92 protein-coding genes and 1 tRNA gene (2 of these 93 cut by a window edge) are annotated in these 115343 nt (G+C 60.9%); 64 read left to right on the top strand and 29 right to left on the bottom strand.

The genetic code is table 11. From position 1 onward, the window contains the following. The 6 genes from V7M64_RS01845 to prfB all read left to right on the top strand — a co-directional run. Positions 1-1842, top strand: partial view of an ATP-binding cassette domain-containing protein gene (locus tag V7M64_RS01845; RefSeq protein WP_333676626.1) — the 3' portion only. The gene continues 42 nt to the left of window position 1, outside the view; 1842 of the gene's 1884 nt are visible here — the last part of the coding sequence; the start codon falls outside the window, past its left edge; the stop codon is at positions 1840-1842. Positions 1843-1845: 3 nt separating this feature from the next. After that, positions 1846-2760 carry a phosphoglycerate mutase gene (locus tag V7M64_RS01840; protein ID WP_333676625.1) on the top strand — a complete coding sequence of 305 codons (915 nt, stop codon included), beginning with the start codon at positions 1846-1848 and terminating at the stop codon, positions 2758-2760. Continuing rightward, the gene (gene recJ / locus V7M64_RS01835; RefSeq protein WP_333676624.1) at positions 2760-4478 is read left to right on the top strand and encodes a single-stranded-DNA-specific exonuclease RecJ; all 1719 of its coding nucleotides are present in this window, start codon (positions 2760-2762) and stop codon (positions 4476-4478) included. Before V7M64_RS01840 ends, recJ begins: the two co-directional genes overlap by 1 nt. Positions 4479-4819: 341 nt before the next feature. After that, the gene (locus tag V7M64_RS01830) at positions 4820-5185 is read left to right on the top strand and encodes an STAS/SEC14 domain-containing protein (protein ID WP_333676623.1); all 366 of its coding nucleotides are present in this window, start codon (positions 4820-4822) and stop codon (positions 5183-5185) included. Between the two features lie 328 nt (positions 5186-5513). After that, on the top strand, positions 5514-7184 hold the full coding sequence (gene asnB / locus V7M64_RS01825; RefSeq protein ID WP_333676622.1) for an asparagine synthase B: 1671 nt from the start codon (positions 5514-5516) through the stop codon (positions 7182-7184). A gap of 268 nt (positions 7185-7452) precedes the next feature. Next, a protein-coding gene (gene prfB / locus V7M64_RS01820; RefSeq protein ID WP_333676621.1) for a peptide chain release factor 2 occupies positions 7453-8578 on the top strand; the annotation gives its coding sequence in 2 pieces (ribosomal slippage) (positions 7453-7527 and positions 7529-8578; 1125 coding nt in all). On the opposite strand, the gene V7M64_RS01815 is transcribed toward prfB, so the two are convergent. Then, positions 8520-9005, bottom strand: coding sequence for a hypothetical protein (locus tag V7M64_RS01815; protein WP_333676620.1), 486 nt, complete (start codon positions 9003-9005; stop codon positions 8520-8522). The genes prfB and V7M64_RS01815 overlap by 59 nt on opposite strands. Before the next feature lie 10 nt (positions 9006-9015). Between V7M64_RS01815 and lysS the strand changes: the two genes are divergently transcribed. Continuing rightward, positions 9016-10536: a lysine--tRNA ligase gene (lysS, locus tag V7M64_RS01810; protein ID WP_333676619.1), complete on the top strand. Its 1521-nt coding sequence runs from the start codon at positions 9016-9018 to the stop codon at positions 10534-10536. Positions 10537-10765: 229 nt separating this feature from the next. Here lysS and V7M64_RS01805 read toward each other — a convergent pair whose 3' ends face one another. Next, positions 10766-11452, bottom strand: a complete 687-nt coding sequence (locus V7M64_RS01805; RefSeq protein ID WP_333676617.1) for a DUF2461 domain-containing protein — start codon at positions 11450-11452, stop codon at positions 10766-10768. Positions 11453-11613: 161 nt separating this feature from the next. Next, positions 11614-13062 carry an exodeoxyribonuclease I gene (gene sbcB, locus V7M64_RS01800; RefSeq protein WP_333676615.1) on the bottom strand — a complete coding sequence of 483 codons (1449 nt, stop codon included), beginning with the start codon at positions 13060-13062 and terminating at the stop codon, positions 11614-11616. Positions 13063-13141: 79 nt separating this feature from the next. Between sbcB and orn the strand changes: the two genes are divergently transcribed. From orn to V7M64_RS01775, 5 genes are all read left to right on the top strand, one after another. Then, positions 13142-13711: an oligoribonuclease gene (gene orn / locus V7M64_RS01795; protein ID WP_333676613.1), complete on the top strand. Its 570-nt coding sequence runs from the start codon at positions 13142-13144 to the stop codon at positions 13709-13711. An 8-nt stretch (positions 13712-13719) separates the two neighbouring features. Further along, entirely contained in the window at positions 13720-14613 is an 894-nt protein-coding gene (folP, locus tag V7M64_RS01790; RefSeq protein WP_333676701.1) for a dihydropteroate synthase, read from the top strand. A 145-nt stretch (positions 14614-14758) separates the two neighbouring features. After that, positions 14759-16117 (top strand): phosphoglucosamine mutase, encoded by a 1359-nt coding sequence (glmM, locus tag V7M64_RS01785; RefSeq protein WP_333676611.1) that lies wholly within the window; start codon positions 14759-14761, stop codon positions 16115-16117. Positions 16118-16276: 159 nt separating this feature from the next. Then, the gene (locus V7M64_RS01780; protein WP_333676609.1) at positions 16277-17236 is read left to right on the top strand and encodes a 2-oxoglutarate and iron-dependent oxygenase domain-containing protein; all 960 of its coding nucleotides are present in this window, start codon (positions 16277-16279) and stop codon (positions 17234-17236) included. Between the two features lie 339 nt (positions 17237-17575). After that, complete coding sequence (locus V7M64_RS01775) at positions 17576-18292, top strand: VIT1/CCC1 transporter family protein (RefSeq protein ID WP_333676607.1); 717 nt, start codon at positions 17576-17578, stop codon at positions 18290-18292. 298 nt (positions 18293-18590) lie between these two features. Here V7M64_RS01775 and V7M64_RS01770 read toward each other — a convergent pair whose 3' ends face one another. Then, positions 18591-19403: an SDR family oxidoreductase gene (locus V7M64_RS01770; RefSeq protein WP_333676605.1), complete on the bottom strand. Its 813-nt coding sequence runs from the start codon at positions 19401-19403 to the stop codon at positions 18591-18593. A gap of 109 nt (positions 19404-19512) precedes the next feature. On the opposite strand from V7M64_RS01770, the gene tpiA reads away from it, so the two are divergent. The 17 genes from tpiA to V7M64_RS01685 all read left to right on the top strand — a co-directional run bounded on the left by tpiA (position 19513) and on the right by V7M64_RS01685 (position 38670). Beyond that, positions 19513-20265, top strand: coding sequence for a triose-phosphate isomerase (gene tpiA / locus V7M64_RS01765; protein WP_333676603.1), 753 nt, complete (start codon positions 19513-19515; stop codon positions 20263-20265). 27 nt (positions 20266-20292) lie between these two features. Continuing rightward, positions 20293-20760, top strand: coding sequence for a preprotein translocase subunit SecG (gene secG / locus V7M64_RS01760; protein ID WP_333676602.1), 468 nt, complete (start codon positions 20293-20295; stop codon positions 20758-20760). Positions 20761-20774: 14 nt separating this feature from the next. Then, positions 20775-20859: transfer RNA gene (locus V7M64_RS01755), tRNA-Leu, on the top strand. A 419-nt stretch (positions 20860-21278) separates the two neighbouring features. Further along, entirely contained in the window at positions 21279-21461 is a 183-nt protein-coding gene (locus V7M64_RS01750; RefSeq protein ID WP_333676601.1) for a hypothetical protein, read from the top strand. Positions 21462-21661: 200 nt separating this feature from the next. Further along, a complete protein-coding gene (locus V7M64_RS01745; protein WP_333676600.1) occupies positions 21662-22120 on the top strand; it encodes a hypothetical protein in 459 nt (152 codons plus the stop codon). A 10-nt stretch (positions 22121-22130) separates the two neighbouring features. Next, positions 22131-22358 (top strand): hypothetical protein, encoded by a 228-nt coding sequence (locus V7M64_RS01740; protein WP_333676599.1) that lies wholly within the window; start codon positions 22131-22133, stop codon positions 22356-22358. Between the two features lie 286 nt (positions 22359-22644). Then, positions 22645-23235, top strand: coding sequence for a hypothetical protein (locus tag V7M64_RS01735; protein WP_333676598.1), 591 nt, complete (start codon positions 22645-22647; stop codon positions 23233-23235). A gap of 28 nt (positions 23236-23263) precedes the next feature. Continuing rightward, positions 23264-24922 carry a GTPase gene (locus V7M64_RS01730; RefSeq protein WP_333676597.1) on the top strand — a complete coding sequence of 553 codons (1659 nt, stop codon included), beginning with the start codon at positions 23264-23266 and terminating at the stop codon, positions 24920-24922. Further along, positions 24909-26645, top strand: a complete 1737-nt coding sequence (locus tag V7M64_RS01725) for a LeoA/HP0731 family dynamin-like GTPase (RefSeq protein ID WP_333676596.1) — start codon at positions 24909-24911, stop codon at positions 26643-26645. The genes V7M64_RS01730 and V7M64_RS01725 overlap by 14 nt, the downstream gene beginning before the upstream one ends. A 272-nt stretch (positions 26646-26917) precedes the next feature. Then, positions 26918-27754 (top strand): hypothetical protein, encoded by an 837-nt coding sequence (locus V7M64_RS01720; protein ID WP_333676595.1) that lies wholly within the window; start codon positions 26918-26920, stop codon positions 27752-27754. A gap of 265 nt (positions 27755-28019) precedes the next feature. After that, positions 28020-29858, top strand: coding sequence for a class I SAM-dependent DNA methyltransferase (locus tag V7M64_RS01715; RefSeq protein WP_333676594.1), 1839 nt, complete (start codon positions 28020-28022; stop codon positions 29856-29858). Continuing rightward, on the top strand, positions 29855-31195 hold the full coding sequence (locus tag V7M64_RS01710; protein ID WP_333676593.1) for a restriction endonuclease subunit S: 1341 nt from the start codon (positions 29855-29857) through the stop codon (positions 31193-31195). Before V7M64_RS01715 ends, V7M64_RS01710 begins: the two co-directional genes overlap by 4 nt. Beyond that, positions 31192-32019: a hypothetical protein gene (locus V7M64_RS01705; RefSeq protein WP_333676592.1), complete on the top strand. Its 828-nt coding sequence runs from the start codon at positions 31192-31194 to the stop codon at positions 32017-32019. The genes V7M64_RS01710 and V7M64_RS01705 overlap by 4 nt, the downstream gene beginning before the upstream one ends. Before the next feature lie 129 nt (positions 32020-32148). Continuing rightward, positions 32149-34254, top strand: a complete 2106-nt coding sequence (locus tag V7M64_RS01700; RefSeq protein WP_333676591.1) for a DUF262 domain-containing protein — start codon at positions 32149-32151, stop codon at positions 34252-34254. A 65-nt stretch (positions 34255-34319) separates the two neighbouring features. After that, positions 34320-34853, top strand: coding sequence for a MarR family transcriptional regulator (locus V7M64_RS01695; protein WP_333676590.1), 534 nt, complete (start codon positions 34320-34322; stop codon positions 34851-34853). Further along, the gene (locus V7M64_RS01690; RefSeq protein ID WP_333676589.1) at positions 34840-35526 is read left to right on the top strand and encodes a hypothetical protein; all 687 of its coding nucleotides are present in this window, start codon (positions 34840-34842) and stop codon (positions 35524-35526) included. Before V7M64_RS01695 ends, V7M64_RS01690 begins: the two co-directional genes overlap by 14 nt. Positions 35527-35550: 24 nt before the next feature. Beyond that, positions 35551-38670 carry a DEAD/DEAH box helicase family protein gene (locus V7M64_RS01685; protein ID WP_333676588.1) on the top strand — a complete coding sequence of 1040 codons (3120 nt, stop codon included), beginning with the start codon at positions 35551-35553 and terminating at the stop codon, positions 38668-38670. A gap of 202 nt (positions 38671-38872) precedes the next feature. On the opposite strand, the gene V7M64_RS01680 is transcribed toward V7M64_RS01685, so the two are convergent. Genes V7M64_RS01680 through V7M64_RS01660 form a run of 5 tightly spaced genes read right to left on the bottom strand, consistent with a single transcriptional unit; the run spans position 38873 to position 54764 of the window. Next, complete coding sequence (locus V7M64_RS01680; protein ID WP_333676586.1) at positions 38873-40987, bottom strand: HlyD family efflux transporter periplasmic adaptor subunit; 2115 nt, start codon at positions 40985-40987, stop codon at positions 38873-38875. Beyond that, entirely contained in the window at positions 40987-42387 is a 1401-nt protein-coding gene (locus V7M64_RS01675) for an HlyD family efflux transporter periplasmic adaptor subunit (RefSeq protein ID WP_333676584.1), read from the bottom strand. The genes V7M64_RS01680 and V7M64_RS01675 overlap by 1 nt, the downstream gene beginning before the upstream one ends. 4 nt (positions 42388-42391) lie before the next feature. Continuing rightward, positions 42392-43147: an efflux RND transporter periplasmic adaptor subunit gene (locus tag V7M64_RS01670; protein WP_333676582.1), complete on the bottom strand. Its 756-nt coding sequence runs from the start codon at positions 43145-43147 to the stop codon at positions 42392-42394. Next, the gene (locus V7M64_RS01665; protein ID WP_333676581.1) at positions 43144-44688 is read right to left on the bottom strand and encodes a TolC family protein; all 1545 of its coding nucleotides are present in this window, start codon (positions 44686-44688) and stop codon (positions 43144-43146) included. Before V7M64_RS01665 ends, V7M64_RS01670 begins: the two co-directional genes overlap by 4 nt. Before the next feature lie 26 nt (positions 44689-44714). Further along, on the bottom strand, positions 44715-54764 hold the full coding sequence (locus V7M64_RS01660; RefSeq protein WP_333676579.1) for a DUF4347 domain-containing protein: 10050 nt from the start codon (positions 54762-54764) through the stop codon (positions 44715-44717). 1107 nt (positions 54765-55871) lie between these two features. Between V7M64_RS01660 and V7M64_RS01655 the strand changes: the two genes are divergently transcribed. Further along, entirely contained in the window at positions 55872-56234 is a 363-nt protein-coding gene (locus V7M64_RS01655) for a hypothetical protein (protein WP_333676577.1), read from the top strand. 6 nt (positions 56235-56240) lie between these two features. Here the strand turns inward: V7M64_RS01655 and V7M64_RS01650 are convergent, their stop codons facing one another. Next, entirely contained in the window at positions 56241-56513 is a 273-nt protein-coding gene (locus V7M64_RS01650) for a hypothetical protein (RefSeq protein WP_333676576.1), read from the bottom strand. 1078 nt (positions 56514-57591) lie between these two features. On the opposite strand from V7M64_RS01650, the gene V7M64_RS01645 reads away from it, so the two are divergent. The 4 genes from V7M64_RS01645 to V7M64_RS01630 all read left to right on the top strand — a co-directional run bounded on the left by V7M64_RS01645 (position 57592) and on the right by V7M64_RS01630 (position 63811). Continuing rightward, complete coding sequence (locus V7M64_RS01645) at positions 57592-58011, top strand: hypothetical protein (protein WP_333676575.1); 420 nt, start codon at positions 57592-57594, stop codon at positions 58009-58011. A gap of 75 nt (positions 58012-58086) precedes the next feature. After that, on the top strand, positions 58087-59361 hold the full coding sequence (locus V7M64_RS01640; protein ID WP_333676574.1) for a TolC family protein: 1275 nt from the start codon (positions 58087-58089) through the stop codon (positions 59359-59361). Then, positions 59358-60641, top strand: a complete 1284-nt coding sequence (locus V7M64_RS01635) for an efflux RND transporter periplasmic adaptor subunit (RefSeq protein ID WP_333676573.1) — start codon at positions 59358-59360, stop codon at positions 60639-60641. The genes V7M64_RS01640 and V7M64_RS01635 overlap by 4 nt, the downstream gene beginning before the upstream one ends. Beyond that, positions 60638-63811, top strand: a complete 3174-nt coding sequence (locus V7M64_RS01630) for a CusA/CzcA family heavy metal efflux RND transporter (protein WP_333676571.1) — start codon at positions 60638-60640, stop codon at positions 63809-63811. Before V7M64_RS01635 ends, V7M64_RS01630 begins: the two co-directional genes overlap by 4 nt. 231 nt (positions 63812-64042) lie before the next feature. Here V7M64_RS01630 and V7M64_RS01625 read toward each other — a convergent pair whose 3' ends face one another. Next, positions 64043-64543, bottom strand: coding sequence for a hypothetical protein (locus V7M64_RS01625; RefSeq protein WP_333676569.1), 501 nt, complete (start codon positions 64541-64543; stop codon positions 64043-64045). 334 nt (positions 64544-64877) lie between these two features. Between V7M64_RS01625 and V7M64_RS01620 the strand changes: the two genes are divergently transcribed. Then, on the top strand, positions 64878-65216 hold the full coding sequence (locus V7M64_RS01620; protein ID WP_333676567.1) for a hypothetical protein: 339 nt from the start codon (positions 64878-64880) through the stop codon (positions 65214-65216). A gap of 426 nt (positions 65217-65642) precedes the next feature. Continuing rightward, complete coding sequence (locus V7M64_RS01615) at positions 65643-66539, top strand: SDR family oxidoreductase (protein ID WP_333676566.1); 897 nt, start codon at positions 65643-65645, stop codon at positions 66537-66539. 367 nt (positions 66540-66906) lie between these two features. On the opposite strand, the gene V7M64_RS01610 is transcribed toward V7M64_RS01615, so the two are convergent. After that, positions 66907-67683, bottom strand: coding sequence for a hypothetical protein (locus V7M64_RS01610; protein ID WP_333676565.1), 777 nt, complete (start codon positions 67681-67683; stop codon positions 66907-66909). 362 nt (positions 67684-68045) lie between these two features. Between V7M64_RS01610 and V7M64_RS01605 the strand changes: the two genes are divergently transcribed. Then, positions 68046-69203: an acyltransferase gene (locus tag V7M64_RS01605; protein ID WP_333676563.1), complete on the top strand. Its 1158-nt coding sequence runs from the start codon at positions 68046-68048 to the stop codon at positions 69201-69203. A 179-nt stretch (positions 69204-69382) separates the two neighbouring features. Here the strand turns inward: V7M64_RS01605 and V7M64_RS01600 are convergent, their stop codons facing one another. Further along, a complete protein-coding gene (locus V7M64_RS01600; protein ID WP_333676561.1) occupies positions 69383-70630 on the bottom strand; it encodes a divalent metal cation transporter in 1248 nt (415 codons plus the stop codon). A 129-nt stretch (positions 70631-70759) separates the two neighbouring features. Next, positions 70760-71254 (bottom strand): universal stress protein, encoded by a 495-nt coding sequence (locus V7M64_RS01595; RefSeq protein ID WP_333676559.1) that lies wholly within the window; start codon positions 71252-71254, stop codon positions 70760-70762. 422 nt (positions 71255-71676) lie between these two features. Here V7M64_RS01595 and V7M64_RS01590 point away from each other — a divergent pair, with 422 nt between their 5' ends. Together V7M64_RS01590 and V7M64_RS01585 are read left to right on the top strand one after the other, a co-directional pair. Beyond that, entirely contained in the window at positions 71677-71862 is a 186-nt protein-coding gene (locus V7M64_RS01590; RefSeq protein ID WP_333676557.1) for a hypothetical protein, read from the top strand. Positions 71863-71875: 13 nt separating this feature from the next. Beyond that, positions 71876-72313: a universal stress protein gene (locus V7M64_RS01585; RefSeq protein WP_333676555.1), complete on the top strand. Its 438-nt coding sequence runs from the start codon at positions 71876-71878 to the stop codon at positions 72311-72313. Positions 72314-72430: 117 nt separating this feature from the next. Here the strand turns inward: V7M64_RS01585 and V7M64_RS01580 are convergent, their stop codons facing one another. Together V7M64_RS01580 and V7M64_RS01575 are read right to left on the bottom strand one after the other, a co-directional pair. Beyond that, entirely contained in the window at positions 72431-73315 is an 885-nt protein-coding gene (locus tag V7M64_RS01580) for a universal stress protein (RefSeq protein ID WP_333676553.1), read from the bottom strand. A gap of 18 nt (positions 73316-73333) precedes the next feature. Next, positions 73334-73900, bottom strand: a complete 567-nt coding sequence (locus V7M64_RS01575) for a GNAT family N-acetyltransferase (RefSeq protein ID WP_333676551.1) — start codon at positions 73898-73900, stop codon at positions 73334-73336. A gap of 201 nt (positions 73901-74101) precedes the next feature. On the opposite strand from V7M64_RS01575, the gene V7M64_RS01570 reads away from it, so the two are divergent. Then, a complete protein-coding gene (locus V7M64_RS01570; RefSeq protein ID WP_333676549.1) occupies positions 74102-74908 on the top strand; it encodes a universal stress protein in 807 nt (268 codons plus the stop codon). Positions 74909-74997: 89 nt separating this feature from the next. Here the strand turns inward: V7M64_RS01570 and V7M64_RS01565 are convergent, their stop codons facing one another. Continuing rightward, on the bottom strand, positions 74998-75432 hold the full coding sequence (locus tag V7M64_RS01565) for a CBS domain-containing protein (RefSeq protein WP_333676547.1): 435 nt from the start codon (positions 75430-75432) through the stop codon (positions 74998-75000). Between the two features lie 199 nt (positions 75433-75631). Here V7M64_RS01565 and V7M64_RS01560 point away from each other — a divergent pair, with 199 nt between their 5' ends. After that, entirely contained in the window at positions 75632-76360 is a 729-nt protein-coding gene (locus V7M64_RS01560) for a cyclic nucleotide-binding domain-containing protein (RefSeq protein WP_333676545.1), read from the top strand. 354 nt (positions 76361-76714) lie between these two features. Here V7M64_RS01560 and V7M64_RS01555 read toward each other — a convergent pair whose 3' ends face one another. Together V7M64_RS01555 and V7M64_RS01550 are read right to left on the bottom strand one after the other, a co-directional pair. Continuing rightward, positions 76715-78742: an ATP-binding protein gene (locus tag V7M64_RS01555; RefSeq protein ID WP_333676543.1), complete on the bottom strand. Its 2028-nt coding sequence runs from the start codon at positions 78740-78742 to the stop codon at positions 76715-76717. Continuing rightward, positions 78739-79494 (bottom strand): response regulator, encoded by a 756-nt coding sequence (locus V7M64_RS01550; protein ID WP_333676541.1) that lies wholly within the window; start codon positions 79492-79494, stop codon positions 78739-78741. Before V7M64_RS01550 ends, V7M64_RS01555 begins: the two co-directional genes overlap by 4 nt. A 469-nt stretch (positions 79495-79963) precedes the next feature. Between V7M64_RS01550 and V7M64_RS01545 the strand changes: the two genes are divergently transcribed. From V7M64_RS01545 to V7M64_RS01485, 13 genes are all read left to right on the top strand, one after another. Continuing rightward, positions 79964-80659, top strand: a complete 696-nt coding sequence (locus V7M64_RS01545; protein ID WP_333676539.1) for an ABC transporter ATP-binding protein — start codon at positions 79964-79966, stop codon at positions 80657-80659. After that, complete coding sequence (locus tag V7M64_RS01540) at positions 80656-81741, top strand: biotin/lipoyl-binding protein (RefSeq protein ID WP_333676537.1); 1086 nt, start codon at positions 80656-80658, stop codon at positions 81739-81741. The genes V7M64_RS01545 and V7M64_RS01540 overlap by 4 nt, the downstream gene beginning before the upstream one ends. A gap of 46 nt (positions 81742-81787) precedes the next feature. Then, positions 81788-83257 (top strand): efflux transporter outer membrane subunit, encoded by a 1470-nt coding sequence (locus V7M64_RS01535; RefSeq protein ID WP_333676535.1) that lies wholly within the window; start codon positions 81788-81790, stop codon positions 83255-83257. Next, positions 83254-84396 (top strand): ABC transporter permease, encoded by a 1143-nt coding sequence (locus V7M64_RS01530; protein ID WP_333676534.1) that lies wholly within the window; start codon positions 83254-83256, stop codon positions 84394-84396. The genes V7M64_RS01535 and V7M64_RS01530 overlap by 4 nt, the downstream gene beginning before the upstream one ends. 156 nt (positions 84397-84552) lie before the next feature. Then, positions 84553-86292, top strand: a complete 1740-nt coding sequence (locus tag V7M64_RS01525; protein ID WP_333676532.1) for an alpha/beta fold hydrolase — start codon at positions 84553-84555, stop codon at positions 86290-86292. A 153-nt stretch (positions 86293-86445) separates the two neighbouring features. Then, positions 86446-86895, top strand: coding sequence for a phasin family protein (locus V7M64_RS01520; RefSeq protein ID WP_333676530.1), 450 nt, complete (start codon positions 86446-86448; stop codon positions 86893-86895). Continuing rightward, entirely contained in the window at positions 86892-87638 is a 747-nt protein-coding gene (phbB, locus tag V7M64_RS01515) for an acetoacetyl-CoA reductase (RefSeq protein ID WP_333676528.1), read from the top strand. Before V7M64_RS01520 ends, phbB begins: the two co-directional genes overlap by 4 nt. 15 nt (positions 87639-87653) lie before the next feature. Then, the gene (locus tag V7M64_RS01510) at positions 87654-88607 is read left to right on the top strand and encodes a bifunctional enoyl-CoA hydratase/phosphate acetyltransferase (RefSeq protein ID WP_333676526.1); all 954 of its coding nucleotides are present in this window, start codon (positions 87654-87656) and stop codon (positions 88605-88607) included. A 2-nt stretch (positions 88608-88609) separates the two neighbouring features. Continuing rightward, a complete protein-coding gene (locus V7M64_RS01505) occupies positions 88610-89824 on the top strand; it encodes an acetate/propionate family kinase (protein WP_333676524.1) in 1215 nt (404 codons plus the stop codon). A 129-nt stretch (positions 89825-89953) separates the two neighbouring features. Beyond that, entirely contained in the window at positions 89954-90229 is a 276-nt protein-coding gene (locus tag V7M64_RS01500; RefSeq protein WP_333676522.1) for a hypothetical protein, read from the top strand. 38 nt (positions 90230-90267) lie between these two features. Further along, the gene (locus V7M64_RS01495) at positions 90268-91173 is read left to right on the top strand and encodes a hypothetical protein (protein WP_333676521.1); all 906 of its coding nucleotides are present in this window, start codon (positions 90268-90270) and stop codon (positions 91171-91173) included. 13 nt (positions 91174-91186) lie between these two features. Next, positions 91187-91495 (top strand): hypothetical protein, encoded by a 309-nt coding sequence (locus V7M64_RS01490; protein ID WP_333676519.1) that lies wholly within the window; start codon positions 91187-91189, stop codon positions 91493-91495. A 77-nt stretch (positions 91496-91572) separates the two neighbouring features. After that, positions 91573-91992 (top strand): hypothetical protein, encoded by a 420-nt coding sequence (locus V7M64_RS01485; RefSeq protein WP_333676517.1) that lies wholly within the window; start codon positions 91573-91575, stop codon positions 91990-91992. A gap of 89 nt (positions 91993-92081) precedes the next feature. On the opposite strand, the gene V7M64_RS01480 is transcribed toward V7M64_RS01485, so the two are convergent. Beyond that, positions 92082-92519, bottom strand: a complete 438-nt coding sequence (locus tag V7M64_RS01480; RefSeq protein WP_333676515.1) for a universal stress protein — start codon at positions 92517-92519, stop codon at positions 92082-92084. Positions 92520-92665: 146 nt separating this feature from the next. Here V7M64_RS01480 and V7M64_RS01475 point away from each other — a divergent pair, with 146 nt between their 5' ends. The 7 genes from V7M64_RS01475 to V7M64_RS01445 all read left to right on the top strand — a co-directional run bounded on the left by V7M64_RS01475 (position 92666) and on the right by V7M64_RS01445 (position 102509). Continuing rightward, entirely contained in the window at positions 92666-93640 is a 975-nt protein-coding gene (locus V7M64_RS01475) for a zinc-dependent alcohol dehydrogenase family protein (RefSeq protein ID WP_333676513.1), read from the top strand. A 247-nt stretch (positions 93641-93887) separates the two neighbouring features. Further along, positions 93888-95126, top strand: a complete 1239-nt coding sequence (locus tag V7M64_RS01470; protein ID WP_333676511.1) for an MFS transporter — start codon at positions 93888-93890, stop codon at positions 95124-95126. A gap of 21 nt (positions 95127-95147) precedes the next feature. Next, positions 95148-98909, top strand: a complete 3762-nt coding sequence (locus V7M64_RS01465; protein ID WP_333676509.1) for a nitrate reductase subunit alpha — start codon at positions 95148-95150, stop codon at positions 98907-98909. Continuing rightward, positions 98906-100441 (top strand): nitrate reductase subunit beta, encoded by a 1536-nt coding sequence (narH, locus tag V7M64_RS01460; RefSeq protein ID WP_333676507.1) that lies wholly within the window; start codon positions 98906-98908, stop codon positions 100439-100441. The genes V7M64_RS01465 and narH overlap by 4 nt, the downstream gene beginning before the upstream one ends. Before the next feature lies 1 nt (position 100442). Then, positions 100443-101087, top strand: coding sequence for a nitrate reductase molybdenum cofactor assembly chaperone (narJ, locus tag V7M64_RS01455; protein WP_333676506.1), 645 nt, complete (start codon positions 100443-100445; stop codon positions 101085-101087). Between the two features lies 1 nt (position 101088). Continuing rightward, positions 101089-101796 (top strand): respiratory nitrate reductase subunit gamma, encoded by a 708-nt coding sequence (gene narI, locus V7M64_RS01450; protein ID WP_333676505.1) that lies wholly within the window; start codon positions 101089-101091, stop codon positions 101794-101796. Further along, positions 101793-102509, top strand: a complete 717-nt coding sequence (locus V7M64_RS01445; RefSeq protein WP_333676504.1) for a peptidylprolyl isomerase — start codon at positions 101793-101795, stop codon at positions 102507-102509. The genes narI and V7M64_RS01445 overlap by 4 nt, the downstream gene beginning before the upstream one ends. Before the next feature lie 202 nt (positions 102510-102711). Here V7M64_RS01445 and V7M64_RS01440 read toward each other — a convergent pair whose 3' ends face one another. Next, entirely contained in the window at positions 102712-105099 is a 2388-nt protein-coding gene (locus V7M64_RS01440) for a phosphoketolase family protein (RefSeq protein ID WP_333676503.1), read from the bottom strand. Positions 105100-105644: 545 nt separating this feature from the next. On the opposite strand from V7M64_RS01440, the gene V7M64_RS01435 reads away from it, so the two are divergent. Next, a complete protein-coding gene (locus V7M64_RS01435) occupies positions 105645-107192 on the top strand; it encodes a thymidine phosphorylase family protein (protein WP_333676502.1) in 1548 nt (515 codons plus the stop codon). After that, positions 107189-108097: a ribose-phosphate diphosphokinase gene (locus V7M64_RS01430; protein ID WP_333676500.1), complete on the top strand. Its 909-nt coding sequence runs from the start codon at positions 107189-107191 to the stop codon at positions 108095-108097. Before V7M64_RS01435 ends, V7M64_RS01430 begins: the two co-directional genes overlap by 4 nt. A 207-nt stretch (positions 108098-108304) precedes the next feature. Here the strand turns inward: V7M64_RS01430 and V7M64_RS01425 are convergent, their stop codons facing one another. Continuing rightward, the gene (locus V7M64_RS01425) at positions 108305-108577 is read right to left on the bottom strand and encodes a hypothetical protein (RefSeq protein ID WP_333676499.1); all 273 of its coding nucleotides are present in this window, start codon (positions 108575-108577) and stop codon (positions 108305-108307) included. 521 nt (positions 108578-109098) lie between these two features. Here V7M64_RS01425 and V7M64_RS01420 point away from each other — a divergent pair. Beyond that, positions 109099-109335 carry a hypothetical protein gene (locus tag V7M64_RS01420; RefSeq protein WP_333676498.1) on the top strand — a complete coding sequence of 79 codons (237 nt, stop codon included), beginning with the start codon at positions 109099-109101 and terminating at the stop codon, positions 109333-109335. A gap of 29 nt (positions 109336-109364) precedes the next feature. On the opposite strand, the gene V7M64_RS01415 is transcribed toward V7M64_RS01420, so the two are convergent. From V7M64_RS01415 to V7M64_RS01385, 7 genes are all read right to left on the bottom strand, one after another. Next, positions 109365-109601, bottom strand: a complete 237-nt coding sequence (locus V7M64_RS01415; RefSeq protein ID WP_333676496.1) for a hypothetical protein — start codon at positions 109599-109601, stop codon at positions 109365-109367. Positions 109602-109705: 104 nt separating this feature from the next. Continuing rightward, a complete protein-coding gene (locus V7M64_RS01410; protein ID WP_333676495.1) occupies positions 109706-111994 on the bottom strand; it encodes a heavy metal translocating P-type ATPase in 2289 nt (762 codons plus the stop codon). 53 nt (positions 111995-112047) lie between these two features. After that, the gene (locus V7M64_RS01405; RefSeq protein WP_333676494.1) at positions 112048-112320 is read right to left on the bottom strand and encodes a host attachment protein; all 273 of its coding nucleotides are present in this window, start codon (positions 112318-112320) and stop codon (positions 112048-112050) included. Between the two features lie 221 nt (positions 112321-112541). Beyond that, positions 112542-113228 carry an exopolysaccharide biosynthesis protein gene (locus tag V7M64_RS01400; protein WP_333676493.1) on the bottom strand — a complete coding sequence of 229 codons (687 nt, stop codon included), beginning with the start codon at positions 113226-113228 and terminating at the stop codon, positions 112542-112544. Then, on the bottom strand, positions 113225-113767 hold the full coding sequence (locus V7M64_RS01395; RefSeq protein WP_333676492.1) for a cytochrome b/b6 domain-containing protein: 543 nt from the start codon (positions 113765-113767) through the stop codon (positions 113225-113227). The genes V7M64_RS01400 and V7M64_RS01395 overlap by 4 nt, the downstream gene beginning before the upstream one ends. A gap of 78 nt (positions 113768-113845) precedes the next feature. Next, positions 113846-114682: a universal stress protein gene (locus V7M64_RS01390; protein ID WP_333676491.1), complete on the bottom strand. Its 837-nt coding sequence runs from the start codon at positions 114680-114682 to the stop codon at positions 113846-113848. Positions 114683-114915: 233 nt separating this feature from the next. Next, a protein-coding gene (locus V7M64_RS01385; RefSeq protein ID WP_333676489.1) for a serine hydrolase crosses the window boundary here: on the bottom strand, positions 114916-115343 show its 3' end. Its footprint extends 1888 nt past the window's final position; the window shows 428 of its 2316 coding nt (coding positions 1889-2316); its start codon lies off the right edge, out of view; its stop codon occupies positions 114916-114918.

Below are 115343 nucleotides of genomic sequence, written 5' to 3'. Positions count from 1 at the left end.
TTGCTGCTTTCCGATATCGATCTCGTCATCCAGAGCGGATGGCGCCTGGGCGTGATAGGTCGCAACGGCTGCGGCAAGTCCAGCCTGTTTGCGGCCCTGCAAGGCCAACTCGAGGCGGACGCGGGCGAACTGGACATGCCGGCCAGGCTGCGCCTGGCCTCGGTGGCGCAGGAAACTCCGGCGTTGCCCGACCCCGCCATCGACTACGTGATGGGCGGTGACGTCGAACTGGCCGCCGCCATCCGCGAGGAGGCCGACGCCCAGGCTCGCGGCGACATGGAGGCGATGGCCCGCGCGCATCACCGCATCGAGGAACTGCACGGCTACGACGCCCGTGCCCGCGCCGGCCGTCTGTTGCATGGACTCGGCTTCAGTCCCGACACGCATGAACGCGCGGTACAGGAATTCTCCGGCGGCTGGCGCGTGCGCCTGAACCTGGCCCGCGCACTGATGGCGCCCTCCGACCTGCTGCTGCTCGACGAGCCCACCAACCACTTGGACCTCGATGCCGTGCTATGGCTGGAAGAGTGGTTGCGCCGCTATCAGGGCACCTTGCTGGTGATCTCGCACGACCGTGAATTCCTCGACGGCGTGATCACCCACACCCTGCATCTCAACGAAGGCAGGGCCAAGCTCTACACCGGCAACTACAGTGCCTTCGAGCGCCAGCGTGCCGAGCAATTGCGACTGCAGCAAATTGCGCACGAGCGCGAGCAGGCCGAGCGCGCGCACCTGCAGTCCTTTATCGATCGCTTCAAGGCCAAGGCCAGCAAGGCCAAGCAGGCGCAGTCGCGCATGAAGCGGCTGGAAAAAATGGCGGGCACGGAAGCGATCCGTGCGGAACGTCCGTTCCGTTTCCAGTTTGCGGTGCCGGATCGCTTGCCGGATTCCATGCTGCAGTTGGAAGACGTGGAAGCCGGTTATGCCGGCACGCCACCTGCCGTGATCCTTCGCGACGTGCGCTTCCGCCTGGAAGCCGGCGAACGCGTCGGCCTGCTCGGCCCGAACGGCGCAGGTAAATCCACGCTGGTGAAAACCCTGGTCGGCGAACTGCCCGCGCTGCATGGCGAGCGCAAAGTGCACAAGGACCTGAAGATCGGCTACTTCGCCCAGCACACGGTGGAAAGCCTGCGCGAAGGCGCCAGTCCTTTCGATCACCTGCAGGACAAGGCGCCCGGCGTCGGCGCGCAAGTGTTGCGTGATTTCCTTGGCGGCTGGAATTTTGCCGGCGATCGCGCCTTCGAATCCGTCGATGGGTTTTCTGGCGGTGAACGCGCGCGCCTGGCGTTGGCGCTGATCGCCTGGGACAAGCCCAACCTGCTGCTGCTCGACGAACCGACCAACCACCTTGACCTGGACATGCGCGAGGCACTCGCCGATGCGCTGGCCGATTTCGACGGCGCATTGGTGCTCGTCTCGCACGATCGTCATCTGCTCGGCATGGTCTGCGACAGCTTCTTGCGCGTGGCCGATCACAAGGTGGAAGCGTTCGACGGCGACCTGGACGACTACGCGCGCTGGCTGCGCGCCCGCGGCGCCGCGCCGAAGAAAGCGGAGGCGGAAGCCAAGCCGACGGAATCCGCCGCGGATCGCCGCCGCGCTGCCGCTGCACAGCGCGAAAGCGAAAAGGCCTCACGCCAGCGCGTCAAGAAAATCGAAACGCGCGTCGCCGCCATCGACGACGAGCTGGGCAAGCTGGAGCAGAAGCTCGCCGATCCGGAAACCTACAACGGCCCCACCGCCGAGCTGATGAAGCTCAGCCAGCGCCAGGCGGAACTGCGCAAAGAAAAAGAAATGCTCGAAGCCGAATGGCTTGAGTTGTACGAGCTGCTCGAAGCCTGAGCCATGACCGGATCCGTACCGCGAACCCTGGAATGCTGGCTGCCTGCCTGGCAGCGTTTCGACCACGCACATCCGTTGCGTGCCTGGTTGCAGCGAGCGGATCGTCTTCTCGATGGCGCGGCGGGCTACCTCGGTGGTTTGGCCGCCTATTTTCACTGCGAAGACGGCATGCCTGCCGCGGCGCTCACTCGCGAATACCTGCACGGCGATGCCGGTGATGCCTGCTGGCTCAGCGCCGATCCGGCCTGGGTCCAGCCGGATCTGACCGGCGCGCGCCTGATGGCCTGCGGCCAGTTGCCGTTGAGCATGGGCGAAGCGGAAACATTGGCCGAACCGCTGCAAGCCGTGTTTGCCGACGAAGGCATCAAGCTGGAAGTCTCCTCCGCACAACGTTGGCATCTACGCTTGCCGACGCAAAGCAACTTGCCCGATTTCGCCGCGCCGGAAGCCGCACTCGGCGAAGACCTCTATGAACACTTGCCACAAGGCGAGCAAGCACGCCGCTGGCGCGCACTGTTCAATGAAGTGCAAGTGCTGCTGCACCAGCACCCCCTCAACGCGCAGCGCCGCGAACGGGGGCTGCCACCGATCAACAGCTTGTGGTTCTGGGGCGGCGGTGTTTTGCCCGTACAGGTAAGCACGGCGCTAAGCGGCGTGATCGGCGAAGACCTGTTGCTGCTGGCGTTGGCAAAACGCGCAGGCATTCCAGCGCAGCGTCGCACGCGGCTCGATGCGGCCAAGGCAGGTTGGTTGATCGATTTGCAGGACCAGTCTGCCGATGTGATCGCTGCGGAGTGGTGGCCTGCGTTGCAGCAACTATGCAAGCGCGAACCCGTGCGGTTCGCCTTCGCCAGCGGCGAGCGCTGGCTGCATCGCCCCTGGCATCGCATGCGCCTGTGGCGGCGGAGCAAACCTTGATGCGCCAAGTAATCAAGCAGCGCCCGCTGCTGGGTGAACCGGCAGGCTGGGGCGATGCCGTGCATCCGGTACTGCAACGCATCTATGCCGCGCGCGGTGTGCTGAACCCAGAACAAGCCGAGCATCGCTTGAATCGCCTCTTGTCGCCGCAGCATTTGAGCGGCATGCAACAGGCGGTCGTGTTGCTGGCGGAGGCGATTCGCAGTGACACCTCGATCATGATTGCCGGCGACTACGACTGCGACGGCGCTACCGGCACGGCTGTGGCCGTGCGCGGCTTGCGCATGCTTGGCGCGCAGCGCGTCGACTACGTGGTGCCCAATCGTTTTATTCACGGCTACGGGCTTACGCCGGAGCTGGTGGCCTCGCTGCCGTCGCACGCGCAGCTGATCGTCACCGTCGACAACGGCATCGCCAGCATGGCCGGCGTGGCGGCCGCACATGCGCGCGGCATGCGCGTGATCGTCACCGATCATCATCTGCCGGGCGATCATTTGCCGGAGGCGGATGCCATCGTCAATCCCAACGTGCAGGGTGATGGTTTTCCCAGCAAGGCGTTGGCCGGCGTCGGCGTGATGTTCTACGTGCTGCTCGCCCTGCGTGCGCATCTGCGCGAGCAGGATTGGTTTGCGACGAAGCCGGAACCGGATCTATCCGTTCTGCTGGACCTGGTGGCATTGGGCACCGTGGCCGACCTGGTGCCGCTGGATTACAACAACCGCGTGCTGGTGGAAGCAGGCATGAAACGCCTGCGCAGCGGCCGCGGTTGCGCAGGCATCCTCGCGTTGATCGAGGCCAGCCAGCGCAGCGCCGTCTCGCTGTGCGCCAGCGATTTCGCCTATGCCATCGGTCCGCGCTTGAACGCGGCGGGACGGCTGGAAGATATGCGGCTTGGCGTGGAGTGCCTGCTCACCGACGACGCATCGCAAGCGCGACGTTACGCCGGGCTGTTGAGTTCGATTAACCAGGAGCGCCGTGACCTGCAGGCGGCGATGGTGGCGGAGGCGGAAATCATGGTGGCCGGCGCCGCCAGCATCGAGGTGCAAAGCGTCGGCGTCACACTGTTCGAGCCAAGCTGGCATGCCGGCATCGTCGGCCTGGTCGCTTCCAAATTGAAGGAACGCCTGCATCGCCCCGTGATCGCTTTCGCGCCCGCCGGCGAGGATGACCCCGATCACCTGCGCGGCTCGGCGCGTTCCATCGCCGGTTTTCATATCCGCGATGCATTGGCGGTGGTCGATGCACGGCATCCCGGCTTGATCGAACGCTTCGGTGGCCACGCCATGGCCGCAGGGCTCAGCCTGCCTGCGCGGCACTACCCGCGTTTCGCCGAAGCCTTCGACGCCGTGGCGCGCGAGTGGCTGAGCGAAGAGCAACTGCAGGCCATTCTCTACACTGACGGCGAAATGCCCGCCGGCATGTTCACCCTGGAGATGGCGCGCATGCTGCGCTATGCCGGACCGTGGGGGCAGGCATTTCCCGAGCCGGTATTCGAGAACCGCTTCGAGTGCTTCAGTTGGAAACCGATGGGCGAGCGGCATCTGCGCCTGAGCCTGCGCGATCCGCGCGATGACGTGGTGCACGACGCGGTGATGTTCAACGCCTATGAAGGCAAGCCGCCGCCGAGCACGATGCGCGCTGCCTATGAGCTCACCATCAACGACTGGCAGGGCAGGGAATCGCCAAGGCTTCTGCTGCGCTATATGGAGCCCGCGTAGATTGGGGTGAAAACCCCAGCGTCTTTTGCTGGCTACCCAGGAAGAAGCCTGGGGTTACATCGAGCCCAGCGAACCGTCATTCCGGCGAAAGCGGGAATCCATTTTCAGGGATGCACCAAAGCAAAATGGATTCCCGCTTTCGCGGGAATGACGGCCGTATGGGTTACCGCAGACATACATGAGGCCACGCCAATTCCTTCCCGGACAGCAGTGGGCCTTCGCCGGAATGACGGCTCGCTCTGAAACAGCATTGCGAGAAAATTTCACACCCCTTCACTTGTGCGCCTGCTCAAATCGCGCTTGGATAACATCCTCAGGCGAAGCATCAAGGAGCATCGATCATGATCGAGCAACTCCCTTCTCTTCCGGCAGGCATTCTCGGCTTCCGCATGCGCGGCCTGGTCACCGCGCAGGACTATGAAAGCGTGATGGTGCCCGACATCGAAGCGGCCTTCGCGTTGAATCGCAAGCTGCGCCTGATGATCCACATCGGCGACGATTTCACCGGCTTCGCGCCCGGCGCCATGTGGGACGACGTAAAGCTGGGTTTCCGCCACATCAGCGGCTGGGAGCGCACCGCGCTGGTTACCGACGTGGGCTGGGTGCGCGTGATGTCCAGCATGTTCGGGTTCGCCATGCCCACGCATTTCAGGTTGTTCGCGGACGCTGAACTCGACGAGGCCATCCGCTGGGTATCGTCGATCTGAGCTGGTTTTGGACACCGGCTCCGATCGCATTCGGTAACGGTTGTAACCGTTGCGTGCGGTTCAGACTTGTGTTTTAGTCGGCGCCATGCACACCTGCCTTGCCAACCACCTCGCCAGTAAAGCCGCCTTCGCGGCGTGTGGTGTCGTGGCTGCAACGGTCCTGAACAACAACGCCAATACCAATAACCGCAACCGCGGACGGGCCGGCGTGTAGACGAGAGCAGCAAACAGACACACGCAAAGGGCCCGCCAAGTGCGGGCCCTTTTGTTTTTCCAGCATGTTGTTTTTAGCGTTTCACTCAACCAGCGAGCCAAAGGAAACCCCATCATGTGCGCCATCTTCGGAATGTTCGATCTTCAGCCGGGCGACGATCTGGCTGCGTTACGCCTGCTAGCCCTGGAGTTGTCGCAACGACAGCGCCATCGTGGACCGGATTGGAGCGGCGTGTTCGTGGATGCCGGCGTGATCCTGGTGCACGAGCGCCTGGCCATCGTCGACCCCGCCAGCGGCGCGCAGCCATTGCGCTCGCGCGACGGCCACCTGGCGCTGGCAGTGAACGGCGAGATCTACAACCATCGCGAGCTGCGCGCGCACAGCAGCTACGACTTCACCACCGGCTCCGACTGCGAAGTGATCAACGCGCTGTACCGCGAACATGGCGCGGATTTCCTCACCAGGCTCAATGGGATTTTTGCGTTCGCCTTGTGGGATGGCGATGCGAAGCGCTACCTGATTGCGCGCGATCCCATCGGCGTGTGCCCGCTGTACTGGGGGCATGATGCGCAGGGCCGGCTGCTGGTGGCCTCGGAAATGAAGGCCTTGGTTGGCGTATGCGCGGATGTCGCACCGTTTCCGCCCGGGCACGTTTACGACAGCACTCGCGGCGAACTGCAGCGTTACTACCAGCGTCCGTGGCGCGACTACGAGGCCACCAAGGGCCATGGCCCGGGCGAATTGCGCCAGGCATTCGAGCAGGCCGTGCATCGCCAGTTGATGACCGACGTGCCGTATGGCGTGCTGCTGTCCGGTGGTCTGGATTCCTCGCTGGTTGCCGCCTGCGCCGCGCGCTTCGCGCGCGAACGCGTCGAAGACGACGACCGCAGCGAAGCCTGGTGGCCGCGCCTGCATTCCTTCGCCATCGGCCTGGAAGGCTCGCCCGATCTTGCCGCCGCAAAAGTGGTCGCCGATGCATTGGGCACCGTGCATCACGGTTTCGTCTACAACTTCTGGGAAGGGTTGGATGCGCTGCCGGAAGTGATCCGCCACATCGAAACCTACGACGTCACCACCATTCGCGCTTCTACCCCGATGTACCTGCTCGCGCGCCGCATCAAGGCGATGGGCGTGAAGATGGTGCTGTCCGGCGAGGGCTCCGATGAAATCTTCGGCGGCTATCTGTATTTCCACAAAGCGCCTTCGGCCGAAGCCTTCCACGAAGAAACCGTGCGCAAGCTCGATGCGCTGCACAGCTACGACTGCCTGCGCGCCAACAAGTCGATGATGGCCTGGGGCGTGGAAGCGCGCGTGCCGTTCCTGGATCTCGAATTCATGGAAGCGGCGATGAGCATGGACGCCGCGCACAAAATGGCCGGCAACGGAAAAATCGAAAAAGCCGTGCTGCGCGAAGCGTTTGTCGGTGCGTTGCCGGAATCCATCCTGTGGCGGCAGAAAGAGCAATTCAGCGACGGCGTGGGCTACGGTTGGATCGATGGCCTGAAAGCGCACGCCGAACAGGCGGTCAGCGATCGCGAATTCGCCGCCGCCGCCTCGCGCTACCCTTTCAACACGCCCGCCACGAAAGAGGCGTACCTGTATCGCCGCATCTTCGAGAAATTCTTCCCGGGCGAGGCCTGCGCAGCGACTGTGCCGGGCGGCAAGTCGATCGCATGTTCCTCGCCGGCAGCGCTGGCATGGGACCCGGCGTTCGCGGCGATGGCCGATCCTTCGGGACGTGCGGTGCGTGACGTGCATGCGCATGCGCTGGAGGCAACCCCGTAAGCGCAGGCATCTCTCCTTCGAGGAATTTGAGTAGGTCGGGCTGAGGCGCAGCCGAATCCCAAGATCGGAATGTGTATGGCTCGTTGGGGTTCGGCTGCGCCTCAGCCTAACCTACGAGAGTTTTGCGTGGTGGTTCCTTCGCCGGCGAGGATGCCAATCCCGGCCGGCAAGGCTCGTCTCTTTCGGCTAGGCGCCTTCGCACCGGGTTTGCTACGATTGGCGTTTATCTCGCGCCCATCGGGCGCCATCCCTCCAGGGTTCAACCACCATGATCGAAACCAATCCGATCCTTGCGCAGATCGCGGACCTCACGGCCCGTATCGAGTCGCTTAGGGGGTATCTTTGACTACGACGCCAAGCGTGAGCGTCTGGAAGAAGTAAGCCGCGAACTGGAAAGCCCCACCGTGTGGGACGACCCGCCCCGCGCACAGGAACTGGGCCGCGAACGCGCCCGCCTCGACACCATCGTCAGCGGCATCGACCGCATCAGTTCCGGCCTTGCCGATGCCGGCGAACTGCTGGACATGGCGGCCGCCGACGGCGACGAAGCCACCGTGCAATCCGTGCAGAGCGACGTCGGCAAGCTCGACGCCGAAGTGGGCAAGCTGGAATTCCAGCGCATGTTTTCCGGCAAGATGGATTCGGCCAACGCCTTCGTCGACATCCAGGCCGGCGCCGGCGGCACCGAGGCGCAGGACTGGGCCGAAATGCTGCTGCGCATGTACCTGCGCTGGTGCGAAGCGCGCGGCTGGAAAACCGAGCTGATGGAAGCCAGCGCGGGCGACGTGGCCGGCATCAAGTCCGCCACCTTCCGCGTGGAGGGCGATTACGCCTACGGCTGGCTGAAAACCGAAATCGGCGTGCACCGCCTGGTGCGCAAGAGCCCGTTCGATTCCGACAACCGCCGCCACACCAGCTTCACCTCAGTGTTCGTGTCACCCGAAGTGGATGACGATATCGACATCGAGATCAACCCGGCCGATCTAAAAACCGATGTGTACCGCTCGTCCGGTGCCGGTGGCCAACACGTCAACAAGACCGAATCGGCCGTGCGTATCACGCACGTACCCAGTGGCGTGGTGGTGGCCTGCCAGACCGAGCGCAGCCAGCACGCCAACCGCGACCGCGCCATGAAGATGCTGGCCGCCAAGCTGTACGAACTGGAGATCCAAAGGCGAAACGCCGAAAAAGACGCGCTGGAAGCAACCAAGTCCGACATCGGCTGGGGCAGCCAGATTCGCAACTACGTGCTGGACCAGAGCCGCATCAAGGATCTGCGCACTGGCGTAGAACGCACCGATACGCAAAAGGTGCTGGACGGCGATCTCGACGATTTCATCGAGGCCAGCCTGAAAGCAGGTTTGGATGCCGGCGCCAAGCGTGTGGATGCTTGATCACCGATCGGGGAGTCATCGCATGAACCGCAAAACGATCTATGCAGTTCTTTTTGCATGCGCGAGCGTCGTGTTTTTCAGCAACGCTGCCGCCCAAACCGTCAAGCAGGATGCCAAAGACGCCGGACATGCCATCGGCAACGGCGCGCGTGATGTTGGGCATGCCACTGCAAACGGTGCGCGCGATGTCGGACACGCTACCGCGCATGTCGCCAAGACGATCGGCCATGGCGCCAAAGAAGCGGGCCATGGCATCGGGCATGGGGCCAAGGAAGTCGGCCACGGCGTCGCGCATGGTACGCGCGAAGGCTGGGACGCCACCAAACACGCCGTCAAGCATGTGTTCGGCAAAGACGATTGATGGCCGTTTGACCATCAGCGATACATAAAAGAAGTGTTTGGCGTTCGGTTTGAGCGCCGGCAGCAATGGAACCTCCATGACTGATACCACCGACAACCTGCCCATCGACGAAAACAAGCTGATCGCCGAGCGCCGCGAAAAGCTCAAGACGCTGCGCGAGCAGGGCATCGCCTTCCCGAACGACTTCAAGGTCGACAGCTTGGCCGGCGACTTGCAGGCCGAGTTCGAAGACAAGGAGCAGCACACCGCGGAAGCCATCGAAGCGCTGGCACGCCATGTGAAAGTGGCCGGCCGCATCGTGCTCAAGCGCGTGCAGGGCAAGGTCAGCTTCGTGCAGATGCAGGATTTCACCGGCCGCATCCAGTTGTTCATTCACCAGGGCACGGTGGGCGAAGCCACGTACGAGGCCTTCAAGGGCTGGGACGTGGGCGACCTGGTCGGTGCCGAGGGCCTGCTGATGCGCACCAAGACCGGCGAACTGTCGGTGAAGGTGCAAGCGCTGCGCCTGCTCACCAAGAGCCTGCGTCCGCTGCCGGACAAGTGGCATGGCCTGGCTGACGTGGAACAGCGCTATCGCCAGCGCTACGTCGACCTGATCGTTACCGAGGAAGCGCGCCGCGCCTTCATGCTGCGCTCGAAGATCATCGGCTACATCCGCAAGTGGCTGGAAGCCGAGCCGTACCGCTTCATGGAAGTGGAAACGCCGATGATGCACATCATCCCCGGCGGCGCCACGGCGCGTCCCTTCATCACGCATCACAACGCGCTGGATATCGATCTTTACCTGCGTGTGGCGCCGGAGCTGTATCTGAAGCGCCTGGTAGTGGGCGGCTTCGACCGCGTCTACGAGATCAATCGCAACTTCCGCAACGAGGGCGTGTCCACGCGGCACAACCCCGAATTCACCATGCTCGAGCTCTACCAGGCCTACGCCACCTATCACGAGATCATGGACCTCACCGAGGCGATGATCCGCCAGACGGCGAAGAACGTGCTGGGCACCACCCAGCTCACCTGGGAAGGTGCCGAGATCGACGTTGGGCCCGCCTTTCGCCGCTGGCGCATGGAAGACGCCGTGCTGGAGCTCAACCCCGAGATCAGGCGCGAAGAACTGCGCAACCGCGACGCCATGGCGGCGCATGCCAGGCGCCTTGGTGTGCAGGTGAAGCCCGGCTACGGCTGGGGCAAGCTGCTGCTGGAAATCTTCGAAAAGACGGTGGAACACACACTGGTGCAACCCACCTTCATCATCGACCACCCGGTGGAGGTCTCGCCGCTTGCGCGCGAGAACGACGTCGACAAGGGCATCACCGATCGCTTCGAGCTGTTCATCAACGGCAAGGAGCTCGCCAACGGCTTCTCCGAATTGAACGATCCGGAAGACCAGGCCGCGCGCTTCCAGGCGCAGGTGGATGCGAAGGAATCCGGCGACGACGAAGCCATGCACTTCGATGCCGATTACATTCGCGCGCTGGAAGTGGGCTTGCCGCCGACGGGTGGGCTTGGCGTGGGCATCGATAGGTTGGTGATGTTGCTGACCAACTCATCGTCGATTCGCGACGTGTTGTTGTTTCCCTACATGCGTCCGGAAGCGTGATCTACTCGCTCTCCCCCATCGTTGATCAATAACGGGGGAGAGGGCTGGGGCGAGGGGCGAATCTCGCGGGAAATTTCCTTTCCCTCACGTCATTCCGGCGAAGGCCGGAATCCAGTCTAGATATGACGTGCGAAGCACACATAATTTCTTTATGTTGAGTGCTTCGCACAACGTGTGCGTACTGGATTCCGGCCTTCGCCGGAATGACGTGAGGCGATGACAGGTTTACTTAAAACTCCAGCTCCTGCGCCGCACACAAATAATCAATCATCGGCGCCAACCGCTTGTAGCTGGCCACCATGAACGGCAACAGCTCCGACGAACACGCCAGCGCTTCGTCAAACTGCTCGCCCGCCGCGAAATCCTTGCGCTTTAGATCCTCGATCAGCTCATGCTCCGGATCGAATCCGCGCGGCGGCCGTGTCAACGAATCGCCCCAGAACGCAAAGTGATCGCGGAACGCCTTGCCCTGCACGGCGCGTTTCCACGCGGCTGGATTGTCGGCAAGAAACGCGCGAAGGCGCTTCAACGCATCCGGTTCCGGATGCCACATGCCGCCGCCGACAAAGCAGTCGCCCGGCTGGATGTGCGCATAGAACGAAGGTGCCGGAATTTCGTGCCGCCGCTCGTGGAAAAAACGTGCACTCGCCCACGGCTTGTACGGTTCCTTGTCGTTCGAGAAGCGTGTATCGCGGTAGATGCGAAACAGCGAGCCACCCATCTTGCGCGGATCGGCGCGGAAGTGGGCACTGATCTTCGCCAGCGGTGCCTGCATGTCGCCGATCAGTTCCAGGAACGGATCGCGCACGTCGCGCTCGTATTCGGCCTTGTGCTTCTGGAACCATTCGCGGTTGTTGTTACGGGCCAGGCTTTTCAGGAAACGGAACGTGGCAGGCGAAAAATAGGCGCGCGGCATGGCGATTCGATTCTCGTAGGTGTGGGGTGAAAACCCCAGCAATGGTGGCATATATGGCGATGTGTGTATGGCGTCATTCCCGCGAAAGCGGGAATCCCTTTTGCTCTTTGGCGAAAGGCGATGATGGATTCGCGCTTTCGCGGGAATGACGGCCGCGAGGGTCAGGCAATGGCAACGCCGGCCTCCACAGCAAGCTGCTCACCCCACGCTTGCAACTGATCCAATATCGCGCCCCTGCCACGAGCCAACGGATCACTGCGCAATAATTCCAGTTTGGCGAAATAATCCGCCAAGGTCAGCGCAGTAAGTGGCGTAGGCCGCGTCAGTCGCTGGATACGAAACGCTTCCCACCGCTCCCGTTCCTCGGCCGTCAACGTCTCCGGCCAGTTGCGCGCACGATAGCGAAACAGCAGCTCCGGATAACGCGCATCGCGAAAATTGAACCTGCGCGATCCCAATTGCTCCGGCGGCGTCGTGCGCACTTCGCGCAACAAGCGTTTATCGCTATCGAGGAGAAAGCCGCCATACAACGCCAGCTCCGGATCTTCCGGTGGCGGCAGCTCGGCCGTGCGCTGGAAAATGCGACGCAGTTTGTCGGCCAGATTCGTCGCCGTGCGCAATTGCTCCGCGTAGCCCAGACAGCGATCCACATCCAATTGCAACCGCGCAAGATCCACGCCCTTCAGCACGGAAAGCGGGGCCAGTGCCGGCGAGCGATTCGCATGCACGGTACGCAACGGAATACGCTCCACACCCTCGGGAAGATCGGCGCGTGCCGTAAAGATGCGGTCGACGATGTCCTCCACCTCCAGTTCCAACAGATCGCACGGATCCTGCGCGAGGTCGTACACGATGATTTCACCCGGCCGCGCCGGATGCACCGCCAATGGAATGATCATCGCCAGGCAACCACGGCTGGCCGGATAGCGCGAGGACACATGCACCAATGGTGTCATCGCCGCGAGATCGAGCAATTCGAATACGCGCTGCTTGCGACGCAAGCCGAAATGCCAATCCCACAGCCGTGGCTGGCGCACGCGGATCAGGCGTGCCAGGTCGATCAGCGCATACACGTCGGACAGCGCATCGTGCGCGCGTTCCTGCCGCAGATGATTGGCCGCCGCCAGATGTTCCAGCTTGAAGCTGGGCGTGCCGTCATCATGCGTGGGCCATACGATGCCTTCCGGCCGCAGCGCGGCGCACATGCGCACCAGGTCGATCAGGTCCCAGCGCGAATTGCCGTTTTCCCATTCGCGCGCATAAGGCTCGAAAAAATTGCGGTACAGCAATTGACGCGTGAACTCGTCATCGAAGCGCAGCGAGTTGTAGCCCACGCCACAGGTGTCCGGCGCGGCCAGCTGTTCGTGGACGCGTGCGGCGAAATCGGCCTCGATCAAACCATCGCGTTCGGCCTGCTGCGGCGTGATGCCGGTGATCAGGCAGGACTCCGGGCTGGGCGGCGTGTCATGCGGCGGCTTGCCGAAGAACATCACCGGCTCGTCGATGATTTCCAGTTCCAGGTTGGTCCGGATGCCGGCGAACTGGATCGGCCGGTCCCGGCGCGTGTCCGTACCGAAGGTTTCGTAGTCATGCCAAAAAAGCGTATGCATGCACGGATTCTACGGGAATCCCGGCGAGCATTTGGCGTCATATCCGCCCCCGGCTAAACTCTGCCGACAGGAGGGGTGCATGAGCCAAGCGAACGAAGACAACCTGATCTGGATCGACCTGGAAATGACCGGTCTGGATACCGACAACGATTCGATCCTCGAGATCGCCACCATCGTCACCGACAAGGACCTGCTGATTCTGGCGGAAGGCCCTGTCTTCGCGATTGGTCACGAGATGGAGCGGCTGGAGGCGATGGACACCTGGAACCGCAACCAGCACCGGCGATCGGGCTTGTGGGACCAGGTATTGGTATCCAGCACCACGCATGCCGAAGCGGAACGCGCCACGCTGGATTTTCTCAAGCCGTGGGTGGTGCCCGGCAAGTCGCCGATGTGCGGCAATTCCATTTGCCAGGATCGTCGCTTCCTGCATCGTGAAATGCCGCAGCTGGAACGCTTCTTCCATTACCGCAATCTCGACGTGTCCACGCTGAAGGAACTGGCGCGGCGCTGGGCGCCGACAATCGGTCGCGGGTTTTCCAAGGAATCGGCGCATACCGCGCTGTCGGATATCCGCGATTCCATCGACGAGCTGCGCTACTACCGCCAATTCATGGGCGAGCTGGGCGGCGCGGAGCAAAACGCGTGAGCGCGGATATGTTCGCCACGGTGCTGGATTGCAACGGTCGTCCGTTGACGCTGGATCGTCCGCGCGTGGTGGGCATCATCAACGTCACGCCGGATTCGTTCTCCGACGGCGGGCAGTTTTCCAGCGTGGAAGCCGCGGTCGCACGTGGCGTGCTGTTGGCGGAAGAGGGCGCCGACATGCTCGACGTGGGCGGCGAATCCACCCGCCCCGGTGCGGCAGATGTTTCCGTGGAAGACGAATTGCAGCGGGTTATTCCGGTGATCGAGCAACTGGTGGCGCGCACGTCGCTGCCCATTGCCATCGATACGTCCAAGCCGGAAGTGATGCGCGCCGCGGTGGCAGCCGGTGCGGGCATGATCAACGACATTTACGCACTGCGTCGTGAAGGTGCCTTGGATGCCGCGGCCGAACTGCGCGTGCCGATCTGCCTGATGCATATGCAGGGCGAGCCGCGCAGCATGCAAGACGAGCCGCATTACGACGACGTGGTGGGCGAAGTGCATCGCTTTCTTACCGATCGCCTGTTCGCGTGCGAAATGGCTGGCATCGATCGGCGCAAAGTGATGGTCGACCCCGGCTTCGGCTTCGGCAAAACGATGGAGCACAACCTTGCCTTGCTACGCAAACTGCAACGCTTTGCCGATCTCGGCAGCGGTGTTTACGCGGGACTCTCGCGCAAGTCGATGATCGGCACGCTCACCGGTCGCCAGCAACCGGTCGACCGTGCTGCTGGCTCCGTCGCTGCAGCCATGATCGCCGCGCAGCGCGGCGCGCGCATGGTGCGCGTGCACGACGTGGCACCGACCGTGGATGCCTTGAAGGTATGGCACGCCGTGCAAGCCGGCGACATCCCCGAGCGGCACGATAAACCCAACATGCCAAGCTGGCCCGACGACGATTGACGCCATGATCCGCTCCCTCCCCTGCGGGCAGGGGAGGGAGCCACACCCAACAACCTGAGGCACAACTAACTACGCGGTGTAGCATTCACGCCTCGGCGACGCCCTTGTCCCTATTTCCTGACCTCCTCTCCCAAGACAGACCTCTATGAACCAGCGCAGATATTTCGGTACCGATGGCATCCGCGGACGCGTAGGCGAGTGGCCCATCAGCGCGGATTTCATGCTGCGGCTGGGGCGGGGGCTCGGGGTGGTGCTGGGTCGGGAGAAGAAATCCTCCCGTCGCCCGCTGGTACTGATCGGCAAGGACACCCGCGCTTCCGGCTATATGTTCGAATCCGCCCTTGAGGCCGGCCTGACGGCGGCGGGCGCGGATGTTCGCCTGTTCGGCCCGATGCCCACGCCGGCCGTGGCTTATCTCACCCGCAGCCTGCGCGCCGATGCCGGCATTGTGATCAGCGCTTCGCACAATCCGCATTATGACAACGGCATCAAGTTCTTCTCCTCCTACGGCGAAAAACTCTCCGATGAGATCGAGACGGCCATCGAACTGGAAACCGAAGCGCCGTTCACCACGGTGGATTCCCAATATCTCGGCAAAGTGGTTCGCGTTACCGACGCCATCACGCGCTACGCGGAATTCTGCAAAGCCACCCTGCCGGAGGATTTCAGCCTCGCCGGCCTGAAGATCGTGCTCGATTGCGCACACGGCGCCACCTATCAAGTCGCGCCGAAAGTGTTCAGCGAACTGGGTGCGAACGTGCATGCCATCGGCGACAAGCCGGATGGCTTCAACATCAACGACGGCGTCGGCTCCATGCACCCCGAAGCGCTACAGCGCGCCGTCGTGGAGCAGGGTGCCGATATCGGCTTTGCGTTCGATGGCGATGGCGATCGCGTGCAGGTGGTGGATCGCCACGGCGTGCCTGGCGACGGCGACGACATGCTCTACGTGCTGGCGCAAAGCTGGCAGTCGCGCGGGCTGCTCAAGGGGCCGGTGGTTGGCACGCTGATGAGCAACTACGGCTTGCAAAAGGCACTGGCCGGCTTGAGCGTGGACCTGATCCGCGCCAACGTCGGCGACCGCTTCGTGTTGCAGAAGCTCAAGGAGCACGACGGCATCCTGGGCGGCGAAACCTCCGGCCACCTGTTGTGCCTGGATCGCGCCACCACCGGTGACGGCATCGTCGCGGCGCTGGCCGTGCTCGAAGCGCTGAAGCTGTGCGGCCAGGATTTCAGCACTGCGCGCGCGGGCCTGAAAAAAATGCCGCAGGTGATGATCAACGTGCGTGCCGCCGGCGCACGCGAAGCGCTCAACACCGACGCCGTGCGCCAGGCGCTGGCCGATACCGAGCAGGCCTTGCTTGGCCGCGGCCGCGTGGTATTGCGCGCTTCCGGCACCGAACCGCTGGTGCGTGTAACGGTGGAAGCCGCCGACGAGGCCGAAGTACGGCAGATGGCGGAACGTCTTGCAGCCGTCGTAAAATCCGCCTCCGAACGCTCGTGAACCAGTAGCGCTGCCTGTTCCGGCAACGCTGCGAACAGATGCCAGGTCGCCATGGAGTGGAGCCTGTCTGCATACGCCAGACAGGCTTCTGAGGCCCGACGTGCACCGCCCCTGCGGTGGCGGACACAAATAGACCGTACGCCTATCTGGACAACCTGCATGGACACATCTGCCCGCACACCTGCCAAAAACGTTCCCACCCTCGACATTCGCCGCTACGACACCGATCGCGCGGCCTTCGTCGCCGAACTCGGCGCGGCCTATCGCGAATTCGGCTTTTGCTGCATCAGCGGCCACGGCATTGCGCCGCAACTGATCGACGGCGCCTACGATGCTTTCCAGCGCTTCTTTGCGCTGCCCGCTGAAACCAAGATGAAGTACCACGTGCCGGGCTCCGGCGGCGCGCGCGGCTACACGCCGTTCAAGATCGAAACGGCGAAGGACAGCCGTTATCCCGACCTGAAAGAGTTCTGGCATATCGGTCGGGAAATCGACCGCCATTCGCGGTTCGCCGAGTTCATGCCGCCCAACCTGTGGCCGGCTGAGGTGCCCGGTTTTCGCGAATACGGCTATGCGTTGTTCCAGGCGCTGGACCTGCTTGGCAGCCGCGTGCTGCGTGCGCTGGCCTTGCACATCGAACTGCCGGAAAACTACTTCGAGGACAAGATCGACCAAGGCAATTCCATCCTGCGGCCGATCCATTACCCGCCCATCACCGAAGAAAACATCCCCAACGTACGCGCGGGCGCCCACGAAGACATCAACTTCATCACCCTGCTGGTCGGCGCCAGCGCCGAAGGCCTGGAAGTGTTTACCCGCGAAGGCAAGTGGCTACCCATCACCACCGAAGGCGACGCCATCGTGGTGAACATCGGCGACATGCTGCAGCGTTTGACCAACCACGTGTATCCCTCCACGACGCACCGCGTGGTGAACCCGCAGAACGCCAACGCGCGCAAGCCGCGCTACTCGGTGCCGTATTTCCTGCATCCCAATCCGGATGTGGTGCTGGATCCGCTGCCGCAGTGCGTGACGGCCGATAATCCCAGCCGCTACGACACGTCGATCAATTCGCACGAATACCTCATGCAGCGGTTGCGCGAGATCAAGTTGATCTGAAGGTACGTACTAACACATGCGCTGCATTTCCCCTTTCCCTACGGTAGTAGGGAAGGGCCAGAATGGGGTTGCTTGTGCGTTAGCGCATAGCCAATTCAGCACTCGTGTGGCAACCAGGGACGCCAACGCTGCTCGCTTCGCTCGCACCGCACTCAAATCCTCCCCGGATCAAGTCCTGGGCAGGCTCTGCAAGGGGGGAGGGCTAGCCTTTCGCGATGTGAAACGCACGCTTGCACCAACAGCGCAGCACGCACCGCAAAAGCCAATGCGTGTACGTCTCATTGCCGGCCCCTTGCGCACAACCCGCTAAAGTCTCTGCGCTATCCGGGAGCCCTCCGCATGTCCGCCAGCCATCGCCATCCCCATACCGAGCGCCACTTCGCCGCCTCCGACACCGTCCGCGACATCGTGCTCGGCATGGCCGATGGCCTTACCGTGCCGTTTGCGCTGGCGGCGGGCCTTTCGGCAGCCAATGTCGCCAGCCGCGTCGTGGTCGTTGCCGGCGTCGCCGAAATCGCCGCCGGCGCCATCGCCATGGGCCTGGGGGGGTACCTCGCCGCACGCAGCGAAGCCGACCACTATCACTCAGAACGCCGCCGCGAATTGCACGAGGTGCGCAACCTGCAACGCGAAGAAGAGCGCGAAATCGTCGAGATATTCAAAGGCTACGGCCTTCACCGCGACGCGTGCGAACCCATCCTCGAACACTTCCGCAACGATCACGAAGCCTGGGTCGATTTCATGATGCGCTTCGAACTCGGTCTGGAAACCCCCGAACCCGGCCGCGCCTTGCGCAGCGCACTTACCATCGGCGGCGCGTACATCGTCGGCGGCCTTGTTCCGCTGGTGCCGTACATGTTGATCGCGCAATTGAAACCGGCACTGCTGGTATCGATCGTGTGCACCGGCATCGCGCTGGCGATATTCGGCGCAGCCAAGAGCCACTTCACCGGCGTAAGCGGCTGGCGCAGTGCGCTGCAAACGGTGCTGATCGGCGGCCTCGCCTCAGCCACCGCCTTCCTGCTTGCGCATTGGATCGGTGGTGGAGCCCCGTAACACGTGCCGGATCTACTCCCTCCCCTACGTGGAGTAGGGAAGGGGCGGGCTGAAGTGAAACAACCTCGCAACAATCTCGCCATTCCCTTACCGTCATTCCGGCGAAGGCCGGAATCTAGTCAAACATGCCGTGCGAAGCACGCGACATAATAAGGTTATGGGTGCTTTGCGCAGCGTATTTAAACTGGATGATTCGCTTCGCTCCCCCTTCGGGGCCATCCTTCGGATGTTCTCCGCTTCGCGCTAGGTCCGGGCTTCGCCGGAATGACGACAACGCAACCTGCACGTCAAGCAGCAATCACTCCGCCCCCTGCGCCCGATACCGCTTCGACTGCTTCGCCGACATCCGCAAGGCCATCCGATCCGGCATCAGCTTGAACAAACCCTTCACCGTGCGATTGAAGCGCCCCGTCACATGCACGGCCTCGCCATGCTCCACCGCGTCAATCCCTTCCCGCACCACATCATCCGCATGCTGCCACATGAAGCTTGGCATCTTGCTCACCAATGCACGCGTGCCCGTCACATCGTGAAACTCCGAATACGTAAACCCGGGGCACAGTGCGCAAACATTCACGCCGACACCCGAATTCTCCAACGCCAGCGATTGCGAAAACTTGATCATGTACGCCTTGCTCGCCGCATACAGCGTATGTCCCGCGCTGCCCGGCACATGCCCTGCCAGCGAAGCCACATTTACGATGCGCCCATAGCGGCGCTCGCGCATGCCGCCAATCAAACGCCACGCCAATTCCGTCGGCGCGGTTACCAGCACGCGCAGGAAATCCGCATGCACCGGCCAATCGTTCTGGTCGAAACGCCCGGGCACGCCGTAGCCGGCGTTGTTGATCAGCCAATCCACTTGCAAGCCATGTTCGTCCAGCGCCGCGCAAAGCTGCTCAACACCGTGTGGATCGGCAAGGTCGTTGGTCAGCACTGTTGCATTCACGCCGTGTTGACTGCGCAACTCATCCGCCAAGGCTTCCAGGCGATCCGTGCGGCGTGCTGTCAGCACCACGTCATGTGCACGCGCAGCAAGCGCGCGGGCGAAGGCGGCGCCAATGCCGGCCGATGCGCCGGTAATCAAGCTAAGCGGACGAGCTTTTGTCATCATCATTCCCTGCTGGATCGATATAAATAAAAATGCATTCAGCACGCGCGTTGCCGTGCCCCTGGGTGCTCGTTAAGCTTGCCAGCTTTCATTTGTAACGGATGCGGACATGCGTAAAAAACTCGTCGCCGCTAACTGGAAAATGCATGGCAGCCGTTCGATGGCAGATGCCCTGATGGACGACATCGTCAAGGGCACGTCCGGAAGCGACACTGAAGTGCTGATCCTGCCCCCGTATCCCTATCTGGCCCAACTGGTCGACAAGTACGGCACCTCCGGTATTGGCTTCGGCGCGCAGGACGTCAGCGAGCACCAGGGGCAGGGGCCGTACACCGGCGAGATATCCGCCCAGATGGTGGCCGACGTCGGCTGCCGCTGGGCGCTGGTGGGGCATTCCGAGCGCCGCCACCATCACAGCGAAAGCAATGAAAAGGTGGCGCGCAAGTTCGCCGCCGTGCTCGCTGCCGGGCTCACCCCCGTGCTGTGCGTGGGCGAGACCCTGCACCAGCGCGAAGCGGGGGACACCATGGATGTGATCCATCAGCAGTTGCACGCCGTGCTGACGCTCAATGGCATCCAGGCGTTCGGCACTGCCTTGATTTCCTACGAACCGGTCTGGGCGATCGGCACCGGCAAGACCGCCACCCCCCAGCAAGCGCAGGAAGTGCACGCCTTCATCCGTAGCCAATTGGCGCAGGAGGATGCTATGATTGCCCGTCTGACCCGGCTGCTTTATGGCGGCAGCGTCAAAGCGGCCAATGCAGCAGAACTGTTTGCGCAGCCGGACGTGGATGGGGGGTTGATTGGCGGTGCATCGCTCGTTGCCTCCGAATTCCTCGCCATCTGCAACGTCGCCCACTGAGCAACACCGAACCCTACGCGAGACCTCATGTTCGTCATCTTCAGCGTGTTCTACATCCTGATCGCTGCAGCGATGATCGTGCTGATCCTTATGCAGCGCGGTGCAGGCGCCGAAGCAGGTTCCGGCTTTGGTGCCGGCGCATCGGCCACCGTATTCGGCGCCCGCGGTTCGGCCAACTTCCTGTCGCGTTCCACCGCCGTGCTCGCCGCGCTGTTCTTCGCGCTCAGCATCGGCATGGGCATCTACTTGAAGGCCAACGGCGGCGTCATCCGCCAGCAGCAGGCCAACAACAGCCTCGGCGTGATGGCAGGTCTTGGCAACCAACCCGCCAAACCGCAAAATGCGCAGCCCGCGGCCCAGCCAAAGGCTGAAGTGCCGGCAGCGGCACCCGCTGGTAACGGTGAGGTCCCAGCGGCCCAGCCCGCCCCGGCCAAGGCACAGCAGGGCGAAGTCCCCGCCCCCACGGCCCCGGCAGCAGCAACGAGCAAGAAGTAAAAATCGAAACACTAGCCCAGGTGGCGGAATTGGTAGACGCACTACCTTGAGGTGGTAGCGACGCAAGTCGTGGGGGTTCGAGTCCCCCCTTGGGCACCAATCGAAGGCTGCGGAATCCTCATACGGGTTCGGTAGCGAAAAGAAGAAACCCGCCGGTTGGCGGGTTTTTTTGTGGCTGAAAGATGCAGTGGCCTCAAAAAGGCATGCCATTTTTCGATGTGGTTGGCTGGAAAGCCATGCTCCAAAGCTGAGGATACGCAAGACGCCAGGCGCCCGCGCTCGTCATTCCGGCGAAGGCGGGAATCCAGTAAAAAATGACGTGCGTAGCACACGACATAAAAGGCTTTGAGTGCTTCGCACAGCGTACTGAACTGGATTCTTTGCTCCTACAGCCGAGCATATCCATGCCCTCTCTCACGGGCCGGTAGATGAATTAGCAAGTTGCCGCTGCCCCGCAATTCGTATAGGTTTCGCGAAGCGCCCAAGGCGCTCAAGCCAGCAAATCATGGACAGGGGATATGGCAAAGCAGACGGCGAAGGTGGATCCCTTCAGGGAGTTTGGTTCCCATGCCGAGGACATGCGAATCGCGTTGAACGACATTGCACCCGGCATGGCCTACAAGCTGGGCAACATGCAATGGCTCAACGAGATCAAAGCAGGCATCCGATACGAAACGGCGAAACGCTATCGCCGCTCATAGAAAGAATGTTCTTGATCTCCGCCATCATGGAGCTGGCAATCACCAACGACCATTCGGCAGCACTGTAGGCTGGGATGACAATCCCAACACCGCCATGCACATCTACACGGCCATATTGAGTCGCCGCTCAGACTTAGGACATTGGACGAATCATTGCGCTGAACCGTTTTAACTTGCCCCAGCTACGAAGGAGTGTTTGCATGACAGAAACGACAGCTTTGAATCTCTACAGATCATGCCGCATCGAACAATTTCCCGATGGTGTGATGATCGAGGATGAGGCCGCCCCCGGAGTACTTCATCCCGACTTCTACGACAGACCGTTGCCCAATGGCGGCGTCCGTGAAGCAGACATCCAGGTCTACCTCGTAAAGAACGTCGAGTGGGTGGGAACCGGGCAGGGGACGTCGCTATTCGATCGATCTGGCGTGTTTACCAAGTCAGGCTGGTTGTCTTTTCCCATTCCGGAAGGCACGTCGATACCGGCTTCGCTCATCGTTGCAAATACGGGTTACAACAAGCGGCTCAAGGCGACTCACTATCAGATCGAGGCCAAGGCGCCCATGAGAAAGGATGCTATGGAGGGAGCGCTGGAAAACTTTGCCCGTAGCGCTGTAGCGCGGTCGGTAGAATTATCTCGTCGTGGCGTAAAGGCGTAGAGGCATCGGTATGGCTGAGATTGATGGCGTAACGCTTCGGATGGCCATCCAGGCAGTGGATGCGATGATCAATGATCTCGCGAAGCAGCTGGAGGCGGATGACAGTCCAGAGGCTGGGGAGCTTGAGCTTCGGTTGCTGAAATACGAAAAGGCTTTGGAGAAGCTCAAGGTTGGTTATGGGGAGGAGCAAAAAATCTCCAGTAATCTTCCGCCTTTTGAGAAGCTCATTGGGGAGTGATCTGAGAGATCTCCTTTTCCTCCGAAGCACGTGACATGACGATAAGCACGTCGCTTTCTGGAAGCAATTTGAGGGTGATTTCAATGGACAACCGCTTCATTGGGCGATGCGGCCAAAGCTTGTGATTCTGGAAGAGGACGCCCGCAAAAAGCCTCTACACGCGCAGATATCAGTCCATTCACTGCGCCAGGTCTAATCATCAATGAGAAGGCTCGCAACGCATTGGGCGATCTACTCTCTGGCCCCTTTGTTCGGGTTTGATCCGAGTTCAATAATTGACCATTTTATGACTGAATCCAACGACGTGTCTCAACTGTACAAGCAAGCACGAAAGTCATTATCGAGCGCCTTGACCGATCTTTCGGAGATCAAGATCGACGATGAAGAGGGTAATAGGTACCTAGCTGAGGTGCGGGAGAGCCTGACTGCGCTAAACGACCGCTTTGACGACGACATGGGACATCTGGACCGCCATGCCGAATGGGAGAAATTCACCATTGCCTTCTTTGGGGAAACCAATGCTGGCAAGAGCACCATCATCGAAACCTTGCGCATTCTCTTCAACGAGAAGGGGCGCCGGCAATCTATGGATGCCAACGTCGCGACGTCGAATGAACTCAAAGCCATTTTCCTGAAAGGACGTGAAGAGCTTACCGCTGAGTTGCACAATCTTGGTTCCACAGTTGCCGATCAAATCCTGGCGTTGTCGGGCCGCGTGAGTGCGTTGGCGACTGCCTCGCAGACAGCGAATGAGCGAGCCGCGCGAGTGGCAAGCTCCGCAGTCTTGGCTGCTACTCGGCGATTCTGGATGGGTGGTTTGGCTGGTCTGATCCTGGGGCTCTCACTTGGCCTTGGTTTGGGCTTCCGGTTGTTCTGACGGTTCTCTTGGGGGCATGGAATCGTCCATGAACACGCTACATTGGGAGCCGTCTGTACAGTCGGATGTCGGCCGACTGGTCCGGCAGTTCAATCAGAACCTGGAGAACTTGGCTGATAGAAAAGCCTCATGGGAGGAGGCTGTCGCGGCGACCATGCGCATTGACGGCGCCATCGTAGGGACGGGGCGCCCGGATTTTACGACGACGAATGCTGCATATGAGTTCGAGCACCACGGCGAGCGGTTTCGGTTGCTCGACGTGCCCGGGATCGAAGGCGATGAGGCTAGATATGCTGAGCTGATTCGTTCTGCTCTGGCCGAGGCACATCTGGTTTTCTACGTGATCGGAACAAACAAGAAGCCGGAAGCGGAGACAGCGGCGAAGATTGCCCGATACCTGCGGCACGACACCATCGTGCATCCGATATGCAACGTTCGCGGCAAGGGGGATACCTACGAATTTCCCGAGGACCGCGTTTCGCTTGCCCAGACCCACAAAGACATGGAAGCCAATGCGCGCCTCACCGAGGCGGTTCTGAGGCAGTGCATTGGCGACGAGGTGGTGCGTCCGACCATATCGTTGCAGGGAATGGCGGCCCTGTCCGCCATGGCTTGGCACGAAAATGGGACGACCTTCGTCCCTGAGCGTGCGGACCTGGTACGGGGACAGGCAGGCCTCTTGGATGCGTTTGAAGATGCCGGCGCGTTGAGGCGTTTCAGTCAGATCGATCAATTGAGCGAACTTCTGAAAAGCTATGGCGATGGCGGTCTCCAGCGAGAGATCGCGGCTGCCAATCGCCGGAAGGTCCTTCGCCATTTGCGCGACACGCTTCAGGAACTCGACGAGCACATTCGCCGCACTGTTGATCTGGAGCGAACGTTTGGCGATAAGGTCAATGCCACTACAAAGCGTATCGACGATGCGCTGGGCCGGTTTGAAATTTCGTTGCAGGGCTGCTTTACGGCTGTCGACTCGAGCTTTGAAGTCTTGAATGACAAGGTTTTCGAGATCGTCGAGCGAGATTTCAAGTCTAGGGAGACGGTCGAGAAGGCAATCAGGAAAGAGACAAGTACCTGTTTCGACCAATTGCAGGAAGAGATTGGCGCCAGGAATCACAGCGCCTTAAACCGATTCCAAGAGGACGTTATAGATCAGCTGGAACGTATGCGAGAGGATCTTGAAGCTCTGCATTCTGCATCTTTGGGAGGGACGGTGAGCGGGCTAGGCCTCTCCATCGGCAGCGTGCTGAAAACCATCGACTTCCAGCTTGATGATTTTGGCAAGTCTTTGTTACGCGTGGCCGGGTACGTAAGCACAGCATTGAGCATCACGTGGGAGGGTGGTCCCGTCGCCATGGCAATTGGGGCGGCCATCGGAGTCGTGGTGGGTTTGGCCGTCGAGCTGCTGACGTATTTCGGGATCATGCGCGACAAGCGCATCCGCAAAGTGCAGGGCGAAGTTATCGCGAAGCTTGATGAGTACAAGGAGGGCGTTCGCCTGGAAGTGGAGCGCGGCGTCCTGAATCAATGCACCACGATTCGCGAAATTGTTGACGCCCAAGTCGTCTCTCCCCTCAAGGCGCGAGTTGCGGCGATAATTCGTGCGGGCGAAATTCTTCGCCAGCATCGTGTCCGCGTCGCGTCTCTTTATGAAACGATCCAGGAGTCGTTGCATGAGTCAGTTTGACAGTTATAACGCTAGCAAGGCCGAGATCATTGGATGCTATGACCGGCTTGAGGCGGCCTTGCACTTGCTTGGAGCTGGAGCAGGTGTCGAAGAGGACATCCAGCGAATTGGTCAGGCGCGCCTTGCCATTGATGGCGACACGCTATGTATTGCCTTACTCGGGGCTTTTTCAGATGGCAAGACCAGCGTGGCCGCTGGTTGGCTAGGCAAGGTCATGCCCGATATGAAGATCGATGCCGACGAATCTTCAGATGCGCTTGCGCACTACAACGTGGACGGCTTAGAGCAAAAGGTCACGATTATCGATACACCTGGCCTATTCGGTGACAAGGTGACGGAGGGGGTGAGGCGGTACGACGACGTCACGCGGGACTTCATTGCCCAGGCGCATATCGTCTTGTATGTGGTTGATGCGACTAACCCGATCAAGGACAGTCATCGTGAGGCATTACGCTGGGTCATGCGCGACCTGGGTAAGCTCGACTCTACTATCTTTGTGATCAACAAGATGGACGAGGTGGCCGATTTACGTAACAGCCTCGATTTCGAGGAGCATGCGCTCATTAAACGTGATGCCATCATCGGGAAGCTGTTCCGTTACCTTGATTTGAACGAAGCGGAGGCTGGAAGGCTGCATGTGGCTTGTGTGGCGGCCAACCCTGGTGGACGCGCCATGGAATTCTGGCTTGGGGACGACGAGAAAAACCTGTACGAGCACCGGTCACGCATTGGCCACCTTCGTCAGTTGGCGGCTGCCGTCCTGGCCACAGGGTCGCGCGACGTATTGCTGCGCAAGGCCGGCGCGAGCGTTCTGCAAGATATCGTTAGGCGACGGCTGGACAGCATCGCCAGTGGCCAGAAGAACTCCGATGAGTTGGCGGCCGCATTGGGCCGCGAGATCGAACGTCTGCAGAAAGACGTTGCCGCTGGCGAGCGGGATGTTCTCGACGCGGTGGCGAGATTGGAAGAAGAACTGTGGGCGATGGAAAGCAAGCTGCTGGCGCGGATTCGCGCACTGGAGCGCGAGGATATAGCAGGATTTGTCGAGGACGAGATCGGCCTCAACGCTCCAGATGCTGGATTCCGATTGCGCGCTCGCATTGAGCGTAAGGTTCAACAGTGCTCCCAGCGGTCGCTGAAGATCCTTGAGGGAGTACAGGCAAGCGTCGACCATACGCTGTCCAGTACCTCCGAGGTATTGAATAGCTTGACTTCCTCGACGCTCTCCGGATCGAGCAAAGCGCTAGGTGCGCTAGGTAAGCTCCCTCCGGCGACCATCAAGGCAGGCATATTCGCGGCGCGCGATGCGCTGAGTAACGTGACGGGTTGGGTAATCAAGTTCAAGCCTTGGGAGGCGGCCAAATACGCCAACAACATCGCGAAGTTTGCCGGCCCCGTCGGTGCAGGGTTGCAATTGCTTGGCGATGCCGTCAGTGCTTTGCGGGGCCATCAGGCGGAGAAGGAGTTGGCGGCGATCAAGGCCGAGTTGACCAACTTGGTCAAACTGCATTTTCAGTCCGTTTACGACTACCTCAGTGTGCGGGAGAAAGTTATTGAGGCCTTTGCGCCACAACTGGCTCAATTTCACGTGCTTCTGGCGGGACAAGTCGCGCAATTGGGGGATATCCAGCAGCAGGTTGCGGCTATACAGGCTGCCCGTGAGGCGCTTTTGTCTCTAACTGAGGGCCGGCCTTTGGGGGCAGTACGGGCAGATGCCGCGTGACTTGTTTCCGTCGTGGCGACTTCTTTGATCATCCTGGTGGCGTAGGGAACAATCTCAGCCTATGAGAGCTTCCATCTTCAGGCTTCAATGACCGACGCCCACGGTGGGCACCGGTCCATTAGGAGCTCGACATGTTCAAGGTCATTGGTGCTGTGGTGGTGTACGGGTTTGCGTTGCTTGGTTTGGTCAAATACTTGGAAAGCACTCATTCGAACGCATGATGGGCGCTTGGCGAAAACAGGGGGAACAATAGGCAGATGGAACAACTGAGCATGTTGATCACGGTGGTTCCGGATGCCGTGGTCGAGGCGGAGAAGCGCGTTGGCGTTCCGCAGAGTGAAACCGAGGAAGCCACGTTTCTTGATGCGGTGAAGAACATGGCGGTGACGGCGGCAATGACAGCCGCAAAAGCTTCTTTTGGCTTCGGCGTGGTCAGCCTGGGAGAAATCGCCATTCGATCCGTTGTGGTGGCACGCAGGCGTGCGTTGTCGGAAGGGCTGAATGTGCAGATGGTGGGTTTTCAGGAGGCAAAAGGGCTGCTTTTCCCTCCCGGCCACCCGCAGGCCAAGGTGGTCTACATGCAGCACCCGGCCAATCGACTCTTGTATTACCCCGTGGCGTCCTTTCATCGGTACGTGTTTGAACACAAGTTCAGCGAAGCGCTCTTGCTGCTGGGGGCGCTCGGCGCGAATGAAATTAATGTCCAGCACATCAAGGGATGGGCGCGCGATTTTGCCAGTGAGATGTCGGTACCTATCCCGCCCAGTGTTGGCAACGGCCAAATCGGTGCATCAGCCTCTGCCCATGCGCGCACTGGCGAAAATCTGCTGTTTCACGCCTCGTTGAGAGGCAGTGACACGCCGGTCATGATCAGCGGTCCCATTTGGTTCCCGCATGAATCCATGTGGCAAGCGGTTGCCAAGTTGCGGCTGGATCATGGACTGGATGTGTTTTCGCTCACCCTCAATTACGAGGAGGACTATCAAGTCAACGCCAATCTGACGGCTGCGATTGAAGGTGTTGGTTTCAAGCTTGGAGGGGAGTTCAAGAAACACATCTCGACGGTGTGGACCATGAGCGGCCACTTCGGGGCAAGGCGTCAGGACTGAATTCTCCCGTGATGAGCTTTCGGCATTGGATACAGCCATGAAGCCGAAGACAATCTTTTTGCTTGTTCAACCACCTGCATGAGTGGGGGCGTTGCGCCCATACAAAGCGACCCCCACGCCTGCGATAAACTCACCGTCTGCGCCAACGACGCGCAGAGGGAGAGCCAATGAGTATCTTGCAAGACCTGCTGAACGCCTATCGTCAAGGCTGCGGTATCTGTGTACCTTCCTTCCGGTGCAGGCCATTTCAGACAAGCCACAGCGAATGAACCAAACCTTTCTTTCTGCCCTCATCTGGTCCGTCGCCGACTTGTTGCGCGGCGACTACAAGCAATCCGAATACGGCCGGGTGATCTTGCCATTTACCGTGCTGCGTCGACTCGACTGCGTACTTGAGGCCAGCAAGCCCAAGGTGCTGGCGGAGAAGGCCAAGCGCGAAGCGGCCGGGTTGGATCCGGATCCGTTCCTGCGGCGCGTGTCGGATGTGAAGTTCTACAACACCTCCACGCTGGACCTGTCCAGGCTCATGGGCGACCAGGATCATATCGAGTCCAACCTCATCAGCTACGTGCAGGGCTTCTCGCCGGAGGTTCGCGAGATCTTCGAGCGCTTCGACTTCGCCATCCAGGTCAATCGACTGGCCAAAGCCGACCTCCTGTACCTCGTCACCGAAAAGTTCGCCAACGTCGACCTGCACCCGGACCAGGTGGACAATGTGCAGATGGGTCTGGTGTTCGAGGAGCTGATCCGCAAGTTCGCCGAGTTGTCTAACGAAACCGCCGGTGAGCATTTCACGCCGCGCGAAGTCATCCGGCTGATGGTCAACCTCATCTTCATTGAGGACGACGAGGTGCTCACGCCTGGCAACAACGTGGTGCGCACCATCTACGACCCCACCGCCGGCACCGGCGGCATGCTCTCGGTGGCTGCGGAGTTTCTGCGCGACCACAATCCGAACGCGCGTCTGTCGCTGTTCGGCCAGGAGCTCAACGACGAGTCCTACGCCATCTGCAAAGCGGACATGCTGATCCGTGGAGAGAAGGTCACCAACCTGGTGCCCGGTAACACGCTCAGCGACGATGGCCACGCGGCACGTAAGTTCGACTACATGCTGTCCAACCCGCCGTTCGGCGTGGAGTGGAAAAAGGTCGAGAAGGTGGTGCGCAAAGAGCACGAGGAGAAGGGCTTCGACGGCCGCTTCGGTCCCGGCCTGCCGCGTGTGTCCGACGGCTCCATGTTGTTCCTGCTGCACCTGGTGTCCAAGATGCGCCCGGCGGTGGATGGCGGCAGCCGCTTCGGCATCGTGCTCAACGGCTCGCCACTGTTTACCGGCGGGGCCGGCAGCGGCGAGAGCGAGATCCGACGCTACCTGCTGGAAAACGATCTGGTGGAGGCCATCGTCGCCCTGCCCACCGACATGTTCTACAACACCGGCATCGCCACCTACGTGTGGGTGGTCTCCAACAAGAAGGAACACGACCGTAAGGGTTACGTGCAACTCATCGATGCAGGCAGCTTCTGGCAGAAGATGCGCAAGAGCCTTGGCTCCAAGCGCAAGGAGATGAGCGATGAGCACATCAATGCCATCACCAGGCTGTTCGGCGAGTTCCATGAGGCGGACGTGGCCACCGTCTTCAACGCCGACGGCAAGAAAGTCAAGCGAAAGATCATCGCCGCCGCCGAATTCGCACCTGAGCCGCCGCCCGGGGGCAAGGTGAAGGTGGCTCCGCTTGCGCGCATCTTCCGCAATGAAGAATTCGGCTACACCACCATCACCATTGAGCGCCCGCTGCGCGACGAGCAGGGCAAGGTGGTGCTGAATCAGAAGGGCAAACAGAAGGGCCAGCCGCAAGCGGACAGCAATCTGCGCGACACCGAAAACGTGCCGCTGGGCGAGAACATCCAGGCCTACTTCGAACGCGAAGTGCTGCCGCACGCTCCTGACGCCTGGATCGATGAGTCCAAGAGCAAGGTCGGCTACGAGATCCCGTTCAATCGCCACTTCTACGTGTTCGAGCCACCGCGCTCGCTGCATGAGATTGATGAGGAATTGAAGGCTGTCTCGGCGCGGATCATGGCGATGCTGGGGGAGCTGGCGCAATGAGTTTGCCGAGGTACGGGGAGTACAGGGACATCGGCGTAACTTGGCTTGGGCCTATTCCTTGGCACTGGCAGGTGCAACGGCTCAAGTACGTTTGCACGGTTTTCCCGAGCAATGTTGATAAGCACTCACGGGACGAGGAGTCCGCGATTCGGCTTTGCAACTACACCGACGTCTACTACAACGAGCGAATCACCTCTGCCATGTCATTCTTGGAGGCGACCGCATCGGAAGACCAGATTGCCAAGTTTACGCTGAAGGCCGGCGACACCATCATCACGAAGGACTCGGAGACGGCAGACGACATTGCAGTTGCGGCATATGTGCCAAATGATTTGCCAGGTGTTGTCTGCGGTTACCACTTGTCCATAGTTCGCCCACGGGCTGGAATTGCCGGCTCGTTCGTCAAGAGACTATTCGATTCGGTCTACGCTAAGGCTAAATTCGCGGTTGCAGCGAACGGGTTGACGCGAGTTGGATTGGGGCAATACGCGCTGGACAACATCGAATTGCCGTTTCCTCCGTTTGATGAGCAAGCCGCCATCGCCAGCTTCCTCGACCGCGAAACTGCCAAGATCGACGCCCTGATCGCAGAACAGGAAAAGTTGCTTGTGCTGCTAGCCGAAAAGCGTCAAGCCACCATCTCCTACGCCGTTACCCGCGGTCTCGATCCCAACGCCCCTATGAAGGACTCCGGCATCCCCTGGCTGGGGGAAGTGCCGATCAGTTGGAGCGTTTGTGCAATCAAACGCTACACCGTGGTCATTACTGACGGAGCGCACATATCGCCAGAAACGGACGGTGGAATCTTTGATTTTGTCTCCACAAAAGATTTAGCCAACGACGGAATCGATTTCTATGGGGCTCTGAAGACGTCGGCATCCAGCTATGAATATCTTGTCCGGACTGGCTGTAAGCCACAGTGTGGCGACGTTTTGTTCAGTAAAGATGGAACGATTGGTCGGACCGTTGTCGTTGATGAGGAGCGGGATTTCGTTGTCGCCTCATCACTGATCATCATTCGTCCAGATGCGAATTTGCTTGATAGTCTCTTCCTTCACTACCTTTGTCAGTCGTTTGTAGTCCGACAGCAGGTGGATAGTTACGTGAAGGGGGCGGGCCTGCCAAGGCTGTCAATACAAAATCTCACGAAAGTGCATGGCGTCTTTCCAACGCTCCGTGAGCAGCGAAAAATCGCCAAATTCCTCGCAGCCAAAGATGATGGTTGGTTGTCGCTAAGGGCGAACGCCGAGACTGCTATGACCCTTCTCAGAGAACGTCGCAGAGCCTTAATCTCTGCCGCAGTCACCGGCAAGATCGACGTAAGCAACGCGGCATGACGCAGTACATCGCCGAAGCGCAGGGGCTCTGGTATGAAGGCACGCAGGCGTGGCTGCGGCGCATCCAAGGCCAGCCGATCGTCCTTCCTTTCGCAATTGTCGGCGAATCGCTTGGACAAGACCGCCTATTTCTAGAGGACTATTTCAATTCAAGCACGCGAATCCGCCGTGGCAGGTTGTTCGAGCGGCACAATCAAAACGCATGGCCTGCTGATTGCGTGTCGCGCTTCCCCAATCGGGACACGAGCAATCCTTCTAATGTTTTCAACGTAAATCGCGCCTATCGCACGGCGAGCGTGCATCCCAAGCTGGGTGTCGAGGTCGACCTTGGAGATAGTGGGTCGAGCTCGCGCTGGATCGTGGTTCTTTCGGAGCGCATCGGCCTTGAGGGCTGCTTTGTCACGCTGAAGTCGAAGACACATCTCGGCGTGCTGCCTGAATTGATCGTTTCGGAGATACCGGCAGGCAGCCGGCACGATGTTCAGGCGTCGATTGAGGCGGTTGTCGAAACCGCTTCCATACAGGCTCCTCAGGCTGTGATTGATGCTTGCAGGAACGCCGCTTGTTACATCATCAGCGCGAAACATCCCGCGTCCAATCCAGATGGCAAAAATGATCTTGGGCCGTTGGTGAGCTACTTGGGGAATCAAAAGATGCAGGCACAAGCCGATGCCGGTAATTTGATACGCCAGCTTCACGTTCGCGCAAAGGCCAACGCTGCAGCGAGCCACGGAACTCGCGCCGTCTCGCGGAGCGATGCGGAATTGGCAGTGAGCGCATTGGCTTTCTTGCTTCAGGATTTCGGATGGGCTGCTAACGACTAACTAGTCGATCTATATAAGGACTGACCGGCAAGATGCACTGAGGTGCATCAACTCGTGGAAGTTGGATGAGTAAGCCGTTCGGGGCATGAGATTTTCCAGTCGATACAAACGGTCATCAGGGGGACACGCATGACGAGCACACTTTCGGCGAAGGAACAACCGCTGGCCAAGATTTTCAGCGACGATTACGTTTTCACGATTCCCGGTTACCAGCGCCCCTACGCCTGGGGTACGGATCAGGCGCAAGAGTTGCTCGACGATCTTCTGAGCTATATGCGCGCTGGGAATGTCAAGCTTGACGAGATAGCGCCTTATTTCCTGGGGAGCATCGTGCTTATCAAGCGCGAAGCCGTCTCCGATGCCACGGTCGTGGATGGTCAACAACGATTGACGACGTTGACACTGCTGCTTGCCTGCATCCGGACAACGGTGCAAGACGACAATGTGCGCAAGGGCATCACCAAGCGTATCTACGAGCAAGGTGACGTGGTCACCGCCACAGCAAACCACTACCGGGTATCGCTTCGTGAGCGTGATCGCCAGTTCTTCCGGGAATTCGTGCAGCATGAGGGGGGCATAGAGAAGCTGATAGCACTCAACGATGTGCTCTCAGACAGTCGCTCCCGTCTTCGGGCGAATGCACGGCTCTTCATGACTTCTCTCGCCGCTTTGGATACCGCAACGCTCGTCCGATTGGTGCAGTTCATCGCGACGCGCTGCTATCTGGTAACAGTGGCCACTCCGGACCTCGATTCGGCGTATAGGATCTTCGGCGTGATGAACAGCCGAGGCCTCGACCTCAGTGCCACAGACATTCTCAAGGCCGAGATCATTGGTGCCATCGAGGAAGATAGTCGCGATGACTACACGGAAAAGTGGGAGCAACTGGAAGAAGACTTGGGGCGCGATGGCTTCGGCGATTTGTTCAGCCACATTCGCATGGTTTATCGAAAGGCCAAATCCAAAGGGACGCTGCTCCGTGAATTCCGCGATCACGTGGGGCCGCCCAATCCTCGGATCTTTGTCGATGACGTGCTAGAACCGATGGCGGAGGCGTTCCGCGAGATCACAGATGCTGATTACGCTAGCCAGAAGCACGCCGAAGCGGTCAACAAGGCTTTTAGCTGGCTGAATCGAATCGAGTTCAAGGACTGGGTTCCACCGGCTCTCACTTATTTCTCACTGCACCGCAATGAGCCGGAGGCGATGCTACGGTTCTTCCGCGATCTGGAGCGGCTTGCCTACTCGATGCTGATACGTCGGTCGGGGGTGAACGAACGCATTGAGCGCTTTTCTTCACTCACGGAGGCGATCGAGCAGCGGCGGGATCTCTACTCCCCGGAATCGCCGTTGCAACTTTCTGTCAAGGAGCAGTTCGAGACCTACGAGGCACTCAACGGTCCGTTGTACGACACACATTCGGCCAGGGCGCTGGCGGTCATTCTTTTGCGTTTGGATGAGCTGGTTTCGGGCGGTGGTGCCATCTACGACCATGATGTCATCACTGTGGAACATGTGTTGCCACAGCAACCGAAGCCGGACAGCAAATGGATGGCGTGGCTGCCATCGCCTCAGGTGCGTCTGCAGTGGGTGCATCGGCTTGGCAATCTCGCGCTGTTGACCCGCAAGAAGAACAGCGCGGCGAATAACTACGACTTCGATCGCAAGAAGTCAGCGTATTTCGCCAAAGGAGGAGTGAGCCCCTTTGCTCTTACAACACAGGTTTTGGGCCGTGCGGAATGGACCGCTACGGAGCTTGAGGATCGACAGACTCAGTTGATGGAATTGCTTGAGCAGGAATGGCGGCTTGAAGATCGGGAAAGTCCGCAAGCGACGATCGCCAGGAAGCTCGCCTTGCAAAGCGCCGGTGACCAGCCCGTGGAGTTTGAGCTTTCGAGCGCCAAACTCAATCTTCAAGCAGAAGCCCGCATGCTGGATGACGCGTTTGTCGTGCTTCAGGGATCCAAAGCTAAAGCGGCGTGGACGGGCGTAGGGCACGGATACAAAGCACTGCGCCAGGCGTTGGAGGAAGAGGGGGCCTTGGTTCCCGATGGCAAGGGGGCATTGGTCTTCGCGCGCAACACCGCTTTCAGCAGCCCGAGCGCCGCCTCCGCGGTCATTTTCGGTCGGCCCGATAACGGAAGGACAAGCTGGATGCTCAAGGGAACGGAGCTCAGCTATGCGGATTGGCTGGAGAGTGCGCTTAGCGGGGAGCAAGGAAGCCTGGTGGGATAAGTTGCCAGCCAGGGCCACACCATGCATATTCGCAATTCGCGAATTGCGAACAATGAGCCTTTGCGATGGAACTCAAGCCGCAAGACCTGCTGGTACTGCTGAAGGTGGCTGCCCATCCGGGTCAGCGCTGGACCTATGCCGCACTGGGCGAGGCGCTGACACTGAGTGCCTCGGAAGCGCATGCCTGTGTGACGCGAGCGGTAGCCGCTGGCCTGGCGGTAGCGCGTGGCCGCGGCGATTGGGCGCCGGTGCGTCCGGCATTGGCCGAGTTCGCCGTGCACGGCGTGCGCTACGTCTGGCCGGCGCAACCAGGGCCGGTGAAGCGAGGCGTGCCGACATCGTTCGGCGTGGAACCGCTGGCCGGGAAGATTTCCGCTGCAGCCGGCGAAGCACCGGTGTGGACGCATCCGGCGGGCAAGGCCAAGGGGCCGAGCCTGTCGCCGATCTATCGGTCGGCACCGCAAGCCGCACTGATCGATCCCGCGCTGCATCGGCTGTTGGCCTTGCAAGATGCGATCCGCGCTGGGCGCGCGCGCGAGCGATCATTGGCGACGGACTTATTGACCAAGGAACTGGAGAACATGGATGCGGCGGGATGATCCGAACCTGCCCAGCTTGCGCACGATCGCGCAGGCGCTGGGCGATTTGAGGGAGCAGGTAGTGTTTCTGGGTGGCGCCGTGGCGGGGCTGCTGGTGACGGACCCGCTGGCCGAGGGTGTACGCGCGACCCGCGATGTGGACGCGGTAGTGCAGGCCGAGCGGGCGCAATTCCAGCGCGTGCAACGCGAGCTGACGCGCAGGGGCTTTCATGAGGATGCGGACAGCGGCGTGATCTGTCGCTGGATCCACCGCGACTCCGGCGTGGTGTTCGACCTGATGCCTGAGAATCCGGCCGTGCTGGGGTTTGCCAATCGTTGGTATCCCTATGCGGTGGCGACTGCGCAAAGGATCCCGCTCGGGAACGGCCTACACATCCGACTGGCGACGGCAGTGGCCTTCGTGGCGACTAAGCTGGAGGCGTTCGTGAGCCGCGGTCGGGGAGACATCCTCGCCAGCCACGATCTGGAAGACGTGTTGAACATCGTCGATGGGCGCGAGGAATTGGTGCGAGAGCTGGCCGATGCGTTGCCGGATGTGCAGCACGCCATCGCCGCAGCGTTGGCCGATTTGCTGGCGCGGCCCGGCTTCCTCGATGTACTGCCGGGCTTGATTGCCGAGCCCGAGCGCGCGGATGTAGTGGCCAATCGCTTGCGGGCGATGGCGCAAGGGTAGGAATCGACAGGGGGAAGGATGGACATGAATTTGCACCGCGAGCACCACTTCGAGCGCGAGATCTGCGAACACCTCGCTACTCACGGCTGGCACTACGCCGAAGGCGACGCCCAGCACTATGACCGCACGCATGCCCTCTATCTGCCGGACCTGATCGCATGGATCGAGGCGACCCAGCCGGACAGCTGGGAACGTCTGAGCAAGGCGCACGGTGCGGCCGCCGCGGGTCGCATCGCCGAGCGCATACGCAAGAATCTGGACGAGCGTGGCACGCTGGAGGTACTGCGCCGGGGCGTTGAAATGATCGGGCTGAAAGCGCCGCTGGCGCTGGCACTGTTCAAGCCTGCGCTGGCGGTGAATCCCGAACTGCAGAAGCGCTACGGCGCCAACCGCCTGCGGGTCGTGCGTCAGGTAAAGCACTCACCCAATAATCCACACGATGCATTGGACCTGGTGCTGTTCGTCAACGGCATCGCGGTGGCGACGGCTGAGCTGAAATCCGACTTCACTCAGAGCGTGGGCGACGCGGTTGACCAATACCGCTACGACCGGCATCCGTATCCCAAAGGCGGCGTGATCGAACCGCTGCTGTCATTCCCCGGCGGTGCGTTGGTGCATTTCGCGGTGAGCCAGGCCGAGGCAATGATGACCACCCGGCTGGCCGGCAAAGACACAAGTTTCCTGCCGTTCAACCTTGGTCACGATGGCGGCGCGGGTAATCCGCCGAACCCAAATGCCTTCGCCACCGCTTACTTATGGGAGCAGGTGTGGGCACGCGATAGCTGGCTGGAGATATTGGGTCGCTACCTGATCGGCAAGCGCGACGACAAGAAGCGTCTGACCAGCGTGATCTTTCCGCGTTATCACCAACTCGATGTGACGCGGAAGCTAGTAGCCGACGTGCGTACGAACGGGCCGGGGCAGCGGTATCTCATCCAGCATTCGGCAGGCTCGGGCAAGACCAACTCCATCGCCTGGAGCGCGCACTTTCTCGCCGACCTGCACGATGACAGGAATACCAAGCTGTTCGATAGCGTGTTGGTGGTGTCCGACCGCAACGTGCTGGACGCGCAACTGCAGGAGGCGATCTTCGATTTCGAGCGCACAGCTGGCGTGGTGGAAACCATCACCAGCGAACGCGGCAGTAAGAGCGCGCAGTTGGGACAGGCGCTGAAGGATGGCAAGAAGATCATCGTCTGCACCATCCAGACTTTCCCCTTCGCGTTGCAGGCGGTGCAGGAGCTAGCCGCGACTGAGGGCAAGCGTTTCGCGGTGATCGCCGATGAGGCGCATAGCTCGCAGACTGGCGAGTCCGCCGCCAAGCTCAAGCAATTGCTCAGCGCACAGGAATGGGCCGAGTTGCAGGATGGCGGTGAGGTAGATACCGAGACCATGTTGGCCGCGGGCATGGCTGCGCGTGCCGGTGGTCAGCACGGATTGACCTACGTGGCTTTCACCGCCACGCCCAAGGCCAAGACGCTGGAGTTGTTCGGGCGGCCTGGGCCTGACGGGCTGCCTCTACCGTTCCATGTTTATTCGATGCGTCAGGCGATCGAAGAGGGTTTCATCCTCGACGTGCTGCGCAACTTCACGCCGTACAAGCTGGCGTTCAAGCTGGCCCATGAGGGCAAGGAATACGACCAGACCGAGGTGGAACGCAGCGCGGCGATGAAGGGGATTATGCAGTGGGTACGCCTGCACCCCTACAACATCGCGGCCAAAGTGCAGATCGTGGTGGAACACTATCGCGAGCACGTGCAGCCGTTATTGAATGGCAACGCGAAAGCGATGGTGGTTGTAAGCAGCCGCAAGGAGGCCGTGCGTTGGCAGAAGGCGGTACGCGAGTACATCGCGCGGCGGAACTATCCGCTCGGCGTGCTGGTGGCATTTTCCGGTGAGGTGAACGATCCGGATAGTTTCCCCGAACCGGTCACCGAGACCAGCTCGGACCTCAATCCGGGCCTAAAGGGGCGCGACATCCGTGACGCTTTTGCGCAGTCGCACTACCACCTGCTGCTGGTGGCCAACAAGTTTCAGACTGGTTTCGATCAGCCACTGTTGTGCGGCATGTACGTGGACAAGCTGCTCGGCGGCATCCAGGCGGTGCAGACGCTGTCGCGACTCAACCGTGCCCATCCGGGCAAGGACACCACCTACATCCTCGACTTCGTCAACGATGCAGCCGAGATCCTGAAAGCCTTCAAGACCTACTACGCCATCGCCGAGCTGGAAGCGGCCACCGATCCGCACTTGGTCTTCGACCTGCGCGCCAAGCTCGATGCCGGCGGCCATTACGATGATTTCGAGGTGGAGCGGGTGGCGAAGATCGAGACCGATCCCAACGCCACGCAGGCCCTGCTCAGCGCTGCCATGGCACCGGTTGCCGACCGCTTGCTCAAGCGTTATCGCGCTGCCCAGCTAGCGCGGGCCGATGCGCTGGGCAGCGGTGACGAGGCTGCAGCCCAGACGCAGAAGGACATCATGGATGCGCTGCAGCTGTTCAAGGGCGATATGGGCGCCTACGTGCGCCTATACGCTTTCCTCTCCCAGATGATCGATTACGGCAATACTGACATCGAGAAGCGCTTCCTCTTCTACAAGCGGCTGCTCCCTTTGCTGGAATTCGGTCGCGAACGTGAAACGGTGGACCTGTCCAAGGTGGTATTGACTCACCACACCCTGCGTAGTGCTGGACGGCAGCCGCTCAACCTCAGGGATGATCAGGGTGATTACAAGCTACCGCCGCTTGATGCGGTGGGTAGTGGTTCGGTGCAGGACAAGGAGAAGGCGCGGCTTGAGGAGATCATCGAGCGGGTGAACGGGCTGTTCGAAGGGCAGCTCAGCGACGGCGATCAGCTGATTTACGTCAACGGCGTGCTTAAGGGCAAGCTGCTGGAGAACGACACCCTTGTGCAGCAGGCGGGCAGCAATAGCAAAGAGCAGTTCGCCAGCTCACCGGACCTGCGTGAGGCCCTGGTGCACGCCATCATCGATGCGTTGGATGCCCACTCAGTGATGAGTACGCAGGCTCTGAAATCCTCACGCACTCAGGATGCTCTGGTGGATATTCTGCTGGGACCGGGGCAGCTGTACGAGGCTCTTCGCAAGCGGGCCTATCAAGGCGATGAAGCGCAGCTGAAGTGAACGCGGCCGGAAATCATCTGCAGGGGAAGCAAGTGCAAACCACCCGCGCAAAACGCCCCAACGGCGAAGCCGTAAGACAAATCATCGCGTGGAGCTTGTATCTGGATTACCAGGGGCAATTCGCCAGCCACCTGAGCGACGACGCGCTGAGCGTGGGCTTCACCAACAGTTCAAATTACAGACTCACACATACCGCTTTCGATCAACTGCCAGCCTCTTGCTCCACCATCGCGGTTACCCGCATCAACGCGCGCCAGGCATAGCTTTCGCGGGCATTCCCCAGGATGGCGCGCCCCAGCATTTGCCGCGCGAGCGACGCATGTCCATCGCAATCGCCCACACGCACGCGATAGGTGGCTGCAAGCGGTACGATCTGTTGGGTGCCAGGCTGCTTCTGCGCTGGTATCGGTCCCCCGTACACGCTAGCGATAGCTGGCTCGTCGAGCATAGACAGATTGACCTTGTCGACAGCTGTCACCCGACAGTGCAGGGCGCCCATTTCCGCGACCGAGGCGACGAAGCTCGCGGTATCGCCGGGGGCAACACGGCCTATGTCGTTTTCGCCGACAAAGGCTTCGCCTTTGATTCCAGCCGGGCCGATCACGTCAAACACATGATCGCCGCGTGGCAGCCAGGTGCCGGCGGAAAGTCCTTCGCCGAGGCGTTGCACCGTGCCATCAAAGGGAGCGCGCAGCGTCAGCTGCTCCGTTTGGCGTTCCAATCCTGCAACCGTTTCGCGTGCGGCCTCCCAGCGTTTGCGCAGAGCGACGCCTTCTTGCAGCAATTGCTGGTCGAAGGGTTGCTGTTCGACTTGCCAGCGCAGTTGCGCTTCGTCCACGCGCGCGATCTTCAGCCGATAATCCAGCTCGGGAGAAACGAGTATCGCAAGCACGTCCCCTGCGCGTACATGCGCACCATCGTGCGGCAACGGTGTGGCAGCGGAGATGTAACCCGCTTCCGGGGCGTAAAGCCCTTGTGCGCGCAATGGGCCGAACACGGCCGGTGCACCCACCCCACCGTGCCATGGCAATACCAGCCATGCGAACAGCAGTGTAGCGAGGATGACGGTGCGCAGCGTCTGGCTGCACCACGTAAGTTGGCGGCGGCGGCGCCAGCACGCGACCGCTTCGCCGGTGATCGGCCGCACGATGAACCAGCCGAACTCTACGCAGAACAACAAGATGCCCAGCGCCTTGAAGAAGGTGTGATAGACGATCAGCGCAATCGAGAAGAACACCACCAACCGGTACAGCCAGGTCACATAAGTAAAGCCGATCAGAAAGCGGCGACGCCGTGGTGTGCAGGGTTCGGGCTGCGGTTCTCCCAGTCCAAACAGCCATTCGCGCATCCACCAGCGACCGAAGGCAAAAGCGCGGTCGTGCAGGTTCGGCATGCCCAGCCAATCGGATAGCAAGAAGTAACCGTCAAAGCGCATGAACGGGCTGGCATTGATCGTCACTGTACTGATCCACGTGGTGGTGGCGAGCAAGAATGCCGCGGCGCTGAGCGGCCCGTCGGGCAGCAGGCTCCACGCCAGCGTGGCGAACGCGGCCAAGGCAAGTTCCGCCAGCATGCCCGCTGCGCCGATCTGCAAGCGCTCCCGCCGGCTCTGTACTTTCCAGGCTTCGGTGGTGTCGGTGTACAGCATCGGCACCATCACCAGCAATGCGAAGCCCATGACCGGTACGCGGCAGCCGTAACGGTAGGCGGTAAACGCGTGGCCGAATTCATGCAATACCTTGGCGAATGCAAGCGTAAGGCCGATAGCGACAAGTCCGTGCCAGTCGGCGTAGGCGCGGAATGTGTGCGCAAATGCATCCCAGCGGCGTGAAACGAGCGCCAGGCCGAGGAGGGCGCAGACGCCGACGATGATCCAGAATGCAGGCCGGTAGACGAATTCGATATACCGTGAGCAACGGCGCAACAAAGGCATCGGATGCCACAGCGGAATACGGATCAGCAGGTAATGCTTGAGCAGCCACATCGCGTGCGTCATCCGATGGGCCTCGGCCACGGCGCGCAGGCGCTCGGCGTCACTGGACGTGGCGGCCACGAACAGGTTCGCTCGATACAGCAAATGCACCAACGCCTCGAAATCATCGAGGCTTACCGTCAGTGTTGTCTCGGCATTGATGGCGTCGACGATCTTGCCCGGATCGTCGAGCGGCCAACGCGAGAGCATTTCGAAAGCGGGCCAGCCAAGCTGAAAGAAAAGGTTGGCTGCCGGATCGTGCAGCATCCACGTTGGTGAACCGTCCAGCGCGGCGGCGCCGCGCGTCAAGCTGAGTTCCTGGCGCAATGAAGGCAGGCGGGCCATCACCAGCCCAGCCATTGCCGTGTCGCCGCCAACGGTCGGCGCAACAAGTAATACACCAGAGGTACCCAGCGGCCGTGGATGCGGGCGGTGCCCATCATGCCAAGCTCGGGGCGTGGCGCATCGCCGGTAAAGCTTGCCTTGATGCGATAAGCCAGCACGCCATCGGGCGTCGGTTCGGCGCGATAGGCAATCGTGTCGACATGTGCGGCGTAACTGACCAGCGGCGAACTCTTGGGGTAGAGCGTCAGCGTGGCACCCGGTTTCACTTCCACGTTTTCAGCTACCGGCAGGTAAGCGGTCAGCTCTACGTGTGCGGGATCAGCCAGCAGCATCACTTTTTCGCCCACGGAAACGGCGCGTCCCACCCAGTCATTCGGATCGGAGAACACCGCAACGCCGGCGCGCGTTGCGGTGATGCGCAATCGCGCCAGCTGCGCGGCGGCGTAATCGAGCTCGACGGCGCTGGCATCGAGCTTGCCTTTCTTCACGGCCATGTCGAGGCGATCTTTATCGCTCGTAACGGCCAGTTGCGCGGTCTGTCGATACTCTTCCTGCGCAGCGTCGAAATTTTTGCGTGCCAGCGCATCGCGAGAGGCGAGAGTGGTCGCATCGAGCGAGAACAGGGGCGTTCCCGCAACGACATGCTGATTCGGTTGCACTTGCAGGCGATCGATCACTCCATCCAGCGGCGAGCGCACCACAAATGGGTCCTTGGCCGTGACCTCTGCCGGCGCCAGCACGCTCAGTGGCACCGGCATGACGCAGGCGAGCGCCAGCGCAATCAGTACCCGCTTGCGCAGCTTGCCTTGGCGCAGCGAGGCGAGTGCGCGCGAAAACGGCGAAATTTGTGGCTCAAAGGCACGCAGCGCGTGAGCCCATACATGCGCGAGCTCAGCCAGCAAGGCCACTTCTTGCGGGTTGAACGGGTCTTCGCGTGCGAACAAGACCGCGCCCAGGATGCGTTGGCGTGCGTCGATCAGAGGCACCCATAAGGCGCGGGCCGGCCACCATGCGGCCCAATCCGCCGCCAGTTCGGTCGGTAGATCGTCGGCGGTGAATGTTTGCGGCTGTGCTTGCGGTGTTTCTCCGGCTGGCGCCGGCGCTTGCAGCGTCTCCGGTGGTGGTGCGGGCCGGCGCGTCAACCTCCGGCATACCGCGTTCAACCATTGCACATAGGGTGCCGCCGGGTCGCATTGCGGCAAACCCGATACTGCGGCGACCGCACCGGGCAGCGCACCGCCCGCGTGCCACCAGGCAGCCTGGCGGTAGGGTACGAGTACCTGCGTCTCGTTGACGATCGTAAAAGCGAGCGCCGCTTCGGTCTCCGCCGCACGTGCGCGTGCCGACAGCTGCCACAGCAGTGCAAGCCGGGTCGCGTCGATATGGATGTTCCCGGTCATGACGCTAAGGAGTAGCGAACTTGGCCCAGCCGCTCATGCCGGGCAAGAGTTCGGGGGCTTCATTGACCAGCGCCGCGGTGACGTCCACCGTTTGCGAAACTGGATCGACGCGTGCGCCGATGCGTGCTACGCGGGCATCGTAGGTCTTGCCCACCTCGTCCACCTGCACGCGGAGCGAGTGCCCCGGTTTCAGCCATGCCAACCATTTCGACGGCACGATCATCTTCAACTCCAGATGGCTGGTGTCGACGATGGTGAGCACGGGCTTGCCCGCTTCGACGAACTGGCCCGGTGCCGCCGTGCGCTTCACCACGCGACCGGAGAAGGGCGCGCTGATCGTGCAGTTGCGCACGGTGGCTTGCATGTAGGCGACTTCCGCCGCACTGGCCTTGGCTTTCGCGTGCGCCTGCTCGACGTCCAGCTCGCCGACCGAATTGAGCTTGGCCAGCTTGGTATCCACTTGCAGGAGTGCCTGGGCGGCTTCCGCATCGGCCTGCGCCTTGTGCAGCTGTGCGTTGTACAGCGCGCAATCGAGCGATACCAGCAGTTGCCCGGCGCGGAACGCGTCGCCCTCGCGCAGCGGTAATTTGTCGATCTTGCCGGCAATCTCGCTGGACAGTTCCACCTCGTCGCGCGACACGAGCTGAATGCGGATGCGTCCATCGTCTGCCGCGGCATGCGGCACATCGGCGGCTGAAACCTGTAGCGCCGGCCACATCGTCACGGCGATGCAAGCAAGCAGAAAGCCATGCAACCTCATGATTTGCTCTCATCTCCCTTGCCCAGCGAATCCCAGTGTTGCTGCTCTTGGGAGATCGCCTGTTCCAACGTGGTCAGGTCGTGCGATTGCACGGTATCGGGTACCGGATCCAGGCCAAGCGTGGACAGCAATTGCCCATAGGCGCTTTCCAGCTGGCCATAGCTTTCGTACAGGCGCAGCTCGGCCATCATCGCGCCGGCGGCCGCGCGGATTTCGTTGAGCTTGCCGATGGCGTTGGCGTTGGCGGCGTTGCGCGTATGCTCCAGGATCTGCTGGTCGACGTCGTTCATCTGCTGGAGCAGCTCGAACTGCCGGCGCTTGGCCGTCAGGTCGGTGCTGGCGACGTGTACCTGCGTCAACACGGCCATCGCCAGGGCTTCGCGCTGTATGCGTGCGACATCCAGCTCAGCCTTGGCTTCGCCGCGGATGTTTTTGATGTTGAACACGTTCAGCAAGTTCCAGCTCACGCTCAGGCCGGCGTCGCGCCAGGTGTGGAAGGCGAGGAAGCTGTTGCTGTCGTAGTGGTCGCCCAGTTGCACCTCGATGCCGGGCAGCAACTTGGCCAGCGCTTTGTGTGTTTCGTCGACGCTGATGCGTTCGTTGTAGCCGGCCTCCAGCAATTCCGGGCGGCGCTGTAGCGCGGTGGTTTCCATCTGCGTCATGGGCATGGCGAAATGCGGCTCGTCGAAGCCGCCCGGTGGCGCCAGCGTGAATTCCTTGCCGGGGTCCAGATTCATGAGTGAGGCGAGGCGCGGCTTGGCTTCCTCCAGTTGATCGCGCACTGATTCCAGTTGCCGCATGATGTCGAGCAGCTCGTGCTGGTAATTGAGCGTGTCCAGCGGCGAGGCCAGTTTCGCTTGCTGGACATGCCTGGAATCCTCCAGTGCATCGCTTGCCTGCTTCAGCAACGGGCCGATGCGATCGTGAACGCGTTCGGCGCCGGCTGCCTGCCAATACGCTTCGCGCACTTGTTGCATCAGCAACTGCACCACTTTGCGGCGGCGCTGTTGCACCACCAGCACGCGGTCGGCCTGTTCTTTCGCTTCGAAATAGCTCACGCCGAAATCGAGCAGGTTCCAGGAAAAACTCAGGTCCGCGGTGCGCATGTCCTTGTCGGTGGAATACGACGGCGGCACCGTGGTTTCATTGGGGTTGTTGAGCAATACCGAGCGTGAGGCTAGTTCGCGATTGCGCGAGGTGTAGCCGGCGGCGGCGGTCAGCTTGGGCAGCAGGTCGAAATTGGCAAGATCGAGTTGGCGCTGCGCCAGCGCTTCTTCCATCATTTTTTGCCGGTTGTCCAGGTTGAAGCGGATCGCGCGCGCCATCGCCTCATCCAGCGTGATCGGGCCGGTCACTGGATCCTGTTGCGCAAATAATTCGCTCCGCTCGCTGGCAGCCATGTGGTTGCGTTCGGCGGCGGAGAACGGCTTGGGATGGATGGCGCATCCTGATAGCCATACGGTGGCGGCGGTGAGCGCCAGCACCAGCGGGGTGCGGGCGAGTCGGGTATGGGTATGCGCAGCAGAAGAAGACGAATTCACGGTGATAGTCCCTGTCTATGATCGTGTCAGGTATGCGTGGCGGGCGTCGAAGTACGGGCATTGAGCGTGAGCGCTCCGGTTTGCACGGGTGCGGGGCGAACGACATGGAAGCTCTTTTGCTCGCGTTCGAATTGCTCTTTCAGCGAAAGTTTTGCGGCATGGCGCGGTGCATGTCGTGCGGCGTGGTGAACGGTGGCGTGCTTGCCGCCGAAATCGAGTACGACTTCGCGGTAGTGCTGATGTCCCTGCTGGTCGCGCGTGGCGATAACCAGGGACAATTGGTGCGGCCCGTGTCCATGCATCGGCGCATGACCTTGCAGCTGGCGGCTTGCAGGGTCGTAGTGCAGCCAGTCGGGCAGGGCACGGCCGTCCCCTTGCGTCACGGCGATGACCTGCGCGTTTGTGTCCACCCAAGGCACGAGCGCCAGGGTGAACTTTGCGCCGGGCGCTGCAACGTGATGCTCGGTGGTGACCGGCACGTTGAACGGTGCGGCAATCGGCGCGGGCATGATCCACGACTGCGCGCCGACCTGTGTTCCACCCAGCATGTCAGGCGAGTTGGCGTGCTGCCCACCCGGTGCGGTGAAGGTGGTGGTGTGGAAAGGCAGCATGGGTTCGCCAGGCATGGATTCCGCGGCAAGCGCGGTCAGCACCACCGGTTCGCTTGTCGGGATTTCCCCGGTGTTTGGCGGAACCAGCGTGGCGGTAGGCAACACGGGTGGTTCGGCAGGTACGACGGTTCTGCCCTTGAAGGCGGCGTTGACGGTGATCGAGCGTATCGTGTCAGCGCTATCGAGCGTGCCGTCGTTCACTTCGAACGCAATGGTGCGGTTGCCGGCGACGGCCGTAAGCGATATGTCCGTATAGGCCACGGAGGCCAATGCAGTTTGCCATTGCGCCAGCGTGGCGGTGTTACCGGCGGAGGTGAGCGTCAATACACCAGTCGCCGCGTTGTAGGAACCGGTGATGTCGCCCATGGTCGTGCTGTCGTTGACGAACAACAAGCGGTCTTCGCCGGGGCGCAGGCCCGCGACGATGGAGACGGTGGCGCTCGCCAGCGTGGCGTTGTCGCGGTCGGAGACGGTGATGTAGGGATCGATCAACACCGGCGAGGTATGCCCAATGCCGCCGAAGACGACCGAGCCGCTTGAGGTGGTGACGATCGGCGTCTGGTCGGTATCGGTGACCGTCACCGTGCGCGTCGCCGCGGCGCTGGTCTTGATGCCGTCGCTGACGGCGAAGCCGATGGTGCGCGTGGCGTTGTTCGGCGTGACGGTGGTGTCGGTGTAGGAGACCGAATCCAGCGCCGCCTGCCATTGCCCCAGCGTGGCGGTGGCACCGGAAGAGGTGAGCGTGAGCACGCCGGTGGCCGCGTTGTACGAAGCGCTGATGTTGCCCATGGTCGCGCCGTCGTTGGTGAACGCGAGCACGTCTTCGCCGCTATGGAAATTGCCGGTGATGGCGACCGTGGCCGAGGCCAGCGTGGTGTTGTCACGGTCCGACAGCGTGATGGCGGTATCGATCAGCACCGGGGTCGAAACGGCGTTGTCCGCAGCCACAAAGGAGACCGACCCGCTGGGGGTGGTGAGGATCGGCGTCTGGTCGGTATCGGTAACGGTGACCGATTTCGTGCCGGCGACGCTGGTCTCCAGGCCGTCGCTGACCGCAAAACTGACGGTGCGCGTGGCGTTGTTCGGCGTGACGGCGGTATCGGTGTAGGTGATCGAGGCCAAGGCCGCCTGCCATTGCGCCACGGTGGCGGTGGCGCCGGTCGAGGTCAGCGTCATGACACCCGTGGCGGCGTTGTACGAGGCGGCGATGTTGCCCATGGTCGCGCCGTCGTTGGTGAACGCGAGCACGTCTTCGCTGCTATGGAAATTGCCGGTGATGGCGACAGTAGCCGACGCCAGCGTGGTGTTGTCGTGGTCGGAGAGTGCGATGCCGCCGTCGATTTGCACGGGCGTGGACGCGGCGTTATCGCCAGCGACGAACGACGTGTTTCCGGTAGATGTCGTCACGATCGGCGTCTGGTCGGTATCGGTGACGGTGACCGATTTGGTTCCGGCGACGCTGGTCTTGACGCCGTCACTGACGGTGAAGCTGATCGTGCGCGTGGCGTTGTTCGGCGTGACGGCGGTATCGGTATAGGTGACCGAAGCCAGTGCCGCTTGCCATTGCGCCATGGTGGCGGTGGCGCCGGAAGAGGTGAGGGTGAGCACGCCGGTGGCCGCGTTGTACGAGGCGCTGATGTTGCCCATGGTCGCGCCGTCGTTGGTGAACGCGAGCACGTCCTCGCCGCTATGGAAGTTGCCGGTGATGGCGACCGTCGCCGACGCCAGCGTGGTGTTGTCACGGTCTGACAGCGCGATGCCGCTATCGATGTGTACCGGCGTGGACACGGTGTTGTCGCCCGCCACGAACGATGCGCTGCCGGTAGACGTGGTGACGATCGGCGTCTGATCGGTATCGGTGACCGTCACCGTGCGCGTCGCCGCGGCGCTGGTCTTGATGCCGTCGCTGACGGCGAAGCCGATGGTGCGCGTGGCGTTGTTCGGCGTGACGGTGGTGTCGGTGTAGGAGACCGAATCCAGCGCCGCCTGCCATTGCCCCAGCGTGGCGGTGGCACCGGAAGAGGTGAGCGTGAGCACGCCGGTGGCCGCGTTGTACGAAGCGCTGATGTTGCCCATGGTCGCGCCGTCGTTGGTGAACGCGAGCACGTCTTCGCCGCTATGGAAATTGCCGGTGATGGCGACCGTGGCCGAGGCCAGCGTGGTGTTGTCACGGTCCGACAGCGTGATGGCGGTATCGATCAGCACCGGGGTCGAAACGGCGTTGTCCGCAGCCACAAAGGAGACCGACCCGCTGGGGGTGGTGAGGATCGGCGTCTGGTCGGTATCGGTAACGGTGACCGATTTCGTGCCGGCGACGCTGGTCTCCAGGCCGTCGCTGACCGCAAAACTGACGGTGCGCGTGGCGTTGTTCGGCGTGACGGCGGTATCGGTGTAGGTGATCGAGGCCAAGGCCGCCTGCCATTGCGCCACGGTGGCGGTGGCGCCGGTCGAGGTCAGCGTCATGATCCCCGTGGCGGCGTTGTACGAGGCGGCAATGTTGCCCATGGTCGCGCCGTCGTTGGAGAACGCGAGTACGTCTTCACTGGCGTTGAAATTGCCGGTGATGGCGACCGTGGCCGACGCCAGTGTGGTGTTGTCGCGGTCGGAGAGCGTGATGCCGTGGTCGATCTGCACTGGCGCCGAGGCAGTGTTGTCGCCGGCCACGAAGGAGGTGCTGCCGCTGGACGTGGCCACGATGGGGGTCTGGTCCGTGTCGGTGACCGTCACCGTGCGGGTGGCGGTATTGCTTATGACAGCGCTGGTATCCACGGCCGCAAAGCTGACCGTGCGCGTCGCCGTATTGGGGGTGATGGCCGTGTCGGTATAGGTAACTGAGTCGAGCGCGTTTTGCCATTGCGCAAACGTTGCCGTCGCGCCCGTCGACGTCAGCGTCAGCACACCTGTCGCCGCGTTGTACGAGGCGGCGATATTGCCGTATGTCGCCGAATTCGTATTCGTGAAAGCGAGCACGTCTTCGCCGCCATGGAAATTGCCGGTGATGGCAACGGTCGCCGAGGCCAGCGTGGGCGCGGCGCCGTCCGTCATGGTCAGCCCGGAATCGATCGCCACCGGCGTGGACACCGTGTTGTCGCCCGCGACGAACGCGGCTGAGCCGGAATCGGTCGTGATCGTCGGCGGGCCGAGCAGCGCCACGGTATCCGTTGCCGCAGCACTATTCTTCACGCCGTCGCTGGTCGCGAACGAAATGGTGCGGGTGCCGGGCGTGGCGCTGGAGCCGGCCGAGAACGTCACCGAGCTCAACGCGTTGGACCACTGCAAGTCAGAAGCCGTGCCGCCCGAGGAGGTCAACGTCAGCACTCCCGTTGCTGCGTTGTACGAGGCGACGATGTTGCCGTACGTGGCCGAGCTGCTATTGACGAACGTCAGCGTGTCGCCGGCGTGAAAACCACTCGTGATCGCGACCGTTCCCGTCGACTGTGTCGTGTTATCGCGGTCGGTGACCGAAATGCCGCCGTCGATGGTCGCGGCCGACGTGCCGCCGACGTAGTTCGTCGTGCCGCCCGTGGTCGTCACGATCGGTGTCTGGTCGGTGTCGGTGACGGTGACCGTACGCGTCGCCGTGTTGCTGGTAACGGCACCGGTATCGAGGGCAGTGAAGCTGATCGTGCGCGTCGTGGTATTCGGCGTAATGGCCGTGTCGGTGTATGTGACTGCCTCCAGCGCCGCCTGCCACTGCGCAAGCGTCGCCGATGCACCTGACGACGTCAGCGTCAGCACGCCCGTTGACGCGCTGTGGGACGCGGCAATGTTGCCGAAGGTGGCCGCACTGGTGTTCGTGAACGCAAGAACGTCCTCGCCGCTATGGAAGTTACCGGTGATGGCAACGGTCGCCGAGGCCAGCGTGGGCGCGGCGCCGTCCGTCAGGGTCAGCCCGGAATCGATCGCCACCGGCGTGGACACCGTGTTGTCGCCCGCGACGAACGCGGCTGAGCCGGAATCGGTCGTGATCGTCGGCGGGCCGAGCAGCGCCACGGTATCCGTTGCCGCAGCACTATTCTTCACGCCGTCGCTGGTCGCGAACGAAATGGTGCGGGTGCCGGGCGTGGCGCTGGAGCCGGCCGAGAACGTCACCGAGCTCAACGCGTTGGACCACTGCAAGTCAGAAGCCGTGCCGCCCGAGGAGGTCAACGTCAGCACTCCCGTTGCTGCGTTGTACGAGGCGACGATGTTGCCGTACGTGGCCGAGCTGCTATTGACGAACGTCAGCGTGTCGCCGGCGTGAAAACCACTCGTGATCGCGACCGTTCCCGTCGACTGTGTCGTGTTATCGCGGTCGGTGACCGAAATGCCGCCGTCGATGGTCGCGGCCGACGTGCCGCCGACGTAGTTCGTCGTGCCGCCCGTGGTCGTCACGATCGGTGTCTGGTCGGTGTCGGTGACGGTGACCGTGCGCGTCGCCGTGGCACTCGTGTTGCTCGCGCCGTCGACGGCGGTGAAGCTGATCGTGCGCGTCGCATTGTTCGGCGTAATCGCGGTGTCGGTGTAGGTGACCGATTGAAGCGCGCTCTGCCATTGGGCCAGCGTGGCCGTCGCACTGGCCGAGGTCAGCGTCATCACGCCCGTGGCTGCGTTATACGAGGCGGTGATGTTGCCCATCGTCGAGCCGTCGTTGGTGAACGCCAGCACGTCTTCACCGCTGTGGAAGCCACCGGTGATCGCGACGGTCACCGATCCCAGCGTGGTGGCGCTGCCGTCCGTTACGGTCAGGCCGGCATCGATGGTTACCGGCGTCGAGGGTGTATTGTCGCCGGCTACAAACGCGGCCGAGCCGGAGTCGGTGGTGATGGTCGGCGGTGCCGTAATGTTGACTGTATCGGTCGCGGCGGTGCTGGTTTTTGTCCCGTCACTGGTCGCGAACGAAATCGTGCGGTTGCCGTAGGTGTTGCTGGTGCTGGAGAACGTCACGGCCGATAGCGCGTTGGCCCACTGCGTATCGGTGGCCGTCGCGCCCGAGGAGGTCAGCGTCAGCACTCCTGTGGCCGCGTTGTACGAGGCGATGATGTTGCCCATGGTGGTGCCGTTGTTCGTAAAGCCCAACGTGTCGCCGCTATGGAAGCCCCCGCTGATCGATACCGTGCCCGACGTTTGAGTGGTGTTGTCGCGATCGGTGATCGAAATCCCGCCGTCGATCGTTACCGCCGATGTCGCGCCGACGTAATTGGTCGTGCCGCCCGTGGTCGTCACGATCGGCGTTTGATCGGTATCGGTGACGGTGACCGTGCGCGTGGCCGTCGCACTCGTGTTGCCGACGCCGTCGACCGCGGCGAAGCTGATCGTGCGCGTCGTATTGTTCGGTGTGATCGCCGTGTCGGTGTAGGTGACCGATTGAAGCGCGCTCTGCCATTGCGCCAGCGTGGTCGTGGCGCCGGAGGAGGTAAGGGTGAGTATGCCGGTGGCCGCGTTGTACGAGGCGGCGATGTTGCCCATGGTCGTGCCGTTGTTCGTAAACGCCAGCACGTCTTCGCCGCTATGGAACCCACCCGTGATCGCGACCGTCGTCGAACCGAGCGTGGTGGCGCTCCCGTCCGTTACGGTCAGGCCGGCATCGATGGTTACCGGCGTCGAGGTTGTATTGTCGCCGGCTACAAACGCGGCCGAGCCCGAATCGGTGGTGACGGTCGGCGGTGCCGTGATGTTGACTGTATCGGTCGCGGCGGTGCTGGTTTTTGTCCCGTCGCTGGTCGCGAACGAAATCGTGCGGTTGCCGTAGGTGTTGCTGGTGCTGGAGAACGTCACGGCCGATAGCGCGTTGGCCCACTGCGTATCGGTGGCCGTCGCGCCCGAGGAGGTCAGCGTCAGCACTCCTGTGGCCGCGTTGTACGAGGCGATGATGTTGCCCATGGTGGTGCCGTTGTTCGTAAAGCCCAACGTGTCGCCGCTATGGAAGCCCCCGCTGATCGATACCGTGCCCGACGTTTGAGTGGTGTTGTCGCGATCGGTGATCGAAATCCCGCCGTCGATCGTTACCGCCGATGTCGCGCCGACGTAATTGGTCGTGCCGCCCGTGGTCGTCACGATCGGCGTTTGATCGGTATCGGTGACGGTGACCGTGCGCGTGGCCGTCGCACTCGTGTTGCCGACGCCGTCGACCGCGGCGAAGCTGATCGTGCGCGTCGTATTGTTCGGTGTGATCGCCGTGTCGGTGTAGGTGACCGATTGAAGCGCGCTCTGCCATTGGGCCAGCGTGGCCGTCGCACTGGCCGAGGTCAGCGTCATCACGCCCGTGGCTGCGTTATACGAGGCGGTGATGTTGCCCATGGTCGTGCCGTTGTTCGTAAACGCCAGCACGTCCTCGCCGCTATGGAACCCCCCCGTGATCGCGACCGTCGTCGAACCGAGCGTGGTGGCGCTGCCGTCCGTCACAGTCAGGCCAGCATCGATGGCGACCGGCGTCGACGTGACATTGTCGCCGGCCACGAACGCGGCCGAGCCGGAGTCGGTGGTAATGGTCGGCGGCTCCGTGATGTTGACCGTGTCGGTCCTGGAGGTACTCGTCTTGGTGCCGTCGCTGGTCGCGAACGAAATCGTGCGGTTGCCGTAGGTGTTACTGGTGCTGGAGAACGTTACGGACTTCAAGGCGCTGGCCCACTGCGCATCGGTGGCCGTCGCGCCCGAGGAGGTCAGCGTGAGCACTCCTGTTGCCGCGTTGTACGAGGCGGTGATGTTGCCCATCGTCGAGCCGTCGTTGACGAATCCCAGCGTATCGCCGCTGTGGAAGCCCCCGCTGACCGATACCGTTCCTGATGCTTGCGTCGTGTTGTCGAGGTCGCTGACCAAGATGCCGCTGTCGATCGTCACCGGCGAGGACGCGCCGACGTAGTTTGTCGTACCGCCTGTGGTGGTCACGATGGGTGTCTGGTCAGTGTCCGTCACAGTGACCGTGCGCGTGGACGTCGCGCTCGTGTTGGACAGGCTGTCTGTTATGGTGAAGCTGACGGTGCGCGTCGCGTTGTAAGGTGTTACTGCCGTATCGGTGTAAGTGACCGATCGAAGCGCGTTCTCCCATTGTGCGACGGTCGCCGTCGCGCCCGACGACGTAAGCGTCATGACCCCGGTCGCCGGGTTGAACGACGCGCTGATGTTGCCCATCGTCGTGCCGTTGTTGGTGAACGTCAGTAGATCTTCGCCGCTGGTGTAGTTGCCTGTGATCGCTACCGTCGCCGAACCCAGAGTCGTGGCGGCGGTGTCCGTCACCGTCAAGCCGGCATCAATCGCCACCGGCGTCGACGCCGTGTTGTCACCGGCCACGAACGCGGCCGAACCCGAATCGGTCGTGACTTGCACCGGGTTCACGACGTTGATCGTATCGGTCGCCGCCGTGCTCGTTTTTGTGCCGTCGCTCGTCGCAAACGAAATCGTCCGCGCGCCGAACGTCGTACTCGTGCTCGAGAACGTCACGGCTTTGAGCGCGTTCGCCCATTGGGCATCAGTGGCCGTCGCACCCGCCGACGTCAGCGTCATCACCCCCGTGGCTGCGTTGTACGAGGCCGCGATGTTGCCCATTGTCGAGCCATTGTTGGTGAAACCCAGTGTATCGCCGCTGTGGAAACCACCCGAAACCGATACCATGCCCGACGCTTGCGTGGTGCTGTCGGAGTCGCTGACCGTGATACCGCTATCGATCGTGATGGCCACCGCGCCTTCGCTATAGTTTGTCGTGCGGCCTGTGGCCGTGACGATCGGTGTTTGGTCCGTATCGGTGACGCTGACCGCTTTGGTCGTGGTGTTACCGGCCGTGAAGCCGTCACTGGTGATCTCGAAACTGATCGCTCGCGCGGCGGAATTCGGCGTGACGGCCGTATCGGTATAAGTGACCGCGCGCAGCGCGGCCTGCCATTGCGCGATCGTCGCCGTGCCGCTCGCTGACGAAAGCGTCAATACGCCCGTCGTCGCGTTGTAGGCAGCCGCAATATTGCCGTACGTCGCCCCACTCGTGTTCGTAAAGCTGAGCATGTCCTCGGTATTGTGCAGATTGCCCGTGATCGACACGGTGGCGCTCAACGCCGTGGCCGAATTGCCATCGGCCAGCGTGATGCCCGAGTCGATGACGACCGGCGTCGACGCGACGTTGTCACCCGCCACGAACGACGTCGTGCCGCCGGAAGCCGTGAGCGTTGGCGGTGACGAAGGCGCGAGATACGTGAAGTTGTCGAGCGTGGGCGAGAGGAACGTACCATTGCCGCTCGTCTCGACGAGCTTGATGCTCTTGACTTGAGAGAACGCGGCATTGCTGGACAGATCGACGTGAAAGAGCGAACTGTTCGATATGTGGCCCGGCGTGTAGGGAGTGGCTCCAGCGGTCAAATCGAGGACGACACTCCCAACGACGTTTCCAGACCCGTCGAGCGCTTGCACCGTCACCTCGTTGCTGACGAAGATATCAATGTCGAAGCTCTCTATCGCCATTGAACTGCCGTCTTGCCGCTGAATCGTCAGCGTCGACATCTGCGTGCCTTGGGTGTTGACGACAAGCTCGCCGCCCGACCCGCTGGCCGGCAGCGACCCACTTACGACTTGATACTCGACCGCCTGATCTCCCGTATAAGTCAGAAGGCCGAGCGGCGTCGATGTGACCGGCGTCGTGCCCGTATCGAAGCCCACTGAACCGTCATATGTCTCGTCGAACGCAGAAAGAACGTGATCGTAGTTTCGTTCTGAAGCGGCCGAGAAAACCACGCCCGTATGGACCGTGCCCGCGTCGTATTCGAGCACCCAGTCCCCACCCAGCGTCGTTGCGCCGGTTGCGTCGGTCGATGCCGCCACGTTCAAGCCGGAAATCGACGAGATCTGCTGCACGAGCGCCTTGCCGTCCGCGTTTCTGGCGACGTCGCAGCCGTAGATCAGGAAGTCGCCACCGGCCTTCATCGCCGCGCCGATCTGTGCGAGTTCGGCACTGTGCGCTGACAGGCTGCTCTCACTGAGCCACGTGTCGCCGACCTGAAACGCACCGTCCGTTCCGTGCGAAACCAGGTGAATCGAGCTCACTCCGGGGTGTTCCTGCAGATACTGGGCGATCTGCTGAAGGCCATCGCGGTTGGCATTCAATATGACATAGCGCGTGCCGGAGGGCAGGCCCGTAATCAACTCCTGGTAGTTGGCTACGTTGGAATTGATGAAAACCACCTGGCTGGCCTGGGGGCCGCTGCCTATATCGCGATGCGCCTGCGCAAGGCTGCGTGCCTGCGTGTTTGCATGCGCGTGGTCACCGCTGTCGCTTCCAACCGCTGGCACAAGTTCGGCCGCATGCAGGATTTGCGGCCGGATGCCGGCCACGTGTGCGCTGGCCTCAACATGATGCTGTGCTGCCCCCACCGCAGCCACCGACGCGTCATAGACGATGCGAGGTTCAAGCGCCATCAGCAGGGGCGCCGGCGTAACGGCCGACGGGGTGTTGCGCTTGTCGCGCGTGCCAAGCCGCTTGAGCAATTCCAGGGCGATCTTCATAACGACAACTCTCCGGTAGCGGCGCACCGTATAAGGAGCGCACGCGACGCAGCCACTGCAAAGAGCGGCTGTTCGCTAGCAGAAACGGGGCGACGCAAAGCACAACGCGACATGGGGATATCGACCCGGCGCGCCACTGACTCGCTATGCCGGCGATCCTGCGTTTTCGATAAGAAAGGCTGGCCCCTGGACACGGCCAACGCTATGGCAATAGAAACACGCGGCACATCTCCCCCTGATGTCGCTGTGGTCTGTGTTGCAGCGGTCTGCGATGAGTCCTGTTTGCGGGCGGCCCCATCGCTAAGAAGTGTTCTCGTTGCTCCCCTTGCCGGAGTTCATCGACCCGACACGTCCATTTATCCGCCCATCTTCACGTCGCCATCCGCAGCCGGAGCTTACCTCGCACCGGAACGTCTTGCGTGAAACGTGCGGTCTGAGAAATGTACTCGACCATGCTGATGCAATCAAGATTTATGCCATCCGAGGCCGCGCCTTTGGCGCGAAGCGTGCTCCAGATCCATACTGTGATGACCGTCACGCAACTCTGTATTCTTCTCTCCGACGCCTGCCGCCGCGGGATGCGCACAACAGGCGCAGCCATTGAGAAGCGGTTTTACCCGGACGGCTCAGCCACGGCTCGCGAAGAGGCCACACAAGGCGCGCTTGTGGACAGCAAGGAAGCCTGGCGGATAAGTGGCCAGCTCGAGTTGTGTCACGCACATCCGTAATTGGCGAATTGCGAACAATAAGCTCCCACCGAACTCAAGCCCCAGGATCTGTTGGATTGGTGGCCGCCATCCGGGTCGGCGCCGGATCTACGTCGCGTTGGACGAGACGCCCACGCTCAGCCCATCAGAAGCGCATGCCGGTGTGAAGTGGCCGATCGCCTGCGGGGCATGGCGCGAGGGCAGGGATCGACAGACAAAGGATGGACCGAATCTGCATTGCGAGCACCACTTCGAGCGCGAAAGATGATGAGATGGACGCGCGCAGCTCAAGGCGGCGAAGCGCAGGTGAAGTGAACGCGGCCGGAAGTCATCTGCGCCCGTGTCGTACACTCGGCTGGGCGTGGATAGCCTTCGAATATCACATGGGGTACACGCAGCCATGAACACTCCTTCTACCCTCGAAGCCGAACCCGAAGACATCCCACCCCGCGCATTGGTCGACGACATCTGCGTCCACATCTTCAGTTCGTCGTCGGTAATGGTGGGTGTCTGCCTGACTGTCGTGGGCATCTTGCGCGTGGTCATCACGCTGAAAAGCAAAGACACGCTTGGCGATGATCTGCTTACCATCAATGCGATGGTCTATATGGTTTCCGGGTTGCTTTCCTATTGGGGATTGCGCACGCGCAATCGCAAGCGCAATCATCGGCTGGAATATTTTGCAGACACCACGTTTATTGCAGGCATGATTTTTACCGTAGTGAATACGGGCTTTATTACCTGGTTCATCACGGTCGGATAGCAGCCGCTATTGCCGCGTGTGGCTTTGGGCGCCCAGCCAGTTCTCGTTGCCAAGGCGGTCAAGCACATCGTCAATCTGTGTATTGATCGCCTGGAAGATGAAATAAAGCTCGGCGCGGCCGATGGTCATCATGTCGTCGTCGTTCGCCAGGTGTTCTTCGTTATAGGTGATGAGCGCCATCAGGGGCAGCATGTCCTGCAGGTGCTTGAGGACTTCGTAGCCATCTTCGGACAATAGATAGAGTTGCGGACCGCAGCGGCCGCCGTGCATGTCTTGCATGGTGTTCTCCACACGCTTAGGTCACGCCGCGTATTGCACGCGGCGTGAAGGGCTTTCAGGAAAATCCTGCTCGTTGAGTCGGAATCAGCTGCTTCCGGTTCGGCGAGTGCCCACTTTGGCTCGACGTTGCGCAGCCTGCGCAGCGGTGAAGTAGGGGAAAAGCACCGTGGCGGGGGCACGAGGACGTGCAGGTGCCGTATGATTCGATGTAACCACTGTTGACTCCTTGTTAGTTGGTGGTGGCCAGCGGATCGTTTGGGGTGCCTCCCAGGCGATCCGCGCTACTTCACTTCATGTCGGGCGTGTCGCGGTCATCACACGGATGGGCACGCCCGACAGCCGCACCTTCGCATAAAGCGCGCGGCACAATCTGTCGGTCACGAGTGCTTTAAGGCGTTGGCGAACGCCTACGCGACGCAGGCGAACGAGTTTGATGGGGCGCCGTGACAATCGTCCGCTGCTTCAACCATCCGATTGCAATTCAGGCGCCGCATGCGATTGGCAGGCCGGGTGGCCGCATGCACATGGCGCATCGGTGGCGGGAAGCTGCGCTGCCTGCTTGCAATAGTCACTGCAAAACTCGCCTTGTTCCGGGGTGAGCATGCATTGGCAACCCGCGTGGGCGCAGTGGTAGCTGGCTTCAGACATGGTGCTTCTCCGAGGCTACGGTGCTGCCACCATCGCACGGGCATGACGCAAAGCGTGTGGAGATGGGCTAAACGTTGTGTATAAGGGTTCGTTCGGAGCGCGAGGGGCGATCTTCCGCTGGGATTTCATCCTGGCCTACGCCAGTGCAGTGCTGGTTGCAAATGAACAAGGTGCCGGCTTGAACGGAGCATCTGCGCCGGTTCAGAACCGCGATACCCATCATCGGTCATCGCCATTCGAAAGGGCCGGTTCATGGCCTTGCTGAAACACCCCAAGCCTGATGGATGCCACGATATTCGCGAGTGGATGGATGTAACCATCCGTATTTCCGAACGAATGATGCTTGCAGCAGGCCATCCTCTTTTCGGTAGTACACTCCGCATCCATGACGCACCTGTCGCTCCCGAAGCTGGGTCCAACGCGTTGGCGCTTGCGCGATATCCGTCGCGCGCGCCTGACGCGCTGGTTCTTGCTGGGAGGATTGCTGTTCATGCTGGGATTGCAGTCGGCGCTTGCCGGTTACGTCTGCACCATGCCAGATGGCGCGATGGGTCCAACGATGGCCATGAGCGTATCGGCGGCTGATGCGGCCATGGCGTCAACCTGCCCGCAGATGAAACATACCGCGGCGTCCCGTGCGCTATGCGCCAAGCATTGCGCTTCCGACGCCTCCGCTCCCACGGCGCTTCCTGCGTTGTCCGTGCCGCCCAGCGCGCTGGTGGCGTTGCCCCCCGTGTTGCCAACGGCTGTTGCACTGTCGTCGCCGATGACGGCCCGGCAAAAGCAACGCGATCGTCTCCGAGCACCGCCGCCACCGGCAAACCTGCTGTTCTGCTCCCTGTTGATCTAGCGAGCCGCGCTTCGCGCTGAAGCCTCGTCGGGCTCGGTCGAGCGCGACATTCGTTGGCTCCTGGGAGTAATCACCATGTTGTTGTCCGTGTTCACCCGGCGTGCGGTGGCGTCGGGATTGGCTATCGTCCTTGGTGGGGTATCGGTCTCCACTTCCTTTGCGGCTGATTCGCCGTTGACCTTGCAGGCAGCCGTGCAAGAAGGCGTGGCCCAAGCGCCCGCGCTGATGGCGCATCACGCGCACATTGCGTCGATGCATGAAGAAGCGAAGCGTGCAGGTCGCCTGCCTGATCCTACGCTGGATTTCGGCGTGCAGAATTTTCCCGTCACCGCGCCGGGTGCTTTCAGCGTGCGCTCCGATCCGATGACGATGCGCACGATAGGGGTCACGCAGGCGCTGCCTTCCCGCGCATCGCGTTCGGCCGATCGCGAGGTGGCGAATGCCGAAATCAAAGCGGCTGATGCGGAAGGCGCCGACACTATCCAGTCGATTCAAGAGCGTGTCGCCGACGCCTGGATCGACCTTTGGGCCGCACGGCAGAAGCGCGCATTGCTCGCCGAACTCCGCGCCGAAAACGCGCTGGCCGTGCAGGTGGCGCAAGCGCGGCTAAAAGGCGGCGACGGCTCCGCGACCGATGCGTTGGCGGCGCGTGCCCAAGCCGCAGCGCTGGACAATCGCCTGGATGCCGCCGATGCGGACATTGCCGTGGCGCAAGCGGGTTTGCAGCGTTGGCTGGGACACACCGCGGCGGAGCTTGGCGATGCGCCCGATTTCGGGCAGTTGCCGGTTGCGCCTGGGTATTTGGAGCAGGCTGTCGACCAGCAAGCGCCCATGCAAATTTGGCAGGCCCGCGAACAAGTCGCGCAAGCTGCGTTTGATCGCGCGCGCGCAACCAGGCATCCCGACTGGAGTGTGAGTTTCCTTTACGGCCAACGCGCCGGCCCACTCTCGGACATGGTGATGCTGCAATTCGGCGTCACCCTGCCGCTGTTTACGCGCAATCGGCAGGATCGCGCCATCAGCGCCAAAGAAGAGCAGTGGGAAGCGGCCCAGGATGCGCATGAAGATGCGCGCCGCGAGCAGCGTGCGGCTGTTGCTCGTGCGCTGGCGACTTGGCAGGGGCTGGCGCAGCAGATTCAGCGCTACCAGAACACCATGCTTCCGCTCGATCGCGACCGCTCGAAAACGGCCTTGGCCGCCTATCGCGGTGGCGGCGCATTGCAACCCTGGCTGGATGCCCGCCGCGACGAAATCGAGCTGCGCCTGGGTTACGTCGATGCGCTCACCGCACGAGCGCGCCTGTGGGCATCGCTGGCCTATCTATTGCCAACTTCGGAGGCGATGCCATGAAGCGCGCGCTGATTGCCTTGATTGCCGTTTCCATTGCGGCGCTGTTGCTGGTTAGCGGCTACTTTGCCGGTCGACATGGGTCATCGTCTTCCGCGCCTTCGGCTGGCACGACAGCCCAAGTACCTGGCAAAAAAGTCCTGTATTGGTACGACACGATGGTGCCGGATCAGCATTTCGATCATCCGGGGCTCTCGCCCATGGGCATGCAAATGGTGCCCAGGTACGCTAACGAAGATTCCGATTCGGCCATCGTCCGTATTGATCCGGCGACGGTTCAAAACCTTGGCATACGCACGGCTCCCGTGGAGCGTCGTGCACTGGCTTGGGTGAACCAGGTTCCCGGCACCGTGACCTGGGACCTGCGCCAAGCCACGACCATCAGCGCTCGCGTCGACGGTGTGATAAATCAGCTTTACGTACGTGCTCCGTACACCGCCATCAAGACGGGCCAGCCGTTGGCGGCAATGTTGGCGCCGGCGTGGGATACCGCGCTTGCCGAATACAACGCGTTGCAGCAGGCGCAATCCTCCGACGCCAAAGCATTGCGAGTGGCGGCACGGCAACGCCTCAATGTCATGGGCCTGACCGGCGCCGATATCCGAAGTGCTCACCACGGTTCGAGCGGCGCCATAACACTGCACGCTCCGGCGAGCGGTGTAGTCACCACCTTGGATGTACAACAAGGGCAGCGCGTCAGTGCGGGTCAATCTCTGATGACCGTCAATGGTTTGTCCAGCGTATGGGTCGAAGCCGCGCTTCCTCAAGCAGTGGCCGGAACGGTACGTCGCGGCACGCCCGTCACCATAACAGTCGATGCGCTGCCCGGGCGTGAGTTCCATGGCACCGTGGAAACCCTGTTGCCCGATATCGATACGACGACACGCACGCAGCGTGCCCGCATCGTGCTCGATAACGCAGACGGTGCTTTAAGCCCAGGTATGTTTGCGTCGGTGCGCATCGCCTCGGCAAACAAAGAGGCCGTGCCGGTCATACCCAGCGAGGCAGTCATCACATCGGGTTCCCAGTCACGCGTGATCGTCGTCGAGGGGAACGGACATTTCCGGCCCGTATCCGTGCGTACCGGTCGTTCCTCGGAGGGGTACACGGAAGTTCTTGCTGGCCTGAAAGGCAACGAAACAGTCGTCGTCTCCGGTCAATTCCTGATCGACTCGGAGGCGAGCTTGTCCGGCGCACTCGATCGGCTCGATACCCATGCCGCTCAGCCCGCCACGGCGGCGAGTGTGCCGATGCCGGAAGTGCACACGGGAGATCGGCCATGATTGCCGCGCTGATCCGCGCGTCCATCGCCCATCGCGTATTCGTGTTGTTGGCGGCCGTCGTGCTGGCCGCACTGGGTGTCTATGCCACCACGCACACGCCAATCGATGCGCTGCCCGACCTCTCCGATACGCAGGTGATCATCCGCACCTCCTGGCCGGGCCAGTCGCCGCAAGTCGTGGAGGACCAAGTCACGTATCCACTGGCGACCACCATGCTTTCCGTCCCTGGCGCCAAGGTGGTGCGCGGCTATTCGTTCTTCGGAGATTCGTATGTCTATGTGCTGTTTGATGACAGCACGGATCTGTATTGGGCGCGATCGCGCGTACTGGAGTACCTGAGCCAAGTCCGCGGCAGTCTTCCAAGCGGCGTAAATCCTGCGCTGGGTCCCGATGCCACGGGGCTGGGCTGGATTTACGAATACGCCCTGGTCGACCGCACGGGAAAACACGACCTGGGCCAGTTGCGGGCCATCCAGGACTGGCTCCTTCGCTACCAGCTGAAAACGGTGCCTGACGTTGCGGAAGTAGCCACGATCGGGGGCATGGAGCGTGCTTGGCAGATCGTGCCCGATCCCCAGGCACTGGCTGCTCGCCATCTCACCGTCGCCCAACTGATCGAGGCGGTACGTGCCGCCAACGGGGCGAATGGTGGCTCGGTGATCGAGCAAGGCGAAGCAGAGCTGATCGTGCGCAGCGAAGGGTATCTGAAGACACGCGCCGATTTCGAAAATGTTCCCGTCGTTACCAGCAACGCTGGCATACCGGTATTGCTGCGTGATGTTGCTACTGTGCGGCGCGGCCCGACCTTTCGCCGTGGCATTGCAGAACTGGATGGCCAGGGCGAAGTGGTCGGCGGAGTGATCGTGCTGCGCTCGGGAAAGAATGCGCGCGCCGCGATTGTGGCCGTGAAGGCAAAGCTGGCCGAACTCCAACGCAGCCTGCCGGCGGGTGTGGAGATTGTGCCCACCTATGATCGGTCCCAACTGATCGATGCGGCGGTCGAGAACGTCTGGGGCAAGTTGCTTGAGGAGTTTGTGGTGGTCGCTTTGGTGTGCGCCTTGTTCCTTGGCCACCTGCGATCGGCTTTTGTGGCGGTTGTTACGCTGCCGCTCGGCGTGCTCACCGCTTTCATCGTGATGGACGCGCAAGGCGTGTCGGCCAACCTGATGTCGCTGGCCGGCATCGCGATCGCGATCGGCGCGATGGTGGACGCGGCCATCGTCATGATCGAGAACGCACACAAACATCTGCAGCATTGGCGCGACGCGCACGACGGACAAGAGCCGCAAGGGGCGGCACGCTGGGCCCTGGTGGCTGAGTCGGCGGCCGAAGTAGGGCCGGCACTTTTTATCAGTCTGCTGATCATCGCGCTGTCTTTCGTACCTGTATTTGCACTGCAGGGACAGGAGGGCAAGCTGTTCAAGCCGCTAGCATTCACCAAGACCTACGCAATGGCGGCGGCAGCGGGATTGGCCGTCACCCTGGTTCCTGTATTGACGGGCTATCTCGTGCGTGGACGCATTCGCCCCGAGAACGACAACCCGCTCAACCGCTGCCTGATAGCGTCGTATCGACCGATCCTGGACAAGGTGCTGCGTTATCCAAAAACAACGCTCGCGCTGGCCAGTATGCTGCTACTGAGTGCGGCCATACCCATGAGCCAATTGGGCAGCGAGTTCATGCCACCCATGGACGAAGGCACTTTGCTGTACATGCCCACCGCGCTGACGGGGCTGTCTGCGGACAAGGCTTCGCAATTGCTGCAGCTCACCGATCGCATGATCAAGACCGTTCCGGAAGTCGATCATGTATTCGGCAAAGCCGGCCGCGCGGAAAGCGCCACGGATCCGGCACCGATGGAGATGTTCGAAACCACCATCACCTTCAAGCCCAAGGATCAGTGGCGTGCGGGAATGACCATGGCCAAGATCGAAGCCGAGCTGGACCAGGCGGTGCGCGTCCCCGGCTTGACCAATCTGTTCGTACCGCCGATTCGCAATCGCATCGATATGCTGTCCACGGGCATCAAGAGCCCGATCGGCATCAAGGTGATGGGCACGAACCTGATGACGCTGCAAACCGTGGCGGATCGTATCGAAACTGTCGCCAAGCATGTGCCGGGGGTGAGTTCGGCGATAGCGGAACGCCCCGCCAGCGGACGTTACGTCGATGTGCACATCCGCAGGGACGCCGCCGCCCGCTACGGGTTGACGCAGGACCAAGTGCAACAATTGATCGCTACCGTGGTGGGTGGCGATCCCATCGGGCAGACAGTTGAAGGGCGTGAACGTTATCCCATCGTCGTCCGTTATCCGCGTCTTGAGCGTGATTCGGTCGAGGCACTGCGAGATCTGCCGATTCTCGTCAATGGCACCCAGCTCGCGCTGTCCCAGATTGCCGATATCGCCCTGGAAGCGGGGCCGTCCATGCTGAAAAGCGAAAATGGCCAGTTGGCGACGTACGTATACGTCGATACATCCGGTAGCGACCTGGGCACGGTCGTGAGCCGCCTGCAACACATCGTGGCCGAGCAGGTTTCGTTGCCGCCCGGCGTGACTGTCGCCTGGTCGGGACAGTTCGAGTATCTGGCGAGCGCCATGCAACGTTTGAGATTCGTCATACCGGCCGCGCTGGCGATTATTTTTGCCCTGATCTACCTGGTATTCCGTCGAGCGAGTGAAGCAGCGTTGATCATGGCCAGCGTACCTCTCGCGCTGGTGGGTGGTTTGTGGCTGATCTGGTTGCTCGGCCATGCGGTGTCCGTGGCGACCATGATTGGATTCATCGCGCTCAGCGGCGTTGCGGCTGAATTCGGCGTGGTGATGCTGCTGTATCTTCGCCATGCATGGGATCGACAGCTCGCGCAAAACCCTCATGCAGGTATGGCCGAACTCGATATGGCGATTCGCGAAGGTGCGGTGCAGCGTGTACGCCCCAAGGCGATGACGGTGGCAGTGATTCTGGCGGGCCTGCTTCCGATTCTTCTCGGTCATGGAGCGGGATCGGAGGTTATGCAGCGCATCGCAGCCCCCATGATTGGCGGCATGCTGACGGCGCCCCTCCTGTCGATGGTGGCAATGCCGGCGGCGTTTCGGCTGCTGGCATTGCACCGGATGCGCGAGATGGCTGCGGCATCAAGGAGGCTTCAATCTATCCCGCCTGGCAACTGACGAGGTCGTCATTGGGTTGATGGCAGAGCTGGAATTTGCCGCTCTTTGCTAAAGAGCTGTGAGTCGCCGATTTAGTTTGGAGATGAGCATCTGGGTGCAGCCAAAGTTGGAATCCAGCGACTTTGAGGCTGAAAAGGTAGTGGATTCCAACTTTGCTGGTTGGCGCAAGGCGGTGGACTTTTGCTCATGATGACCGGTTTCTATTCGGCCGAATTAAGCCAGGGCGACCGGTCACTTAATCATTTCGGATGATGGGAATGGGTATCTGATCTCTCGCACCAGGCGCGATTCCCATGGACACCAGATGCCGTTTTGCAAAAAGCCGGAGTTGGGTACGCCAACAAGCTCTATGTGCTCTTCGACCTCAAACGCAGTGGCGTCACATTGCTCGGTTGCTTGAAAGAACAGTTGGATGGAGCCTGGGTCAAGATGAAAGGGATATTCCTCGTTATAGGGAACACGACCTCGCACGACCCTGCCCAAGATATGCACGGGGTCGCCAGGCCACGCGTGATTGTGGAGAACGCGCTCGATTTGCTGCACCAACGTAGGGTCATTGACCGCTATAACAAATTCATGCGGACCAAATATGGTCGCATTGGCGCCGGTGGAACTTGGGCTGGAAGGCGTCACGAACGAAAAATAGCGTGTCTCGGTTTGTCCAGCTGCGGAAGAACTTACCGCGCCGATGGCACACGCCACTGCAAGTAACAACGCTGATTTCGCTTTCATACGTTCCTCCTTGGGCAGATTGCAAAAAACCAGTCATGCCGCGCAAGAAACCCGACTGCGAGGCAGCTCAACACTAGGGGGCTGATCATTCGCTTCGCGTTAATGAGCGCGCGAATTTTCGTAATTCGGTGAAGACGCTCAATGGGCAAGGTGTCCCGCTTACACGGCGGGGAAAAATACAGTCTTACGTATCGCGGCTGGACATGGCGATATGCCAGTGCATTGCCACATCGCCGGTCCATGCCGATCCAAAGTGGCAAGCTGCCGACCAATCCATCGCTTCGAAACGAGAGGGGCCATGTAAACTTGCGCGAATTATATTGGGGGCAGGAACATGTACCAGACTTATCATTTCATGGCCATGGCCATGACCGTGTTCGCGATACTGGTTATGGTTTTTCTTGTTGGCATTCAAATTCAGGCGTTACGTCGCTACCGGCACAAGAGTTTCCTGTTTCTTTTGATTGGAAGCTCGTTGGGCCTTGTATCTTCGTGCGTGGGCATTGCAGCGTATCTAGTGCCGCCGGGATGGTCGGTGCTGCTCCATAACCTGGAGCTTCGCTGCCTCTTTTACGTGCCTGGCGCAATATTTGGTGTTGTGGGGACGGTGAGTTTATTTGGCTCGTATGGCGAGCTTTTCAAAGCGAACCGTCAAGCAACAACGTCCCATTGATCATCGGGAGAAGGGGGCGGTGTCACCGTGGACGTGGTTCACGCTCGTACTGCGTTATCTCGGCGCCTCTGAAATTTTTACGGCCTGAGAGAATTCGTCACTGCATGCAATGTTCATGATGATAGTTATTCCGTTGGAGCTGCGGCCATGGCCTTTGTAAACCATGGGGTGGCGAGCTGCGCCTTGGGGCTGATTGCTTTACTAGGGGCTGTGCAGATTTCCGCGATCGTCATACCTCCATTGCTATCAAGCAAGCTGAGCCGGCCAATGCTGAACCAGCCAACCTCTAGCAATTGCTGGGGCGCGGAGGCTTCCAGGACGAGAAATCTGTTTATCCTGTTAGTTATTTTCATAGGATGACGTCACTACTTCATCGACATGCGCAAAGAGCAGATGCTTGCTGGCGTAAACATCGGAGATTTGCTCATGCGTGTGTTTGTAACGGGAGCCACTGGCTTTATCGGTTCAAAGGTGGTCAAGGAATTGATGGCGGCGGGCCATCAGGTGATTGGCCTGTGCCGCTCGGAGGACAAGGCGCGGGCGCTTGCGGCTGCCGGCGCGGAGGTGTATCGCGGTTCCATCGCGGACCCGGATAGCCTGAAGGACGCAGCGGCGCGTTCGGATGGCGTGATCCATCTGGCCTTCAACCATGATTTTTCGCGCTTCGTGCAGAACTGCGAGGACGATCGTCCGGTGATCCGCGCGCTCGGCGCTGTGCTCGCCGGTTCCAACCGTCCGTTGATCGTGACATCCGGCACCGGACTCGCCAATACCGTGCCTGGCGAACCGGCCAAGGAAGACAACGCGATCGTGGGTGCAAGCGCGCATCCTCGTGCGGCGTCGGAGGAAGAGGCGGCGTTGGTGGCCGCACAAGGTGTCAACGTATCGGTGGTGCGGCTTCCGCAAGTGCATGATCCCGCCAGGCAAGGTCTCATCACCCCGTTGATCGCGATGTACCGCGAGAAGGGCGTGTGCACGTATGTGGGGGATGGTCTTAATCGTTGGCCTTCGGCGCATGTCGCTGACGTAGGTAAGTTGTATCAACTGGCGCTCGAGAAGGCACAGCCGAATGCGAAATATCACGCGGTGGCGGAAGAGGGCGTGTCAGTGCGCAGCATCGCCGAAGCCATCGGCAAGCGGTTGAACTTGCCGGTGAGGTCGATTGCGCCGGAGGAAGCGCCGGCGTATGTCGGATGGCTCGCCAGGTTTATCGACCACGATGTGCCTGCGTCCAGTGCGCAAACGCGCCGGAAGCTGGGATGGGAGCCGAACGGGCCTGGGCTTGTTGCTGATCTTGAGCGGCTTGAAGTATCGGATGCTTGAGTCATGACACATGCTCAAGGCAACACTGATCAAGTATCGCTGGCGTCACCAGCCCTGTCTGGTCGCAGGCCTTCGGTCTGTCGTCTCGAGGATGCGCCAGTCTGCTTTCGCCGACGGCCCTGTGGCCTGCGAACAGGCAGGGTCGTCGGCAATACTTGTTCAGCGTTGCCTTCAATACCGCCACCCCGGCGAAAGCCGGGGCCCAGTGACTTCAAAGAGCCAAAAAGTCGCTGGGTCCCGGCTTTCGCCGGGATGACGAATCGACGCAGCGGAACGCGAGCCCCGACGTTCCCGGGCCCATGCAGGCCATATTGGGAATCGGCTGCGCCTCACCCCAACCCACATGTGCATCCTGGTCCCCGATTTTTTATTGGCCACTCGCCATGTACGTCAATTCGGCGCTATAGCTATCCACATGCTCCGACTCGTTCTGCACTGCGTCGTTGACAGACTTGCGAATCGCTTGCCCACTGTCCTTGCCGTAGACGTTCTCGACCATCTTCCACACGGAAGGGTCGGGTTCTTTGCCAATCTCCGCCCAGCTTTTGGCAGGAATAACCAGGATAAAGTCAGGTGCATCGCCAGCGCCTTCACGAACCGCGCCGATCATGTAGTTGACGGCCCAATTCGATTTCTCGGCAGCGGCAGCGATTTTTTTCGCGGCAGCTGTAAAGGCTTCCGTGGCCTCATGCCCGGGCTTGAGCTTGAAATACGTCACTTCAATATAAGCCGACGTCGGCGGCTTGCCCTTGGGCATATGGCTCAATGCCGGCATCATTTCAAAAAATGCGCTCGTCTCGCTTTTCAAATGCGGATTGACGGCCGCCCTTAGCGCCTGGTCGCACGCCTTGCCTGCGGCGCTCATCGCGTCAAAGGCTTCCCACGAAAGGGGATCGGTGACATACGAATACGCGTAGGTATTTCCCGTCTCGTGTATCCATGCCTTCCACGTATATTTAAAGCCATGTTGGTGCAGGCACTGATTGAAGTTTTTGACGCCGGTTTCATAAGCCTGTTGATCGGCAGGAACCACAATATCGGTGTAGTCCCGCACAATGGTCGAACCGCTCTTATCCGCTGCCTGCGCTCCGGCGGCACATGACAATGCAAACGACAATGCTACCCATGGTGTGATGGTGTTCATGAGAACCTCGCTTGGGGCTGTTGCCCGGCACGGTTGATGAGACCCCTGATCACTTCGGGCGGAAGAAGCGCATCCAGTATGCGCGCAATTCCGGGCGCCGCAGGCGTCCGGCGTAATGCGATGATTTTTAAGATAAACAACACCAGGCTGTGCCTGGCCTGGGTAGGCTGGGATGAAAATCCAAGCATCTTTTGAGTGCCTGATGCTGGGATTTCATCCCTCGCCTATAGGGCCACCGCATTGTGAAATAAATAAGGACTGCCATGCGATGGCTGTACTCGCGCCAGTGCATTGCCATAAATCGCCGTCAAACTGGTGCGCTCGTTGAAGGGGCGTCAAGCCGTTTGCGAAAAGGGGACATCATGGAACGAAAACCAGGCCTGGACCTGCTTCGCGCGGTCGCCATCCTGTGGGTGATGCCGTTTCACAGCTATATCGCCGGCTATATGGGCGGCGGCGTATGGCGCTGGAGCGGCTGGATGGGTGTGGATCTGTTCTTTGCGTTATCCGGCTTTTTGATCGGCTCGCAGGTTTTCAATGCACTGGTTTCGCGCGGCAACGTGGATTGGGTGGATTTTTATCTGCGGCGGGGCTTTCGTACCTTGCCTGCCTACTTTGTGATGCTGGGTATCTATATCGCCTGGCCTTCGATGCGCGAAGCCGCCGGCATGATGCCGTTGTGGCAGTTTCTTACCTACACACTCAACCTGTTCATTGATCCAAACCGTGCCGCCTTTTCACACGCCTGGTCATTGTGCGTGGAAGAGCAGTTCTATCTGTTGTTCCCGTTGCTGGCGCTCTTGCTTGTACGCACGGGCCGGCTTATGCGTGGCGCAATGGTTATCGTGGTGTTGGCGCTCGTTGGAATCGTACTTCGCGCCTGGCTATGGACCCACTTTGTGCAACCCCTTCAGGTTCATGGCGACGAAGCGGGCGACACATACCTGCGCTTGCTCTACTACCCCACCTATGCACGCCTGGACGACCTGCTCGGCGGCGTTGCGCTGGCAGCGGCGAGCAGTTATCGCACGCGGGTTTGGGTATGGTGCGAGCGCCACGCCAATGCGCTGCTGGTGGCTGGCGTCATGCTTACCGGCCTGTGCATGTGGGGTTTCGATGGACAACAGCGCTTTGGCCTGGTCGCCAACGTGTTCGGTTACCCGGTTCTCGCCACGGCCATGACCGTACTCGTAGCGAGTGCGGCGAGCCGCCGCAGTGTATTGGCGCGTATTCGCATCCCCGGGGCGGCATGGTTTGCGGCCACCTCATACAGCCTCTATCTGACTCACAAAATGGTGTACGGGCAATTGCACGGGCGTTTCGCGCCATGGGTCGACGGTCACGGCATATGGACCGTGCTGCTCTATGTAACAGCCATACTCATCGTGGGCACTGCATTTCATCATTTGGTGGAGCGTCCCTGTTTGCGGCTGCGCGAACCGGTACGCCGGATATGGGCACAGCGGAAAGCCGCTCCATGGCTGCATCAGCAATTGATGCGCACTGACGGATATCGTTGAGGACGGTTTTCCTGAATTTACTGGAAAACTTCTTCATCTCGGCGAAAGCCGGAACCCAGTGCCTTTCGCTTTAACCCAGCTTTTGCCGAGGTGACGATATATGAAGCCATCGGCCCGTTTGGGACTCAACGCTAGTCAGGTGAAAGCCGGGAAGGACTACCCTTCGCGTAGCTGAGATTTCAAAGAGGAACCAACATATACAACGCCGTGACACCCATGACGAACGCACTGGTCCAGCCCAGACAGCGCACAAGCCTGGGCGCCGTAAACTCGCCCATCATCGATGGCTTCGACGCGATGACGACGATGACCACGATCAGCGGCACGGCAACCACGCCATTGACCACAGCACTCCAGAACAAGGCCTTCATTGGCGGCACCGATGAGTATTGAATGGCCAATGCCGCCAGCACACTCACGGTGATAACGCCATAGAAACCCCGCGCATCCTTGGCCGAGCGTTCCAGGCCCCACCGCCAATCCATCGCTTCGCATAGCGCATAGCTGGCCGAGCCCGCCAACACCGGCACGCCGATAAGGCCCACGCCGAGTACGCCAAGCGCAAACACCATCGCCGCAAATTCACCGGCCAATGGCTGCAAGGCACTGGCCGCCTGTGCAGCCGTGGTGATGTCGGTGATGCCCGCCACGTGCAAGGTGACCGCTGTGGCCAGAATGATGAAGTACGCCGCAAGGTTGGAATAGAACATGCCGCCCCAGGTATCCCACTTGATGCGCAGCAGTTCGGTGAATCCGGCGGCGGGATCCAGCCGCAGCGGTTTTGCGTCGGCGTGCAAATGCATGTCTTCGATTTCTTCGGATGCCTGCCAGAAAAACAGGTACGGGCTGATGGTGGTGCCGAACACGCCGACGATGACGGTGGCGGCGGTTCCGTCCAGGTGCAGGTGGGGCCATAGCGTGCGCCACGCTACGGCTTTCCACGGCACATGCACGGTAAACAGCACGGCGGCGTAGGCAAGCAGCGAGAGCGTCAGCCATTTGAGGTAATGCACGTAGCGGTGATAAGGCACAGCGATTTGCGCCGCCAGGGTCATCACCACAAAGCATACCGTCATGATGTGCCGGTTGATCGAGGTTACCAGTTCGGCCGCTTCGCCCATCGCGGCAATATCCGCGGCTATGTTGAGTGTGTTGGCGAACAGCAACATCAGCACCACCCCTTTCAACACATACGGGGGAAACGCCTGCTTGATGTTGGCCGCCAATCCTTTGCCGGTCACGCGTCCGATGCGTGCACACATCGATTGCACCGCCCCCATCATCGGAAAGCTGAGCGGCATGGTCCAGAGCATGTTGAGGCCGAACTGCGCACCGGCTTGCGAATAGGTGGCAATGCCGCTTGGGTCGTCGTCGGCGACGCCGGTGATCAAGCCGGACCCAACGTGCAGCAAGGGGTGTTGGGCCAATCGTTTCCACCAGGTTTTGTCACGCGCGCTTTTTTCAGCGGGGGATGCCGAAGACTGGGCATCACTTTCAGGGAGAGGTTGCTCGCGCATGACTGCTGTGCCGATATGAGGGGACCTTGCGTTTCGTGTTTATCGACATACCAGCACCGGTACCGGGCTGCGCATCGACACCTTTTGCGTCTCGCTCCCCAACAGCAGGCGGTTCACGCCGTGCCAACCATGCGTGGCCATCACGACCAGATCGCAGTGATGCTCGGTGACTGCGTTTAGGATGGCTTCGTGCGGATGCTCGCCGAATACGTAGTGGCATTCGCATGGCACCCTGGCCTGCTTGGCCAAGGCGAGGGCGCTGTCCAGATAGTGGGAGGCGCTTTCCAATGCATGCTGGCTGTAGCGCAATTCGGCTGCGGCGAGAAATTCAGTCATGTATGCGATGGCGTTGTACGGCGGCACCACGTGCATGGCTATCGCCGTGGCGCCGAGGGACCTGGCCAGCTCAAGACCCATGCTGAATGCGCGCAGCGACAATTCCGATCCGTCGATCGGTAGCAGGATGCGTTCGAACAATGGCGTTGGCTGCGTCGCGCGGGAATCAGCCGTGCTTTCGGTGGCGATGGTGGACATGGGCAGAGCCTCCGGTGTTTATGCGTGCACGGGTTGAGTGCGCTTGTAGGGCAGGGTGGCATGTGCAGGGACGGACGTATTGATCGCGGTCAAGTGATAGTCCATCGCACGTATCCCAACACTCGCGAGCGTGCGCCCTCTTCAGGGGCAGCGGGACGATCGCGCCCGGCATCACGTCTGACGCACGCAATTGATCGCGATCAAGACGAGGATTTCTTCGCCGGCCTAGCCTGTCATCGTGTTGATGACAGGAGCAGCGTCATGCATCCATTGCAGCGATATCGATTTGCTGAACGCGTCGGCGTGGCGATTTTGCGTCGCGGGTGCGAGCTGGTCTTTTTCCATGCCTGCGGGCATGCCCTGGTGCCCATTCCGGTGCGCAACCCATACACCCGCCGGCGCGCAGACAGGAGGGAGTGGTCATGAGACCTCAGTCGACAGATCCTGCGTTTTCCACGCGTTCCATCATCTTTCTGTTGATCGCCGTAGCCTGCGCGTTGATCAGCCTTATAAGGGGCTACGAATCGATCTGGCTGGTTGCGGAATGGACGGGTGGTATCAGTGCGCTGGCCTTTATCGCCAGCCTGGTCAGCGATGCACGCAAGTGAGCGAACCTTCGCCATGTTCAAGAACATCCTTATTCCTACCGACGGCTCCGATCAGGCCCTGCGCGCAGCGCACACCGGTATAGCGTTGGCCAAACGGCTTGGCGCGCGAGTGCATGCTTATCATGTATTAGCGCCGCTCGCCGCGGTTGCGCAATTTTCGGACCTGATCCGGCATGCGCCGGATGATTACCACCAGGAAGCCGTGACCCGCGCCGAGCGACAGCTTGAGGCGGTCCATAATCTGGCCAACCAAGCCGGAGTGCCGTTCGATGGCGGTTATGCGTTCGATCAACGCCCCTATAGCGCGATTGTCGGCGCGGCACGGCAATACGATTGCGATTTGATCGTGATGGGAACGCATGGCCACTCGGGCGTGGACCGGTTGCTGATGGGCAGTCAGGCCAGCAAGGTGCTCAGCTGTAGCGATATTCCGGTATTGATTTGCCACTGAGTGCTTGGGAATTTCAACGCTTTTGCCTGCCGATATTATTGATGTTATTGCGAAGCGAGCCGTCATTCCGGCGAAGGCCGCCGGAATGACGAGCGAAAACGTGGGGATACCTCAGCATCAGTGCTGCATGAAAACAGGGATATCGGCGTAAGCCATGACATGCCGAGTGGCGCCACCCAGCACGCGTTCGCGTATGCGCGAGTGTCCATAGCCGCCCATCACCAACAGGTCGGCCGCTTCGGTGCGTACCCGGTTCAATAACGCCTCGCCGGCTTCGTCGGCGGACGCGTTGATATAGTGCGGTTTGGCCGCGATACCGTGATGCATGAGATAGACGACCGGGTCCGGCTGGGCCACGCTGAGCTGAGCAGGGGCGGGTTCGCGGATGTGGCCATTGATCAGGCTGACCTCGTCGGCAAGCTGCAACAGCGGCAACGCGCTACGCAAGGCGCGGGTAGATTCAAAGCTGCCGTTCCAGGCCACCACAATGCGCTTGAAGGACACTGGCTTGTTCCAGTCTGGCGGCAGCACCAGGCAAGGTATGCGACTGCCCAGCATGGCTTCGCCGAGGACATCGAAGATGCGTGTTTCGTCCACCATGCCGCGCTCGAGCACGGCCAGGTCGTGCCAGGCGCCCAGCTTGCGCAGCGTGGGCGCGATGGCTGTGCGTGTCACCATCCAGGCCGCGTGAAGTACGCCATGGTTTTTGGCATAGGTCTGGAACGCATCGGCTTCGGCAATCTCCTCGTGGCCGGTGTCCGACAGTAAGCTGAGCACCGTGGGATCCTCATCCAGCGCACGCAGCTCGCGGAGGCAGCCTGGGACATAGCAGCCGGACACGTTGCCATGCCAGCGCGCGGCGATGTCGATGGCGGTCAGTAGCGCCGGACTCCAGGGCATGGTCGATGTGCCCAGCGCGAGCACATCATGGAACTTCGACGGCGTATGTGTCGGAAGGGGCCGGGTACCCGCACTGACATGGCGGGACGTTTGGATGCTCATGAACGTTCTCCGTCAGCGCTACAGTGCGAGGGAATAGACCACCGTCCTGGGATCGTCCGGATTGGATTCGCACTGGAAGCCCATGAAATGGGCCAGTTCGCGCATCGGTTCGTTGGTGCTGTCGTCAATCGAGAACATGCGCGTGAATTTGTTTTTACGCGCCACGTCGATCAAGTGCTTCATCAGCACGACGGCCAAGCCGCGATGGCGCCAATCATCGGCCACCGTTACCGCGCATTCGCATTGCAGGCCGTCTTGGCTTGCCGCATAGCGGCTGATGCCGACTTCGCGCAGGCGCCCATCATCGTGCGCCAGAGCGACGAAAGCCATGTCGTGCGCATAGTCGACGTGCATCAACTGATCGAGCAGTTGCTTGCCAGGTTCCTTGAAATCGCACAGAAAGCGGTAGCGTCTTGCTTCAGAAGACAACTGGCGGATGAAGGCGTCTTCAAGCCCGCGATCGCTTTCGCGCAACGGGCGGATCAGTACGCGTGTTCCGTCGCGCAACGATTCGATCCAGTGGTCGCCTTGCAAGGCGGGAACGGTGCCCGGTATGGCGGACAATGGCTTGGCGGAAGGAGACATGGCGAGAACCTCGCTTCAGTGGTGCCCCAGGAAGGTGTGTATGTTGTAACCGCACGCGGTCCTGCGTCACTTGACGATGATCAACTGCGCTGCAGGTGGCCATGCAAACGTGGAGCGCGGCGCGCCAGTTGACCAGGATCAACACAGCGCCATGGAGCATGTAGGACAGTTCGCGCATGCGATTGCAACCTAGGTGGTGTCATGCTTGAGCTGCTTATCAATGTGAAGGACACGCGCGACGACGACGCGGCCATGCAAGCCGGAATGGCGCTGGCCAGCCGCCACCACGCATACGCGACCGGCCTGAATATCGTGGAGGTCTACCCATCGACCATGGCCATGCCGGACGTCGCCCGCGTACTTGAGGAAGAGGAAGAAGAAGCCAGGGCATGCGATGCATGGTGGGGCAATACCTGCCGCAGGAACGGCGTTGATGGCGCGTGGGAGGTGATCCGCGGCATATACGCCTCGGTATTGGCGCGGCGTTCCTGCATGGCAGACTTGACCGTCAGCCGTTTGCCGAACGGTGGAGACACGCCTCCCAACGGCATGGATCACATTTCGCAGGCGCTGCTTGCGTCAGGCTCGCCCATGCTGCTCGTGCCGCAAACTTGCGGCGATCCATCGTTCCGGCTGGAACGGATCCTGGTGGCGTGGAACAGCACCGAGCCAAGCATGCATGCCTTGCGCGCCGCACTACCGTTTTTGCGCGACGCCACCATGGTGGACATGGTGGATGGTTCCTTCGACGAGTTGCCGGGCATCGCGCCGCCGCTGTTGCCGGTACGCGATTGGTTGAAGCGGCACCACGTAACCCTGAGCTCGCTGCGGGATTTTCCTCCTTCGACCCACGTTGGCGAAGCCCTGCTGGAGCAGGCATACGCCGCGCATGCGGACTTGCTGGTGATGGGAGCTTGGGGCCATTCGCGGGTGAGCGAGTGGATGCTGGGTGGAACGACGCGGCATGTGCTGAAGCATGCGAAGTTGCCGGTGTTGGTGGCGCATTGAATCGTGGGCCGGAACCGTAGGCCGGGATGAAATCCCAGCTTGTTTAGGTGGCGATGCTGGATTTCATCCTGGCCTATGCACGCGCAGCCTCAATCTATCGCCTTGGCACCATTCACCGCGCCCGACACGCGATGCAGCAGCTCGGCCAAGGCGGTGACCACATCATCCAGCGTGACGATGCCGATCAACATACCCTCCTCATCCACGATCGGCAGGCGGCGCACATGGCTGCCTAACATGATGTCGACCAGTTCATCGATGGTTGCATCGGGACGGCAGGTGGCCAGCGGTAGTGATTCGATGTCATGCAGGGATGGTTTTTCTTCGCCGTTCTCGTGCGAGCGGAAACGCAAAGCCAGGTCGCGGTCGGTCACGATGCCGCTTGGAAGCGCGCCAAGCACGGTGTTTCTCGTCACGACGATGCAGCCGACGTCGTGGTGTCGCATCGTGCAAGCGGCTTCTTCGGGACTGGATGATTCGTTGAGCTGGATGACGCGGGTGGTTCCGATATCTGCGGCGCGCATGGCAAGGTTCCTCCATAGAATGATATCGACGCTACGACAGGCCTGGATGGCGCGCTTGATGCGCATCAAGCCGATGCGCAGCGCCCCGGTTGTTACACACCGTTACAAACCGTTGCCACCCCGAACTCGCGTGGTTACACGCCGCGCCTAGAGTCGACCCTGCAGCCGACAGAGACTGCGTTTTTTCGGGGAAAACATCATGACCGCACCAGTACCTGCCGTCGGCACCGCACCCACGGCCAAACCGTATACGTTCCTGGCGTTGGCCGATGGTGGTGACCTGGACATCGAAACATTGCGCCAGCACGTGCCGGTGCGACGCTGCAAGCATGCCGCCGGGCAAAGCATCTATCACGCAGGCCAGCCGTTCCAGGCACTGTATCTGGTCCATGCCGGTTCCTACAAAACCTGCGAGCTGGCCGATGATGGGCGCGAACAGGTCACCGGTTTTCGCATGCGCGGCGACCTGATGGGCGCCGAGTCGATCGGCCTCAAAAATTATTCTTGCGACGTGATCGCGCTGGAAGACAGCGAAGCATGGGAGCTGCCGTATCCGGCCGTGCTGCGTGCCTGCCTGCATTTGCCTCAATTGCACACCCATATCACCACCGCGCTGGCTGCCGAAGTGCGCAGCGACCGTTCGTGGATGCTGATGCTGGGCACCCTGGCGGCGGAGCGCCGCGTGGCAGCCTTCCTGCTTGATGTTGCGGCACGCTATGCGCAATTGGGATTCAGCCCCAGGCATTTCATCCTGCGCATGAGCCGGATCGACATGGCTAGTTTCCTGGCGCTGAAACACGAAACGGTCAGCCGCGCCCTATCGCGTCTGCACGACCTCAGCTATATCGCCGTGCAGCGCCGCGAGGTTCGCGTGCTGAACATGGATGGCTTGCGTGCGATGGCGGGAACCGGCGTGGTGTTGAATTGACGACAGTTAGGGATGCTCTGATCTATTCCAGAGGCCCGGCATGACGTCCAGAAGGCCCACAGGGTGTGTTGCGTGGCGCATGGAAGACTGGCCGTCTTGGCAAGCCGCGCGGCGCGCCCTGCGAGCCTTCTGGACGTCACCCCATCGATTAAATTCAAGGAGCTGGGGCCGCACGGTATGCGCGCCTCGCTTCGCCCCGCCGTCTCGACATACACCCGGTATGCCTTCGCCGTCGCGGCAAACCGAGGCGCGCATACCGTGCGGTGACGGGTACGTGGAATAGATCTGAGCATCCCTAGGCTGGGATGAAATCCCAGCACTGCCCATCGACACACGCTGGCATTTCATTCCAGCCTATGAAAGCTCCCGATCCAACACGCGGCGGATCGCACCGCCAAGCTGCTCGCGCCGATATGGCTTGCGCAGCAATTCAAACGCGCCGAATGCATGCGGCTCGATGCCCAGCGAGGCGTACTCATAGCCGGATGTAAACAGCACCGGCAGATGCGGATATTGCTCGCGCGCCTTGGCCGCCAATTCGAACCCGGTCATGTCGCCGCCCAGCACGATGTCGGTGAATAGCAGATCGACGCCATGGCTGGACAGCAGCTGCAAGGCTGTCTCGGTATCGCCTGCCTCAAGCGGCGTGTAGCCGAGGTTACGTAGAAAGGACATGGCGATGCGCCGTACTTCTGCCTCGTCCTCCACCACCAGCACCGTTTCATGACCTTTGCGTGATAGCGGTACAGAGGGCTCCTCGTTGGATGTGGCTGGCGCGACCGGCAGGTACAGCTCCACGCGCGTGCCTCGTCCCACTTGGCTGTCGATATTCAGGTGTCCGCCGGATTGCTTCACGAAGCCGTACACCATGCTCAATCCAAGGCCGCTGCCCTTGCCGGCACCCTTGGTGGTGAAGAACGGTTCGAGCACGCGCGCGAGAATTTCCGGCCGCATGCCGTCTCCCGTATCCGTCACGGCAAACATCACATAGGTGCCGGGCGCCAACTTTGCATCGGTATCGGGCCTGGTCACATGTTGCTGGCGCGCCGTAATGGAAAGGCGTCCGCCGCGCGGCATGGCATCGCGCGCGTTGAGCGCAAGATTCAACAAGGCCGCTTCCAGCTCGCCTGGATCGGCGTACACCGCCGGGATGTCGTTGGCGCATTCGGCGATCACGCTGATGCGTTCACCCAGTGTGCGGCCGAGCATGTCGCTGAGGTCGGCCAGCAATTGCACCGTGCGCACCGCTCGCGGCAACAGGTGCTGCCGCCGCGAGAACGCCAGCAACTTACGCGTCAGTGCTGCACCGCGCTCCACCGCGCGCGAGGCGCTTTCCAGGGTTTCGCGCGTGGCGGGGTCTTCCGGCGCATCGGTTTCCAGCAACTGCAGGTTGCCCGAAATGACGGTGAGCAGATTGTTGAAATCATGCGCGATGCCACCAGTGAGCTGGCCGAGTGCATCCAGGCGTTGCGCGTGGGCGAGTTGTTCCTCGCTGCGTCCACGCTGGATCGCCGCCGCCAGGATGTTGGCGACCGATTGCAGGAATCGCACGCGGTCGCCGTCAAACGAGCTGTGATCGTGCGACAGCGCCAGCAGCAGCCCCATCGGGCCGCGCCGGTCCGGCAGCGACATCATCGCGGCATCGGTGAAGTTGCCGGCCAGGGCAGGGCAGGCGTTGCGCAAACCGTCGATGGCATTGCCCCGATGGTCGGTTTCGATCGTTGCACTGCCGGCAATCGTCTGCAGCGCGACATTACCGGGCACGTTGGCCAGCGCATGCGCCGGCAGGCCGGTAGACGCCTGCACGCGCAAGCTGACACCGTGCGGGTCGATCACCATGATGGCGGCGGCGGGAATGGCGAGCGTCGCCGCCAGCAGCTTGGGTATTTCGCCGATGGCTTGCTCGTCGTGGGTGGCTTCCAGCAGATGACGGCTGATCTGCGCCACGACCGCATCGAAACGCGCACGCTCCAGGGCTTGGCGCGCGCGCTGGGTTTCGGAGATGTCGCGAATGGAGGCGGCGTATAGCGTGCCGAACGAGGAAGCAACCGGGCTCAACCCGATTTCGACTGGGAACGACTGTCCATCCGCGCGCACCCCGGTCAGCTCGTAGCCCGCACCCATGGGGCGCACGCGCGGGCTGGACATGTAATGCGTGCGGTGCGCGATATGAGCTTGGCGCACTGCCGAGGGCAACAACGCCTCGACCTGCAAGCCTGGCAGCCCCCCGACCGCATAGCCGAACAGACGCTCGGCGTGCGCATTGGCCAGCACGATCACGCCATGCATGTCCACCACCACCATGGCGTCCGGTGCGGTTTCGAACAGAGAGCGGAACAGGCTGGCGTCGGGTGCGTGCGTGGAGAATATGTCCTCGTTCATAGGCGCCGTACGCTGGGTGAGAACAGGTAGCCCGCACCGCGAATCGATTTGATGCGTTGCGGACGCGCCGGATCGAGTTCGATCTTGCGGCGCAGCCGGCCGATCTGAACATCGATCGAGCGGTCATAGGGGCCAGCGTCACGGCCATGTACGTGTGTCATGAGCTGATCGCGGCTGAGTACTTTGTTGGCATGCTCTACCAGCACGCGCAGCAGCGCGAATTCGCCCGTGGTCAGATCGATGCTTTCACCTTGTGGACCGAGCAAGCCGTGCGATTGGGTATCCAGCACGTAGCCGTCGAACGCAAAACGCCGATGTTCGACAACGGCGGAGGCCAGTTTCGCCGGCGCAGAGGAGGCGCGCCGCAGGACGCTGCGCACGCGCGCCAATAGTTCGCGCAGATCGAAAGGTTTGGTGACGTAGTCGTCGGCACCCAATTCAAGTCCCACCACGCGGTCGACCGACTCCCCGCGCCCGGTCACGATGATGACCGGGCCTTGCCAATGTTCGCGCAGGTAGCGCGTCAGGCTGAGGCCGTCTTCCCCTGGAAGGCCAAGATCGAGCATGACGATGTCGACGTTTTCGCTGCCGATGACCTGGCGCAACTGGGTGCCGTCGCTCGCGATGCTCACGCGGAATCCGTGTGTGGCGAAATAGCGGCTCAAAATCTGCGTGATGTCCGGATCGTCGTCCACCACCAGCACGTGGGATGGCCGGGTAGCCGGTGCAGTCGGGCTCGAGGAGAAGGGCATCCGAAGAGTTTTTCCAGGGTGTGCGACGATGCGAGAAGCATACGCTGGTGCATGGCTGCATGCATCGCCACAGGGATGGATTGAGGGCAACACTGAATAAGTATCGCCGTCGTCACCAGCCCTGTCCGTTCGCAGGCCACGGGGCTGGCGGCGAAGGCACGCTGGCGCATCGTCGAGACGGGTACCCGCGGCATGCGGACCGACCGGGCCGGCCCCGACCGGTTGAATTGAAAATGATGGGGTGATGTCTGGGAGGTCCGCAGGCTGCGCCGTGCGGCTTGGCAACACGGCCAGTCTTCCCGCACCACACAGCACACCCCGCGAGGCTTATGGACGTCATGCCGGGCACGTGGCATGGATCAGGGCATTCTTGACCGATGGGTAGCAATCGGGCCGGGCTTGCGCCAACAGCAGAGCAACTTGATTTTCCTCAACCGCCATTGCGCCGCCATTTCCTAAAGTGGCGGCCATGAACGCCGCCGCCATCCAAGCTCATGCGCTCACCAAATCCTTCGGTCAGGGAGAGGCCGTTACGATCGCCGTGCGCGACGCGACGTTCGAGGCGTGCTACGGCGAAATTCTGTTTATTGTCGGCCCTTCCGGCAGCGGCAAAACGACCCTGCTCAGCATGATCTCGGGCATTTTGCGGCCTACAACTGGAGAAGTGACCGTCCACGGCGCCAATGTGTGGCAGATGAATGCGGATGACCTGGCCGAATTCCGCCTCAACACCATTGGCTTCGTGTTTCAGGATTTCCATTTGTTTCCTCGTCTTACCACTGCTGAGAACGTGGCCATCCCTTTGGTGTTGCGCCATCAGGACTGGGATGCGTCCGTGGCCAAAGGCGTGCAGGCACTGGACATCGTCGGCTTGAAAAACCGCGCCGAATTGCCACCGGTTAAACTCAGCGGCGGTGAGCAGCAGCGCGTGGCGATTGCCAGGGCATTGGTAGGTGATCCGGAACTGCTGATTCTCGACGAACCCACCGCCTCGCTGGACGGCGACACGGGCCGCATGATTTTGCAGTTCGTGCGTGAACACGTGCTCAACCCGCAGCGTTGCATCCTGATCGTTACACACGACGCGCGCATCTTCGAGTTTGCCGACCGCGTGATGCATATGGAAGACGGACGCATCACCGACCGCGCGAGCGCCGCATCATGAACAACAAGATCATCTTTGGCATGGCAGGATGCGGCGTACTGTTTGCGCTGCTCAGCGCCTATATCTACGGCGAGCAAAAGCCGCCGTTGCCACCGGTCTTCAGTCCGCCTGCCAACCCTTATGCCAGTGGCATCTACACCAATGGCATTGTGGAGAGCTACCAGGGCAGCGGCGAGAACATCAACATCTATCCCGACGTAGCCGGACGCATCGTGCGCATCTATGCGCATGAGGGTGATCATGTCAAAGCCGGGCAGCCGCTGGCGCTGGTGGACGATTCGGTGCAGCGGGCGACGGTGGCGCAACAGCAACACCAGGCTGAAGCCGCGCTGGCGCAATGGCAGGAGCTGCAAGCCGAACCGCGCAAGGAAACGCTGGACGTGGCCGAAGCGCAAGTTGACCAGGCGCAGGCCGGCGTGAGAACTGCCAGCGATGCCTACGAGAAACAGCAACATTCCTATCGCATCGACCCGCGCTCGGTCAGCAAGGATGCCTTGGATAGCGCGCGTGATGCGACGCGGGCGGCACTAGCCAATCTACAGTACGCGCGCCGCCAGTACGCCTTGATCAAGGCGGGCGCCTGGGTCTACGACATCCACAACCTGCAAGCCCAATACAACGCGCTGGAGCAGGCCTATCAATCGTCCAATGCCTTGCTGCAGAAGTTCACCTTGCGTGCGTCGGCCGATGGCGTGGTGTTGGCGGTCAATACGGCGCTGGGCAGTTACGTTTCCCCTCAAGGTGCCTACGACACCTATACGCAGGGCTACGATCCGGTGGTGGTGATGGGTGAACCACAGGCTTATCTGTCCGTGCGCTGTTTCATCGACGAAATTCTGGTGAGCCGTTTGCCGGTGAGCGGCACCATCCATGCACAAATGTCGCTGCGCGGCGCGGACATTAAGATTCCGCTCGAGTTCGTGCGCATCCAGCCGTATGTGACGCCCAAGATCGAGTTGTCGGATCAGCGCCAGGAGCGCGTGGATCTGCGCGTATTGCCGGTGATATTCCGCTTCAGGAAGCCGGTCAACGTCATGATTTATCCGGGGCAGCAGGTAGATGTGTATGTGGGCGAGAAGTAGCGTCACTGGCAGCGGCCTTCAAATCTTCGTAGAGGGATTCCCGCGCGTGCTTCGCACATGCGCGGTGTTGTTTCTGATCTTGGCTTTATGCGCATGTGCCGCCGGCCCGGATTTCAAGCGTCCTAATGCGCCACCCAACGCACGCTATCTTCCGCACGGCGATCTTTCGCAATTCACCACCGCCATTGGCCAAACCCAGCACTTCGCCTACGGCGCCGACGTCAAAGCCAACTGGTGGCAAGGGCTGCGCTCGCCAGCCATCAACGCGCTGGTGTCGCAAGCCATGGCCGGCAATCCCGATCTGAAATCGGCTCAGGCCAGCCTGCAGGAAGCCCAGGACAATCTGCGTGCGGGGCAGGGTGTGTTCTTTCCGCAGCTGGACGTTGGTTTTGATGCTGCTCGCCAACGCATTGCGCCGGCGCAGGGTTTGCGTGGCATTGGCAGCATTTTCAATTTGTTTACGTTGAGCGCGACAGTCAGCTACGCGCTGGATCTGTTCGGTGGCGAACGTCGTGCAGTCGAAAGCTTGCGTGCAGGTGCCGAAGGCCAAGGCTACGCGATGCAGGCCACCTATCTGGCGTTGACCGGCAACGTGGTGAATACCGCGCTGGCGCGGCAGGCGTATATGGATGAAATCACCGTGGTGCGCCAGCTTCTCTCCCTGCAAACGCAGCAATTGGAGTTGGTCCAAGCGCGCATTCACGCCGGCGAAGAGGCTTATGCGGATCTGCTGACGCTGCGCAGCGCACGCGCGTCGAATTTTGCATTGCTTGCTTCATTGCAATTGAAGCGTGATCAGGCCGACCACCTGCTGCATACCTTGCTGGGTGAGACACCCGGCGAAGGTGCCATGCCGGAGCTGCGCTTTGCCGAACTGCGGCTTCCCGCGGTGTTGCCGATCAGCTTGCCGTCCGAGCTGGTACGCCAGCGGCCGGATATCCTTGCTGCCGAGGCGCGCTTGCATCAAGCCAGCGCCAACATTGGCGTGGCGACGGCGGCGTTGTTTCCTTCGATCGTGCTGAGCGGCGAGGATGGATCGGCCGCGAACGATACGAGCTCGCTCGGCCAGGGCAAAACACGATTCTGGGGCGCCGGCGCCTCCGTGCAGCAGCCGGTCTTTCAGGGCGGTACCCGCTGGTTCAACCGCAAAGCAGCCAGCGATGCCTACCAGGCGTCGCTGCAGACCTACCGCAGCACCGTGCTTGCAGCGTTCCAACAAGTGGCCGACGTACTGAAAGCCTTGCAGCACGACGCAGAAGCCTTGCAGGCCAATGATGAAGCCTGCCGCGACGCCGGGCAGGCGTTACGGCTGGTGCAGGCCAACTACTCGGCGGGCCTTGCCAATTATGTCGACGTGCTGGTGGCCGATACGCAATACCGCCAGGCGAACATTGCGTACGTGCAGGCGGTGGCCCAGCGTTATCAGGACACGGTCGCGCTGTATGTCGCGCTTGGCGGCGGTTGGTGGCATGACGGGCTTGCCGCCGATCATTCCGCCAAGGCGCGGCTGCCATGACGTACACCGGCATCCTCAAGCTCGCCTACAAGCTGCTGGTGAACGACCGCGGCAAGTTTTCTGCGCTGTTGCTCGGCATTACCTTCTCAGTGTTCCTGATGGTAGAAATGACCTCGCTGTTCGCGGGCATTCTGAATCGTTCGGCATCCACCGTGACCAACATCGGTGCCTCGATGTGGATCATGGATCCTTCCGTGCAGACCGTGGCCAGCAGCATCCCCATGCCCAACTATCTGCTCGACGCCGTGCGCAGCATCCGCGGCGTGCGTTATGCCGTGCCGCTGTATTCGGGCGGTGCGCAGGTCAAGCTGAAGGATGGTACGTATCAGGCGGTCACCGTGATGGGGCTGGACGATACCAGCCTGGTCGGCCGGCCAGCCTTGGAGCAGGGGCAGATCCAGGACATCTACGCCGAGAACGCCTTTATCGTGGTGAATGACGCCGAGTATCCGAAGCTCGGCAAACCCGGCGTGGGTACGGAATTTGAGCTCAACGATCACCGCGGCGTCATCGTCGGCATCGCCAAGGTCAGCGCCTTCGGGCTATTTGGCGTGCCCACGCTCTACACCACCTATCGCCGCGCCACCGAATACATACCCAATCCGCGCTTCACGATTTCCTACATCCTGGCCGAGCCGATGAACGCGCAGGCTATCCCTGCGATCAAGCGCGAGGTGGCAAGGCTGGGCTACCTGGCATTGACGAAGGACGAATTCGAACAGCGCATCGCCAATTTCTATAAATACCAGACCGGCGTCGGCACCAACATCATGTTGATGACCATCATCAGCTTCATCGTGGGCCTGACCATCTCCGCGCAGACGTTCTATACGTTCGTGCTGGAAAATCTCGACAAGTTCGGTGCACTCAAGGCCATTGGCGCCAAGGGGTATGAGCTGACCTACATGATCCTGTTCCAGGTCACCTTCACCAGCCTCACCGGCTACGGCCTCGGCGCTGGCCTGTGCGCGTTGATGATCGCCGTGGCGCGCTTGCGCCTGCCCGATTACGCGGCGCTGATCACGGTGGGCAATCTCGGTTTGGCGCTGGGGATGGTGATTTTGATTGCGGCGGTGTCGAGTTATATCAGCATCCGCAAAGTGCTGAAGGTGGAACCGTTCGATATTTTCAGAGGGTGAACCGTAACCCCATGGCCGTCATTCCGCCCTTCGCCGGAATGACGAGCCGCTCTGAAACAGCATCGTCGCGACCTTCGATCACCGCCCCGCTTGACCTGCATCAACGAGCCACCTTCCCACCCATGGCACCGTGGTCTCATCACAGAGGACGTTGCCGTGAACCTACTGAAGGCACCCGCTGCCATCACGCTCGATCCGCCCGTGCATGCCTTGCAGGCACGCTGGAGCGCATCGCTGTCGGTGGAATCGCTGTACCTTGCCTTCGCCGACTGGATGCTGCATCTGCTGCGTTCGCCGGGAAAGCGTTTCGACCTGCTGCAACTCGGCCTGGCGCAGGCGCAACAGCTGCAGGCATACCTGTGCAAATGCGCCATGCAGCACGACGGCAAGGTGGCACCCTGCGCCGAGCTGCCCGCCAACGATTCTCGCTTCGCCGATCCGGCATGGCGGTTATGGCCGTTCGATGTACTGCACCAATGCTTTCTGTTGCAGCAACGCTGGTGGCATGCCGCCACGACGGGTGTGCACGGTGTTTCCACGCATCATCAGACGGTGATGGATTTCGTCGCGCGCCAATGGCTGGACGTGCTGTCGCCAGGCAATTTCCTGTTCACCAATCCGGTCGTGCTCGAACGCACCAAGCAAGAAGGCGGCCGCAATCTCATGCGCGGCGTATTGAATTGGATGGAAGACCTGCTGCGCTACGTCAGCGGTACCCCCGAACCGGGTAGCGAGCGCTTCGTGGTCGGGCGCGACGTTGCGGTGACGCCCGGACGCGTTGTATTGCGCAATACGCTGATCGAGCTGATCCAGTATTCGCCCACCACCCAAACGGTGCGTCCGGAACCGATCCTGATCGTGCCCGCATGGATCATGAAGTATTACGTACTCGACCTGTCACCCGCTAACTCGCTTGTCCGTTATCTGATTGCGCAGGGTTACACGGTGTTCTGCATTTCATGGAAGAACCCGGATCGCGGCGATGCTCGTCTGAGCATGGATGACTATTTGAACCTTGGCGTACGCGCCGCATTGGCAGCGGTCAACACCATGGTTCCCCATCAGCGGGTGCACAGTGTCGGCTACTGCCTTGGCGGTACGTTGCTGTCGATTGCGGCGGCGGCCATGGCACGCGAGGGCGACGACCGCCTGGCATCCATGACCTTGCTGGCCGCGCAGGCCGATTTCACCGAACCGGGAGAGTTGGCGCTGTTCGTGGATGAAAGCGAGATTTCACTGCTGGAAGACCAGATGGGGCAGGCCGGTTATCTCACCGCTACGCAAATGGCTGGCGCATTCCAGATGCTGCGTTCGTATGATCTGTTGTGGTCGCGCATGATCAACGATTACCTGCTCGGCGAGCGCCGCGGCATGAACGATCTGCTGGCGTGGAACGCCGATGCCACGCGCATGCCGGCCACCATGCATTCGCAATACCTGCGTCGTCTCTATCTTGACAATGATCTGGCCGAAGGGCGCTATCGGGTGGATGGCAAGCCGGTGGAATTGAAAGACATCGCCGCACCGGTGTTCTGCGTTGCTACCGAAACCGATCACGTCGCACCGTGGCATTCGGTCTACAAAGTGCATCACCTGTTTACCGGCGAGGTGACGTTCGTACTTACCAGCGGGGGGCACAACGCCGGCATTGTGAGCGAACCGGGGCACCCAGGGCGACGTTTTCGCATGCTGAAGCACCCGCGCGGCGCCGCCACGCTGGCCTCAGATGCCTGGCTATCACAGGCGGAGCGCAAGGAAGGCTCGTGGTGGCCGGCGTGGGTGGGCTGGTTGAACGCGCATTCGGATGCACCGACGCCGCCGCCGCGCATAGGCTTGCCAGGCACGAGCGAAAGTGAACTGCCGCTAGCGCCTGGGTGTTACGTGTTGGAGAAATGAGTATGACGCTTTGCATCCATGGTGCCATCGTGATGCCGTCATTCCGGCCTTCGCCGGAATGACGAGGAAAACAAATCTTGCCATCCGTCACACCCATTCCGGATGTGACACACCCCAGCAAGAAGCACACCTTCATTCTATGAGGACCTCATCATGACCACACCCAACACCCAAAACGACATTCCCTTCGAACTGTACAAGGCCAACCTGCAATTCGCGCTACGTACCAACAAGCTGCTTAAGGAATGCGGCCAGCGCTGGCTGGGCACATTCGATCACGCCGTGGACGAAAGCATTGCCGAAACGCAGGAAGAGATCGACAAGGTATCGTTGAACGACGAATGGCAATCGCTGGCAGCCATTCCCGGCGAAACCTTCCTGCGCGTGATGCAAGAGCGCGTCGGCGATGCACAATCCATGGCGCAGGCAGTCGTTACCAACCAGACGCGATTCATGACCGGTTTGCAGGATGCGTTCCTGATCTGGCAGCGCGATACGGCCAAGGCGATGGGCGGCCTGGAAGCCACCAAGCCATTCAACGTCGCGATGGTCGATTTCTTCAAGCTGTTCAATAACACCGCTGCGACCGGGGCCAAGTCATGACTGCCGGGCATGTGGCGTTGATAACAGGAGGCATGGGGGGCATTGGCGAGGCAATCGCCAAGGCCTTGCACGATGCCGGTTGCACCGTGCTGGTCACGCATTCACCCCACAACGACCACGTCGATGCCTGGCTCCGCGATCAATTGGCGGAAGGCTATCGTTTCAAGGCGTATACCGTCGACGTGGCCGACTTTTCATCGTGCCAGCGCATGGCCGGCGAGATTGCCAGGGATGGCTATAAGGTGGACATCCTGATCAACAACGCCGGCATCACCCGCGATGGGCGCTTTCTCAAGATGAGCCGGGACGATTGGGAAGCCGTGATGCACACCGATCTCGATTCGATGTTCAACGTCACCAAGCAATTTTGCGCGGACATGACCGAACGCGGCTGGGGACGCATCGTCAACATTGGCTCGATCAACGGCACCAAAGGCCAATACGGCCAATGCAATTACGCCGCCGCCAAGGCGGGCATCCATGGCTTTACCGAATCGCTGGCATTGGAAGTGGCGCGACATGGCGTCACCGTCAACACCGTGTCGCCCGGATATACCGCCACGCACATGGTGGCAGCCGTACCCAAGGAGGTGCTGGAAACCAAGGTGATTCCGTTGATCCCGGTTGGACGCCTGGGCCGGCCGGATGAAATCGCCGCCTTGGTCGGCTTCGTCTGCAGTGATGCTGCCGCCTTCATGACCGGCAGCAATCTGGCGATGAACGGCGGCCAGCACATGTATTGATGGGACATATCAGTCATGCATGAAGTCATTGCCCATCGTCATCGGTTTCGCGCCTTGTCGGCGCGCGTGCAAGCCGGCGCGGCCATTCCCACCGCCATTGCGCATCCGTGTGACGACGTTGTCGTGGCCGCGGCGGTGGAAGCGGCGGAAGAAGGGCTGATCACGCCGATCTTTGTCGGGCCGGCGCACAAGATCGCCGTCGCCGCGCAGTGCGCGGGTGTCGACATGACGCGCTTTCGAATCGTTGATGCACCGCATAGCCATGCCGCCGCGGAGCAGGCTGTGGCCCTGGTCAAGCGTGGCGAAGCGAAGTTGCTGATGAAAGGCTCGCTACACACCGATGAATTCATGCATGCCGTGTGCGCGAAGGGCGGATTGCGCACGGGGCGCCGCATGAGCCATGTATTCCTGATGGATGTGCCCAGCTATGCACGCTTGCTGATGGTGACGGATGCGGCGATCGCCATTTTTCCGACGTTGATGGAGAAGCGCGACATCGTCCAGAACGCCATCGACCTGGCGCACGTTATCGGCATCCCCAGCCCCAAGGTGGCGGTGCTTTCGGCGATCGAGACCATCAACCCCGCGTTGCCATCCACGGTCGATGCCGCAGCGCTGTGCAAGATGGCTGAGCGGGGGCAGATCACCGGCGGCATCGTCGATGGGCCGCTTGCTTTCGACAATGCCGTGGACGCGGCGGCTGCGCGCGAGAAGGGTATCGCGTCACCAGTGGCTGGCGCTGCCGATATTCTCGTGGTGCCCGATCTGGAATCCGGCAACATGCTGGCCAAACAGCTCAGCTTCCTGGGTGGTGCGGAAGCGGCCGGCATCGTCATGGGGGCGCAGGTGCCGATCATCCTCAGCAGTCGTGCCGATACGCCGCGTGCACGCATCGCATCCTGCGTCGTGGCTGTCTTGCTGGCGCAAGCCTGCAAGGCAACAGATGTGGCCGCAGTGGCGGAGGGCTGAACATGCCGAAGGCCATTCTCACCCTCAACGCCGGTTCCTCCAGCATCAAGTTCTCACTGTACGAACTGGGCAGCGGCGTGCAACGCCTGATCTCGCACGGGCAGATCGAAGGCATCGGCGAAGCGCCACGCTTCCTGGCGCGTGCGCCGGATGGCGCCGTGTTGGAAAGCTACGCGTGGCCGCATCATGCGGCGTCTCACGAAGAGTTTCTGCAGAGGCTGCTGGCATGGGTCACCTCTCATCTCGGTGATGAAGCGCTGGTTGCCGTCGGGCATCGCGTCGTGCATGGGGGCGCCTTGTTTCATCGTCCCGTGCGCATCGATCAGGATGTCTTGGGCGCGCTGGAAAAACTGGTGCCGCTGGCACCACTCCATCAGCCGCACAATCTTGCCGCCATCAAAGCGCTGAGCCGCCTGCGGCCCGGCCTGTTGCAGGTAGCGTGTTTCGACACCGCGTTTCATCGCGACATGCCGGCGGTGGCGGAGCGTTTGCCACTGCCGCGTTTGTATACGGATGCGGGCATGCGCCGCTACGGATTTCATGGCATCTCCTATGAATACCTGGCCGGGCGCCTGCGCGTGCTAGCACCAACCCTGGCGAAAGGGCGCGTGATCATGGCGCACCTGGGTAATGGCGCCAGCCTGTGCGCCATGTGGGACGGGCAAAGCATCGATACCACCATGAGTTTCACCGCGCTCGATGGCCTGATGATGGGTACGCGCTGCGGCAGCATCGATGCCGGCGTGGTGCTTTACCTGCAAGAAGCGTACGGACTCGATGCTGCCGCCGTCGGACACATGCTTTATCACGACTGCGGCCTGCTGGGTGTATCCGGCGTCAGCAACGACATGCGCGCGTTGCTGGAAAGCGAGGACCCCCGCGCCAGGGAGGCGATCGACTTGTTCGTCTACCGCATCGTGAAAGAAATTGGCGCTTTGACCTCCGCGCTGGGTGGCTTGGATGCGCTGGTGTTTTCCGCCGGCATCGGCGAACACGCCGCTTCCATTCGCTCCGAGATTTGCGATGCGCTGACATGGCTTGGCGTGGAGTGCGACGAGGTGGCAAACGATCGGCACGAAACCCTGATCAGCAGCACGCGAAGCGCTGTGCGTGTGCTGGTCGTTGCCACCGACGAAGAAGCGATGATCGCGGAACACACGGCGCAGCTTATGCGGGACATCTCGCCGCCACCTACGGTGAATCCATCCTTTGCTTGAACGAGAGAGCGTCATGAATATGTCGATCTATGACTTTGATACCCGCCTCGCTCCATTCGAGGCATTCGCTTCCGAGGCGCCTTTCGCACCGTTTGCCTTGTGGGGATGGTTTGTGGCACCGGCGCTTTGGTGGACGGATGCCTATCTCAACGCCTGCGGGATGTTTTCCGAAGCGATACTGAGCGCGATGGCAACCATGACGCCACGCTCACCGTCGGCGGTGCCTTCACCAACGCCAGCGGCGCCGGACAAATGGGTTGGGCCGAAGGCAGCACGGAGCGAACGGTTCTGCACGGCGTGGTAGGTGCTGGCATCGCAGCCCTAGGTGGCGGCGACGTGGTGGGTGGTGCGTTAGGTGCTGCCGCGAATCAGCTTGTGGTCCAGAAGATGGCCGACTATTGGTGAGCCAGGGCTATACGCCTGGATCACCGGAATTTGCCAGTATGTTGCAGCTGGCAAGCACGGCGGTAGGGGCCGCGGTAGGTGGCGGTGCCGGTGCGGCGACGGCGCTGGATGGAACGACGTACAACTATCTAACGCATCAGCAGCTGACAGATCTGCAAAAAGAGATCAATCGGTGCGAAGGCGATCGTGTTTGCATCGAATCTGCCAAGAGCACCGCGGAAATGCTGTCGGCTGATCAAGAGAAACTGCTTGTCGTCGGCTGCAGTGGCAGTTTCGGCGACCTCTCCGACACCTGCAAAGCGAACATCCTCGCCGCACGTGCTTATGCCACGGATCCGTTGGCGGCCCAGTTGGGACTACAAGTTGACCAAAATATCAGCTTGCAGAATTATCTGAATCATCAATCTCAGTGGGGATTGGTGTATGCGGATGAAGTCCGCAGCCAGTATGGACAATTATTCTTTGTGCCTGCGGCGGCGGGTGCGGGGACAGCCGTGGCGGTTGCTGCTGCGCCTGCGACCATTGCCAGGGGACAGGAGGCGTGGGCTGCCTACCAGGTTGCTACGGCAAATTATTCGTTGACAGCCGGCATGGGGACAAGTGCTGTGATGTCTGGCGTCACCTACACAGGAGGCGCCGTCTACGGAGCACTTGGCGATTCTTGGTCAACAGGAACAGGATTTGGCGAAGCTTTCGACCATCGTTTCTCGTTTGTTGGCCTCAGCGGAACGATGGCAGTAGGCGCGTTGGGCGGCGCATTTCAAACAACAATGTTCCAAGCAGCAAATGTGGCAAATACTTGGAAGAACTTTTCCACCATTGAAGGAGCTGTGATTCGTGGAAATCAGATATTGATGACAGTACCTGTCAAAAAGGCAATTCAAGCCGTAGCGCAAGAGTCAGCGACGCCCCCTCAGGCCCCTGCGCCGGCAGCGACAAAGTAAGGAGACGACAACGATGACTGACTGGTTCTGGTCCGGAATATTTGGTGGATTCTTGGCTAAACCCCTGGCCAAAATGCTTCGACGATTCCGTCTATGGCTCGTTTTCATGGTTGGCTGCATTGGTACGCCAACCAGTCTTATTGTCAGGGACGCCTGGGCGAATGGGTGGCATCCTGCAGCGAAGCGAGCTATCGATATGCTGACGACACCGGCGGGCATTTTGGCTCCAATTGCCATTGGAGGTTTGTGCGTACTGTTGGTGGTGATTTTCGCTCCCGGACTTCCAAATAGAAACGCAAGGAAAGACGAGGATCGGCAGTAAAACACAGATTTGATTGGGGCAGCCAACTATTTCTTGAAAATGCCGTGTTAGTGACTTGATAGAAGGATAGTAAATTTATGGATTTTGAAACCAACCGTCGCGCTAGCATTGCACGCCGCAACCAGCGCCGAGCCATTGAGAGCCGTGACTACAAGGCGATGATGGTCATGTTTGGCATTCTTGGTTATTCGGCTGCCGCCAATTTCATCGTAGGAGTCATTCGTATGGTAGGAGGCAGCCAGACAGTCATCGAGCCTATTCTTGGTTTGGTGCTCGGCGCCCTCTATGCCGTTGCCACCTTTGAGGTGTGGTTCAAGCAATATCCGAAGTGGTGGCTCATCGTACTTCCAGCGGTCCTATCCATTGTGCTTGCCGTGGCCTCTTTCATCGCAGGAGCGATGGCGATCGCGCCGCTGCTTCTTAACGTGATCGTTCTTGTACTCATACCTCTTCGAGTCAAGCATCGGAACGCGTTGAGCGCGATTCCCAAGTCGTAATGGAGCAGGACCGGACGTGCGACGTCCCCCTGACTTTGAGTAGCGCAACGATCTAGAGTCCAATGCAGCGATTGATGCATGCGCTTACATCAATGACACACCAGTACCGGCACCTGCGATTTCAATATCACCTTGTGCGTTTCGCTGCCCATCAACAACCGCGCAAGACCTTCCCAACTGTGCGCGGCCATCACGATCAAGTCGCACTGACGATCCGTGGCGGTCTGCACGATAGCCTGGTACGGTTGTGAACCGAACAGCAAAAGACGTTCGAATGGCACGCCAGCCTGCTCGGCCATGACGCGGACGTCGTCCAAATGGCGGTCGGCAAAACGAGTCGCTTCCTTGGCGTAGTCGAACCCGATGTTCGCCACGATCTCGGTCATGTAGGCAAGGCTTTGCACGGGCGGCACCGCGTGCAAGGCAATCACGCTGGCACCGCAGGTCTTGGCCAGATCCAAGCCAAGTCGAATCGCCTTCAATGACAGCTCCGAGCCATCGGTCGGAAGTAGTATGCGTTTGAACATGTGGCCTCCAGGCGGGCATCGGAAAAGATGGTGTCGAGGATCGTGCCTGGACGGAGCGAAGGCTGCCTTGAGCTATGTCAACTCGAAGGTGCGTCGTTTGGCGTCATCATGTGCCCATCCTCTGCGAGGCAAGTACCGTGCACGCGATGGTGTTGAACCAAATTGGTAAACCTTTGACGTGGCAGGAGTTACCCGATCCTGTGCCTGCAGCCGGCGAGTTGTGTCTGCGTGTCGAAGCTTGCGGCGTGTGTCGTACTGACTTGCATGTGGTGGACGGCGAGCTGCCGAATATCGTGACACCGGTGATTCCCGGCCACGAATGCGTCGGCATCGTGGATGCCTTGGGGCCCGGTGTTGCCGGTGTGGAGATCGGTGACCGCATGGGCGTGCCATGGTTGGGCAGCACCTGCGGCCATTGCGAGTATTGCCGCGAGGAACGCGAAAACCTGTGTGACGCGCCGACGTTCACCGGCTACACCCGGCCTGGCGGTTATGCCACGCATATCGTTGCGCGCGCAGATTACTGCGTGCACCTTCCGAAGGACGCCAATCCGGTCGCCGTGGCACCGCTGCTTTGCGCTGGATTGATCGGCTGGCGCTGCCTGGAAAAGGCCGGCCTCGGTCAGCACCTGGGACTGTACGGCTTCGGCGCAGCAGCGCACATCGTCACCCAGGTGGCGCTCAGGCAGCGGCGCAGCGTTTACGCCTTTACGCGCGTCGGTGACGGCGCCGCGCAGGCGTTTGCACGTTCATTGGGCGCCGTCTGGGCCGGCTCTTCCGAAGAGATGCCGCCCGTGTCGTTGGACGCCGCCATTGTTTTTGCGCCCGTTGGCGCATTGGTGCCGCAAGCGTTGCGTGCCGTGAAAAAGGGCGCACGCGTCGTGTGTGGCGGTATTTACATGTCTGATATTCCGTCGTTCCCATACCGCTGGTTGTGGGGGGAGCGGGAAATCGTATCCGTGGCTAACCTTACCCGTGCCGATGCGCGCGATTTTTTTTCCGAAGAGGCGTGCAAGCATGTGCACACTTCCACGCATCGCTACCCGTTGCAGCAAGCCAACCAGGCACTCGACGATTTGCGGGCAGGGCGGTTGAGCGGCGCTGCGGTATTGCATGCGTAGGCATGACATGCCGGCCGAGGCAATGGCTGGCTATTTTCTTTTACGCGACCGTCACCCGCTTTTAACTTGCCTGCGATGAAGGTATCGCCTGTCGCGCATTGCCAGACAGCAACTTGATCCAGATCAAATGACGGCTCCTTCCCCTTCGTTATCTTGGGCGACGCGGGTTGCGGGTCTGCACGTACGGGGCACGATAAACACACGCCAATTGAAGTACGGATTCCTGTCTTGACAAGGAAACAGGGGTATGGGCGTTGCATACAGGGTGTTGTTCGTCACCACGTTTGCTTTTGTTGTGTGCTTTGCCGTGTGGATGGCGTTCGGGGTGATCGGCATTCCGATTCGTCGCGAACTCAATCTCAATGCCACCCAATTCGGCCTGCTGACCGCCTCACCCATCTTGAGCGGCGCGTTGCTGCGACTTCCATTGGGCATCTGGACCGACCGCTTCGGCGGCCGCATGGTGATGGCCTTATTGCTTGTCGTGGCGGCACTACCGGTATGGTTGGTGACGTATGCCGCGGCATTGTGGCAGTTCCTTGCCATCGGCCTTTGCCTGGGCGCGGTGGGTGCGTCGTTCGCGGTTGGCACGCCCTATGTCGCGCGTTTTTTTCCGCCCAACCGACGTGGCTTCGCGATGGGTTTCTTTGGTGCCGGCACCAGCGGTGCGGCGCTCAACATGTTTGTGGCGCCGGCCCTGGTCGATGCACTGGGATGGCGCGCGGTGCCGCGCATCTACGCTGTCGCGCTGTTATTGACGGCGGCGATCTTCTGGATGTTGTCGGCACCTGATCCGGGCGCCAGCGGCAAAAGCTCGCCAGGTTTGAAACAGCAGTTGCAGGTACTGGGCAATCCGCGCGTCTGGAAGTATTGCCAGTATTACTCGCTCGCGTTTGGCGGGTTCACCGGTTTGTCCGTGTGGATGCCGCAGTATTTCGCGGGCGAATACGGCTTGGGAATTGCCTCCGCTGCAGCCTTGGCGGCCTGCTTTTCGCTGCCGGCCGGCGTATTGCGTGCGGTGGGCGGCGCACTGTCGGATCGGTTTGGTGCCCATGCGTTGACCTGGTGGGTGCTTTGGCTGGCGTGGATCGCGTTATTCCTGTTGTCATATCCGCAAACGCAATTGATCGTGCAGACCAGTCGTGGCCCGTCGAGTTTTCATATCGGACTTAGTCTGTGGACGTTTACGCCCTTGCTGTTCGTGCTGGGTGTCGCGCTCGCATTCGGCATGGCGTCCACGTTCAAGTACCTGGGTGATGACTTCTCCGACTCGCTGGGCATCGTGACCGGCATCGTCGGGCTTGCGGGCGGCCTTGGCGGCTTTCTGCTGCCGATCCTGTGGGGCGGCCTGCTTGATCTGCTGGGCATTCGCTCCAGCGCCTTCATGCTGTTGTACGGCATCGTGTGGGTGTCGCTGATCCTGATCTATTTCACCGAAGTGCGACGCATCGACATTCGCGGCCGGCAGAGAACGCCGGAATCCTGAGCTGCTTCACCGGAGAAAATCATGAGCCATTTCCTCGACCGTCTGCGCTATTTCTCGCAGCGTCGCGAACCGTTTGCGGACGGCCATGGCGAGGTGCGTACGGAGAATCGCCAATGGGAGGATGGTTATCGCAACCGCTGGCAACACGACAAGATCGTTCGCTCCACCCATGGCGTGAACTGCACAGGTTCGTGCAGTTGGAAGATCTACGTAAAAGGCGGCGTCGTCACCTGGGAAACGCAGCAAACGGATTACCCGCGCACGCGCGCCGGCATGCCCAATCACGAGCCGCGCGGTTGCTCACGCGGCGCGTCCTATTCCTGGTATCTGTATAGCGCCAATCGCCTGAAGTATCCGATGGTGCGTGGACGCCTGTTGCGGCGCTGGCGCGAAGCGCGCAAGACGATGGCGCCGGTGGATGCCTGGGCTGCCTTGATGGCCGATCCAAAAGGCAAGGATTACAAAGCCGCTCGCGGACTGGGCGGTTTTGTGCGCACAACCTGGGACGAAGTGCTGGATATCGTCGCCGCCGCCAATGTGCACACCATCAAGCAGCACGGGCCGGATCGCGTGGTGGGCTTCTCGCCGATTCCGGCCATGTCGATGGTTTCCTATGCCGCGGGTGCCCGTTATCTGAGCCTGATCGGCGGCACCTTGTTGTCGTTCTACGACTGGTATTGCGATCTGCCGCCATCGAGCCCGCAAACCTGGGGCGAGCAGACTGACGTGCCGGAATCGGCCGATTGGTACAACTCGGCGTATATCATTGCCTGGGGTTCGAACGTACCGCAGACGCGCACACCCGACGCGCACTTCTTTGTCGAGGCGCGCTACAACGGCACGCGCGTGGTGGCGATCACGCCGGACTATGCGGAGGTCTCCAAGCTGTCCGATCTGTGGCTGCATCCCAAGCAGGGCACAGATGCCGCTTTGGCGATGGCGATGGGGCACGTGGTGCTGCGCGAGTTCTTTCTCGATCGCCAGTACGATTACTTTCAGAACTATTGCCGGCAGTACACCGATCTGCCGCTGCTGGTCACGCTACGGCGCGATGGCGAGCGCTGGATTCCGGATCGCTATCTGCGCGCCAGTGATTTCGACGGTGCACTCGGTAGCCCCGAGCACGCCGAGTGGAAAACGGTGGGTTTCGATATGAGCGGCAAACCGGTGGTGCCGCATGGCGCCATCGGGTTCCGTTGGCCGGGGCAGGACAGTGCGGATCGCGGCAAATGGAATCTGGAGCAAAAAGCACCGGACGGAACCGCCATCGAATTGGCCTTGACCCAGATCGATACTCGCGACGAGGTGCTGGACGTGGCCTTTCCGTATTTCGGCGGTACCGAGCACGAGCACTTTCCGCATAACGCGCAAGCAAGCAATGTGCTGTTGCGTCGCGTTCCCATACGCCGCATCGCGACGCGCGATGGCGAAACCATGGTCGCCACCGTGTTCGACCTGCTATGCGCCCACTATGGGCTGGATCGCGGACTGGGTGGCGAGAGTGCAAATGGCTATGACGACAACGTGCCCTATACGCCGGCCTGGCAGCAGGCCATCACCGGCGTGTCGGCGGAGCATGCGATCGCGGTAGCGCGTGGGTTCGCCGAGAATGCGGCGAAAACACGTGGGCGTTCGATGGTCATCATCGGCGCGGGCATGAATCACTGGTTTCATCAGGACATGAATTACCGCAGCATCATCAACATGCTGATGCTGTGCGGCACGATCGGTGTATCGGGCGGTGGCTGGGCGCATTACGTCGGGCAAGAAAAATTGCGTCCGCAAACCGGCTGGACGGCATTGGCATTCGGTCTCGACTGGGCGCGGCCGCCGCGGCAAATGAACGGTACGTCGTTCTTCTATGCGCATTCGAATCAATGGCGCTATGAAAAGATCGACGTCGACGAACTGCTGTCGCCACTGACGCCGCGCGGCAAATACGGGCATAGCCTGATCGACTGCAACGTACGTGCGGAGCGCATGGGTTGGTTGCCGTCCGCACCGCAACTGGCGTGCAACCCGCTGCATATCGCCCGTGAAGCGGATCAGTCCGGCATGCAACCGCGCGACTACCTTGTCGACGCATTGCAATCGGGCAAGTTGCGCATGGCCTGCGAAGACCCGGATGATCCGGTCAATTTCCCGCGCAACCTGTTTATCTGGCGCTCGAACCTGTTCGGCTCGTCCGGCAAGGGGCACGAATATTTCCTGCGCCACTTCCTGGGCACGCGCCATGGTCTGCAAGGCAAGGATCTGGGCGAAGACGGTGGCCACAAGCCCGAAGAAGTGAAATGGCACGAGCCGGCGCCGGAGGGCAAGCTGGATCTGGTAGTGACGCTGGACTTTCGCATGTCGACGTCTTGCCTGTATTCCGACGTCGTGCTGCCGACGGCGTCGTGGTACGAGAAGAACGATCTCAACACCTCCGACATGCATCCCTTTATCCATCCGCTATCGTCGGCGGTCGATCCGGTGTGGGAATCGAAAAGCGACTGGGAAATCTTCAAGGCAGTGGCGAAGCGTTTTTCCGAGCTTGCGCAAGGCCGGCTTGGCGTTGAACGCGATGTGGTGCTGACCCCGATCATGCACGACACGGCTGGCGAGTTGGCCCAGCCATTTGACGTGCGCGACTGGAAGAAGGGCGAGTGTGCGTTCATTCCCGGTGTCACGGCGCCGAACATCAATATGGTCGAGCGCGACTATCCGGCCACCTATGCGCGCTTTACGTCACTCGGACCGCTGATGGACAAGCTTGGCAACGGCGGCAAAGGCATTGGCTGGAACACGCAAGAGGAAGTACGGGGCCTGGGTGAATTGAACTACGTCGTCGAAGACGGCCCCACCAAAGGCAGGCCGCGCATCGTCACGGATATCGATGCGGCGGAAACGATTTTGCACCTCGCGCCGGAAACGAATGGGCAGGTGGCGGTGAAGGCGTGGGGGGCGTTGTCGCGCATCACGGGCCGGGATCATCGGCATCTTGCCGAAGCGCGCGAGGATGAAAAAATCCGGTTCCGCGACATCCAGGCGCAACCGCGCAAGATCATCAGCTCACCGACCTGGTCGGGCATCGAGAGCGAACACGTCAGCTATACCGCAGGCTGGACCAACGTCAACGAACTGATTCCCTGGCGTACGCTCACCGGTCGACAGCAGTTCTTTCAGGACCATGCGTGGCTGCGCGATTTTGGCGAAGGTTTTGCGCTGTATCGGCCGCCGATCGATACGCGCTCGGTCGCCGCGCTGCATGGCAAGCGCGATAACGGCCACGCGGAGTTGACGCTTAACTTCATCACGCCGCACCAGAAGTGGGGTATCCATTCCACCTATACCGACAATCTGATCATGCTCACACTGTCGCGTGGCGGGCCAATCGTGTGGCTGTCCGAGGCGGATGCGAAACGTGGCGGCATCGTTGATAACGACTGGATCGAGCTGTTCAACATCAACGGTGCGCTCACGGCGCGCGCTGTCGTGAGCCAACGGGTGCAGGAAGGCATGGTGATGATGTATCACGCGCAGGAGAAGATCGTGAATGTGCCGGGTTCGGAGATCACCGGCATGCGCGGCGGTATCCACAACTCGGTGACGCGCACGGTGCTCAAGCCAACACACATGATCGGCGGCTATGCGCAGCTCAGCTGGGGCTTCAATTATTACGGTACCGTGGGCTCCAATCGCGATGAGTTCGTGATCGTGCGCAAGATGGCGAACGTGGATTGGATGGATCGCGTGCAGCGCGAAGCGCAACAGCAAGGTGCCGGCCTGAGGGAGACGACATGAAGATCCGCGCGCAAATCGCCATGGTGCTGAATCTGGATAAATGCATTGGCTGCCACACCTGTTCGGTCACCTGCAAGAACGTGTGGACCTCGCGCAAGGGCATGGAGTACGCCTGGTTCAACAACGTCGAGACCAAACCCGGCGTGGGTTATCCCAAGGATTGGGAAAACCAGGAGCGGTGGCAGGGCGGTTGGGTGCGCAAGCCCAATGGTCGCCTGCAGCCCAAGCAGGGCGGACGACTGGCAATCCTGGCCAAGATCTTCGCCAATCCGCACCTGCCGGAGATCGACGATTACTACGAGCCGTTTACCTTCGACTACGCCAACCTGCAAACCGCGCCGGAGCTGCCCACTGCACCTGTGGCGCGCCCCATCTCGTTGATCAGCGGACGCACCATGGACAAGATCGAATGGGGGCCGAACTGGGAGGAAATCCTTGGCGGCGAATTCGACAAGCGCAGCGCCGATTACAACTTCGAAGCTGTACAGAAAGATATCTACGGCCAGTTTGAAAACACGTTCATGATGTACCTGCCGCGCCTGTGCGAGCACTGCCTCAATCCTGCCTGCGTGGCGTCCTGTCCATCCGGCTCGATCTACAAGCGCGAGGAAGACGGCATTGTCCTGATCGATCAGGACAAGTGCCGCGGCTGGCGCATGTGCGTTTCGGGTTGTCCGTACAAAAAAATCTATTACAACTGGACCAGCGGCAAGGCGGAGAAGTGCACGTTCTGCTACCCGCGTATTGAAGCAGGCATGCCGACCGTGTGTTCGGAAACCTGCGTGGGACGCATCCGCTATCTGGGCGTGCTGCTTTACGATGCCGATGGCGTCGGGCAGGCGGCGGCGGTCGAACATCCACACGACTTGTATCAGTCACAGCTTGATCTTTTTCTCAACCCAAACGATCCGCAGGTACAGCGCCAAGCGCTTTCCGACGGCGTGCCCGAAGCGTGGCTGGAAGCAGCCAAGCAGTCGCCGGTCTACAAGATGGCGGTTGAATGGAAGATCGCCTTCCCGCTGCATCCGGAATACCGCACCCTGCCGATGGTATGGTACGTGCCGCCGCTCTCGCCGATCCAATCGCATGCCAACGCGGGCGCCATCGAAAGCAAAGGCGGCTTGCCCGATGTGGATTCGCTGCGTATTCCCGTGCGTTATCTTGCCAATCTGCTGACGGCCGGCAACGAGGCGCCGGTGACCGGCGCGTTGAAGCGCTTGCTGGCGATGAGGACCTGGTTCCGCGCTTTGCAGCTGGGCGACGAACCGGATCCCGCGCTGCTTGCAGACAATGGCCTGGATGCCGCAACCGTCCAAGCCATGCATCGGTATCTGGCGATCGCCAATTACGAAGATCGCTTCGTCATTCCCACCGCGCACCGCGAAGAAGCCGAACATGCCTACGCCCTGCGTGGCGGTTGCGGTTTCAGCTTCGGTAACGGCTGCGATGGCGTGGACACGCAGTCCAGCCTGTTTGGTGGACGCATGGGCCGCCGCAAGATCATTCCCATCCGCCTGCTGGACGATCATTAAGATGCGAACCGACCATGCCATATTCCTGCGCGCACTTGCTGCCTTGCTCTCCTACCCGGATGCGGCATTGCGTGCAGCATTGCCGGAAATCCGCGCCGTGCTTGGCGAAGCGCCGCACGTCGACGCTGCAAGCCGAAAGCAGCTCCTGGCGCTGGCGGACCAGCTCGCACGTGGCGATGCCCTCGATGTCGAAGCGCGTTTCGTCGATTTGTTCGATCGCGGACGCGGCACATCGTTGAATCTGTTCGAGCACGTGCACGGCGATGGGCGCGATCGCGGTCCGGCGATGCTCGATCTGCGGCAGCGCTATCTCGATGCCGGGCTCGAACCCAGCGGCAACGAGTTGCCTGATCACCTGCCGATGCTGCTGGAATACCTGAGTTGCCGTGACGTGGCCGAAGTGCGCGAAACCCTCGGTGACTGTGCCCATGTGCTGCGTGCGATCGGCAATCGGCTGCTGCATCGGCGTAGCCGCTATGCCGCCGTGTTAGGCGCGCTGTTGGAGCTCGCATGCGTCGAGGGTCTTGATTCGCATGCACCGGTTCCGGCGCCCGAAGACCTTGACATCACGTGGGAGGAGCGTCCCGCCTTCGCCAACGACCGGGCACCGCCGTGCCGGCCGGCTGATTTCGTAAAACGAGGCTGACATGAACACCGCGACCAACCTGCAATGGTTCCTGTTCGGTATCTATCCGTACATCTGCCTGTCGGTATTGCTGCTGGGCAGCTTGATACGGTTCGACCGCGAGCCATATACCTGGAAGAGCGATTCCTCACAGATGCTGCGTGCAGGGTCCTTGAAGCTTGGCTCGAATCTTTTTCACTACGGCATCCTGGTCGTGGTGATTGGACATTTCCTCGGCTTTCTCGTGCCGCATTGGGCCATCGACTGGGCATTAGATCCCGCGCAACATCAGTTGCTGGCCATGGTGGGCGGTGGCGTGGCCGGCGTGGTGGCGATCATTGGGTTGAGCATGCTGATCTACCGTCGTCTCGCTGACCCGCGTATTCGTCGCAATAGCCGAAAATGGGATATCACGGTGGTGATCATGTTGTGGCTGCAATTGCTGCTTGGCCTTATTACCGTGCCGCTGTCGGCCCAGCATATGGATGGCGCGAAGTTCGAATTGCTTACTGCGTACGTTAAGGGCATCGTCACTTTCCAGGGCGGCGTGGCCGCGTTGTTGTTGCAGGTCTCCTGGGTTTACCGCCTGCATATCCTGCTTGGTTTCACCATCTTCCTGATCTCGCCGTTTACGCGCATGGTGCATATCTGGAGCGGAGCGGGAGCGCTCGCTTATCTTTTCCGTCCCTATCAATTGGTACGTACGCGCAAGCGTGCGGTTCGCACATGACGATCGCGGTCAATGGCGTGGCAGTGGCCGATCAGGATTGGCCGACACCGCAGATGGCGGCAGTGCATGAATTGTTGCGCCAGCGCGCCGTGATGCTCGGCTGGCTGGATGACCGCGCGGAGCCTGCCGCCATCGGCGAGGCCATCGAACGCGTGCTGACTGAAGAAGTTCGCGTACCCGACGCCGATGAAACAGCATGTCAGCGCTATTACGCGCAACACATGCAGCGTTATCAAACGGGCGAGCTGGTTGCTGCCCGGCATATTCTTTTTCAGATCACACCCGGCGCGCCGCTGGCCGCGGTGCGGGCCATGGCCGAAGCCATGCTGGCAGAACTTCACACGCAACCGGCGTTATTCGCCGAACGCGCGCGCAGCCATTCGAATTGCCCTTCCGGCGAACTAGGCGGCCAGTTGGGACAGTTGCAGCGCAGCGCCATGGTGCCGGAGTTCGAGCAGATGCTGTTTGGCACCGCGGTGACTGGCCTATTGCCGCAGCTCGTGAAGACCCGTTTCGGTTTTCATATCGTCGCCGTCGACCAGCGTGTTCCCGGCGAGATATTGCCTTTCGAGCACGTACGCGAACGCGTTGCTGAAGACTTGCGGCGGGAAGCGGAGGCGCGAGCGCTCAGCCAATATGTGCGCGTGCTGGCTGGCCAGGCACAGCTGCAGGGCGTGGAGCTGGATGGGGCGGTATCGCCACTTGTGCAGTAAGGCTTCGTCAATGCGATAAATCAATCCCCTCTCCCTCCGGGGAGAGGGCTAGGGTGAGGGGCTGGGCTTGCCGAAAATCAATCACCGCGTGTGAGGTTTGCTTTTTGAATCTCGCATCTAACTCACTTTTGTGCGAGATTCGCCCCTCACCCCAACCCTCTCCCCGGAGGGGAGAGGGAGCTAATCCTCGCGATGCATAGACCTACGCTTGAGCGGGTTGCTTCTTCGCCACGGCGTGCGTCGGCCAACGCCAGGCCTGCACCTCCGGCATGTCCTCGCCGTGCTCGCTGATGTACAGCTTGTGCTTTTCCATTATCGACCAATAACGCTCGATCGCATGACCAACATGCTTGCTGAAGCGTGGAATACGCATGATGGCATCGAGTGCGAGTTGATAGCGATCCAGGTTGTTGAGTACCACCATGTCGAACGGCGTGGTGGTAGTACCTTCGTCCTTGTAGCCGCGCACGTGGATGCGGTCTGAGCAACTGCGCCGATAGGTCAGCTTGTGAATCAGCGAGGGGTAGCCGTGGAAAGCGAAAATCACCGGCTTGCCCGAGGTGAACAGCGCATCGAAATCGCGGTCGGACAAGCCGTGCGGATGCTCTGATTGCGGTTGCAGCACCATCAAGTCCACTACGTTCACCACGCGAATACGGATATCGGGCAGGTATCCGCGCAACAGTGTGACGGCGGCAAGGCATTCAAGCGTGGGCACGTCCCCGGCACAGGCCATCACGACATCCGGATCGCCATCGTCATTGCTGGCCCATTCCCAGATGCCCGCACCGGCTGCGCAATGTCTGGTGGCGGCGTCAACGTCCAGCCACTGCCACGATGGCTGCTTGCCGGCTACGATCAGGTTGACGTAGTTGCAGCTGCGCAGGCAATGGTCCGTCACCGAGAGCAGGCAATTGGCGTCCGGTGGCAGATAGATGCGCACCACTTCGGCTTTCTTGTTCGCCACGATGTCGATAAAACCCGGATCCTGGTGCGAGAAGCCGTTGTGATCCTGCCGCCACACATGCGAGGTAAGCAGGTAATTGAGCGAAGCGACCGGTGCGCGCCAGGGAATATGGCGGCTCACCTTCAACCACTTCGCATGCTGGTTGAACATCGAATCGACGATATGGATGAAGGCTTCGTAGCACGAGAAGAAACCATGTCGTCCGCTGAGCAGATAGCCTTCCAGCCATCCTTCGCACAGATGTTCGCTGAGCACTTCCATGACGCGGCCGTCGGCACTGAGGTGATTGTCGTTGGCCTCGATGCCGGCTAGCCAGGTTTTGCCGGAGACGTCATAGACCGCATCCAGCCGGTTGGATGCCGTTTCGTCCGGGCCGAACAGGCGGAAGTTCTGCTGGTCCAGATTCAACCGCATCACCTCGCGCAGAAACGTACCCAGTACGCGGGTGGCTTCGGCTTCCACCGCACCCGGTTGCGGCACCGCCACGGCATGATCGCGGAAGTGCGGCATGGCCAGCGGTTTCAGCAGTTCGCCGCCGTTCGCATGCGGGTTGGAACCCATGCGGCGGTGGCCGGTCGGTGCCAACGCGGCGAATTCCTCGCGGAATCGGCCGTTTTCGTCGAACAGTTCCTCGGGCTTGTAGCTTTTCATCCAGGCTTCGAGCTGCGCCACGTGTTCGGGTTTGTCGAACTGCGCCAGCGGCACCTGATGGGCACGCCACGTACCTTCCACCTGCACATCGTCGACACGCTTGGGTCCGGTCCAGCCTTTCGGTGTCTGGAAGATCAGCATCGGCCAGCGCGGCCGCGAACTGCCTTTGCCATCGCGTGCGCCTTGTTGAATGGCGCGGATGCTGGCGAGTATGCCGTCGAGCGCGCCGGCAAGCAGCTGATGCACGATCATGGGATCGTTGCCTCTGACGAACCACGGTTCATAGCCATAGCCGTGGAACAGATCGATCAATTCGTCGCGGCTGATGCGCGAGAGCAGGGTAGGGTTGGCGATCTTGAAGCCGTTCAAATGCAGGATCGGTAACACCACGCCGTCACGAGCGGGGTTGAGGAACTTGTTGGAATGCCAACTGGTGGCCAGCGCCCCGGTTTCCGCCTCGCCATCGCCGACCACGCAGGCCACGATCAAGTCGGGATTATCGAACACCGCGCCGAACGCGTGCGCCAGCGAGTAGCCAAGCTCGCCGCCCTCGTGAATCGAACCTGGCGTTTCCGGCGCGACATGGCTGGGTACGCCGTAGGGCCAGGAAAACTGCCGGAACAGACGCTCCATGCCGTTGCGGTTGCGCTCGATCGCGGGATAGCGCTCCGTATACGAACCTTCCAGGTAGGTTTGTGCAACCAGTGCAGGGCCGCCATGTCCAGGCCCGGTCATGAACAACATGTTGAGATCATGCTGCGTGATCAGCCGGTTCAGATGCACGTAGAGCATGTTCAAGCCGGGCGTGGTGCCCCAGTGGCCAAGCAGGCGCGGCTTGATGTGCGCGCGTTCCAGAGGCTGCTCAAGCAGCGGATTGTCGCGCAGATAGATCTGGCCGGCAGCGAGGTAATTGGATGCGCGCCAGTATGCATCCATCCGCTGCATTTGTTGAAGTGAGAGTGGGTTTGGCATGGGAGATTTCCGCGGCTGGGTTTCGACTACTTCTACGCCGCTGTGGGTGCCGAGGCTTGATGTGCATCAAGGTCATCGTGCGGAACCGGGAATCCATTTTCAGGGATGCACCAGAGCAAAATGGATTCCCGCTTTCGCGCATTGCTGTCCGGGGAAAACGCGCTGATGAGAAAGTACACAGTTTCGTTGGCTCGAAACGACGATTTTTGCTTCAAACCCCGAAGATCAAAGCGCACGCTCAAGCAAGTGCCGTGTCAAATTTCCACACACAAAACCTTCCGCCGCCGCACGCCGGGGCGTGCGATCGGCGGAAGTGCAGCCACTGCACCAGGATCAGCGCGTGCCCATGGATCGAAGAAGCATGGAGCGCCCGGTCCTGTCCTCCTTGGCCGCGATGTCACCATTGCGCAAAAAGGCGGCAGTCATGTTGATGCAGATCAAGTGACCTGCATGAGTCGACAAAACACACGCCGATTGACGAATGTCAAATGTGCGCGACGCGACCGATCGCACACTGCAGCTGATCTGGTTGCGGATGGCATGGCATGTCCTTATCGATCTCTCCCCAAAAAAACACGGGCTTTGCCAGACCGCGCCTGGAGGCGAACCAATTGCGGCGGCTTGGCATCGATACCGGCTACGAATATGTGGTGTATCTGGATGTTGATTCGCCCATTTGCCGCAGCGAAGGTTTCGGTCCGCATTCGCGGCTTTCGCTGCGCGTGGGCGAACGCGAGATTCTGGCGACACTCAACCTGGTGCAGGCCGGTTGGCTGACCATCCATGAAGCCGGCCTTTCCGAATCTGCGTGGCATTCGTTGCATCCTTCGCCCGGCGAAAAGGTGGTGATCGCGCATCCGCCGAACGTGGATTCGATGGCACATGTGCGTGCGAAGGTCTTCGGCAAGGAACTTGATGCCGGCGCCTTCGAAGCGATCATGCGCGACATTGTGGCGCATCGCTATTCGCGCATTGACATGGCAGCGTTCATCACGGCGAGCAGCAACCATCTCACGCCGGATGAAGTGATCGCCTTGACCCGTGCCATGGTGCAAACCGGCCGGCAATTGAACTGGGATCGGCCGCTGGTGGTGGACAAGCATTGCATCGGCGGCCTGGCTGGCAATCGCACCACGCCGATCGTGGTGGCGATTGCAGCGGAGCTTGGTTTGACCATGCCCAAGACGTCGTCGCGCGCGATCACGTCGCCGGCCGGCACGGCCGACACCATGGCCATGCTGGCGCCGGTGGAGCTGAACGAAGCGCAATTGCGTCGGGTCGTGGAATCCTGTGGTGGGTGCATCGCGTGGGGCGGTGCCATGAATCTGGCGCCGGCGGACGATTTGCTGATCCACGTCGAACGCGCGCTGGATATCGACAGTGCAGGGCAGATGGTGGCCTCCGTGCTATCGAAGAAAATTGCCGCCGGCTCCACTCACGTAGTGATCGACATGCCGGTAGGCCCTACTGCAAAAGTGCGCGACCAGGCCGAAGCGCAAGCGCTCACGGAGTTGCTGACGCACGTCGGTGCCGCATTCGGCTTGCACGTGCACGTGCTGATCAGTGACGGCACGCAACCGGTCGGCCGCGGTATCGGCCCCGCGCTGGAAGCACATGACGTGTTGGCCGTACTGCGCAACGATCCGCATGCGCCTGCCGATTTGCGTGCGCGCGCTTTGAACGTGGCCGCGGCAGTGCTGGAATTGGGTGGCGCGGCCTCTGCCGATCGTGCCCTTGCTGTGGCGACGGATTGCCTGCTTTCCGGCCGCGCATGGCAACGCTTTCAATCCATTTGCAATGCGCAAGGCGGCTTGCGCATGCCCGGTCGGGCTGCCTATCAGCAAAGTGTGCCGGCGCCGCATCCCGGACAAATAACGTGCATCGACAACCGGCGCCTGTCACGCGCTGCCAAGCTGGCCGGCGCACCGGCCTCGCCGCTGGCCGGACTCACGCTGGACGTACATCTGGGCGATACCGTCTGCGCGGGGCAGGCGCTGTTTACATTGCATGCGCAAAGTCCGGGAGAACTTGCGTACGCCATGGAATACGTATCGCGCCATCCCAGCATCATTGGTGTGGAGGCTTTCTCATGACTTTGATTTACGCCATGCCAGGCAACGAGTTGTTTGCCGAACTTCTGATGCAGCACACCGGCTACGGCCGCGCCGGGCTGTCTGTTCATAGCTTCCCGGACGGGGAGACGCGTGTGACGGTGGACACACCGCTCAAAGGCGAGCAGGCCGTACTGGTCTGCTCGCTGGACCGGCCCGATCCCAAGCTATGGCCATTGGCCGTGGCGGCTTCAACGCTGCGCGAATTGGGCGCGCGGCGCGTCATCCTGGTGGCAGCTTATTTGGCTTACATGCGGCAAGATGCGCGTTTTCATCCTGGCGAAGCGATTTCGGCCAAGCTGCTGGGGGAATGGTTGGATAATCACTTTGATGCACTGGTCACCGTTGATCCCCATCTGCATCGTTACCACAGCCTCAACCAGATCTACTCGCGCGACGCGCGCCTCGTGCACGCGGCCGGGGCGCTGGCGGCATGGATTGCTTCGCACGTGGAGCGCCCGCTGCTTGTCGGTCCCGATGACGAAAGCCGGCAGTGGGTAGAGGCGATAGCCAACCTGCTGTGCGCACCAAGCGTGATAGCGCGCAAGGAACGGCATGGCGATCGCGAGGTGACCATCCACTTACCGGAACTCGGCCGATGGCTGGATCACACTCCGGTGCTGCTGGACGACATCATTGCCAGCGGCCAGACCATGCTGCAGACCTTGCGTAGCGTATGTGCCTATACGACGCCGAAGCCGGTATGTGCCGCCGTACATGGCGTATTCGCGGAAGGGGCATTAGACGCGTTGCGCGGCGAAGGCGTGGGTGACATTGCCACGACCAACAGCATCGCTACGGAAACCGCGCACATCGACATCAGCATGCAGGTGGCGGAGGCGTTGACGGCGGTATGCAACATCATCACGGAACGTAGGTGGGGCTGATGTGGTTTGGATTGATGCAGAGTGGGGCGAGGTACAGCCGAACCCCAACAAGCCATGCATGGGCGAGGCACGCTGGGGTTCGCATTCGCTCACCCCAGCCTATGCAACCCCCAGCCTATGCAAATTCTCTAAGCCTACGATCGATGCAAGCGCGGCGAAGGCAGGCCATGCGCCGACAGAAAAAGGTGGCCGGCGTGCAGGCATGGCTTAGCCTCCATGCAGCAGCACGGAATGATTTGCTGGCGCGATGATCTCCCGCCAGCGCTCGGCAATGTTGAGCTTGGCCATGAATCGATCCAGTTTCGTCGTGTAGTGCCCTTGCAGAAGATCGCTGCGGCGAATGGCAAGCGTGGCGACGGGTGCCTTGCCGTCCAGGTCGCACATGTCGCTGAAGGTGGTTTCATAGCCGTGGCCGCCATACGTGCAGAAATACGCGGTGGGCGGCAGTCGGTGCGCAGCGTCGCATAGAAAACGCCGCATCGGGCATGCAGCACGGCCCGCCCATACGGGCATGCAGCACGGCCCGCCCATACGGGCGTGCCGAGCAAGATGAGGTCGTAGTTGTGCGGATCGACGTACAGCGGGTCAATCGGGGAAGCACGCCGCGCGATGCATCCCACAGCGAACGCATGTAGCCCGTTAAACCGGCTCTCGATTGTCGCTCCTGCAGGGTGACCACGTCGGCACCCAGTTCCTTGACGAGCTCTCCGGCCAACTTACGGGTGGCATTGGAGCGGCTGTAATAGATGATCAGTTTGCGGCTCATGTTCGTCGCGCCTCGCCGTTGATCGTGCGGGGATGGTCGCGCGCCACGCAGCGGTGCCGCTTGATCATCGTCAAGTCCGCGGGCTACACGTAACCTTGAATGAAATCCCGGCATGTTTACGCTTGCGAATACCGGGATGCCACCCAACCCACGATGCAAACCGATTTGACCTGGATCAAGTCGGCATCGAGGCAATCCAACACAATGCCCGGTGATGGTCGCAAAGGGTCACGCCGTGGCGCTGGCTGATGATGTGTTTGATTTCTATGTGGTCCTGTTTCAATTTGCGTCGATCGATCGAACGCAATGGCTGGTCTGCGCCAGGCCGGCCTCGCACTGTCTGGCCGTGCACGAAGATCGGGTCAATGCCATTGCCCACGCTCGCCAAATGGCGGAATGCCGCGTCAGCGCGGGCAAGGCGGCTCAGGTGCGCGTGCAGAAAGAAGATGGCAGGTCCTGGAAAACGGTGTGATGCTCGTCGGGCGGCGTACCAAAGCATCCTTAGCATCGCTTCAAACGATCCGCTTCCGTGAGATAGAGGACGTGCCGGTTGCTGACCACCGCCAGGCACTCGGATACATAACCTTGTGCGATTTGCGAAGCGGCTTTTTCGGTGCCGCACAGGCGTGCTTGAGCAAGAAAGCTGGTTTCCGATTTGCTCGCTTCTTCCATCAGCGCGCGCGCCCGATCGGCCAGCTCCACTTCAGAGCCAGGCACTTCATAAACAGGAAGGCCCATGTCGAGATACCGGTTTTGGTGCATTGATCTGGATCAATCCGTACGCCGGTTTTCGTACTCTCACGGATGTCATTACCGCGAAACGTGGGAGTGACGGCACAGGACTACGAAATCGCTTCCGTGACGCCTTGGTAAATTTCCTCCTCCTGCGCAAAATGCAAACGCAAAATCGCATCCAGCCCATACAACACACGTTGCAGGTCCTGCACGGTTTCCGGCGGCAGGCGGCCTTGCGGAAGGTCTTGCGTCATATGCTGAAACAGGCGGCCAAGGCGAAGAATCTCACGGTGGGTGCGGCTCAACGGCGCCAACGGATCATCGCCACCCAGCATGCGTTCAAGCCGGGGATACAAAGACGTTTCATCGGCATGTTCGTGCGGAAGCAGTTTGGTTCTCAGCAAACCATCCAGCTCGGCCAGTTCGGCGTGGAGCGCATCTTCGGCAAGAAGTGGGAGGTGATCGGCACAGGTGCGAATGCGGTCAAGCACAGGCCCGAGTTCATGATGTTCCGCGGCAAGGCGCGAGTTTTCCGAGGCATCCAGCTTCCCCGCCACATGGATGACGCCGGTGTGCAGCGCGCGCAGCGCATTAAGAATCACCGCCACGTCAATGCCTTCCTGCAACACGGCGCCGGGTACTGGCGGCAGATAACCCACCGCGGCAACGATCATCGCAAGCAACGACAGGCTCATGCCGGCGATGATGCTTTCCAAGGCGATTTTCCGCGTGCGGCGGGCGATCAGGAATGCTTCGGCGAGATGGTCCAGCCGGTCGACCAGCAATACGACGCCAGCCGCTTCCGATGATGCCGCGGCACCGCGCGCGCCCATGGCGACGCCCACGTCGGCGGCAGCCAGCGCCGGTGCATCGTTGATGCCATCGCCGACCATGATCGTGGTGCCGATTGACTTCGCCGCCTTGATCGCCGCGAGCTTGCCGTCTGGCGTCTGATGGGCCATCACCTCATCGACGCCCAGCGCTTCGCCAATGATTTCAGCGATATCCCGTTGATCTCCGGTCAGCATCACGATGCGTGCTATGCCTGCACGCCGCAGCAGCCGGATGGCACGCGGCGTATCAAGGCGGATCTCGTCGCCAAGCAGCAAGGCGCCGGTCATGCGGCCGTCAATGGCCACGAATACACCGGTTGCCGCTTCACGACGCATGCGCTTTCGCAATGCTTCCACCCATGCGGCCGGCGCAGCCATGCGTGTGACGAACGCATGGCTGCCGACGATCACGCGGTGTCCTTCAATGGTGCCGGATAGGCCCGCGCCGTGTTCTTCCTGCACGTCGGAAGGTTTTGCCAAGACAAGCCCGCGCCGTCTTGCGAACGAGACGATGGCTTCGGCCAGCACATGTTGCGATACCTGTTCGAGCGAGGCCGACATGCGCAGCAATTCGTTCGGATCGAGCGAATCGGCCACCTCGATGGCGGTAAGGCGGGCGTGCCCGGCAGTCAATGTTCCTGTCTTGTCGAAGAACAGAACACGGCCTTGTGCAAGTTGCTCCAGCGCGCCGCCGCCTTTGACGAGCACACCGCGCGCGGCGCAGCGCGACATGCCCGAGACCATCGCGACGGGCACGGCGAGGATAAGTGGGCAGGGGGTGGCTACCACCAGCACCGCCAGGGCGCGGATAGGATCGCCCGACAGCATCCACGCCATGCCCGCAAGCACCAGCGTGAGCGGCAGAAATAGCAAGGCGTAGCGATCCGCCAGCCGCGCGGAGGGCGCTTTTGCCTTCTGCGCCGTTTCAACCAGGCGAACGATGCCGGCGAAGGTACTATCGGCGGCGGACGTCGTGGCCAGCAGATCGAACGGCGCCGCCGCGTTGATGACACCACTGCGCACCGCATCACCTTCGGAACGCCTCGCCGGTAGCGATTCGCCGGTCAGTGCGGATTCGTCCAGCACCGCCGTGCCGGACGCGACGCGTCCATCAACAGGAACCACTTCGCCGCCGCGGATAAGCAATCGGTCGCCGGGCTGCACTTGCGCGACGGGCACCTGTACGAGCACATCGCCCTGGTATCTGTTTGCCGCGCGCGGCGCGCGTTCCAGCAGCGCCGACATGGTCCGCCTGGCCTTGCCCTCGGCGTAATCCTCCAGGACCCTGCCGCTGGCAAACATCAAACCGATGACGGCGGCGGCAAGCGGCTCGCCAAGCACGATCGCGCCGGCCATGGCGAGCAGGGCGATAACGTCGATGCCTGCATCGCGATGGATCAACTGGACGATGATCGAGACGAGGATCGAAGCAGCAACGGGAAGGGCGCCGATGACCCATAGCATATTGGAAAGGGAGGTATCGCCGATGAAGTGCCCGATAGCGCCTGCCAGCAATGCCAAAGCACTGAAGATGGCCAGCGCACGGTAGATTAGAGTTCGCATTGCCGTCTGCTTCCTCATTCGTAGGATGGGATGAAATCCCAGCATTCATGCGATCAAGCTGGCAGATGGCTGCGCAGACCGGCGGTGGAGAGCGTCATCAGATCGTTGTCCACTTCACCTACCACGCGTTTTAGGGTTTGTTCGCCCAGGCGATCATGCAGTGCACCGAGGAAATGCGGTGGCGCGATCAGCATGAGTTTGTCATAACGCCCCTCCTGACGCCCGCGTTCCATCACGTCGCCCAGGACTTCGGCGAATTGTTTGGCGTGCTTGTCCGTTTCCGATGTATCGAGCCCCAGGAAGCTGACGGTGGTGGTGATGGGCATGAGCGGGTCTTCCTCGCAATGCAATGGATGACTGCCAAACCCCCTCCACGCCTTGCATGACTCCTGCCCATGCGAGACGCGGAAAGGGGGTGCCTCAGGGCTCTTGCGGAGCTGCGGGGGGCGCGAGTCGCTCAAGCCTGATAATGGCCCCAACGTGATCATGCGAAACGGGAGAAAGCGCTGTATTGATCGAAATCAAATGTGGCGGAAATTCAAACGGCTTACGCATGCAGCCAGTGATTGAGGCCGGTATAGAAACCTTGCGAGGCCAAGATCACCAGCACGATGCCGGCGATGGCTGTCGCCAGGCCTGCCCAAACCGTGACGCCATCCCTCTCCATCATGCCGAGGGAGAATAGCGAAATGGCCGTGCCGGGAACGACGTGGCCCAGGGGAATGGGTAACGTGATGATGAGCGCAAGGATCAGGCAGACAACGCCAACAGGGATGCGCATCCAGTCCCCTGCCAACCATCGCTTGCGCGGGCGAACGATCTTTTCCAGCCTTCGTAACGTCGGAAGCACGTTGCGCACCACTTTGGCAAAAGCGCGAGCATCCATGGAGCGGCGGGCGAGCCTTTGCGGAATCCAGGCGTGATCACGGCCCACGGCAAGTTGAGCGGAAATCAAAACCATGCATGCGCCAAAGGGAACCGAGAGACCGGGTGCAGGAATGGGAATGGCCATTGGTAGTGCCAGCAACAGCAGCAGAGCCCAGGTAGAACGGTCATCGAGCAGTTTCAGAACCTCCCCGATGAGTATGCGCTCGCGACCAAGGGCATCGGTGCGGTTTTCCAGGATCGTCGAGAGCGGCACAAGGTGAGGGGGTAGCGGTGCCGCGTGGCGTGGCGTATTGCTCATGAAATCACCTGCTGCCTGCTTTTCCGGCGAATGGGCGGCATCCGTCATAGCATTCTCTTGAGCGTGTTGTCCCGCCGTATGAAGTGATGCCAAAGGGCTGCAACGACGTGCAATCCGATCACCACGTAAAAAATATTGGCAATCAGTTCATGCATTTCCCCAGCAAGCTCCTTGGCCTGTTCGTCCGCATGAACCAATGCGGGCAGATGCAAGCCAATCCATGGCAGAAAGATGGGTTCGCCGCCGTAGCTCAACTGCAACCAGCCGAGGATGGGCTCCACGATCAGGAACGCGTACAGCGCCAGGTGCACCACGCGGGAGGTTATAGCCGTGAACACGTCGGGCGCCGGAATAATCGGAGGCGTCCGTGCCTCGAGCCGGATGAGCAATCGCAGTACGGCGAGCAGCAACACGGCGAGACCGGCCGTGATATGCCATTGCAGCGCCTGCATGCTCGAGGCGGCGGCACCATTCTCTTCACCATTTTCGCCCGCGTCGGCCAAGAGATAGGCAGCCAGGATAGCCGCGACGGTCAGCCAGTGAACGATTCGCAAGCTCAAAACGTAGCGTGTGCTTGGCATGGACATGTGTCTGATTTCCGAAGTGGTCATGGATGCGGGAAAGGTGTCTGTGTCGTGCTGGAAGGAATACCCGGATCCGTAGAATCAGTGAGACAGAAGAATGGGAACCTTCGCCTCGGCGAGCAGCCCTCGCGTAACACCACCCAGCACCCATTCAACAAAACGGGAGTGGCCGTATCCGCCGGCAATCACGAGATCAGCACCGATATTGTCGGAATGGGAAAGGATCAGGCTGGCAATATCGACTCCACGCGAATCAATCGCAACGCACCTGGCATTGATGCCGTGGTGCCAAAGATGATCCGTCACCACTCTTCGGCGGTGGCGGGCGTCCTGATCCGCGTCATCATCGTATACAACGATTTCCACGGATTCCGCCTTCTGCAACAGCGGCATCGCATCGTGGATGGCTCTGGAAGCTTCACGGGTGGGACGCCAGGCGATCAGGATTTTCTTGATCGGCACGGACAGTTCGCTTGCCGGCGATACGATCAACATCGGCCGGCCGGTCTGGAACAGCAGTCCGCCAATGTTCTGCAATTGCCACTTGCCTGCATCCTTCTGCTGATGTTTGCCGATGACGATGGTGTCTGTGCAGTAGCATTCGCGGGCGGCCATCGCCCACGCATGCGCATATAAGGCTTCCACGATGCGTACGCGATGCGTATCGACGTGGGCCGCATCGAGCTCGCTTTGAGTGCGTTCGGCTGCCGTGGATGCGCGGCGGCGAAGCTGTTCGTGCAGCGCTTGCGTTTGCGGATGGGGAAGAATGGCAGAGGTACTGAAGGCGGGCGCCGGAAGCTCAACCATTTGGAGGGGGCGGAGCTTGCCGTCAAAATGACGGGCCAGCTTGACGCCTGCGTTCACGGCGGAGCTGTCGCCATCGCCGCCAGTCATGATTACCGCGATGTCTTTGAGCATGGTCTCGCGCCCGGCAACTATCTGCAATCCCATCATTCGACATTGCTCGCGGCGTCTTGTTGATCCACATCAAGAGGGACCGAAATCAACGTCGCGCCCAGCTCTTTTGCCGTCTGATAGGCGATGCCCGAATAGCGAGGTCGAATAGGCGGGTGATGGCTTGTTCTATCGACAGCGTTCAGCGCGCTGCGCGGGCGATCGGTGGTGGGAAGAATTGGCCGGCCATGTCATGGTCAATAACGCAGGTGCCGTTCCCGCAGCGTGGCGAAACCCTCATCTTGCGCCATCTCGATAGCCTCAAGCCGGTCGAGTGCCGCCCCACCGCGAATCGCCTGCAACACGGCCGCCGAACCTATCGAACCATGCGTTCCAGCCAGATCGAACGTACTTGGATAAAGCGCATGCAGCGTCGACAGCAGTGCCAGCCCCAGGCGCGCGACAGGGCGCGATGCATCGGCCTTGATGCTCACGCCGTGACAAAGTTGGCCGTGCCAGGTGGATTCGGTAGGAACGAAATCGATGGCCTCGAAATGCGCGCCTGTATCCAGCGCATTCAAGGCACGGGCGAGTTTCTCGCCATCTATCCATGGCGCACCGATCCACTCGAACGGATGCGGCGTGCCGCGCCCCACGCTGACATTCGCGCCTTCGAGCAAGGCTA

The sequence above is a fragment of the Dyella sp. genome (assembly GCF_036746095.1).
GTDB lineage: Bacteria > Pseudomonadota > Gammaproteobacteria > Xanthomonadales > Rhodanobacteraceae > Dyella_B.
This window is presented reverse-complemented; position numbering and strand designations above follow the sequence as displayed.

Coding starts and splice junctions, on each gene's coding strand:
- V7M64_RS01690 (WP_333676589.1), top strand. CDS start 34,840: ATGCGGCGGGATGATCCGAACCTGCCCAGCTTGCGCACGATCGCGCAG.
- V7M64_RS01575 (WP_333676551.1), bottom strand. CDS start 73,900: ATGTCTCCTTCCGCCAAGCCATTGTCCGCCATACCGGGCACCGTTCCC.
- V7M64_RS01630 (WP_333676571.1), top strand. CDS start 60,638: ATGATTGCCGCGCTGATCCGCGCGTCCATCGCCCATCGCGTATTCGTG.
- V7M64_RS01425 (WP_333676499.1), bottom strand. CDS start 108,577: ATGCGGCGTTTTCTATGCGACGCTGCGCACCGACTGCCGCCCACCGCG.
- V7M64_RS01590 (WP_333676557.1), top strand. CDS start 71,677: ATGAGACCTCAGTCGACAGATCCTGCGTTTTCCACGCGTTCCATCATC.
- V7M64_RS01430 (WP_333676500.1), top strand. CDS start 107,189: ATGACTTTGATTTACGCCATGCCAGGCAACGAGTTGTTTGCCGAACTT.
- V7M64_RS01400 (WP_333676493.1), bottom strand. CDS start 113,228: ATGACGGATGCCGCCCATTCGCCGGAAAAGCAGGCAGCAGGTGATTTC.
- V7M64_RS01550 (WP_333676541.1), bottom strand. CDS start 79,494: ATGCCCTTCTCCTCGAGCCCGACTGCACCGGCTACCCGGCCATCCCAC.
- V7M64_RS01680 (WP_333676586.1), bottom strand. CDS start 40,987: ATGGCCCGCCTGCCTTCATTGCGCCAGGAACTCAGCTTGACGCGCGGC.
- folP (WP_333676701.1), top strand. CDS start 13,720: ATGTTCGCCACGGTGCTGGATTGCAACGGTCGTCCGTTGACGCTGGAT.
- V7M64_RS01625 (WP_333676569.1), bottom strand. CDS start 64,543: ATGAAAGCGAAATCAGCGTTGTTACTTGCAGTGGCGTGTGCCATCGGC.
- orn (WP_333676613.1), top strand. CDS start 13,142: ATGAGCCAAGCGAACGAAGACAACCTGATCTGGATCGACCTGGAAATG.
- V7M64_RS01485 (WP_333676517.1), top strand. CDS start 91,573: ATGGATTTTGAAACCAACCGTCGCGCTAGCATTGCACGCCGCAACCAG.
- V7M64_RS01780 (WP_333676609.1), top strand. CDS start 16,277: ATGGACACATCTGCCCGCACACCTGCCAAAAACGTTCCCACCCTCGAC.
- V7M64_RS01670 (WP_333676582.1), bottom strand. CDS start 43,147: ATGAGGTTGCATGGCTTTCTGCTTGCTTGCATCGCCGTGACGATGTGG.
- narH (WP_333676507.1), top strand. CDS start 98,906: ATGAAGATCCGCGCGCAAATCGCCATGGTGCTGAATCTGGATAAATGC.
- V7M64_RS01720 (WP_333676595.1), top strand. CDS start 26,918: ATGTTGATCACGGTGGTTCCGGATGCCGTGGTCGAGGCGGAGAAGCGC.
- V7M64_RS01725 (WP_333676596.1), top strand. CDS start 24,909: ATGAGTCAGTTTGACAGTTATAACGCTAGCAAGGCCGAGATCATTGGA.
- V7M64_RS01415 (WP_333676496.1), bottom strand. CDS start 109,601: ATGGGCCTTCCTGTTTATGAAGTGCCTGGCTCTGAAGTGGAGCTGGCC.
- V7M64_RS01620 (WP_333676567.1), top strand. CDS start 64,878: ATGTACCAGACTTATCATTTCATGGCCATGGCCATGACCGTGTTCGCG.
- V7M64_RS01445 (WP_333676504.1), top strand. CDS start 101,793: ATGACGATCGCGGTCAATGGCGTGGCAGTGGCCGATCAGGATTGGCCG.
- narJ (WP_333676506.1), top strand. CDS start 100,443: ATGCGAACCGACCATGCCATATTCCTGCGCGCACTTGCTGCCTTGCTC.
- V7M64_RS01705 (WP_333676592.1), top strand. CDS start 31,192: ATGACGCAGTACATCGCCGAAGCGCAGGGGCTCTGGTATGAAGGCACG.
- V7M64_RS01635 (WP_333676573.1), top strand. CDS start 59,358: ATGAAGCGCGCGCTGATTGCCTTGATTGCCGTTTCCATTGCGGCGCTG.
- narI (WP_333676505.1), top strand. CDS start 101,089: ATGAACACCGCGACCAACCTGCAATGGTTCCTGTTCGGTATCTATCCG.
- V7M64_RS01520 (WP_333676530.1), top strand. CDS start 86,446: ATGACCACACCCAACACCCAAAACGACATTCCCTTCGAACTGTACAAG.
- V7M64_RS01545 (WP_333676539.1), top strand. CDS start 79,964: ATGAACGCCGCCGCCATCCAAGCTCATGCGCTCACCAAATCCTTCGGT.
- V7M64_RS01560 (WP_333676545.1), top strand. CDS start 75,632: ATGACCGCACCAGTACCTGCCGTCGGCACCGCACCCACGGCCAAACCG.
- V7M64_RS01405 (WP_333676494.1), bottom strand. CDS start 112,320: ATGCCCATCACCACCACCGTCAGCTTCCTGGGGCTCGATACATCGGAA.
- V7M64_RS01410 (WP_333676495.1), bottom strand. CDS start 111,994: ATGCGAACTCTAATCTACCGTGCGCTGGCCATCTTCAGTGCTTTGGCA.
- V7M64_RS01685 (WP_333676588.1), top strand. CDS start 35,551: ATGAATTTGCACCGCGAGCACCACTTCGAGCGCGAGATCTGCGAACAC.
- V7M64_RS01710 (WP_333676593.1), top strand. CDS start 29,855: ATGAGTTTGCCGAGGTACGGGGAGTACAGGGACATCGGCGTAACTTGG.
- V7M64_RS01495 (WP_333676521.1), top strand. CDS start 90,268: ATGTTGCAGCTGGCAAGCACGGCGGTAGGGGCCGCGGTAGGTGGCGGT.
- V7M64_RS01655 (WP_333676577.1), top strand. CDS start 55,872: ATGAACACTCCTTCTACCCTCGAAGCCGAACCCGAAGACATCCCACCC.
- V7M64_RS01640 (WP_333676574.1), top strand. CDS start 58,087: ATGTTGTTGTCCGTGTTCACCCGGCGTGCGGTGGCGTCGGGATTGGCT.
- V7M64_RS01700 (WP_333676591.1), top strand. CDS start 32,149: ATGACGAGCACACTTTCGGCGAAGGAACAACCGCTGGCCAAGATTTTC.
- V7M64_RS01435 (WP_333676502.1), top strand. CDS start 105,645: ATGTCCTTATCGATCTCTCCCCAAAAAAACACGGGCTTTGCCAGACCG.
- V7M64_RS01805 (WP_333676617.1), bottom strand. CDS start 11,452: ATGCCGCGCGCCTATTTTTCGCCTGCCACGTTCCGTTTCCTGAAAAGC.
- V7M64_RS01740 (WP_333676599.1), top strand. CDS start 22,131: ATGGCTGAGATTGATGGCGTAACGCTTCGGATGGCCATCCAGGCAGTG.
- V7M64_RS01660 (WP_333676579.1), bottom strand. CDS start 54,764: ATGAAGATCGCCCTGGAATTGCTCAAGCGGCTTGGCACGCGCGACAAG.
- phbB (WP_333676528.1), top strand. CDS start 86,892: ATGACTGCCGGGCATGTGGCGTTGATAACAGGAGGCATGGGGGGCATT.
- V7M64_RS01695 (WP_333676590.1), top strand. CDS start 34,320: ATGGAACTCAAGCCGCAAGACCTGCTGGTACTGCTGAAGGTGGCTGCC.
- V7M64_RS01440 (WP_333676503.1), bottom strand. CDS start 105,099: ATGCCAAACCCACTCTCACTTCAACAAATGCAGCGGATGGATGCATAC.
- V7M64_RS01770 (WP_333676605.1), bottom strand. CDS start 19,403: ATGACAAAAGCTCGTCCGCTTAGCTTGATTACCGGCGCATCGGCCGGC.
- V7M64_RS01580 (WP_333676553.1), bottom strand. CDS start 73,315: ATGAGCATCCAAACGTCCCGCCATGTCAGTGCGGGTACCCGGCCCCTT.
- V7M64_RS01650 (WP_333676576.1), bottom strand. CDS start 56,513: ATGCAAGACATGCACGGCGGCCGCTGCGGTCCGCAACTCTATCTATTG.
- lysS (WP_333676619.1), top strand. CDS start 9,016: ATGACTGATACCACCGACAACCTGCCCATCGACGAAAACAAGCTGATC.
- V7M64_RS01735 (WP_333676598.1), top strand. CDS start 22,645: ATGACTGAATCCAACGACGTGTCTCAACTGTACAAGCAAGCACGAAAG.
- V7M64_RS01585 (WP_333676555.1), top strand. CDS start 71,876: ATGTTCAAGAACATCCTTATTCCTACCGACGGCTCCGATCAGGCCCTG.
- V7M64_RS01745 (WP_333676600.1), top strand. CDS start 21,662: ATGACAGAAACGACAGCTTTGAATCTCTACAGATCATGCCGCATCGAA.
- glmM (WP_333676611.1), top strand. CDS start 14,759: ATGAACCAGCGCAGATATTTCGGTACCGATGGCATCCGCGGACGCGTA.
- V7M64_RS01530 (WP_333676534.1), top strand. CDS start 83,254: ATGACGTACACCGGCATCCTCAAGCTCGCCTACAAGCTGCTGGTGAAC.
- tpiA (WP_333676603.1), top strand. CDS start 19,513: ATGCGTAAAAAACTCGTCGCCGCTAACTGGAAAATGCATGGCAGCCGT.
- V7M64_RS01830 (WP_333676623.1), top strand. CDS start 4,820: ATGATCGAGCAACTCCCTTCTCTTCCGGCAGGCATTCTCGGCTTCCGC.
- V7M64_RS01505 (WP_333676524.1), top strand. CDS start 88,610: ATGCCGAAGGCCATTCTCACCCTCAACGCCGGTTCCTCCAGCATCAAG.
- V7M64_RS01510 (WP_333676526.1), top strand. CDS start 87,654: ATGCATGAAGTCATTGCCCATCGTCATCGGTTTCGCGCCTTGTCGGCG.
- V7M64_RS01480 (WP_333676515.1), bottom strand. CDS start 92,519: ATGTTCAAACGCATACTACTTCCGACCGATGGCTCGGAGCTGTCATTG.
- sbcB (WP_333676615.1), bottom strand. CDS start 13,062: ATGCATACGCTTTTTTGGCATGACTACGAAACCTTCGGTACGGACACG.
- asnB (WP_333676622.1), top strand. CDS start 5,514: ATGTGCGCCATCTTCGGAATGTTCGATCTTCAGCCGGGCGACGATCTG.
- V7M64_RS01470 (WP_333676511.1), top strand. CDS start 93,888: ATGGGCGTTGCATACAGGGTGTTGTTCGTCACCACGTTTGCTTTTGTT.
- V7M64_RS01565 (WP_333676547.1), bottom strand. CDS start 75,432: ATGCGCGCCGCAGATATCGGAACCACCCGCGTCATCCAGCTCAACGAA.
- V7M64_RS01750 (WP_333676601.1), top strand. CDS start 21,279: ATGGCAAAGCAGACGGCGAAGGTGGATCCCTTCAGGGAGTTTGGTTCC.
- V7M64_RS01570 (WP_333676549.1), top strand. CDS start 74,102: ATGCTTGAGCTGCTTATCAATGTGAAGGACACGCGCGACGACGACGCG.
- V7M64_RS01540 (WP_333676537.1), top strand. CDS start 80,656: ATGAACAACAAGATCATCTTTGGCATGGCAGGATGCGGCGTACTGTTT.
- V7M64_RS01775 (WP_333676607.1), top strand. CDS start 17,576: ATGTCCGCCAGCCATCGCCATCCCCATACCGAGCGCCACTTCGCCGCC.
- V7M64_RS01395 (WP_333676492.1), bottom strand. CDS start 113,767: ATGTCCATGCCAAGCACACGCTACGTTTTGAGCTTGCGAATCGTTCAC.
- V7M64_RS01595 (WP_333676559.1), bottom strand. CDS start 71,254: ATGTCCACCATCGCCACCGAAAGCACGGCTGATTCCCGCGCGACGCAG.
- V7M64_RS01490 (WP_333676519.1), top strand. CDS start 91,187: ATGACTGACTGGTTCTGGTCCGGAATATTTGGTGGATTCTTGGCTAAA.
- V7M64_RS01605 (WP_333676563.1), top strand. CDS start 68,046: ATGGAACGAAAACCAGGCCTGGACCTGCTTCGCGCGGTCGCCATCCTG.
- V7M64_RS01610 (WP_333676565.1), bottom strand. CDS start 67,683: ATGAACACCATCACACCATGGGTAGCATTGTCGTTTGCATTGTCATGT.
- V7M64_RS01475 (WP_333676513.1), top strand. CDS start 92,666: ATGGTGTTGAACCAAATTGGTAAACCTTTGACGTGGCAGGAGTTACCC.
- V7M64_RS01555 (WP_333676543.1), bottom strand. CDS start 78,742: ATGAACGAGGACATATTCTCCACGCACGCACCCGACGCCAGCCTGTTC.
- V7M64_RS01615 (WP_333676566.1), top strand. CDS start 65,643: ATGCGTGTGTTTGTAACGGGAGCCACTGGCTTTATCGGTTCAAAGGTG.
- V7M64_RS01675 (WP_333676584.1), bottom strand. CDS start 42,387: ATGACCGGGAACATCCATATCGACGCGACCCGGCTTGCACTGCTGTGG.
- secG (WP_333676602.1), top strand. CDS start 20,293: ATGTTCGTCATCTTCAGCGTGTTCTACATCCTGATCGCTGCAGCGATG.
- V7M64_RS01390 (WP_333676491.1), bottom strand. CDS start 114,682: ATGCTCAAAGACATCGCGGTAATCATGACTGGCGGCGATGGCGACAGC.
- V7M64_RS01730 (WP_333676597.1), top strand. CDS start 23,264: ATGAACACGCTACATTGGGAGCCGTCTGTACAGTCGGATGTCGGCCGA.
- V7M64_RS01715 (WP_333676594.1), top strand. CDS start 28,020: ATGAACCAAACCTTTCTTTCTGCCCTCATCTGGTCCGTCGCCGACTTG.
- recJ (WP_333676624.1), top strand. CDS start 2,760: ATGCGCCAAGTAATCAAGCAGCGCCCGCTGCTGGGTGAACCGGCAGGC.
- V7M64_RS01465 (WP_333676509.1), top strand. CDS start 95,148: ATGAGCCATTTCCTCGACCGTCTGCGCTATTTCTCGCAGCGTCGCGAA.
- V7M64_RS01840 (WP_333676625.1), top strand. CDS start 1,846: ATGACCGGATCCGTACCGCGAACCCTGGAATGCTGGCTGCCTGCCTGG.